We start from the raw sequence: 93,591 nt of genomic DNA on the forward strand, positions 1-93,591 counted from the left end.
AGGTAGAATATTTTCTTCGGTTTCTTCAATATATTCTGAAAAATCCTCTTCCTGGTTGGTTGAAAAAACAAATCCTCCAAGATCTGATAAGTCGTTAAATTTCTTTTTAGCCATTGTAGTTTCTGAAGTATTTAATAATTCCAAATATAAATAAAAATAGTCCTACAAAAAACAGTCCCAAAAAGCAAAAGAAACAGTCATCCTTTGATTTTAAAGCCAGAACCGTAACCATAATGGCTGCTAAAATGATTGAAACAGGGTTTGAGTAATTCATTTTTTTCGCAATTTACTCCATGCAAAAAGTAACAGAGCCAATGACTCCAATGTAAGGCCCAGTCCAATAAAAATCATCGATTGAGACCAGTCAAAAAAACTTCCAACAGCCCCGACAACAATCAGGACCAACCCAAAAGAAAACAAGGAGAGCAATTGATTTTTCATCGATCTATTTTCTGTAAAACGGGATCAAATAAGAAATTGTATAGTTAAAACTAAATCCGTTGTTATTAACAAAAACCCTTTCAAAACCAGGAATGTAAAGATTCTTGAAATTTTCAGGCTGCTTGGAGGATAACAAAGTGTTTCCTCTGAATGAAACGCCAAGAAATACATTGTGGAGTACCTCTACCTTCAATCCCAGAACCAGTTCCGCCCAATGTCCCGATAAACCGTCATAACTCATTCCTGGATCCGTGCGTTCAGGTAAAAACGGATCCGCGTTTATAGTATAGTCGTTAACTGTCTGGCTGAAGGTGCTGAAACCATATCTCAACCCCACAACGATCATGTTTTCCATTCCCAGCCAGTTTTTATAGGCATTGTAATCGACTCCTAATTTGATATACTGGCCCTTTGTTGAAAAATCAAAGAAGTCTTCCTGTCTTGTATGGTCTCGGTATCCAAGTTCTGTTGCCACATAGAATCTTTTATGAACCCTGTAGTCTCCAACGATTTCGAAACCTTTTTGGTCTTCACTGAACATGGAGTATATGGGCCTTACGATATCGATTCCCACTCTTAACCCATACCTGTCTTTATATGTTGCCGTATCCTGTTCCTGCTTTCCAAGCTGGCCAGTCATCATCTGAAAATTAAAAAGAATTATTATGCTAATGGTAAATCTTAACATGAGCCGTTTTTTCATCGATTATTTCAAAAGGTTCTTTCTTAATTTCAATTCCTTTGATCCAATTGTCCTGATCATCCACTAAAGCTGCCTGGGCTTCCTTGTAAAGGGTCTTGTAGCCACAGGCTCTCGAGATAAAGATGTCTTCCTGCGAGTAATTGACGGATAATGTATCCAGATTATCCTCATCCTCTGTATCTCCCGACAGGTTTAATATAATCTTCGTGCTGTTTTCCGTAACCTTTAGAGGAACGGCAATAGAATCTGTAAAAACCGTAATCGATTCATCTTCATAATCTCCTTCAACCCCCTCAATACGGACAACTAAGCCCTGAACTCTTTTCAATTCATCTGTATTGTTTTCATTGTAAAATCGAAGAATCAGTTTAGGGGTAATTTCTTCGAGACAAATCTCATCTCTTTCGCAACCAAAATTGATCAGTATAAGCAAAAGCACAAAAAAAACTTTTAATCTAAATCTCATAGTTTGCCTTTCTTCTTTAAGAGTACAACGTTTTCTACGTGATGAGTCTGTGGAAACATATCTACTGCCTGTGACTTTTCAATGGTATAGTGATCTTTCATAAGTGCCAGATCCCTTGCCTGGGTTGCAGAATTGCAGCTAATATAAACAACTTTTTCCGGCAATATCGATAAAATTTGTTTTACGACTTTTTGATGCATGCCATCTCTGGGCGGGTCTGTGATTATAAGATCAGGATGGCCATTTTCTTTTATGAAATCTTCTGTAAACACTTTTGCCATGTCTCCCTCATAGAACACAGTATTGTCAATTCCATTCATTTTGGCATTCTCCCTGGCATCTTCAATAGCCTGGGGAACCGCTTCAACCCCAATTACTTTTTTTGCCTTTGACGCAACAAACTGGGCAATTGTACCTGTGCCCGTATACAGGTCATAAATAACCTCATCGTTCTTTATGTCCGCAAAATCCCTAGCAATCTTATACAGTTCATAGGCCTGTGCAGAATTAGTCTGATAGAAGGATTTAGCTCCGATTTTAAATTTGAGCCCTTCCATTTCTTCAAAAATGTGATCTCTCCCTTTGTAAAGGATAATATCCTGATCGTAAATGGAATCGTTTCCTTTTTCATTAATTATGTACTGAAGCGAGGTGATATCCTTGAATTTATCCGCAATATGGTTTAACAGCAGTTCTCTCTTCTCAACATCCTCTTTAAAAAACTGTATGACCAGCATAATTTCTCCTGTAGAACTGATACGAATCATAAGGGTTCTCAAAAGTCCTGTCCTGTTTCTGGGATTAAAAAATTCAATATGGTTGTCGACTGCAAATTCCTTAATCGAGTTTCTGATGAGATTAGAAGGATCTTCCTGTAAATGACATTTTTTGATGTCGAGTATTTTATCCCACATTCCCGGAATGTGAAAGCCCAGGGCGTTTTTATCGGTAAATTCCTCCTCGCTGTTTAATTCTTCCTCAGTAAGCCATCTCGAATCGGAAAACGAAAATTCCATTTTGTTTCGATAAAAGTAGGTTTTTTGACATCCGGCGATAGGTGTGATTTCAGGTAATTCCAAATGTCCGATTCGAATGAGGTTATTTGTCACTTCCTTCTGTTTATAAGCAAGCTGATGTTCATAATTCATATGTTGCCATTTACATCCCCCGCAAACGCCGAAATGCTCACATTCGGGAGTTACCCTTTTATCAGATAATTGGTGAAATTTTATAGCTTTTCCTTCGTAATAAGACTTGCGTTTTCGACCCGTTTTTATATCCACAATATCACCAGGTACTGCATTGCTGACAAATACAACCCTGCCATCGGGTGACTTGGCAACACTCTTCCCTTTGGCGGCGGTGTCGATAATCTCAACATTTTCAAACAAATGAAATTTCTTTTTTCTTGACATGTGGCAAAAGTAAATCATTTTTGCCATTTATCGACCTTGATCAGAACTTGTTTCTGGGTTTGTTATACTCGATTTTTGTAGTTTTATCATATGGAAACCGAGCCCATCAGAAAGATCATACATATTGATATGGATGCCTTCTTTGCATCTGTAGAACAGCTTGATGATCCATCCTTAAAAGGAAAGCCGGTGGCCGTGGGAGGAGGAAGTCAAAGAGGTGTCGTGGCAGCAGCAAGTTACGAGGCGAGAAGGTTCGGAGTGCGATCAGCAATGAGCGGGGTCCAGGCAAGAAAGAAATGTCCAAACCTGATCTTTGTGAAACCCAGATTCGGGAGATACAAGGAATTATCGAAAAAAATAAGAGATATATTTTTTGAATATTCTGACCTGGTAGAACCCTTGTCACTTGATGAAGCATTTCTCGATGTAACCGAAAACAAAAAGGGAAACCCGTCTGCAACCTTGATTGCAAGAGAGATAAGAGACAGAATATACGACGAAACAGGTTTAAGTGCATCAGCCGGTATCTCAAATAGTAAATTCATTGCAAAGATTGCTTCAGACATGAATAAACCAAACGGGCAAAAAACGATTCCTCCGGAAGAAGTAATTGAATTTCTGGAAATTCTGCCGATAGAAAAGTTTTTCGGTATTGGCAAAGTAACAGCGGCTAAAATGTATCAATTGGGAATATTTACGGGAAAGGAGTTGAAAGCCAAATCTCTTGATTTTTTAATTGAACATTTTAAAAATTCGGGAGAACATTATTACAAGGTCGTACGAGGATTGTATCACAGTAAAGTAAAACCGAATCGGACTCAAAAATCGGTTGCAGCCGAACATACATTTGTAAAAAACCTGACCTCTGAAATTTTTATGATGGAAAGGCTGGAAGAAATCTCTAAGGAACTTGAAAAGAGGTTATCAAAATCGAAACTCGCTGGAAAAACAATAACTTTAAAAATAAAATACAGCGATTTTTCTGTTCAGACAAGAGGCAAAACTTTACCGTATTTTATTAAAGAAAGTGGGGTACTATTAGAAACCGTCAGGGAGTTGCTTTATCAAGAAAAAGTCAAGGATTCGGTTAGGCTACTCGGTATTTCCGTTTCAAATTTGAATAACAGGAAAAAGGAGGATGAAAAAATAATGAATGTTCAGTTGAAACTTGAATTTTGACGCAAAAAAAGTGTGCATCAACTAAGTTGATGCACACTTTTAATTGAAAAGCAAATGTTTAGTCTAACTGTGGACCAGCGGCAACCAATCTTTTTCCTTCTTCATTATCTGTATACTTCTCGAAGTTTTTCGCGAACAGACCAGCTAATTTTTTAGCTCTTTTGTCCCATTCTGCTGGATCTTCGTAAGTGTCTCTAGGATCTAATATTTCATCATGTACATCTTCTAAAGAAGTAGGAACTTCTAAATTAAATACAGGAATGATTTTAGTTTCAGCTTTATCAACCGAACCGTCTAAGATTCTATCGATAATTCCTCTTGTGTCCTGGATAGAAATTCGTTTTCCAGTTCCATTCCAACCTGTGTTTACAAGATAAGCTTCCGCTCCGTGCTCTTCCATTTTCTTAACGAGTTCTTCACCGTATTTTGTTGGGTGTAAAGTCAAGAAGGCTTCACCGAAACAAGCTGAGAATGTTGGAGTAGGTTCATTAACTCCTCTTTCTGTACCGGCTAGTTTAGCTGTAAATCCTGATAGGAAATGGTATTTAGTTTGTTCTGGAGTCAACTTGGATACCGGAGGCATTACACCGAAAGCATCCGCAGTTAAGAATATAACTTTATTAGCATGACCTGCTTTAGAAACCGGTTTTACAATGTTATCAATATGGTAAATAGGGTATGTAACTCTTGTGTTCTGAGTCACTGATCCATCAGTGAAATCAATTTTTCCGTTTTCATCAACTGTTACATTCTCAAGTAATGCATCTCTTTTGATGGCGTTGTAAATATCCGGTTCAGCCTCCTGACAAAGGTCAATCGTTTTTGCGTAACAACCACCTTCAAAGTTAAAGACACCTTCATCATCCCATCCGTGCTCATCATCACCAATTAATGCTCTGTTTGGATCTGTGGAAAGCGTAGTTTTACCTGTTCCGGATAATCCGAAGAAAATAGCTGTTTTACCATCTTTACCAACGTTCGCTGAACAGTGCATTGAAGAAATTCCTCGTTGGGGTAAGAAATAGTTCATCATGGCGAACATTCCTTTTTTCATTTCACCTCCATACCAGGTTCCACCGATGATTTGCATTTGCTCTGTTAAGTTAAACATCGTAAATACTTCAGAATTTAAACCATGTTTTTTCCAATTATCATTCTGAGTTTCAGAACCATTCATCACTACGAAATCCGGTTCTCCAAAAGTTTCTAATTCTTCAGAAGTAGGTCTGATGAACATATTTGTAACAAAATGCGCCTGCCATGGAACTTCCACAATAAATCTAATTTTTAACCTTGTGTCTTCGTTGGCACCACAAAAAGCATCAACCACATATAATTTTTTACCTGATAATTCATCAAGAACTAATTGCTTCAATTCATCCCAAACCTCTTGAGTTGTTGGTTTGTTGTCATTTGGGGCTTTATCAGAGGTCCACCATAAAGTATCTTTAGTTACATCATCTTTTACAATAAACTTATCTTTAGGTGAACGACCCGTAAATTTACCTGTCATTACATTTAAGGCACCTAATTCGGTTTTGTAAGCTTTTTCATATCCTTCTAAATTCGGATCCAATTCATACTCGTATAATTCATCGTATGACGGGTTGTAAATGATTTCTTTTGGATTTTTAATTCCTATTTCTTCTAAAGACGTAATTACTGATTTTGTTAGAACTTCCATAAGTCAAAATTTAAGTGTTAATTGTTTCTGATTTCTAGAGCAAATTTACGCACAATCATAACCTCGTTTTTATGACTTTTATCAGTATACATCTGTATATTTACGATAACGTTTTCGCCAGACGGGATTAAAATTGGCTTTTTAAAGGTAATAAGAATATTTTTGGGGACAACGCAGGATATCAACGAGTTGTAAACAAAATACGGTTAATCAGAATCCATCTAACTTGTTAAAATCTTTGAAAATCCATAAGGAAAAAAGAGAATCGAATGAAGATAAGGGGTGAAATTGCTAATTCGATATATTTTCAGTATTTCTTTTAAAAAAACCGACTGCAGTTATCAACCAGCCCAGAATGAACAACAATCCTCCCAGGGGGGTTATGAACCATATTTGTTTTGCTGCGATAAAACTTGTTGAAATGGCAAACAAGGACCCGGAAAAGAACAGGATTCCAATAAGAAAAAGAATGGATACACTATGTTTTGTCCTCATATTCAGAAAGGAACTGTTATTTACTAGCAGAATACCTAAAACATGGTACATCATGTAACGAACTCCTGTTTCAAAATTCAAAAGTTCCTGTGGATCTAGTTTGTCTTTTAAAGAATGAGCACCAAAGGCACCAAGGGCAATTGTAAACAGGCCTAATAAGGCTGCAATACCTGAAATTCTGGAGATCATATCATTAAGTTTAATGAGCTGCTAAGATACAGATATATAGAATCCATCACAAGGAAATAAAAGTAATCATACCGGTTTTTTTTGTTCTATTCTAAGTTCTAATTCTTTTCATTTTAATTACATTTGGAGAAACAAGAATTGAACTATGAGACGAATTTTAATTGTTGGTGCAGGCAGGTCTTCTTCTGCATTGGTAAGGTATCTTTTGGAAAAATCAGAACAGGAGAAACTAAGTGTCATTATTGCCGATGTTTCAATTGAAAATGCTAAAAAACTTGTAGGCGGGCATAAGAACGGCAAGATCGTTAATCTGGATATTTTTAATGTTGAAAGAAGAAAGGAGATCATTCAGGAATCAGATATCGTCATATCCATGCTTCCGGCCCGGTTTCATCTGGAAGTGGCCAAAGATTGTCTCGAGTTTGGAAAAAACCTTGTAACAGCTTCTTATATTTCTGAAGAATTGAAGGCTATGAATGATGAGGTTTTGGAAAAGGGCCTTATTTTTATGAATGAAATTGGACTGGACCCTGGAATTGATCATATGAGTGCCATGCAGGTGATCGATCGGATCAAAGAAAAAGGAGGTAAGATGATACTTTTTGAATCCTTTACAGGTGGTCTGGTAGCTCCGGAGAGCGATGATAATCTTTGGAACTATAAATTTACCTGGAACCCAAGAAATGTAGTTGTGGCGGGTCAAGGAGGTATAGCAAAATTCATCCAGGAGGGTAAGTACAAATACATTCCTTATCACAAACTATTCAGAAGGACAGAATTTCTTTCCATTGAGGGTTTTGGTAAATTCGAGGCACTGGCCAACAGAGATTCATTGAATTACAGAGAAATTTACGGATTGCAGGATGCCCTGACCCTTTATCGGGGAACGATAAGAAGAGTTGGTTTTTCAAGGGCATGGAATATTTTTGTTCAATTGGGAATGACAGACGATAGTTATGTTATGGAAGGTTCGGAGAACATGAGTTATCGAGAATTTACCAATTCATTTCTGCCTTATAAGCCCCATGATTCGGTTGAGCTAAAGTTGAGACATTATCTCAAAATTGATCAGGACGATGTGATCTGGGAAAAATTACTTGAAATTGATATTTTCAATCCGGATAAAATTGTAGGGCTCAAAAATGCCACTCCTGCGCAGATACTGCAGAAAATACTTATGGATTCCTGGACCCTGAGCGAGGAAGATAAGGACATGATCGTTATGTATCACAAGTTTGGATTTGAACTTAATGGTGTTAAAAGGCAGATTGAGTCCAACATGGTGGTCCTTGGAGAAGACCAGACTTATACCGCAATGGCCAAAACAGTAGGGTTACCGGTTGCCATGGCAACACTGGATATTTTAAACGGGAAAATAAAGAATCCAGGTGTACAGCTTCCTATTGCCAAAGAGGTTTATGATCCCATATTGGAAGAACTCAAAGATTACGGAATCACTTTCAATGAAAAGGAGGTTGAATATCTCGGGTATAACCCGCACAATCTGGGTGCCTAATACCGATTTTACCTTAATTTCCGGATTTACATTTCGAGGTAAAAATCTTTAACGAGCCTCTTATAGTCTTCCGTGTATTGATGCCGTTCAACTTCAATGGTCAACTCATTGATCTCTCCGCTTTTCAATTGTTTTGAGAATTGGATAAGGCTCCTTTTTAAAGGGCTTTGATGATTTCCCCGCACTCGTGTAATACGAATCGGATTCAATTGAAAATTCTCGGCAGTTTTTATGAACCCCGCTTCTTCTTTAAAAGGTATTACAAAAGCGCATTCACCATTACTTTGCAATAATTTAGATGTTGATTCCAGCAGGATCTGAAAATTTAGCTCATCAGTATGTCTGGCCAGGGCTCTTTTTGGATCAAGTTCTTTAAATGTATCCGTATAATAAGGAGGATTACATAGTATAAGATCATAGAGATCGTCAATTTCCTCAACAAAATTCTGCAGTGAAGCGTGATAGCAAAAAAGTCGATCAGCCCAGGGGCTATCCTCGAAATTTTCAACGGCTTGTTCATAAGCATCATCTTCTATTTCCAGGGCATCGATAAGTTCGGCGTCACTTCTTTGGGCCATTTGCATGGCGAGCAGGCCCGTGCCGGTTCCAATATCCAGGATGGATTGGCAACTTTCAGGGATATTGACCCAGGCGCCTAAAAGGACCCCATCCGTACCTATTTTCATAGCACATTTATCCTGTTTTATACTGAACTGTTTAAAATGGAATGGTTTATTCGACATACTGAAGTTACGAACGGTTCATATCAATTAGTCCCTCCGGAGTACTGATAAGAACCTTTTTGTTTTTTCTGTCAATTTTTTTGATAAAGTCATCTACCATAGGAATCAGGATTTCTTCTTCCTCGTTTTTAACCACAAATAAAAGTTGCGCCGAAGCGTCATTGACAGAGTCGATAATTCCTATTTTTCCGTAGGATACATCTTCCATGACAAATCCCTCAACCTCGTGAAAATAAAACTGATTTCCTTTAAGTTCAGGAAGAAGGTCCAGGGGGAGGTAAACATCTCTTTTCAAGAGGTATTCTGCTTCATCTTCCGTATGGATGTCTTCAAATCGAATACGGATATGATTTCCTTTTTGAACAAGGCTTTTTTCTATAAAGTAGGGGACAAGGGTTTTACCCATATCAACAAAAACAGCATTCAGATTTTCATAGATCTCGGGTTCATCTGTATCGAGCCTCAAGATCAACTCTCCTTTGAAACTGTACTTTTTTACAATCTTTCCAAGATAAAAACAATCTTCTTTTTTCATATCCGATTCTTGATCGATTCAAAAATAAAACAAAAAAACCTGATAAATCAATATCAGGTTTTCTTATAAGTATTATGATAAAGCCTTATTTTTCCTCTTCTTTTGCCTGCTCAGCAACTTCGTCGATTGTTTTAGGTCCTTCATCTTCTACAGCCTCTTCAGCCTTAGCAGCTGCTTCTGCCGCGGCTTTTGCATCAGCTTCAGCCTTGATAGCCTCATTTTCAGCCTCTTCTGCTGCTGCTTTTCGGCTTTCATTTATTTCTTTTTCTGCTGAAAGTTTTTTCGCTTTTTCATCTTCTTTTGCTTTAGCGATCTTTCCTTCTTTTTCAGAAACTTTTGAAGCTTTCTCCTCCAACCAAGCCTGAAATTTTGCTTCGGCCTGTTCTTCTGTCAAAGCTCCTTTTTTCACGCCACCCGCAAGGTGATTTTTCAACAATGCTCCCTTGTATGACAAGATTGCTCTGGCAGTGTCTGTAGGTTGAGCCCCATTCTGAAGCCATTTAACAGCACCATCAATATCCAAATCGATTGTTGCAGGGTTTGTGTTCGGGTTGTAAGTCCCCAGCTTTTCCAAAGACCTTCCATCTCTTTTTGAGCGAGCATCTGCTGCTACGATCCAATAAAATGGTTTTCCTTTTCTTCCGTGTCTTTGAAGTCTGATTTTTACTGACATAATTGTTTAAATTTTTAGGTACTCGACCTAGGTTATTAATAGATATAATTCCACTTTCTCAAAAGTAGGGCGCAAAAATACTAAATTTTATTGATTCCCAGTCAAAAATTAGCAGATAGTTGAATTCTATACTTGATGTTGATAACTATTCCTTTTATCCGTTGTAACTAAAAAGATGAAATAGCTATTTTTATCACTTTGAAATTCTTCTAAAAGAGCAGGCCATATGTATCTTATTTTCGACACTGAAACCACTGGTTTACCAAAGAATTGGAATGCCCCTGTAACTGATGTGGACAACTGGCCAAGGTGTGTTCAGATAGCCTGGCAGTTACATGATGCAATGGGAAATATGATATCTCATGAAGATTACCTTATTATTCCTCAGAATTACAAGATACCCTATGATGCTGAGCAGATTCATGGGATCTCAACGGATCTTGCTATGCAAAACGGAAAACCGCTGAAGGAAGTTCTGGAATTGTTTAACCTGGCACTGTCTAAAACTAAATTTGTCATTGGTCAGAATTTGAATTTTGACCTGAATATCATGGGCTGTGAGTTTTACAGGCTGGGTGTAGAGACGAATCTGAATTCCATCCCAGTTCTTGATACCTGCACTGAGAAAACGGCCCTTTTATGTGAGATACCCGGAGGTAGATATGGAAAATTTAAACTACCCACCCTGACGGAACTCCATGAAAAACTTTTTAACGAACCATTTCAGGAGGCGCATAATGCCACGGCTGATGTGGAAGCAACCACCCGATGTTTTCTCGAATTAATCAGAGGAGGTCACTTTACAGAAGCAGAACTAGGAGTTGAAAGTTCTTATTTCAGGGATTTTGCAGATCATAATTCAGAGGCTTTTAAGCCGGCAGGCCTTAGACATCAGAATTTAAAAAAGGAAAGTGAAAAACTCAGGAAGGCTGCTGCAAAATCAACTACAACAGATAAAATCAGTGATCAGCATATCGAAGCCCTGAAAGAAGCCAGGTTTTCACATCTTCATAATCACTCTCAGTACTCGATTCTGCAATCCACCTCAAACATAGGAGAGCTGGTAAAGGCAGCTGCCGACAATGACATGCCAGCCGTTGCCCTAACCGATACCGGGAATATGATGGGTGCTTTTGTATTTGTCAAAACGGTTCTGAATCACAACAAGAATGCTGAAAAACCAATTGTTCCAATTATAGGATGTGAATTCAATGTATGCGAAAACCATAAGGATAAATCGCATAAAGACAACGGATACCAGGTCGTCCTGCTCGCCAAAAATAAGAAGGGATACCACAATATGGCTAAATTAGCTTCAGCTGCTTTTATTGACGGATTCTACTATGTCCCAAGAATTGACAAGAATCTGATTCAACAGTTTAAAGAAGATATCATTGTATTGAGTGGAGGGATCAATGGAGAAATCCCAAATAAAATTCTGAACATTGGTGAACATCAGGCAGAAGAGGCCCTACTTTGGTGGAAAAAGGAGTTTGGTCAGGATTTCTATTTGGAGATCAGCGATCACCAGCAGGAGAATGAAAAACACATTAACGAAGTACTGATCGAATTCTCCAGGAAGCATGGAGTGAAGCTCGTTGCAACGAATAATACGTTTTATTTGAATAAATCGGATTCAATGGCACATGATATCCTGTTATGTGTTAAGGACGGAGAAAAAATTGCAACCCCAAAGGGAAGGGGCAGAGGATTTAGGTATGGCCTGCCGAATGATGACTACTATTTCAAGACTCAGGATGAAATGAAGGCTTTGTTTCGACATGTCCCGGAAGCTATTATCAATATTCAGGAAATTGTCGATAAGATTGAAACCTTTGAACTCGCAAGGGACGTTCTTTTACCAAAATTTGATATGCCGGAACAATTCTATGATCCAATGGATGAGGAAGACGGTGGTAAAAGAGGAGAGAATGCTTACCTGAGATACCTTACCTATGAAGGGGCAAAAATGAGGTATCAGGATCTGACGGAAGTAATAAAGGAGAGGCTCGACTTTGAACTGATGATTATTGAAAAAACCGGTTACCCCGGATACTTTCTGATTGTTGAGGATTTTATCAAAGAAGCTCGTAATATGGGAGTTTCTGTTGGTCCCGGAAGGGGTTCCGCGGCTGGATCTGCAGTAGCCTATTGTTTGGGGATTACAAATATCGACCCGATAAAATACGATCTTCTGTTTGAGCGTTTTCTAAATCCGGACAGGGTTTCGCTTCCGGATATCGATATTGATTTTGACGATGAAGGAAGGCAACGCGTGATTGATTACGTGATTAATAAATACGGAGCGAATCAGGTGGCCCAGATCATTACTTATGGTACCATGGCTGCTAAATCATCTATTCGGGATACGGCGAGGGTACTTGATTTACCGCTTCCTGACGCAGACCGAATAGCAAAATTGATTCCCGGTCTTAAGCTCAACAATATTTTTGGAACTGATGAAAAGAGTATTTCAAAGGTTAAGGGACTTAGAAGTGAAGAAAAGGCTAATGTGGATGAACTGGTTTCTATGGCCAGCGGAAATGGAATCGAAGCGGAAACCATCAATCAGGCCAGAATGCTTGAAGGATCAGTCAGAAATACCGGAACCCATGCCTGCGGAGTAATCATAACTCCTGAAGATATAACAAATTTGATCCCTGTGGCAACAGCTAAAGGGACCGATATGTACGTAACACAGTTTGATAACGGGGTAGTTGAAGATGCAGGATTGTTGAAGATGGACTTTCTGGGTTTAAAAACCCTGACCCTGATCAAAGACACGGTAAAAATTGTGAAAGCCTTACACGGAATCGATCTGGTTCCTGATGACTTCCCACTTGATGACAAAAAGACCTATGAGCTCTTTCAGAGAGGAGAAACCATAGGGATTTTTCAGTATGAATCTCCCGGTATGCAAAAGCATATGAAATCCCTCAAGCCAACGGAATTTGCCGACCTGATAGCTATGAACGCGCTTTACCGTCCCGGACCCATGGAATATATTCCATCTTTTATTGACAGGAAACATGGAAGGGAAGAGATCAAGTATGATCTTCCGGATATGGAGGAGTATCTCAAAGAAACCTATGGCATTACGGTATACCAGGAGCAGGTGATGCTGCTGTCTCAAAAACTCGCTGATTTTACCAAAGGCCAGGCTGATATGCTGCGTAAGGCGATGGGTAAAAAGATATTCGCTCTGCTTGAAAAACTGAAACCACTTTTTATTGACGGAGGTAAGAAGAACAATCATCCCGAAGAGGTTTTGGAGAAAATATGGAAAGACTGGGAGGCTTTTGCTGCCTATGCTTTTAACAAATCTCACTCTACCTGCTATGCCTTCATTGCCTACCAAACTGCCTATTTAAAGGCACATTATCCTGCGGAGTACATGGCCTCGGTATTGAGTAACAACATGAACGACATCAAGCAGGTGTCTTTCTTTATGGAGGAATGTAAGAGGGCAGGAATTGAGGTGCTTGGGCCTGATATCAATGAATCTTACTATAAATTTTCCGTGAACAGGCAAGGTGCGGTTCGGTTTGGGATGGGAGCCATACGCGGAGTAGGAGAAGGGGCTGTTCGGGCCATTGTTGATGAAAGAAAGGAAAACGGAAATTTCCGATCAATTTTTGACGTGACAAAGAGAGTCGATCTAAGAGCTGCAAACAAAAAAGCCTTTGACGGACTGGTGCTCGCGGGAGCATTTGATTCCTTTCAGACAGCGAACAGGTCACAGTATTTTGCATTGGATGAGAAGGGTATCACATTTATAGAGAAGGCAATAAGGTATGGAAACAAGTATCAGGAAAGTAAGAATTCGGCTCAGGTGTCATTATTTGGAGAAGCTTCTGAGGTTCAGTTTGAAGAGCCTGTAATTCCTCCATGTGAACCCTGGAACGTTATGGAGAAACTTTCCAAGGAGAAAGAAATGATCGGTATTTATATCTCTGGGCACCCGTTGGATGACTTTAAAACAGAGATCCAGTATTTTTGCAATGCCGGGGTGGAAGCTTTGCAAAAGATCAATGAACTTGAGGGCAAAGAACTGTCTTTTGCCGGCATCATTACTGATGTACAGCACAGGGTGAGCAAGAATGGAAAACCCTGGGGGCTTTTCACTTTTGAAGACTACACCGATGCGCACGAATTTAGACTTTTCAACGAGGATTATTTGAAGTTCAGACATTTTCTGATACCCAATACATTTTTATACCTAAAGACAGTTATGCGAAGGGCCTGGCAAAACGGTGACGTACGGGTTCAGATCACTGCAATTCAACAGTTGCAGGATGTTCTGGCCAAAATGGCCAAGAAGATCACTTTAAATGTTCCCATTGAAAATATTTCTGAATCAAATATTGAAAGGTTTGATGCCGTTTTTAAAAAGCATCAGGGAAGCCAGCATTTAAATTTTATGATCATTGATCAAAAGGAAAAGCTCAAGCTAAACATGCCCAGCAGAAGTTCAAAAATAAATATTACGAAGGAACTGATTGATGAGCTCAACGAAAATGAATGGAGTTTTAAATTAAACTAAAGATTCATAAAATCTGCGAGTAACCTGTGAAAATGATGAACCCCTTTTTCCTTTGAGGGTGAAAATCTTCCGGCTTTGTAAAAAGAAGAAAGCATACCCTGTTGAACATTTTCAACAACGAATTCATCTTCTCTTTCAACTTTATCTAAATCCTGACCCGCACCTTTTTCCAATTTTTCAGGATCATAAACATAGCTGATAAAAGAAACTTTTGTTCTTTCCCGGGTTAATGGCTTTACAACATTAATAGAAAGCCCCCAGGGGTAAAAGTTGAACATCATATTAGGAAACACCCAATAGTAATAAGCCGCTACATTTTTTCCGTAGTCGATATGATCTTTAGGCAGTTCAAAGACGTCACTGGCATCATCGGCATATCCAATTTGAAGATTACAATATTTATAAATCTCCGTTGAATAGCTTCCGTAGTCCAGAACCTGATTTAAACCTTCATGGACAAAAGGAACATGAAATCCTTCCAGGTAATTATCGCAATAGAGTGCCCAGTGCGCCTGAACCAGATAATCTCGTGAAAGTGAATTGTCTAATTTGAATTCATTGATCGGTAAAAAACCAATTCTTTCTTTCATTGTGTAAATCACTTCTTTGAAATCAAATGCGGGATTCAGTCCTGTAAATAACAGAGGTCCCCACTTAACCAATGGAAATTCCCGGAGATGATCACATTCTCTTGGGAAGTTTTCAGCATCTTTAAATTCCGGCATATATTCAAACCTGCCTTTCAGATCAAAACGACGCCCATGGTACATACAGGTGAGTTTTTTTTGTTTTCCGCTTCCTAATACAACCAGATTTGCTCTGTGGGTACATACATTTGTCATACAATGAAGCTGATCCTCTTCATCTCTTGTCAGAACAAGAGGCTCGGTCATGAACTTATCAAGGAATACAAACGGATGAACTGATTTAGCTATTCCAGCAAGTTTTTCATCACCGACAAACTGCCATGATTTTAAGAAGATCTTTTCTTTCATGTTTTCAAAGACTTTCTCCTCTTGATAAAAACTCGATGGAAGGGTGCTCGCTTTTTTAATATCCGGATCTACAAAGAAATGATTACTCATTATGGCGCTACTTTAATTTATTGTATCATTGTTCTAATGTAGTAATTAAAATAATAATTCAGCTTTTTGAGCAATGAAAAAAACTTCACATACCGAATACCTTGATCTTGAATCTGTTCTTATTAAATCTGCTGATTTAGCGTTTCTGTCTCAGGAGAAAATAGATGAGGAATGGAAAGGTCTCAATTATCTCGAAAAGCCCGACTTTGAATCAGCAAAAAAGGAATACAGAAATTTTGAGAAAATCTTCATTGAGAAAGAAATCAAAGTTTTTCACTTAACTAAAAAAAACGAGTTAAGCTTGGATTCCATATACTGCAGGGACGCCTCAATAGCCACAGATTTTGGTATGATTTTATGCAGGATGGGAAAGGCCGAACGCCAGGGAGAGCCTATAGCGCAAAAAGATTATTTTTTGAAACAAGGAATCGATGTATTAGGTTCCATAGAAGCTCCCGGAACTCTTGAAGGTGGAGATGTTGCATGGCTGGACAGGAATACACTCGCAGTGGGTCATACTTATAGAACCAACAAGTCGGGTATTGAGCAGTTAAAATCGATGCTTGAGCCTCATGGAGTGGAGATTATGGTTGTTGAATTACCCCATTATAAGGGGCCCAGTGACGTTTTTCATCTCATGTCAATTTTTAGCCCGGTTGCGGAAAAACTGGCCGTAGTCTATTCACCGCTGATGCCCATTTATTTTAGAAATGAATTGCTGGCAAGAGGATATGAGCTTGTTGAGGTTCCTGATGAGGAATTTGATTCCATGGGTTGTAATGTTCTGTCAATTGGGCCGAAACAGTGTATTGTGGTTGAAGGAAATCCGGTTACGGAACAAAGGCTTAGAAAAAGGGGATGTGAATTATATCTCTATAAAGGAGAGCATATAAGTGTCATGGGAGGAGGCGGTCCAACCTGTTTGACCCGACCCTTAAAAAGAACCCTTAAATAGTGAAATTCTTCATACTATAAATTTGTATTTTTACCCCTGTTAAAATCTTATAATGAACATACATTTTATTTCAATTGGAGGCAGTGCCATGCATAACCTTGCCTTGGCACTTCATGATAAAGGAGATTTAATTTCTGGAAGTGACGACGCAATTTTTGAACCGTCTAAATCAAGATTGGAATCTAAGGGCCTGTTACCAGATGCCATGGGATGGTTCCCTGAAAAAATACATGAGGGACTGGATGCCATAATTTTGGGAATGCACGCCAAGGCGGATAATCCTGAATTGATAAAAGCCCAGGAATTAGGGATTCCTATTTTTTCTTATCCGGAATACCTGTATGAGCACTCCAAGAACAAAACCAGGGTTGTCATTGGTGGTTCTCATGGAAAAACAACCATTACCTCAATGATTCTTCATGTTTTGAAGTATCACAATATCGAGGTGGATTATATGGTGGGTGCACAGCTTGAAGGATTTGACAGAATGGTTCATTTGACCAACGAGAATGAAGTTATTGTTCTGGAAGGGGATGAATACCTGTCATCTCCCATAGACCTTCGTCCAAAGTTTCATTTGTATAAGGCCAATATTGCATTGATAAGTGGAATTGCCTGGGACCATATCAACGTTTTTCCCACCTATGAAAACTACGTGGATCAGTTCCGTATTTTTACTGATACGATGGTTAAAGGAGGGATTATGGTTTACAACGAAGAGGATAGAGATGTTAAAAAGGTCGTTGAGGAATCCTCAAATCAAATTAAACGATATCCCTATAAAACCCCGGATTACACCGTTGAGGGCGGGGCGACAATTCTTGAAACCGAAGAAGGAGAAATTCCTCTCGAGATCTTTGGAAAACACAATTTACAGAACCTGGAAGGGGCACGAGGAATCTGTTTTCATCTTGGGGTGAGTGAAGAAGACTTTTATGAGGCTATTGCGGACTTTAAAGGAGCCAGCAAAAGGCTGGAAAAAATAGGGGAAAACCGTGAAACAGTAATTTTCAAGGATTTTGCCCATTCTCCGTCCAAGGTCGAGGCAACCACGAATGCTGTAAAAGAACAGTATCCCAACAGGACTGTATTGGCCTGTCTTGAATTACATACCTATAGCTCTTTGAATGAGGAGTTTTTGAAAGAGTACCGGGGAAGCCTTAAAAAGGCAGATCAGGCTGTTGTTTTCTACTCGCCGCATGCGGTTAAGATCAAAAGATTAAAAGAAGTTAGCGAGGAACAGATCTCAAAAGCGTTTCAAAGGGATGATCTGATCATTTATACGGAACCAAAGGCCTTTAAGGACTTTTTGTTTTCAAAAAACCTTGAGAATACAGCGCTTCTTTTAATGAGTAGCGGGAATTACGGAGGATTGGAATTTGATGAGGTAAAAGACTTGCTTTAAGTTATTCTTTATAGCCAAAGCGTTTTAACTGACTACTCCTGCTTCGCCAGTTTTTATTTACTTTAACATAGAGATCAAGAAAAATTTTCTTTCCAAAGAATTTTTCCAGATCCTTACGGGCTTCCATTCCTACTTTTTTTAGGGCAGATCCTTTATGCCCAATGATTATACCTTTCTGAGTGTCTCGTTCAACCATGATCACAGATCTGATTTTAATAATCCTGGCTTCTTCTTTAAATTCTTCGGTTTCAATTTCAACCGAATAGGGAATTTCTTTTTTAAAGTGCATCAGGATTTTTTCCCGAATCGTCTCATTTACAAAAAATCGTTCCGGTTTGTCTGTTAACTGGTCTTTTGGATAAAACGGAGGAGATTCAGGGAGAAGTTCAACAATTCGATTCATGATCGTATCGATGTTGAATTTTTCAAGAGCGGAAAGAGGGTGTATCTCCGCAGTGGGCAACTTTTCTTTCCAGTACGCTACTTGTTCTTCCAAATCTTCCTGAGTCGATTGGTCTATCTTGTTCAATAGCAGTAAAACAGGAATTTTAAGACCTTGAATCTTTTGAAAAAAAGCTTCATTTTTGAGCCCTTTTTCACCTGTTTCAACCATATACAGAATAATGTCAGCATCTTCAAAAGCTGTTTTTACAAAGTCCATCATGGACTCCTGCAGTTCATAGGCCGGATTGATGATACCAGGAGTATCAGAAAAGACTACCTGATAATGCTTATCATTAACGATTCCAAGAATCCTGTGCCTTGTAGTCTGGGCCTTTGAGGTTATGATCGAAAGCCTTTCCCCAACCAGGGCGTTCATCAAGGTTGATTTACCTACATTGGGGTTCCCTATGATATTTACAAATCCTGCTTTATGCTTCATGACGCTTGAATTGAACTGCAAAGTTAAGCTTTTAAGGCTCTAAAGACGATAAAATATATTTATACCTTAAGTTAAATAAGTGAGAATCCAAGGATCAGATACAATACAGTGGTTATCAATCCACCGATTAACGCATAGGGCAATTGAGTTCTTACATGATCAATATGGTCTGAAGCGGAGGCCATAGAAGAAATTATACTTGTATCTGAGATTGGAGAACAATGATCGCCAAAAATTCCTCCACCCAGGGTAGCAGCAATAACAAGGGTCAACTCGGCACCATGAACGTTGGCCATAGGGATGGAAATTGCCAGCATGATGGCAAAGGTTCCCCAGGAGGTTCCTGTAGAGAAAGCGATAAATGAGCTGATAACAAAAACAAGAGCAGGCAGAAATTGAGGTGATAGCCATTCTTTGGACCAGTTGGCAACAAACTGGCCCGTTCCTAAAGCGTTACAGGCATCTCCAATTGCAAAAGCAAGGAGCATTAATAGGGCCAATGGCATCAGTTCGCTTATACCCTTTAAGGTTAGGTCAACCATCTCTTTTAATTTCATGATTCCCTGAGACCTGTAGAGTAACATAGCCACGATAATCGAAGTTATTACCGCATAAAGAACTGAAGACGAACCTGACCCGTTTCCAATTGCTTTCGTTACATGATCCCAGAAGCCAATCGAACTTTCAACCTTGGACCATCCCGTATAAGCAAGATTCACAGGCATCATGATCACCATGGTCAGTAATGGAACAACCATGTTATACGATTTAGCCTTTATTCCTTTCTTGGGTTCGTAAGACGTGATAACATCAGAAATCATTGGTTTTGAACCTTCATCCATCAACATTCCTGTTTCTTTTGTTCTTTTTTCAGCCTTTCGCATGGGGCCGATGTCTCTTTTGGTAACGATCACGATAAACAATATAACCAGGGCCAGTATTGGATAAAAGTTAAAAGCAATTGAAGACAGCATCACCCGGAAAGGGTTTTCGATATTCTGGGTCAATAACAGGCCCATGATAAATGCACCCCAGGCGTTAAAAGGAATGAGTATCGAGGTTGGCGAGGAACTTGAATCTGCAATATATGCCAGCTTTTCCCTTGGAATTTTTAACTTGTCAAAAACGGGCCGGTATAAGGTCCCTACGGTAAGCGAACTGATACTGGTTTCAACAAATAAAACCACGCCGGTGATCATGGCTAGCAGTTGGATCATGATTCTGCTGTATCCGCTATGTTTATTCTCAAAATACTGGATTAATTTATTCAGTTGATTTACAAAACCTTCAACACCCCTTGAATATTGGATAAATAATAAAAGGGCTCCCACCAAGGCACTAAATATGATGGTTCTTGTATTACCTTCTGATTTGAATACATTTACCAGGCCTTCAATTGTGGCAAGGGTTCCTTTCAGAAAGTTCCAGTCATTGATGATCAGCCATGAAAACCAGATTCCAAAAACCAGAGCAATATATACTTGTTTGGTTCGAAGGGCTAAAATAATGGCAATTACAGGAGGTAAAACAGACAAGAAACCGTAGTCATCCATAAGAAAAAATTAGATTACGGTAAATATATGAATTCTCATATTAGATCGAGTCTTTTATTTTTTTAGAAATGGATTTACTGCCTTGAACAGATCCTCTTCAACCTGGTAAAATGAGGTCTCTTGACCATATTCATATTTTAATTTGCTTCCGTTAGTTATAAAAACAATTCCGCTTCGGGTCTTGGAGTCAAAATACATGTCACTCAATAGTCCATAAGCGATGCCTGGATGCCCGGACATGTTTCTGTCTTCAAATATAATATCAGATTCAGGCTTATTGGTGATATGATGAATTCCTAAGCCGAAGGATAAATAGAAATGCCCCCAGGTATCTCCGTTTTCGCCATCGAATTCCCAATGATTACCGAGCATCGTATCTACTGACTCTTTCTTTAATATTTGCCTTCCATTTGATTCTCCTTCATTAAGGAACATCTGAATTAATTCTGCCAGGTCAAGGGCGGAGGCCCTGAGGTTGCCCTGTGGTCCGTTCAAAAATCCGTTTGTACCTAGCTGATAACCGTCGTATAACCGCTTTGATGGTTTAAGCCCTTGATAGTCGTCAACCTGTGGCGACCAATTCCCATCCTCGAAACGATAAAGCACCGCCAAGTTATTAATATTCTCCAAGTGAGCCGGATCAAAATCGGCTTTTATCCCCATCGGTTTAAAAATGTGTTCCCTGCAATACGCATCAAAACTCAGGTTACTTACCAATTCGATAACAGAGGCTACAATGCCCCAGCTCGCGTTCGTATAACTAAAATATGTCCCCGGAGCATTCTTTGAATAGAGATCCTCCGTAAAATAGGCCCCGTCTTTGGCGAATAATGTTTCGATTGCTAACTGATCACTGATCATTTTTCGTGAAAAGTTATAATACCCCTTCCCATCCGCTATGCTACTCGTATGGTTTAGTATTTGATATAGTGTTATTGGTATTTCAGGAAAATATGGATTCCGCAATTGCCAGCCCAGATAATCACTAACATCCCTGTGCAAATCAACCAGTCCTCTGTCCACCAGTTGCATCAAAGCAATGGCTGTTACTGTTTTGGAAATTGATGCCACGCGAAACATGGTATTTGAATTCACCTTGGTACCATGGTTCAGATTTGCCAAACCAAAACTTTTATTCCATTGCAGTTTACCCTCGTCTATAAGAACCACTGACATACCCATTAATTCATTCTTCTTAAATACCGCTTCCAGGGATTCATTTATATCCGGTTCCTTTTTTGCGGGCCTGAATACTGTCGGTGCAGAGCCCTCTTTACATGATAAAACAACAAAAAAGATGTTTACAAGAACTAAAGATACTTTTAAGCTACCCTTCATGATTTGTTCATAATTAAGGTTGAATAATGATTCTAAATTTAATTCCCGGTTCTACAAAGTTTTTTTGAAACAGGATTGTAAATATAAACAGAACTTAATGGAATTTGAAAGACTTGAATTTACGATGCCAAACCATAAGTTTGAACAGGCAGTTTAACGACCATCACCGGGGAAGCTTTGGAAACAAAACCACTTGCCGGGCGCCAATACTATTTTTGTTTCTCAAAATTCTTAAATGCGGGCATTGCGAATTTTTTGCAACAAAAAAACCTTCCAGTTTCCTGAAAGGTTTTCCTAGTAGCGGGAGCTGGATTGCCTCGCATGCCCGGCGGACCTAAATGGAGTGCTTTACAAAGAAAACCATCACGAATCGCTCCGCGCTTCCTGTGGTTTTTTATTTTCTGCACATTCGAGAAGCGAACTTCTCATGTTCCGAAATAAAAAAACCAGCTGAACTTCAGCTGGTCTTCTTTGTAGCGGGAGCTGGACTCGAACCAGCGACCTTTGGGTTATGAGCCCAACGAGCTACCTACTGCTCTATCCCGCGATGTGGGTGCAAATATACAACTTATTTATAGATATAAACAAAGGAAAAAGCATAAAAAAAGTCAGATATTTTTGATATCTGACTTTCAATTATTTATCTGAATAATTCAAAGATTCTCAATTTCGGGCCATATGAAATCAGCACCTAGCCGTTCATTGACATTAAGAATTCCTCGTTATTATTGGTAAATTTAATTTTGTCTTTTACGAATTCCATGGCCTCGATTGGGTTCATGTCAGCCAGGTACTTTCTGAGAACCCAGATTCTTTGTCTTACCTTCTCTTCATGAAGAAGATCATCTCTACGGGTACTGGACTTAACAAGATCTATGGCAGGGTAGATTCTTCTGTTTGAAATATTGCGATCCAATTGCAGTTCCATGTTACCGGTTCCTTTAAATTCCTCAAAGATAACTTCATCCATTTTAGATCCTGTTTCTGTCAGGGCAGTTGCAATAATTGACAGGGATCCCCCATTTTCAATATTACGAGCCGCACCAAAAAATCTTTTGGGCTTGTGAAGTGCATTAGCGTCGATACCACCGGAAAGGATTTTTCCAGAAGCAGGTGCAACAGTATTGTATGCTCTTGCAAGTCTGGTTATAGAATCCAGGAGTATAACCACGTCATGTCCACACTCAACCAATCTTTTGGCCTTTTCCAAAACGATGTTCGCCACTCTTACATGTTTCTCGGCAGATTCATCAAAAGTTGAGGCAATAACCTCTCCTGTTACATTACGTTGCATGTCTGTTACTTCCTCTGGACGTTCGTCTATCAAAAGAACAATCTGATATACTTCCGGGTGATTCGCAGAAATGGCATTGGCGATATCTTTCAATAATATGGTCTTACCAGTTTTGGGTTGTGCAACAAGCATTCCACGCTGTCCTTTTCCTATAGGTGAAAATAAATCTATGATGCGAGTTGATAGATTGCTTCCCTTTTCAGCTAAATTAAATTTTTCTTCAGGGAAAAGAGGAGTTAAGTGCTCAAACGATACTCTGTCCCTGACTATACTCGGATTTAAACCGTTAATAAGACTGACGCGAATTAGTGGAAAATATTTTTCACCTTCTTTAGGAGGCCTGACTTTTCCCTTTACCGTATCTCCTGTTTTAAGTCCAAAAAGCTTAATCTGAGACTGAGACACATAAATGTCATCAGGAGATGAAAGGTAGTTGTAGTCTGAAGACCTCAAAAACCCGTATCCATCCGGCATGATTTCCAGCACACCTTCACTTTCAATGATTCCGTCAAATTCAAAATCAGGATCTCTGTATTTACCAGGCTTGTTACTCTCATTGCCACGTTGTTTATGGCCTTGATTACCACGATTATCTTTTCTCTGATCCTTCTGTGGATTTTTCTGATCTTTCTGATCCTTTTGCTGTGGCTGATGTTGTTTTCGCTGATCCTTTTGCTGAGCGTGATGTTGTTTTCTCTGATCTTTCTGCTGAGTGCGGTCAGTGGTTACCGATTGTTGCTCAGGATTCTGTGCAGAACCATTTTCTTTTTTGATTTGAGGTGTAACTTCAGATTTTGGATGCTTTGTCTGTTTCACATCTCTTTTATCCATGTCTTTTTTTGAGGGAACGTCATTTTTTGATACAGTATCCGCAGGAGCCTTTTCAGATGCCGCCTCCTTTTTTGAAATTCTTTTTCTCTTCGGTTTGTTTACCGGAGAAGTATTTTCCTTAATCGGTGCGGTCTTTTCCTTCATCTGCTTTGGATTTGCAGCCTGCATATCCAGTATCTGATAAACCAAATCAAGTTTTTTAAGCTGACGAAATTTTGGAACATCAATTTTCTGAGCAATTTCCTGCAACTCCAAAAGTTTCATCTCTTTGAGTTTGTCTATGTCAAACATCATAAATAGTAAATGTTAATTAATGATATAAATTCTCTGGAGAGAATCATCTGATTAAATGATTATTATGTTTTGATAATATAATAGGGTATCGTAAAAGAAGAAAACTTACAATAAGTTTCGATTTGATGTGACAATATTACAAAATAAAATTAATATAGAAAGTGTATTCTTAAAAAGATTAATGTAAATTTGCGCCTCATTTGAAGTCTATGTTGCAAAGAATACAAACGGTTTACTTGCTTCTGGCGGTCCTTCTCTCGGGAGGTCTGGCTTTTTTTCTTCCTTTTTGGAATGAAAGTGTTGGTGTACCGGTTAAACTTGCTGACATGTTGAATGGCGAAGACAATTTATTGAGAATAGTTCCGTTCCTGTTTATGGTTTCGGGAATTTTATCATTAGTGACACTTTTTTTATTTAAGAACAGAACCAGACAAATCATTTACAATAGGTTAAATATTGTAATCAACTTTTTATTGTTAGGAATTGTTGTTTACCATCTGCTAATGTTATCTGGAGAAGCAAATGTTTCTGAGAAGGGTATTGGTGCAATCATACCTTTAGTTGTAATAGTTTTATTGGCTCTTGCCAACAAAGCCATTATTAAGGATGATAAACTTGTAAAATCTGTAGATCGTTTACGATAATACTAATAACTTAGTTATAGTGTGTATAAGCTGTCTGTATGAATATTCAGACAGCTTTTTTTCATTTTATTTTTCTCTAACGGTTTTCAGGTAATTTTCAAAATCCCAAGTTCCTCTATTGTGTGAAACGTTAACTGCCCATATATTTGTAGTGTAATTATTCAAGTAATAGTTGCTGTTATGAAAAAACAGCCTTTGAAAAAAGGCATAAGGGGGGAAAGGAGAGAAGATCACTTTCGCTGAAAAGAAAAAAGGACTTCTCTCCTTAATTTAACTCCGGGAATAAATTGCTATGAATTCCAAAATTGACATTTTGAAAAATTAATATTCTCGAACTGGGAAGGTAATAAGAACATATTCTTATATATCAAATATTTTGCATTAGATGTAAATAAAAAAAAGGGGAGAAAGGAGAGAAGTGAAGCGCCATGATTCTTTCATTAAAAAAACAAATTGCTTCTCTCCTTACTATTTTTCAAAAAGTGGGAAAATTGCTAAAAATTCCAAAATTGACATACTGACATCAAATTTCTCAGAGAAATGGATTATAAAGATCAAACTTTATAAAAAATTACTCCTTATGACTAAGGAGAAGAAGACAGGGGAGAAAGGAGAGAAGTGAAGCAAATTGTTCTCTAATACTAAGACTAAAATAAAATAGCTTCTCTCCTTACTATTTTTTTCTGTTCAATAAATGGACCATTTCAGCGAGGCAAGGATCGGATTTTAATCAGATCGATAAAAAAGTACTCCTTATTTGCATAGGGAGAAGAAGAGAGGGGAGAAAGGAGAGAAGTGAAGCATATTGTTTTCTAACACTAATAACAAATACAAATAGCTTCTCTCCTTACTATTTTTAACATAGAGATTTTCTCATCGATTCAAAAAAAGATTTAAAAGTGAAAAAGTTGTAAAATATACTCCTGTAACAAGAATACCAGGAGAGTAAGACAGGGGAGAAAGGAGAGAAGTGAAGCAAATTGTTTTCTAATACTAAGACTAAAATAAAATAGCTTCTCTCCTTACTATTTTTCAAAAAAAAATACTCAAATCTTGGGAACTTGAGTATTTCTTAAGAAGATAAAGAATATCTTCTTTTAAAAGGGGAAAAAGGAAAGGGAGTTAGGAGAGAAGTGAAACAAGCTTTCTAATAAACAAATAACCTCTCTCCTTACTATAAATATTTCAACTATTGAAATTAAATCCAATTCTAACGAATATGCAAGATAGAAAAAGAAAATTAAATTATCAAATAAAGTCTACAGAATAAGTAGGTGTTAAAATCATAAACAGTATAAAATCAACAACTTACATTATTAATTTAAAGCATTAAAATGGTATAAACTTCAGAAAAAAAACATAATAGTAAATTTTTTATATCTTTCGAAACACCAAATTAGTGGTTTCTGGGTATAAACCTCATGGTTTTCAGGTAGTACAAAAAATACCTGATTTCGCTATTGGTTTGTAACTCATTTGCCGATACATTTGGTGTATTAGCTTGTTATAGCTGATAAAAACATACATACAGAACAAATCTAAAAGTTTATTATTATGAAAAATTTTACTATTGCAATTGCCGTATTGTTGGTTATGGCTTCTTTTACTACCAACTTAACTAACTCATCTTCAGCGGTTTTGTCAGATTACGAAGGAACTTTATTGGAATCTGCGCCGATTATGGAGAACAATGATGGAGAAGTTTCAGTAACATTTACAGTTGATCAAAATGTTATGGTTTCATCTGCTTTAATTGGTGCTTCTAATGAAATCTTTTTAGTGGAAAATGGTGATTCGAACTCATCGAAAACCGTGACTCTTGATCTTCAGCCAGTTGATGGCAAGGTAACCACAGCGTTTAACAACATTTATGAAGACAACTATGATGTTGCAGCTATGGACGCTTTGTTGAACAGAACTGAGCCTGAAAGAAGACCTAAAGGTGTCATTATCTGGGAGTAAGACTCAAGATACAATATTTAGTGAATTTAAACGTTTGTTAAATAAACTAGGAGAAGATCCGGAAAATTAGTTTTTTTCGGATTTTTTTTAGCCTGTGTTTTAAACAAATGTATCATATGGATAAGATTATTACTGTACATATTGCCGATGATCATCAAATTTTGATTGATGGTGTGAAAGCCGTTCTAGGACTTGAGCCAAATATTGAAGTCACAGGCTTCTCATTAAATGGCAAAGAGGTTGTTTCATGGTATGAAGAAAATAATTCTGACGTGCTTGTTTTGGATATTAATATGCCGGAACTAGACGGGATTGAAGTCCTTAAACATTTGAGGCAGAACAAAAACAAACCTGAAATCATTGTTCTTTCCAGTTATGACGACGTAAAACTTGTAAAAGAAGTTTTACAGATGGGAGCAAAGGGCTTTGTGCCAAAAAAGTCGGCTGGTGAACACATTGTCAATGCGGTTAGAAAAGTTTCCGAAGGGAATCAGTATTTTACAGATGATATCAAGGAAAAAATGATGCAGACCTTGCTCACGGGCCAGGTCAAAAATGAGGGAAGCCAGGATGGGGTTCTGATAAGCTCATTAACTAAAAGAGAAGTACAGGTTTTAAAACTTGTGGCCCAACAGTACAGTACGCGAGAAATTGGCGATGAACTGCATATAAGTGAAAGTACTGTTGAAACACATAGAAAGAATCTAATGAAAAAGGTCAAGGTCAAAAATAGTGTTGGACTTGCTATATTTGCCTTAAAGAATGAGGTCATATAACTTTATTTTGAGTCTTTTAAGAGGCTTGATGAAAAACTTTTTGCCAATTGCAATACTTTTGATTGGTGGTGAGCTCTATTCTCAAAATTCTTCAAAAGAGGAAATCTATATTCAGGAAAAACTTGCGCAAATTGACTCACTTATCAAAATAGGAGAGTTTGAAAAGGCGGATTACACCATTGAGAATACGCTAAATACCTTTTCCTTCGCAAAGAATTCAGAAAAACAACTCGCTTTTGAATTTAGGAAGGCCAAAAACTATTACCAGCAGGGGATAAGCGAAAAGGCCATGGAAATCTTGTTAAATGGTTTAGACCGATTAAAAGGAAGGACCTTTTCAAGTTTAAATATTGATTATTCGAATTTGCTGGCAAGGATCTTTGCTGATTCTCAGAATTTTGATAAGGCTATATATTACAACAAAATTTCCTTGCAGAAGGCAAACTTAATTAAAGATACTATTGGTATAACCAAAGCGCTAATCAGGCTCGGAAGTTTTTATTATGCAAAAAATGAGCAGGATAGTGCCAAACATTTCTTTAGAAAGGTGACCTACTTCCCAGTCACTCCGAAAACTGAAATAAGAATATCAAATGCTTACAATAATCTTGGTGTTATTGCCCAGAATAATGATAATTTGCCTTTGGCAAAACATTGGGCAAGAGAAGCACTTAAGTTGAAAATGAAACAGAACAGTGTCGTTGATATTGCATCGGCCAATGTTAATCTTGGAAACCTTCATCATTTTGAAAAGGAATATGAAAAAGCGATCAATAGATATTTGGAAGCATTCAACAACATTGAACTGGATACAACGACTCGTGTACTGCATTTGAAACGAATTATTTATGAAAATCTTTCCGTGTCCTATGATTCTATTGATGATTATCAAAATGCGTATAAATATTTACATAAATCCTATGAACTGAAGTTCAGGCTTACCAATGAACAATTAGCTGAAAATATTGCTGGTGTTGAGGCTAAGTACAATCTGGCTTTGGAAGAGAAGAGAACGGAAGAAGAAAAAGGTAGAGCTCTAAGAGCTCAGGTACTCTTTTACGGAATGGCCTTTTTGACCTTGATTCTTGTTGTTATTGCCTTTATTTTTTACAAGAATTATAAATTGAAACAGCAGACTAAGCTTGATCAGATCCACAGTAACCTACAGACCAGAATAATTAATGCAACGATTGATGCGAAAGAGAAAGAACGTAAATCTATTGCGGAAATTCTCCATGACAGCGTAAGTGCCTTATTGTCTTCAGCAAATCTGCACCTCCAGGCTTCAAAGTCACAGTTGAACTCACATGTTCCGATAGAGATTTCAAAAGCTCAGGAAATTGTAAATGAAGCTTCAATCAAGATAAGAGATCTTTCACATGAGCTGATTTCATCAGTATTGCTCAAATTCGGACTGGCTTTTGCAGTACATGACCTTTGCGAAAAATACTCCAATTCAGAAATTCAGTTTATTAGTGATGATAATGGCATCAAAAGATATAATCAGGATTTTGAGATCAAAATATACAACATCATTGAAGAGTTGATCAATAATATTTTAAAGCATAGTAAAGCAAAGAATGCCACAATCAATCTTATCGAAAGAAATGGAGATAAATTGATAATACAGATTATTGATGACGGAAAAGGATTTGACGTCAAGAAAGCGGTCAAAAAGGATGGACTTGGCTTAAATCATATTGAAGCAAGAATTAAGATAATGAAAGGAGTTTTCAATATAAATTCAAAAGAAGGAGAAGGAACCAGTATTTTTATTTCTGTTCCTATTTTCCAGACTGAACCGGTGGAAGCCGTTTAATTATCGCTTCATTTCTATTATCTCCAGATTTTTTATCTCACTTTTTTCAATTTCAAAGCGCAATAGGGTTCTCACTTTATGAAGCCCATGTTTACCCGCTGCTCCCGGGTTCAAATGAAGGAGCCTAAGTTTTTTATCATACTGTACCTTTAGAATATGCGAATGCCCGCTGATAAAAATTTTAGGGGGATTTTTATAAATAGTTTCTTTTATTCTCGGACTGTATCTATTAGGATATCCACCTATATGGGTTATCCATACGCTTAGGCCCTCTATTTTAAATCTGTTGTCGAGTGGAAAAGTTGCTCTGATTTCTTTATCGTCAATATTTCCGTAGACTGCTCTTACCGGACAGATTTCCTGAATCTTATCTGTAACAGCCAGCTTTCCTATATCCCCTGCATGCCACACTTCATCAACTTCTTTACAATAATTCAAAATTTTTTCATCTATGTAACCATGTGTATCGGAAAGAAGTAAGATTTTCTGGCCCAAAAGCGTATTGATTTTATTAATTATCTTTGTCAGGCGTAAAATTAACAGTTTTTGAGATACTTTATTGAACTTTCTTATCACGGCAAAAACTATCATGGGTGGCAGATTCAGCCTAATGAAATTTCGGTTCAGGAAGTTATTGAAAAAGCTCTGTCCACATTATTGGGATCCGAAATAACGGTGATGGGATGTGGTCGTACGGATACCGGTGTGCACGCGGAACAATTCTATCTGCATTTCGATTTTGACGGAATTTTAGATAAAGATAAGTTAAAATATAAGTTGAATTCTTTTTTGCCAAAGGATATTGCTATTTTTCAGATCTTAAAGGTAAATCCAGAAGCTCATGCCAGATTTGACGCTGTTTCAAGGAGTTACACCTACAGGATCAGTCTAAATAAAAATGTCTTTACATCAGAATTGTCCATGAATTTGAATTTTCCTGATCTGAATGTGGCAAAAATGAATAAGGCATCAATGATCTTAATGGATCATACTGATTTTAAGTGTTTTTCAAGGACTAAAACTGATGTTAAAACCTATGAATGCACCATCACTGAGGCATTTTGGGAACAAAAAGGGGATGATTTGAATTTTTATATTAGTGCAAATCGTTTTTTAAGAAATATGGTAAGAGCTATTGTAGGAACCTTACTCGAAATAGGAAAAGGTAAAATGACCTTAAAGGAATTTAAAGAGGTAATTGAATCAAGAGACAGGTCGAGGGCAGGTGCCTCTGCCAAAGCAAAGGGTTTGTTTTTGACAAGTGTTAAGTATCCTGAAAGTGTATTTTTACGTGAATTGTGAAGAAAATGGAGGAAAATAAAAAAGTAATCGGAAAGGTATACGACGTGAAGCTTTTTACAAGGCTGATGGGCTATGCGAGAAGTTACAGGCTGCAGTTTGCGATCTCCGTAATGGCCGTACTTTCTGTGGCTTTATTTGCTGCCGTAAGACCGGTACTTTTGAAAACTATTATTGATGATTTCATTTTCTCAAAAAATGAAGAACAACTTGTTGTTTACATAGGTTTAATGGTACTTGTTCTTTGTTTTGAAGTCATATTCCAGTTTTTGTTTATTTACTTCGCCAATTGGTTGGGTCAGAGTATCATAAAGGATATGAGGGTGCAACTTTTTGAGCATCTTTTACGTTTCAAAATGAAGTATTTCAATACCTCAGCCGTTGGAAAATTAGTAACGCGAGTCGTATCAGATATTGAAACTATTGCAAGTGTATTCGGACAAGGACTTTTTATGATCATATCTGACCTTCTCAAGATGCTCGTAGTAGCTTTGGTAATGCTTTACATGAACTGGAAGCTGGCCCTGATTGTATTTGCCATCTTACCGTTGCTGATTTTTGCGACAAAGATATTTCAAAAAGCTATGAAGTCAGCTTTTCAGGAAGTAAGGACTGAAGTCGCCAATTTGAATAGTTTTGTTCAGGAGCGGATCACAGGTATGCGGATTATACAGTTATTTTCAAGGGAGAAGATAGAATATGAAAAATTTAGAAGTATTAATGAAAAGCATAAAAGAGCCTGGATCAGGACGGTTTGGTATAATTCGATTTTTTTCCCGGTCGCAGAGATCCTTCCCTCCATAGCCATTGGCCTGGTAGTTTGGTATGGAGGCTTGAACGCAGCTACCAACAGTTCTGTTACAGCTGGCGAGATCATCAGTTTTATTATGATGAATAACATGTTGTTCCGACCCTTGAGACAGATCGCCGATAAGTTCAATACCCTTCAAATGGGAATGGTGGCTGCAGAACGAGTATTTAAAATTGTTGATGCGGAGGAGACTGAACTGGACAAGGGAGAGATCATGGTTGAGAATTTTAAAGGAAAGGTAAGTTTTGATAATGTGCATTTTAGCTATGTTCCCGGTGAGGAAGTGATCAAGGGAATTTCATTTGATGTAAAACCCGGGGAAACGGTAGCCATCGTTGGAGCAACAGGGGCGGGTAAGTCGACGATTATTAACTTATTGAATCGTTTTTACGAAATCGATACGGGATCTATAAAGATTGATGACGTAAAACTTTCTGATTATAACCTGCATGCACTCAGGGCCCAGATTGCGGTAGTATTACAGGACGTATTTTTATTTTCTGACAGTATCTTCAACAATATAACTTTGAGAGACGATTCTATAAGTCGTGAAGCAGTAGAAGCTTCTGCGAAAATTATTGGGATTCATGATTTTATTATGTCCCTTCCGGGAGGATATGATTATAATGTTAAGGAAAGAGGTGTTATGCTTTCTGTGGGCCAAAGGCAATTAATAGCGTTCCTAAGAGCCTCGGTTAGTAAACCGGGTATTTTGATTCTTGATGAGGCCACCTCTTCGATTGACGCTCATTCAGAGAAGCTTATTCAGGATGCTACTGAAAAAATCACCAAAAACAGAACTTCGATCATTATTGCACACAGGCTGGCAACGATCCAGAAGGCCGATAAGATCATTGTTATGGATCAGGGAAAAATTGTTGAACAGGGAACTCATACTGAGCTTCTGGAAAAGAAAGGGTATTACAGTAATTTGTACAATATCCAGTTTGCGCAGAAAAAAGCAAGCTAATCAGCTTAATAATTCAAATCGTCTTTGATCAGTTCGGTTAATTCGGAAAAATCTTCGTAGAGAATGAAAGCTCCATTATTGATGTAAGAAACCTGCCCTGATTCTTCAGAAACTATAAGGGCAAGAGCATCTGTTCTTGTTGTGATGCCAAGACCGGCCCTGTGCCTCAATCCAAAATGAGCAGGAATTTCAATGGTATTCTCAATTGGAAGGATCACCCTTGTTGCCGTTATAATGTTGTTTTCAACGACGATAGCTCCGTCATGAAGAGGGCTGTTTTTATAAAATATACTTTTCAAAATTGGCTTGTTCACTTTTATTTCCATTTCATCCCCTGTCATTTTTACAAATTCAAGGCTATTGTTCCTTTTCAGTACAATCAGGGCCCCGGTTTTGATTTTTCCCATTTCTTCACAGAATCTGACGATTTCATCAATGTGATTATTGGCGGCTATTTCTGTTCTAAAAAACTTAAAATTCTTTAGAATACCTTTTTTAGAAGCAATATTGGTAGATCCAACCATTAAAAGGAACTTCCTTATCTCCTGCTGAAATACAATAATAAGGGCAATAAAACCTCCGCCCAAAAACTTACCCAGAATATCGCTGAGAAGTTCCATTTCCAGAGCCTGAGTGAGTTTCCATATTAAATAAATTATGGCAATTCCGATAAATATGTTGATGGCTGCGGTGCCTCTGATTAATCGAAATATATAAAAAAGTAAAACGGCAACTAAAACGATGTCAAGAATGTCTAAGAAGCTGATGTTTAAAAAAGTAATTTGATCCAATCTGAGCTAGTTTTTGTAAATGTATGAATTATTTTACAGTAAGTAAATACTCTGTTGAAGACGTGATTATTTCATTTTCATTTAAGTATGCCTTAAGGCTTAAATAATCCTCATAGACAGTTTCTCCACTGTAATTCAGTATTAAGAAAGCATCACTGTTTTCCTCTTTCTCGACAGAGGGAGAGGGCTCTATTCGTTTCAGAATTGCTCCTATTGAATCCCTGGAAATGATCTGATTGTTAATTTTTACCAATTTTTCCTGAAGCTGAATGATGACAATTTCATTTTTTATCGATGACAGCTCCCGAGGAAAGGAATCTTTATCAATTATATTAAAGTTGGTTTCGGTAAAGGAGAACAGCGAAATTTTCTTTCCCGAAAGGTTGGCATAACTGAAATAGCTTTCCATATTTCCTTTTTTATGCATGGAGGGTTTGTTTTTGTCTTCCTGCATTTTTATAAGTAAGGGCACTATATCTTTCATTGGGAGCCTTTTGTCAATATGAAAGATCCAATGTGTATTGATGATTTTATTATTCTTGTTAAGCCTGGGAACAACACCGTTTTCCGTACTGTCTCTGAAGATCCAGATACTTGAGTGGTTTTGAATTTCGGAAAGCCCGGGACTACTGATCTGAGGTAATTGGATTTCTTGTTTTTTACAACCGGAGAGTGCTGTCAAGAGTATTAGAATTAGAACATTTTTTTTATTCATGGGGTATTTGGGAATCTTTCATTTTTTGAATTATTTCAACGGCCTCAACCGCTTCTTTGATGTCATGGACCCTTAAAATATGGGCTCCTTTCAAAAGCGCGATGGTATTTGCAACTGTGGTGGCATTTAAAGCTTTTTCCGGATCAATTTCAAGTAATCTATAAAGCATTGATTTTCGTGATATACCGGTCAGGATTGGTAGGTTTAGGGTTTTCAAAAAGTCAAGTTTACCTAAAAGCTCATAATTCTGCTGAAGGTTCTTGCTGAACCCAAATCCCGGATCAATGATCAGGTCATTAACTCCCATTTGGCGTAGTTCAAAAACTTTTTCAGAAAAATAAAAAATCATTTCCTTAACCAGGTTTTTATAAGTGCTATGCTGCTGCATGGTCTGGGGAGATCCTTTCATGTGCATCAGTACATAAGGTACCTGAAGCTGAGCAATCGTCGGAAACATTTCCATGTCTAGTCCGCCTCCTGATATATCATTGACCATGCATGCTCCGTTTATTACCGCTTCACGGGCGACATGACTGCGAAAGGTATCGACTGAGACTCTGATTTCAGGAAATTCTTTAATGACAGCTTTTAGGGGCCCTATGAGCCTTTTTAATTCCTCTTCCCCTGATATGTTTTTGGCATTAGGTCTGGATGAGTAGGCTCCCAGGTCTATAAAATCGGCACCTTCCACACTCATTTTCTCAACCTGCTTCAGTATGGCCTTTTCGTTTCTGTATTTACCTCCGTCATAAAAGGAGTCAGGCGTAAGGTTCAGGATCCCCATGACCTTTGGCCGGCTTAGATCGATTAATTCACCTTTACAATTGATATACATAGTAAAATAACTTTACCTGCTGGCTACCTTATTAATTACTTCGGCGACTTTTGGCGCCTGGTATGCCTGCATTTTCTTTATTAATTCTTCAACATTGTCGCTGATGATGATCATATCGCGATTTTCTTTTTTTAAGAAGCCTTCTTCCACCATGTGTTCTAACTGGAGCAAGGTATGTTTGAAAAAATTATTGGTATTCAATATTCCGATCGCCTTTCTTTCAATTCCGAGCTGGCCCAGGGTCAGAGCCTCAAAAATCTCATCCAGGGTACCAAAACCACCCGGCAAGGCAATATATCCATCCACTAATTTACTGATCCGTACTTTTCTTTTTGACATTTTTCGAGTGACGATCATCTGAGAAATTTTGGTGTGAGCTACTTCCTCATGTTTTAACAAACCGGGAATAACACCAATGACTTCGGCATTGTTCCTGATCATGGTGTCTGCAAGCACACCCATAATGCCAATTTTACCTCCTCCATAAACCAGGCCGATCCCTTCTTTAGAAAAACATTCACCCAATTCTACTGCGGCCTCCGCATAATCTTTTTTAAAGCCTTTACTCGAGCCGCAAAAAACAGCAATTCTATTCATTTTACAGGGATTTTAAGGATATATATTTTGTAAAAATAAGGAAACCGAAGATATTATATCATTAGATTTTTATAAATTCGTTTCCATATTAATTTAATACTTCTGATTTCAAAATACATGCAGAATACGTCCAAGCAATATGATGAAGTGACGTCAAGATGTCGCTCACTTTTCATAAACAAAATGAGTGATTATGGAAGCGCCTGGAGAATACTGAGACTTCCATCGTTAACGGATCAGATTTTTATAAAAGCACAACGCATACGTCAGTTACAGGAAAATAAAACCAGGAAAGTAGATGAAGGAGAAGCGCCCGAATTTATTGGCATCATCAATTATTCGATCATGGCTCTGATTCAGTTGGAGGAGGGGGTTGCTGAGCAACCGGATATCGATGTGGATAAAGCAACTGAACTTTATGACAAACATATTGCTCAGACCAAGGCATTGATGGAAAATAAGAATCACGACTACGGAGAGGCATGGAGAGACATGCGTATCAGTTCGCTTACTGATTTGATTCTTCAGAAGTTACTCAGAGTCAAGCAAATTGAAGATAACGAAGGTAAAACGATTGTATCCGAAGGAATCGATGCCAATTACCAGGATATGATCAATTATGCCATTTTTGCTTTGATACTCATGGATGAATAATTCGATGCCTTTATGAATATACTTACCCAAATTATAAGACTTTTAGTTTCAGTTACCTTTATTTTCTCCGGATTCGTCAAATTGGTTGACCCCTTGGGTTCAGCCTATAAATTTGAAGAATATTTTGGAGCGGATGTGCTTAATCTCGAGTTTTTAAGCCCGTTTGCACTGGAGTTTTCCATCTTGCTGATTTTAGCCGAAATTATGCTTGGGGTAATGCTGTTGGTTGGGTTCAAGGCAAAGTTAACGGTTTGGAGTTTGTTCGGAATATCCTTGATATTTCTATTTTTAACCTGGTATTCAGCTTATTACGACAAGGTGACGGACTGTGGTTGTTTTGGAGATGCTATAACACTCACGCCCTGGGAAACTTTTTACAAGAATATCATTCTTATAGTTTTGGTGATCTATTTGCTGATCAGGGTGTATGATATTCAATCCCTTTTCTCTGATATTTTTGCAAAGCGGGCCAGTTTGATTTCTTTAGTGGTTTTTGTGGGAATCATCGCTTATGTATTAAGATATCTACCTATTATTGATTTCAGGGCCTACGCCGTTGGGAAGAACATTCCGGAAGGCATGATAATTCCTGAAGATGCCGAGAAACCTGTTTTTGAAGACACCTGGGTCTACAATGTGGACGGAGAGGACAGAGTCTTTACTACGGAAGAAAAACCTTGGAATATTGAAGGAGCAACATTTGTTGACCGAAAGACCAGGACATTAAAAGAGGGTTATGTTCCGCCAATACATGATTTCACCATGGAACGGGATGGTGAGGACCTTACGGAGCAACTCATGCAAAAGGAGAAGCTGATGCTTATAGTGGCTTATAACCTTAGGAAATCAAATGAAGATGGTTTAAAGAAAATCAAATCCCTGTCGGACAGAGCAATGGAAAAAGGATTTAGCGTATATTGTTTTTCCGCATCGACGCTGGATGAATATGAGGTAATAAAGAACAAATTTCAATTGGATTTTGACCTCTTGTTTTGCGATGAGACAACTTTGAAGACGATAGTAAGGTCAAATCCCGGAATTGTTACTCTGAATAAAGGTACCATTACAGGAAAATGGTCTTGGAGACAAGCAGAGCGTGTAACTTTAGATTAGATTGTAATGAAACAGGTATTGTTAGTGTTTATTGGTGGGGGACTGGGCAGTGTTGCACGTTATCTGATCAGTTTAAAGCTCAACAACTTTGAAAATGCCATACCCTATGGTACGCTTTTAGCCAATATACTGGGAAGCCTTTTGATTGGAATAATTTTTGGATACTCTGCAAAAAGCGGATATTTAAACGAAAACCACTCACTTTTTCTGGCAACGGGTTTCTGCGGAGGGTTTACAACCTTCTCTACTTTTGCCTATGAAAATCATGTTTACATCAAAGGGGGAGATTATTTTGGTATGCTGCCCTATTTGATAGCCACTTTTATACTAGCCATATCAGCCGTATTTTTGGGGATGTACGCTTCTAAACTTCTTTAATGACCCTTAAAAGATTTTACTCCGGCCTGTACTTTAATATCGAGATGATTATTTTTTGGGGGAACAGGACATGAGTATTTGCTGTTGTATGCACAATAGGGATTGTAAGCCTGATTAAAATCTATTTCAATAGTCTTTCCCTCGGGAAGATTGAGGTCTAAATACCGACCACCACCATAAGACCCGGCTCCGTTTGTAAGATCTGTAAAGGGCAGAAACAGGTAATCTTCATATTCCGGAGTGAGCATTAATTTTTCATTTTGATAGATTTCAAGGCTATGCTGTTTTCCTTTTAGTTCAAATTTTGCCGTTGCGTACAGGCGATATACAGGAAGCCTGTCTGTTGTTGTTTTCATTTTGAACGGTTTACTGTCTTTATGGAGAGTCAGTGAAGCAGTAACTATATATGTGCTATCAATAGGATAGAATTCCAGAGATTCAAAATTGGCGAAATCCTCTTCGGTAAGAGGAGATTCTTCCTTGCTTGAAAATTCTTTGTTCAGTTTATGCTGGAATTTCTTTGCATTTTTAAATTTGTTTGTTTCCTGAGAAAAAGCCAGAGAGAATATGAAAAAGGAAATAAGAAATAAAATATTCTTCATGGATGTATTTTTAAACCAAATATACCTATAAAAATCTGAAGATATCAAGTTCTTATTCCTTTATAGAGACATTCAATTAAAATAGATTTTGAGAGTGTTTAGAAAGCATATCTTTACAAAATGTTTTATAAACTCATAAAACCCTATCAGGGATTATCCAGGGAAGTTTGGTTCCTGGCACTAACTACGCTTATTAACAGGACGGGTGCCATGGTGCTTCCTTTTTTGTCATTATACCTTGCCAATTTTCTTGATTTTACGGTTCCTCAGGTTGGATGGGTGATGTCCTTTTACGGATTTGGCTCAGTAGCAGGTGTATTTATAGGAGGGAAATTGTCAGATAAGATAGGGTATTATAAAGTCATGTACATGAGTCTTTTTAGCACCGGATTTGTGTTTTTCGGACTTCAGTATGTCTCAGAATTTTCTGTATTCTGTTTTGGAATTTTTTTATTGACACTTGTTGCGGATGCATTCAGGCCCGCGGTTTGGGTTGCGCTTGACGACTACAGCAAAGCGGAGAACAGAACGCGATCGGTTACATTAATAAGATTGGCAATAAATCTAGGCTTTTCCATGGGGCCTGCTCTTGGCGGACTTCTGATTACATATGTAAGTTACCAAAGCCTTTTTTGGGTAGATGCCTTGACCTGTATTATAGCTGCATTGATCATAGTTAAATATTTAAGGCAGAAAACCCAGATAAAAGAGGAAAAGAAAAAGGGTATCGAGCTTAAAAAATCGCCCTACAAGGATGGAAGGTATCTGATCTTTTGGTTCGCTATGTTTTTGATAGGCTTTACTTTTATGCAGTATTTTTCTACCATTCCTCTTTATTACAGTCAAAGGCTGGGTCTCAATGAGGATAAAATAGGACTGATGCTTGCCATGAACGGATTTCTGATCTTTTTGCTGGAAATGCCTTTGGTTAATTCACTGGAAAAAGGAAAACTTGATAATCTGAAAATAGTTATCGCAGGAACCTTTTTACTTATGTTAAGTTTTCTTGTTATATCGGCCGTTCCAATTCTCGGACTGGCCATTGCCGGGATCGTGTTAATGACCTTTGGAGAGATGCTGGGATTCCCGTTTTCAAATTCTTATGCCCTTGACAGATCAAAACTTGGGAATCAAGGAGCTTATATGGCCATGTACAGCATGTCATTTTCATTTGCACATATTCTGGGTCCCAATCTTGGGATGCAATTTTCTTCAGCTTTTGGCTTTGAATCTACCTGGCTACTGATGGGTGCAATCTGTTTTATTGCCTGCCTGATTCTTCTCATTCTTCAAAGAAAAGAAGCCCTTTAAATTTGACTTTGCCCCAGTTTCTGCAGGGCAATTAGATTGAGGTTATCCTTGCCAGAAAATCGTAGTGAGGGCCCTGGACCAGCATTTCACATTTCATGTTCTGAAGTGAAGCCTGATGCTGCAGATTATAAAAATCAATGTATAACCATGGATAAGCACCACTTCTGACACCCTTGTATTCAGATTCAAAAATAACCTCACCATAATAATTATCAAGTTCAGGAATTTCAGTAATTCCGTTTTCATCTTCGAACATATAGATGATATCTGATGAGTCAATAAGTATTTGCCCATTAGAAGACAATAAACTTCTTAAATGTTCTAAAAATCCCGGGACATTGTCCATAGAGCCGCATATACCCGCCCCATTCATCAAAGAAAGAATGGTATCAAATTTTTCATTTTTTAAATCCCAAAAGTCCATGACCTCGGCCTGAGCCAGGCCCCTTTGCTTACAGGTAAAGATTGCGCCACTGGAGATGTCAATAGGTTTTACATGGAGACCTTTATTCTGAAGATAAAGTGAATGACTACCCGCACCACAGCCCAGATCTAAAACTTTTCCAAAAGACATTTTCAATGCCGTCTGTTCTATTTCAGGCATATCCTGATAGTTCCTGAAAAGATAAGAAACGGGTAGTTCGTCCCAGCCACCAACTGAGGAATAGGTTTTTATGATGGCTTCTTTACCATCAAAATAATCTTTAATGGCCTGTCCAAATACGTCTTTTAAATTGGTTTTCATCTGCTTTGAAAATCAAGGCTAATCTCCCAGTATTTATTTAGCCTATTATTTGTTCTTCACCGTAAATTCAATATAAGAAGAAGTGAAAACACGATGTGTCTGCGTTTTAAAGTCACTTTCTTTTGCTTTAAAAATGTTAGGGACAAAGGTCTGTGGGTTAAGGTCTATCAGCGGGAACCATGTGCTCTGTACCTGAACCTGCAATTTATGCCCTTTTTTAATCGTGTGATAAACGTCCTGAAGTTTAATGTTTACCTCGGTTTTCTTGTTGGGTGTAAACGGTTCAGGATATTCAAAACTATTTCTAAATTTCCCTCGCATTACCTCACTTCGGACCATTAAATGATAATTGCTCATCTTGAGGTGGTCCTGAAGTTCATCGGGTGCCTCATCCATTTCAGAAGGATGGACATCGATAATTTTCACGATCCAGTCGGCATCGGTGCCCGTGGTAGCCACCTGGAGTTTGGCATGGATATCTCCGGCGAGGGTCAGGTCATTTTCCAAAATATCTGTTTCAAATACAAGTACATCGGGCCTTCTTGCTGCGAAACGCTGGTCGTCTGTCATGTATTTTCTTGGAGTAAAAACAGTTTTGATATCTTCGGAATAAGGAACCGGCCTTTTGATGTCGCTGACAAAGGAGATAAAATCTTCCTTTTCTTTGAATTTTGAAAGATGCTGATTGGTGTTCAAAAACCATTTTTGTCTGGAAATATTTTCCGGGGGCCAGGAATCATAAGTGCTCCATTTTCTTTTTCCCGTATCATAAACATAGGCTTCCGGAAGACCTGAATTCTGATCACCATTGTTCTTAAGAAAATGTTCAAAAAACCGTGATTCAATTTCCTGCTGGAAAAAATAGGAAATGGAATCGCCAAAATAATAGTTTCCTACTGCGGTTCTTACTCTGTCCCTTGACCATCCTCCATGGTCCCAGGGACCAAAAACCAAGGTATTATAATTATCAGGATTGTTTTTTTCAATGGTTTTATAAGTCTCTAAGGGGCCATAAAGATCTTCTGCGTCGAACCAACCTCCAACAACCATTGTGGCCACTCCCGGGTTGATATTTTTCAAATGCTGAATAATTCCTTTTTTTTGCCAGACACTGTCATAATTGGGGTGATCGATAAGTTCCTGCCAGAAAAAATCATCGACAAGATCTTCTTTGCGCAAGCTGGGATTATCAATACTTTCATATTGAAAATATTTATTCAGATTGCTTAATGGCCCCGCATCCAGAAAGAACTGGTATTGGTCCTGAGTCTTTAGGTCAGGGGTTTTATACCAGGCCGTATCTACAGGTTTGTCTTTGGGTGTTCCAAAGACCGAAGTGGCTCTGAAATAGCTCAGTAAATAGGCTCCGTTGTGATGAAAATCATCAAAAAAGAAATCTCCTATACAGGCCTGGGGAGAAGCAGCCTTTAATGCAGGATGCGCATCTATGGCCGAGTAGGTAGAATAGAATCCGGGATAAGATATTCCGTACGTACCAACATTTCCATTGTTATTTGCTACATTTTTAACCAGCCAGTCAATGCTATCATACGTATCCGAACTTTCATCAATATCCTGATCGGATTTTTTATTCGGGATGTAAGCTCTCATATTGTCATAGGTTCCTTCACTCATCCACCTTCCCCGGACATCCTGATAAACAAAAATATAACCCTCTTTCATGATAAATTTGTTTGGCCCCAGCCTGGAGGGAAATTCGCTTTCTCCGTAAGGCCGGCAACTGTATGGCGTTCTTTTGAGTAAAATGGGGTAGGACTGCGAAGTATCTTTAGGGCTGTAAATGGTTGTATGGAGCTTTACCCCGTCGCGCATAGCAATACTCACTTCTCTTTTTGTGAAATTGTCCTTTATATAAGAGATGGCTGTTTCTTCAGCCGTTTTTTCAGATTTTTCTTTCGAACATGCGCTGAATATGAATAAGCAAATCAGTGCCACAAGCAGTTTTGAGATATATTTAGTCATAGGATTAGTAATAATTCGGGTAAATCTACAAAAGATATCCAATTATCCTAACAAGGAATTCAATAAGCCCCATTTTACCAGTTGATCAGCTTTTTACATATTTCGGCGATACTGACCTCCAACCTCAAAAAGTGTCGAAGTAATCTGGCCCAAGCTACAAACTTTGGTCGCTTCCATAAGCTGTTCAAAAATATTCTCGTTTTTTATGGCTGCTTCTCGAAGTTTCAACAATTCAGAACTGGATTTCTTCCTATTGGCCTTGTGTAAATTATTGATGACAGCAATCTGATGCTGTTTCTCGGCTTCGGTTGCCCGGATAACTTCCTGAGGTAATATTGTTGGTGAACCTTTGCTGTTCAAAAATGTGTTTACGCCTATGATATCTATCTGCCCGTTGTGTTTTAGCTCTTCATAATACAGGCTCTCTTCCTGGATCTTTGACCTTTGGTACATGGTTTCCATGGCACCCAAAACCCCTCCACGCTCGGTAATCTTATCGAATTCAAGATAAACAGCTTCTTCAACAAGATCTGTCAATTCTTCAATGATGAATGAACCCTGTAAGGGATTTTCGTTTTTTGCAAGGCCTAATTCTTTGTTGATTATAAGCTGTATTGCCATGGCCCTTCTAACAGACTCCTCTGTTGGCGTAGTGATCGCTTCATCGTAGGCATTTGTATGAAGTGAATTACAATTGTCATATATGGCATAAAGTGCCTGCAAAGTTGTTCGTATATCGTTGAAATCGATTTCCTGAGCGTGCAGGGACCTGCCTGAGGTCTGAATGTGGTATTTCAGCATCTGGGCCCTTTCATTTGCCTTGTATTTCAATTTCATGGCCTTGGCCCATATTCTCCGCGCAACACGGCCTATAACCGCGTATTCAGGATCAATACCATTGGAAAAGAAAAAGGACAGGTTTGGTCCAAACTTATTGATGTCCATTCCTCTGCTCAGATAGTATTCCACATAAGTAAAACCATTGGAAAGGGTAAATGCCAGTTGTGATATGGGATTTGCCCCGGCTTCCGCTATATGATATCCCGAAATTGAAACGGAATAGAAATTACGGATCTGGTGCCGGGTAAAATATTCCTGTACGTCACCCATCATTTTTAAGGCAAATTCAGTTGAAAAGATACAGGTGTTTTGCGCCTGATCCTCTTTTAGAATATCCGCCTGTACCGTTCCTCTTACCTTTGACAGGGTGTCCTTTTTAATCTGCTGATAGATATCACCCGGTAATATCTGGTCTCCGGTAACTCCAAGCAGCATTAATCCCAGCCCGTCATTTCCCTGGGGTAGTTCACCCTGATAAGCAGGGCGTTTTACACCCTTTTTATTAAAGATATCGTTTATCTTTTTATCGATTTCCTTTTCAAGCTTATTCACCTTGATATATTTTTCACATTCCTGGTCAATAGCGGCATTCATAAAGAATCCAAGAAGCATTGGTGCAGGACCGTTAATGGTCATGGAAACCGAAGTCATCGGATTGGTAAGTTCAAAGCCGGAGTATAATTTTTTAGCATCATCCAGGCAGCAAATTGAAACTCCTGCATTTCCTATTTTTCCGTAAATATCAGGACGAAGATCAGGATCATTTCCATAAAGTGTAACTGAGTCGAACGCGGTTGAAAGCCTTTTAGCAGGAGAGTTTAAGCTGACATAATGAAATCTGCGGTTGGTTCTTTCGGGGCCACCCTCTCCGGCGAACATTCTTGTAGGGTCTTCACCCGTTCTTTTGAAGGGATATATTCCAGAGGTATAGGGAAATTCGCCCGGTACATTTTCCTGTAAGATCCATAGCAGCAGGTCTCCCCAGGCTCGGTATTTTGGCAGAGAAATCTTTGGGATCTGAAGATTTGAAAGTGTTGTTTCTTTCGTTTCGATCTCTATGACCTTGTCCCGAACTTTGAATTTATAGATAGCATTATCATAGGCCTGTTTTTTGCCTTCAAAGTTTATGAGCTCCTCCCAATTTTCATGAGACAGTTTTTTTCTGAGTTTTTCAAACCTTTTGATTAAATCTTTACTAAGGGAATCTTTCTCCTGAATTATATCCTTGTCTTTCGTATGGAATTCCAGGCCTGACTCTGTGAGCTCCAGTTTCTTTCCTGAGAGATGTTCTATGGTTAAATAAATACCGTATAGTTGCTGAGCAACATCAGATTGTTCCTTGCACCATTGGTCATATTGCGAATTTGTATCCGAAATTTCAGAAAGGTAGCGTACCCTTTTGGGAGGTATGATAAAAATTTTCTCACTTATTTCTCCTGAAAACTCCAGGTTTGAAGAGAATTGTTTAGCCGAAAAATCATTGAGTTTTTCAACAATGTATCGGTATAAGTTGTTGGTGCCGGGGTCATTGAACTGAGAGGCAATTGTTCCAAAAACAGGCATCGAATCAACCGGTTCCTCCCATAATTGTTGATTTCTTTGGAATTGTTTCTTTACATCCCGCAAGGCATCAAGGCCTCCTTTTTTATCGAATTTATTAAGAGAGATCACATCTGCGAAATCCAGCATATCTATTTTTTCGAGTTGGGTTGCCGCCCCGTATTCAGGAGTCATAACATAAAGAGACAGATCCGAATGATCTAGAATTTCTGTATCAGATTGCCCAATTCCTGAAGTTTCCAGCAGGATCAGGTCAAAGGAAGAGGCTTTTAATATTTTTACGGCCTCGTTCACATGCTTTGACAAAGCCAGATTTGATTGTCGTGTGGCGAGCGACCTCATATACACCCTTTCGTTATTGATCGAATTCATACGAATTCTATCCCCCAAAAGGGCTCCGCCTGTTTTTCTTTTTGAAGGATCTACTGAAATGATTCCTATGTTTTTGTCAGGGAAATCGTGCAAAAATCGTCTCACGAGTTCATCGACAAGTGAAGATTTTCCGGCACCTCCTGTGCCTGTTATTCCAAGGACAGGGGCAGGAGTTTCATCTGTATCGATTTTGCTGAAAATCTTGTTAAACTTTTCCGGATGGTTTTCTGCCATTGTAATTAGTCGGGCAATCACCGGTTTTGTGTTATTTTTCAGCTGTTGACTTAATTCGGTTGTTGCCATCTCAATTTCCGACGGGTCAAAGTCACAGGATTTGACCATATCGTTTATCATTCCCTGTAAACCCATTTCCCTTCCATCATCGGGAGAATAAATCCTCGTGATTCCGTAATCCATCAAATCTTTGATCTCTTTCGGGAGGATCACACCTCCACCTCCTCCAAAGATTTTGATATGTCCCCCGCCTTTTTCACGAAGAAGGTCGAACATGTATTTAAAATATTCGTTATGGCCTCCCTGGTATGAGGTCATGGCAATGGCATTCGCATCTTCCTGAATGGCTGTATCAACTACATCTTCTACACTGCGGTCATGGCCCAGATGAATCACTTCTACTCCTGTGGACTGGATGATTCGCCTCATGATATTAATAGCAGCATCATGCCCGTCAAACAGGGAGGCAGCGGTAACAATTCTAATTTTATTTTTTGGTTTATATGGAGCGACGATTTTCATATATGGGTTAAGTTTCTCGGTGCAAGGTACTCATTTCTGAAAAATATTTCTTTCCAATAAGTATCTCGTTTTGTGGTATTGTCAAAAATAAATGATATATCAGGAAAAATTTAATTACTTCTCCAAAAATAAGGCGTAAAAATTATTAAAACTGTAAACAATTCGAGCCTTCCAAATAACATGAGCATAGAAGACCACCATTTTCCAAATGGAGGCAGGCTTGAATAGTTATTTACAGGACTCAGGTCGCCAAAAGCGGGACCTACATTACCCAATGAAGATGCTGCGGCACCAATAGACGTCATAAAATCTATTCCCATAAAGCTAAAAACCAGGGAGCCGATGGCAAATATGATAAGATACAGGATAAAAAAGGCCATGATATTGAAAACAATACCTCTGGTTACCGGTTTCTGATTGTATCGTACGGGAACAATGGCATTAGGATGCAGGCTCCTTTTAAATTCAAGAAATCCATTTTTTACCATGATGATGTGCCTGACAATTTTAACTCCTCCTGAGGTAGAGCCGGCTGAGGCTCCCAGGAACATCATCACAAAGAACATCACAGTTAAAAAAGGGCTCCATATTGAAAAGTCTGCAGAGACAAAGCCTGTTGTTGTTATCACAGCGAGTACCTGAAAGAGTCCGTGCCGAAAAGAACTCTCCAGTTCTCCATATAATTTGGGATGTGCAATCTTTTGAATTTCATTTGGTTCTATGGAAACATTTGCGTAGAAGAAAATTACCAGGGTTGCCACAATGGTTATACCGATAATGGCCCCAAAATAGAATTTAAATTCTTCATCTTCAACATACTTCCGAAACTTTCCCTTTACAGCGAGGTAGGTAAGTATAAAATTAGTGCCCGCCACGAACATGAAAAACATGATAATGTACTGTATAAGAGGCTGGTCGTTCCAATAAGCAATGCTCGCATTTTTTGTTGAAAACCCTCCGGTAGAAAGGGTACTCATAGCGTGATTAATGGCATCAAAATAACCCATTCCAGCTAATTTGAGCAAAATGGTTTCCGTAAGTGTCAACCCGAAATAAAGAAACCAGAGACGTTTGGCCGTATCCGCAATTCTAGGGTGTAACTTGTCTGCAGACGGGCCTGGAGATTCAGCGGCGAACATCTGCATTCCTCCAATTCCCAATAACGGTAAAATTGCAATGGCAAGAACAATTATTCCCATGCCACCGATCCAGTGCGTCGTACTACGCCAGAACAAAATGCTCTCCGGCATTACTTCTATATTGTTCAAAATGGATGCCCCCGTAGTGGTATAACCCGACATTGTTTCAAAAAATGCATTGGTAAAAGAAGGTATCGCTCCGGATAAAACGTAAGGCAAGGTTCCGGAAAGAGACATTGTCAGCCACCCCAGCGTCACCACCAGATAACCTTCTCGTTTCTTGATGTTCTTCTCGAACCCTTTTGTAATAAATCGCAATAAGAGCCCCGTAAGAATCGTAATTCCACCGGCCAAAAGAATGCCTTCAAGCGCACCATCATCAAAGTACCAGCTTACCAGGCCCGATATCAGCATGAAACCTCCGTTAAACAAGAGGAGGATCCCCATCAGTTGTAATATGATCTTAAAATTGAATTTCTTCATGCATCGATCAGTTAAAAAACCGCTCTACTTTGGAAATCGTATTCGGGACACAGCATACTACAACTTTATCCCCTTCCTGAATTTTGAAATCTCCCAAAGCAATAAGTCCTGTATCATTTCTTATAACACCTCCGATAATGGCATTTCGAGGGAACTTAAGGTCCTTAATGGGTTTTTTAGTTATTTTGGATTTTTTATGAGCCTGAAATTCAAGAATTTCGGCATTAACATCGTTTAAAATGGTCATTTCAACAACGTCTCCTTTTCTGATATATCTGAAAATGCTATTGGCTGCCAGAAGTTTTTTATTGATCAGGGTATCGATACCAATATTTTTACTCAGACTGAAGTAGTCTACATTCTGAACCAAGGCAATGGTCCGATCAACACCTTTTGACTGAGCCACAAGACAAGACATAATATTTGTTTCTGACCTTCCGGTTACAGCTACAACAGCATCCATATCAGAGACGTTTTCTTCCTCCAGAAGGTCAACATCTCTGCCATCCCCATAGATTACCAGCGCATTGGGAAGTTCTTCAGCAAGCTCAATGGCCCGCTTTTTTTTGTATTCTATAAGCTTGATGTTCAGATTGTTTCCGCAAAGGTCACGTGCTGTTTTTTGTCCAATCTTACTTCCCCCAAGTATCAAAACGTTCTTAATGGGTTTGTTTTTTACAGCAGACAGGCCGTTCAATTCCTCAACGCCTTCGGGCAGCGTAATAAAATATACCTGATCACCAACTTTAAAAATAGTATCACCCCTTGGAATAATTGTTTCCGAAGAATTCTTTCTTTTGATGATCACGGGCATAAAATTTATACCTGCATAGATTCCCGCCGATTCCATTACAGTCTTGCCAACAAAAGGGGCCGAATTTGAAAGAATCATGGCAACCATGGTCAATTTCCCTCCTTCAAATTCATGTGTTTCGTTAAACGTGGCATTTTCCAACAGCAATTTAATTTCATTCGTGGCGAGCTCCTCTGTGGATATGAGCTCATCAATACCCAATTCGGAAAAATTAATTTTCTCTTTGTTATCAGTGAACTCTGAGTTGCTAATTCGAGCTATTGTCTTTTTGGCTCCAAGCTTTTTCGAGATGACACAGGCTGTAATATTGGTTGTTTCTGAAGAGGTAACGGCAATAAACAAATCTGTCTGATCAATATTTGCATTCTTTAATGCCTTTATTGACGTGGCATCTTTCTGAAGTGTTTTGATATCTAATTTAGAATCTGCATACAGCAACCTGTCTTTATCACTATCGATTAGAATAATATCGTGTGATTCGTAAGAAAGAAGTTTTGACAGGTGAAATCCAACTTCTCCAGCTCCGGCAATAATTATTTTCATCTATAACAAATTGATTGCATATTCAATAAACCTGTTGAAGTACAAAATATTGAATATACAAATGTATTCAAATCTTTTACAAATTTGGGTTGATCAAAGCACAAAAACAGCATAAAGAAATAAAAAATATGATCATCAAAGATTGGAAAAAAGAAGACAGGCCAAGGGAAAAATTATTTTCAAAAGGAAGATTAGCTTTGTCAGATTCTGAACTACTCGCTATTTTGATCGGCTCGGGTAATGAAAAAGAATCAGCCGTGGAAATAGGAAAAATGATACTTTCAGGCTCAGAGAACAACTTAGAGGCATTAGCCAAAACAAGCCTGCAGAACCTGCAAAAGTATAAGGGTATTGGAAAAGTTAAGGCATCAGTGATCGTTGCTGCCTTTGAACTGGGAAAGCGAAGTATGCAATCAAAACCGGATTCAGCGCAAAAACTGAACAGTTCAAATTTGGTATTCGAAATTATGCATCCTTTGATCGGGGATCTTGAACATGAAGAATTCTGGATCCTCTTACTGAATAATTCCAACACCCTCATCCATAAATGGCTGTTGAGCAAGGGTGGGATAACGGCAACCCTTGTAGATGTAAGGCTTATTTATAAAAAAGCACTGGAGTTTGGTGCGACGAGTATCATATTGTGCCATAATCATCCGTCAGGAAATTTACGCCCGAGTACTGCGGATAGAAACCTGACCAGAAAGGTGCGGAACGGAGGAGGAATACTGGATATACAAATACTCGATCATATTATTATCACTAGAAATGGATTCTTCAGTTTTGCAGATGAAGGTGAATTTTAACTATCGATTAGGACCAGGTTGAAAACCCTATTCTTTTATGGAAAGAGATTTTATAATAAGCATTATAAAGTTTACATTTGACTGGTAAAACAAACATAATATGCTTTTAGTCTATACCCACAAGGTTACACCAAGATTAACATATATATTCAGGCATATTTTTGTCAGGATTCTGCATATTGAAGTTGGTTTTACAACAAAAATAGAGGAATTCATCGGGCATGAAGGCCCAAAGTTCTCATATACCAAACAACCTTTAGGAAACGAGTTGTTTGTCAAATCCAACGAATTGTTGTTTACTCAGGGAATTGATTACGTTGAGGTTAATATGGTGAACTGGGATGATGACCCTTGTTTTTTTCAAACCAATTTTGGAAGCATTGTACCCTGTGATATTTTTGCAGCGAGTTTTTATTTGATCAGCCGTTATGAGGAATATCTGCCACATGTAAAGGACCTGTATGAACGTTTTCCTGCCGCTGAAAGCCTTGCTTATCAAAACAAGTTTTTGGATCGCCCGGTCATTGATGTTTGGGCTTTTAAATTTCGTAGTATACTGATTTCTTTTTTCCCTGGTTACAAGGATGATTTAACAAGCAGTAAGAGAAAATTCAATTATATATCTACAATTGACATAGACAATGCTTATCAGTTCAAGCATAAAGGTTTTACGAGAAATGTTGGGGGAATTTTAAAGGATCTCTTTCAATTTAACCTTGCAAATGTATGGATGCGCTTTCTCGTTGTATTCGGGATACGACGTGACCCTTATGATATGTACAAATGGCTTCTGGCCATAAAGAAAAAATACAAGATCAGAACGATATTTTTCTTTCTTTTAGGGGAATACAGTACATATGATAAAAATATATCCGCTGGAAATTCGAATTATAAGTTGCTGATCAAAAGTATTGCAGATTATGCGGAAGTGGGAATCCACCCTTCGTATTTCAGTATGAAAAATGATTCGAAGATAAAGAAGGAAAAGCAAATACTGGAGAGCATCGTCAATTTCCCCATTAAAAGGTCAAGACAACATTATCTGAGGATTGAAATACCGGAGACGTATCAGCATTTGGTTGATCTTGAAATCACAGAAGAGTATTCGATGGGTTATGCCTCTCATTATGGTTTCAGGGCAAGCACCTGTACTCCTTTTTATTTTTACGATCTGGATTTTGAAATTCAAACCCCTCTGAAAGTGTTTCCATTTGCGGCCATGGATGCTACGTTAAAGGATTACCTGAATTTTACCCCAAAAAGATCATTCAATACATTTATGAAGCTGGCCAAAGAAGTGAGGAAAGTAGAAGGAACCTTCATTACCATATTCCACAATGAATCTGTGAGTGGTTCCGGGCGCTGGAGGGGTTGGGGACGAGTTTATGAAGGCCTGTTAGCAGAACTGAATAAAGTGCTTTGATGCTCAAGTCAAATTTACGGGACCCGGTTCTTAAGATTCTATTTCAAACATGATCAATTATATTTTCCATAATCAGATAGACAGAGCCAGATACGACGCTTGTATTGAAAATTCCATATCGTGCAGAACATATGCGTACAGCTGGTACCTTGATGCCGTTTGTGAGACATGGGATGTTTTTATGACAGGTAATTATGAGGTGGTTATGCCTGTTCCAAAAAGGAAGAAATACGGACTGTCCTATGTTTTTACTCCTTCATGGGTACAGCAATTGGGAATTTTTTCATCCAGGGATATCTCTACTGAGGAATCCAGATTATTTAAAGAAACATTGGCTTCAAAATTTCATTGGATTGATTATCATTTTAACTCCGGTAATTTGATTTCCGACGGACAGATAACAGTCAAAAAGAATTATGTTTTGCCATTGAATGGAGAGTTTAGGGATCTTTTAAGGAACTATAATAAAAACAGAAAAAGAGCTTCTTCCGTGAGCTTGGATCATTTGGTTCTTGACAAAGAAGGAAGCCTTGAGGTTTTTATTAAGAATTACCACGCGATAGAAAAACCTTATAAAATAGAGGAAGATTCGATGAAGAAATTAATGACATTGGCACAAAGAAATCCTCAACATGTTCATATTTGGAACGTATTTGATGACAATGGTTTTAGAGGGGGATTAATTTGGGCTAAAGACAGTAAAAGGATTACTTATTTGCTGCCTGTTGCAAATGAGAAAGCAAAGAATGAGAATATTCCTACGTTTGTTATCAATGAGTTAATAAAAGATCATCTTAATCAAGGACTGGTGTTGGATTTTGAAGGTTCTATGATCAGCGGTGTTGCAAATTTCTACAAAAGTTTTGGCGCTGATGAAGAAAACTACTATTACTTTAAAAAGAGATTTTTCAATCATGCCTGATCCTGTAAAAATTTGCTTTTTGGCAGACAGACATCATTTGTTTGATGACCGGATCTATTGGAAGATGGCCGTACCGCTGGTTTTAAAAGGATTTGAAGTCTATTATTTTCTTATCGGAAATAAAAACAGCTCAGGTATCACAAAAGAGGGGGTAAACTATAAAATTTGGAAAGCAAAAACTTTTTCGAGAAATCAATGGATCAATTTTCTGATAAAAAGACTTAATCCAAATAACAACTATAGAAAATTATTCGAGGAGGCTTCGGCATTAAAGGCAGATATTTATCATTTTCATGACCTCTGGATCAACAGGATAGGAGTCAAGTTGAAAAACTTGGGACATCGTCCCGTTGTTTTTTACGACGCTCGAGAACCCTATGCAGAAGATTATATGTCTTATGGAAAGAAAGTAATGGCGCTACCAACTCGAATTTTTGCTTACTGGGTGGATCGTTGGGAGAAGAAACAGGCCATGAACTATGACCTGGTTATTGCTAATGAATCTTTGGTACAGCAAAACTTTGCCCGCATTATTGGGAAAGAAAGGTCTGTTGTTCTTTTTAACTATAGTGATCGATATTTGAATATGAATCATGATAAGGACCAGGTTAAGGAATATGACTTGATCTATTCAGGAACTATAACCAGGTTAAGAGGCGCCATGAATACATTGAAGGCGGTAAAGATAATTCAGAATGAAATACCAAACCTTAAATGTCTTTTTATAGGTACATATTATCCGGATTCCTTGAAGGATGAAATGAATTCTTTTTTGAAACAAAATTGCCTCGAGAAAAATGTTGTACTTCACGAGGCAGTCCCTTATCAGGAAATAGGATACTATTATAGCCGGAGCAAAATTGGATTGTTGATACTGGAACGCGTTAAGACTTATGAGATTAGCATGCCCATAAAGCTATTCGATTATATGACTTTTGGTTTACCGATCATTGGGAGTAATTTTGGCCATATAAACTCCTATATTACAGAGGACAATTGTGGAATTACAGTTGACCCCTCAGATCCGGTGGAAGTTGCAGGTGCCATAATTCGATTATTAAAAGATGAAAAGCTTTATTCAATGTTGAGTAAGAACGCCAGAAAAGCTGCTGACAGCAAGTACAACTGGGAAAATGAGTTTCAGAAATTATTAGGATATTATCAAAAAGCCCTTAATGAACGATAACTCAAAATATAGTGATTCCGGATTTCGAAAGGATTTTCTTTGGTATGCGATCGGTTCGATATTTCCCTTAATGGCGGGTTTTTTGAAGACACCTATATTCACTCGACATTTTAACAGTGAATCATTCGGCCAGCTTGGTCTTGTAGGGATTACCTTCAGTTTTCTCGGAATCTTGTTGTTTTCATGGATAAGTTCATGCCTTTGGAGGTTTTATGGAAAATACAACTCTTCAGGCAGGCTAAATCTGCTCTATTCTAATTTGTCCTTTCTATTTGCCTCTTCCTGTGTTTTCTTGGCGGTATTGAGCGGGTTGTGGTATTACTCCGCCAGATCAGAAATGATCAAGGACCTGATTTTTTATTCATTTTTCTTTTTGATATTTAACCAACTTTTTATGGCATATATGGTGATTGTCAGATTGAGGGGAAGGGCTCCTTTTTACAATATGATCATCGGTATAAGGACCACTGCAGGATTCTTGATTTCCTTGTTGTTTGTTTTTTTTCTTGACCATCCGATCACGGCTCTGGTCAGTAGCCTGGCATTGGTGGATTTCGTTTGTCTTCTCTATTTGTTTGTACATAATCCTGCCAAAGTTAAGTTCGGAATACCTAAAGTGAATAGAAGCATTTTAACAGAACTGTTGAATTATGGGTTTATGGGGCTGATATTAAATTTGGCTTTATTAAGCATTTCATATACCGATCGATACGTAATAGCCCTTTTTTACAGTATGGAGGAGGTTGGGGTCTATGATCAGGTTGCCAAGATATCCCAATTATCAGTAATGTCACTGATTACAATTTACTTTAACACCATTAACCCAACTTTATTGAAAAAACTGGATGAAGATTTTAAGTCATCCGTGAAAATGATAGAATCTTATGTCCTGGGATTGGTACTGATCGGATTGCCTGTAGTTTTTTATCTTTCTTTATTTGCCAGGGAAGTTGCAAGCCTGCTGCTTGGAGAAGCATTCAGAAAAGCTTATGTGCTCATGCCATATTTGTTTTTTGCAGCCTATTTATACGGAATTGCCAACTTTTTTGAGCTGAGACTGAAGTTTTCCAACAAAATAAGAAAACTGGTGTTCATCGGCTTGATCACAGCTTTGCTAAATCTCATTTTGAACCTTTATTTTATAAGGGAATTCGGGTATTACTGGGCTGCTTATACTACTTTAATCACTTATGTTTTGATGCTGATTGTTATGATTGTAAATGATCGTGAAGTATTGAGAATATTATGGATTAAAAAGAAACTGATATTACAGATCATAGGGTTATTCCTGATTCAATTTATTGCCTATGGAATAATTATTGATAAATTTTTTCTATCTGTTGGAGTTTCAATTGTTTTAGGAATTATATTTGCGACGATGTATCTGATAATTTTCAGGAAATCTATTTTGGCCCTGAACATCCCGTTTTCCAAGCAGTTATGAATGTAGGACATATTTTTTTCGATCTTGATCACACCCTATGGGATTTTGAAACAAATTCAAATCGAACTTTTGAATATATCTTTCGAAGAAATGGAATTGACCTGGATCTAGCTGACTTTCACAATGTATATCGCCCCATAAACTTAAAATACTGGAAGCTTTTCAGAGAGAATAGAGTAACAAAGGCTGATTTACGATACAACAGGTTAAGGGAAGCATTTGACGGAGTAGGGGTTAAAATTGATGATGAAATGATCCATTTATTATCGGAAGAATATATCACCTATCTTGCTGACCACAATGATCTATTTGATAACGCTATAGATGTATTGGACTACCTTAAAGAAAAATACGCCATCCATATTATAACAAATGGTTTTGAAGAGGTGCAGCGAAGAAAACTCAAGAATTCGAATCTTCTGCCTTTTTTTGATCAAATCGTGACTTCTGAAAAGGCTGGTGTGAAAAAACCACATCCGGAAATATTCAAATTTGCTTTGCAGGCCGCTGGTGCTGAACCGGACAGAAGCGTTATGATCGGTGACAATTTTGAAGCGGATATACTTGGAGCAAAGAATGTTGGAATGCAAACGATTTTTTGCAAATTTAACGGGGAGATTGCAACTGAGAATGTCCCGACAGTTGAAAATCTGATCGAATTAAAGCAATTGCTGTAAGAGGCTCAATAGCTGATTTATCAAAATAAATGTATATTTAGCAATTGTTATAAAGAAATTGCTTCGTATCCCCTCATGGTCAAAAATCATCTGTTATATCTGACTCTTGTATTTCTGTGCGCAAAATTGAATTGCCAGAATATGCAGGTTTTGTATGATTTTGATCAATTACCACAGACCCTTATGCTTAACCCGGGAGGAGTTATTGATTATGACAAACATATTGGGGTGCCTTTACTTTCCAATGTTTATGTAATGGCTGGCTCTTCGAGCAGAGATGTTAATTATAATAATCTTGCGGCTGATGCTGACAGCGATGGTGATGTCTTAAGAAATTTGCATGATTTAGGTTTAGGCAGTAATGAAATATTTGTTTTTAATCAGCAGATCGAATTATTCAATATAGGGTTAAGGTTAAAAAACCCGAAATATTATCTAAGTTTTGGTATGTATCAGCAGACAGATGGTTTTTCAGGTTATCCCGAAGATCTGGCCGATCTCTTTTTTAATGGAAATGATCAGGACGAAAATGGAGTCCCTGAATTTTATGATCCGTTTATGGCAGATGATGTTAATTCAGTTTTTGAGCTGGTAGGGGTGTTTCATGTTGGAATCAATAAAAAGGTCAGTGAGCAACTCACCATAGGTGGAAGGTTTAAGTTATTATCGGGATCTCTCGGGCTTCAATCTGGAAACAACAGCGGAACTTATTTTCTGGATCTTGATCCGCTGTCAAACAGGCCTTATCAACACACCTATGAGGATTTAAATGTTCGATTGAACACAGCCGGTTTTTTGGACCCCTTTGATTTAAGTAATGATTTGGGCCAACCTTCTGAAATATTTGCAGGCCTCTTTTTTGTCAATGGGAGTATAGGAGCCTCAATTGATCTGGGTTTTACGTATAAAGTGGATGATGAGCTTAGTTTCTCAGGAAGTATTTTGGATATTGGTATGATCTCCTTCCAGCATAAACTGACAACGATAGATTTTGAAGATGCGATTGTAGCTTCTGAAGATTATTATGATCCTTCCGGGAATGAACTGGATTACTGGAGAACATTATATCTTACTGACCAGCTGCCATTGATTACTGAGGAAAACGGGTTTTCTTATTTCAGGTCTCCAAAGGTCAACGGATCCATGAAGTATACCAAATACCGAAAGACCAAGGCCAAGAATTATGCCTTCAGAAATGTATCCTGCGAAGAGGATTATACGGGCGATATTCTTCAAAGCGCATATGGGGTTCAAGTCTACACGGCGTTCAGACCGAAAACCCCGGTTTGGGCCCTTACCGGTTTTTATTCCAGAGAATTTACGCGCCACCTATCTGGAAAGGCAACTTACACGGTAGATAAATTTTCATTTTACAATATAGGTATGGGACTTTCCGCTCATATTAAAAGCTTTAATATTTATGCTACTGCGGATAATTTAGTAGCTTTGACCTCGATCAGAAACAGCAATTACCAATCTGTCCAGTTTGGTATGAATTTTATTTTCTAAGAGCCACCATGAATCCATTTCGAAAAATCTTAAGTTTAGGCCTCATTATTCTTTTTATACAGGTGAGTTTTGCTCAAAATGAACTAGATCCCTATAAGTATATCATTATTCCGAAGAAGTATGAATTTCTAAATAAGGAGAATCAATTTCGGGTAAATTCCTATATGAAGCACCTATTCGAAAAAGAAGGCTATAACACCATATACCAGGGAGAAAATTATCCGGATGATTTATTGGAAAACCCCTGTCTGGGGGTAAAAGCCATGGTGAGTGATCAATCCAGTGCTTTTACTACAAAAGTCTTTATTTTTCTGGAAAACTGTCAGGATGAGGTGGTTTTTAAAACAGCTCAGGGTAAGAGTAAGGTGAAAGATATGAACAAGACCTATGTGGATGCATTGAATAAATGTTTTGTAGAGATACAGTCTCTTGATTATACGTATAATTCCTCGCTTGCCATGAATTCCGGCAGGACGGAAGAATCAAAGATTGATTCGAACCAAGAATCGGTTGTCACAGCTGAAAAAGAAACAGTACTTGCCAAAGAAACCCCTGAGAAAGATTTAAAGAATGAGTCTTCTGGCCCCGCCGTCAAAGAGTCCGAAACTGCTTCGGCTAAGCCTGTTGCAGAACCGGTTGCAGTGCCTATTGTTGCCATAGCTACTACTGATGACCCAGTGGAAAAGGAAGAAGCAGTGGCGGTAGAGGTAAATGAGGTGCCGGAAAAAGAAGAGCAGGCCGCTTCACCCATGGCCCGTGCATTCAAAAATGAAAGCATTTCATTTCTTTTGGTGGATCAGGGAGCTCAATTACAGGCTTTTGTAACCCAGAGCCAAAATAGCAATTATAGACCCGGAGAACTTATAGGTACGTTTAAGAGGACCTCACTTCCTAATGTTTTCAGAGTTTCCTGGAAAGAACCTCAGGAAGGAAGAGAAGAAACCACTGCCTACTTTGATGATGCCGGGAATCTGAATATTGATGTTTTAAAGGATGGTCAGATACAAGTAATTCAATTTAAGGAAGAAAAGTAGCGATTTTAAGTCAGTAATCATATTTTGATTTCCACCTTTTTTTAAGAACTTCCTTGAACTGGTTTTCTCTCGGGTTATTCCCCGGATCATAAAATTTAGAATTTTTAATTTCATCAGGTAGAAACTCCTGATCAACAAAATTCTCTGAATAGTCATGAGAATATTTATAGTCCTTACCGTAATCCAGATCTTTCATTAGTTTCGTTGGAGCGTTACGCAAGTGCAGCGGAACGGAGAGGTCACCTGTAGATTTAACCATTTGCTGAGCCTTGTTAATGGCCATATAAGAGGAATTGCTTTTAGGCGAATTAGCCAGGTAAACGGCACATTGGCTCAATATGATCCGACTCTCAGGATTACCAATGACAGATACCGCCTGAAACGTATTATTGGCAAGAATAAGGGCGGTAGGGTTTGCATTTCCAATATCTTCCGATGCCAGGATCAACATTCTTCTGGCAATAAACTTTACATCTTCGCCACCCTCAATCATCCTGGCAAGCCAGTATACTGCACCATTGGGGTCACTGCCTCTTATCGATTTGATGAATGCCGAAATTATATCGTAATGCTGTTCTCCGGTTTTATCATAACGAACCATATTACTCTGAACCTTGCTCAAAACCAGGTCATTTGTGATAATACACGTGCCTTCTGAGACAGTATTTACAACAAGTTCAAAAATATTCAGGAGTTTTCTTGCGTCTCCACCGGAAAGTTGAATCAGAGCTTCCGTTTCTCGTAATTCGATTTTCTTTTTTGAAAGCAGGATGTCGTTTTTAAGCGCCCTGTTTAATAATGTGATCAGATCCTTTTTATCAAATGAATTGAGAATATAGATCTGACAACGAGACAACAAGGCAGGAATCACCTCAAAACTAGGGTTCTCTGTTGTCGCCCCTATCAAGGTCACCCATCCTTTTTCAACCGCACCAAGAAGGGAATCCTGCTGTGATTTGCTGAACCTGTGAATTTCGTCGATGAATAAAATAGGATTTTTTTGGGTAAACAATCCACCGCTGCTTTTTGCTTTTTCAATAATATCCCTTACGTCTTTCACACCTGAGTTTATGGCACTGAGGGCATAAAAGGGCCTTTCTGATTCCTTGGCAATTATATTGGCAAGTGTGGTTTTCCCCGTGCCTGGGGGGCCCCAAAGGATCAAAGAGGGGATCAGCCCGTTTTCAATATGAATCGTGAGGGCACCATCCTTTCCAACCAGATGTTGCTGGCTTATGTAGTCTCCAAGCGACTTTGGCCTTATTCTCTCTGCAAGAGGTTCGTTCATGACGTAAAAGTACGCTAAAATGAAATAGTCTGAAAATGGATTGCAGGGATGGATCAATAATTTTTTATCAAGAGTAATTTTCTTGAAAATTGTATTTTAGCTCAAAATTGAAGCCTAAAATGAGTCAGCCCAGTCAGTTTAAATTTGCACCTTGGATTCTGGCTGTGCCGTTATATTTGGTCTTGTTGTTATGGCTGGTTTACTGGTTTGAAGTGAAGTTTGGTTTTAACTTCAATAAATTCGGCATTTTTCCACGAACCTTTTCGGGATTAAAAGGAGTACTTTTTTCTCCATTTATTCATGGAGATATTAAGCATTTATACCACAATTCTGCTCCTCTTTTCGTTCTGCTGTTTAGCTTGCTGTATTTCTATAAAGATATAGCCTGGAAAGTTTTTATTTATGGAACCTTATTAACGGGCCTGCTTACCTGGATCATTGCCCGTAAGTCATATCATATTGGGGCGAGTGGTATTATTTACCTTTTGTTCAGTTTTATTTTCTTTAGTGGTGTGATACGAAAAAATTACCGATTGATCGCCGTTTCACTCATGGTGATCTTTTTATATGGAAGTATGGTATGGTATTTACTTCCTGTCAAAGAAAGTGTTTCCTGGGAAGGGCATTTGTCAGGGTTTCTGGTTGGGCTTTCTTTTGCCATATTTTATAAAAATTACGGGCCCCAACGCTTTCAATATGACTGGGAAAAAGAAAATTATGAACCGGATGAATTCGATAATTTGTTCGAAGAGCGGGAAGAGTTGCTGAAAAAATCAACCGGAGAGGCCAAAAAAGATGGTTTTTAGCTTCTTTGACGAACTATTTCATATAATGCCGCACCACAAGCCACAGACACATTTAAAGAGTCAATAGAGCCTAATAACGGAAGCTTTGCTTTGTGATCCGAATTTTTTAAAACGGAATTGCTGATCCCTTTGTGTTCTGAGCCCAAAACCAGAGCAGTTGGCTTATTAAAATCCACATCGTAGATCTTATTGTCGGTTTTTTCTGTAACTGAAACTACCTGGATTCCATGTGCTTTTAACAGATAAACCGCATCAAGTACATGATTTACTTTACAAATATTGAGGTTATAGGCGGCCCCGGCCGAAGTTTTTATGGCATCTGCGTTAATTGGGGCCGAACCATGGGTTGGAATAATTACTGCGCTGACACCGGTACATTCTGCTGTACGTAAAATTGCTCCTGTATTGCGAACATCACTAATTTGATCCAGCAGAAGAAAAAGAGGTACCGATCCTTCGGTTAAGGAGTTTTCTAATAAATCTTCAAGTTGCTTAAATTTAATGGATGATACCTTGGCTACGGCTCCCTGATGGTTTTGAAACTTAGACAGTTTGTTTAGTTTTTCAATAGGAACATAACTGTAAGATATGCTGTTTTCCTTGATTTTATGCTGTAATGCTTTGGCCAGAGACCCCTGATTTTCTTTTTGCAGATAAACTTTTTCAATTTCCTGTCCGGAATCAATAGCTTCTAAAATGGCTCTTAAACCGAAAATTTTTGTTTGTTCATTATCCATGGCGCGAAGTTAAGACAATTTAGTTTAGTTAAGTATAAAAAAAACCATCGCGCCAAAGGCGCGATGGTATAACATATAAAAAGTGTCTAATCTAAATTATATATTAATTTTTAGTTTCCTTGACCATTGATATCCCAGAACACTCTGTTGGATTTCAAGTCACCACCCATTGCATTTTTTGCAGCTTCATAGTTGGTTCCATTAACCTGAGGTTCGTCATTTGGATATATATATCTTCTAGGTACTGATTCCTGAGAAACAGCAGCGATATTCATCTCTGGGTAATCAAGAAGTCTCCAAGAAGACCAAGCTTCAAATCCTCTACCAAACAGAGCAATCCATTTCTGCTGACCGATGCTCTCATTCCAAGCTGCAGAGTTATAAGCAACTGTTGGCTGAGCTATGTACCCGGCAATACCTGCATCATCAACTTCAGGAACCCAGTAGTTCATAGAAGCTTTAATACCTTCATTGTAGTACATTTCAGCAGCAGCCGTACCTCCACCGATAAGACCTTTTTCAGCGGCTTCAGCCATCAAGAAGTTAATTTCATCATAACTCATAATGATACCTTCAGTGTCTGGTGTATGCCAAGGCTCTCCAATGTGTGTGTACTCAGAGAAAGTATTACTTGCTCCATAGATTCCACCTTTGTAAGGAATACCTACGTTATCATCCATGAATACAGCAGATCTAGGATCGTTTAATGTGTTCATGATGTCAGCAAAAGTGTTGGCAATTACATAATCATTTCTACCTGACTGCACCAATGCTTCCCAGTTTGGATTCGTGTTTGGAGGAGAAGTCTCAAATGGAAATGCAGCATTATCAGCATTAGATTCTAAAACTCCCGCATCAACAGCAGCTGTTGCAGCAGCAGTTGCAGTTGTTGGATCTGCATCCGCAATACGAACGGCCATTTTCAACTTCAATGAGTTTCCAAATTTTCTCCATGAAGCAACATCACCACCATAGATTAGGTCTTCACCACCAAATGATGGGTCGGTTTCGTTCAAATTAACTAATGCCTGATCAATGGTGTTCATAACACTTGCATAGATATCACCATCATCATCGTACTTAGGAACCAAATTTTCATTTCCTAAAAGAGCTTCAGAATAAGGTACATTACCATAAGTATCAACAACAATGTGCCATACATATGATTGGAACAGATCCAAAATGGCAATTTTGTTTTTAGCAGTTGCTGGATTTGCTTCCTTTTCAGCAATAATTTTCTTCGCTTCAACAATGTCAATCATAACACCAGCATACATTGAGAACCACCAGTTACCACCGATATCTCTTTGAACCATGTCATAATTAGTTTCGTCATTATACGTAGTCGTCGTCCAGTGCTGAGCCATTTGTTTAAAAATGTTCGAGTTTACACTGGGAATAACCATTTGTCTGTAGAATGCCCTTTGAGCATTCGTCAACAAGAAGGCCGCAGGCACTTCGCTAGGATTCTTTTCGTCAATATTCCAACCTTCGAAATCCGTACACGAAATTGTTGTGCCTAACATTAAGGCGATTAATAATATTTTTTTCATTTGTTTCATGTTTTAAAATTGTAACTTAACGCTAAATCCGTAATCTTTCGTAGTTGGATAAGCACCTGATTGATAACCTTGAATGTTACCAGCACTTAAACCAGCTTCAGGATCACTATATGGGTCTTCTTTGTCAATAATCCAAAGGTTTCTACCGATTAATGTGAAAGTCAATCCTTTAACAAATCCTTTTGAGAAATATTTTGTTGGAAGACTGTATCCTAATGATAATTCACGAAGCTTGATAAAACCGGCATCGTAAACATGCAATGCATTTGGAGCTCTTGCATATCCAAGTGCGTTAGCATAGTAGTCCATTCTTGTAAAGGTAGTATTTGGATTTCCATCAGGGTCAACACCTTCAAGAAGAATACCACCTCCAGCAGATACAGGATCACGTTTTGGGTTACCCAAGCTGTTCAAACCAGCTGTGTAATCGTAGATACCAGTTGCAGAACCGTACCATCTGTCAAGAGAGAAATAGCTTCCTCCTTTTTGCATGTCAATTAAGAAACTTAAGCTAAGGTCTTTCCATGTGAATCTGTTATTGATACCACCTCTCCACTCTGGTTGGAAAGTACCTAATGCTTGATTTCTGTCAGGAGTTCTTAAGTATCTACCTGTAGTAGGATCAATTGTTCTTTGTCCGTCTGTATAGATGAAGTCAGATCCTTTGATCGTACCGTAAGGCTCTCCAATAGCAGCGTTGATCGTAACACCACCTTGTAGCGATGCCAATTGCAGGTTCTCAAGACCTTGAGGTAATGAAAGAACTTCACTTTCGTTTTTACCCCAGTTTACATCAATTCTCCACTCGAAGTTCTCTGTTCTTACAGGAGAACCGTAAAGTGAAAGTTCGATACCTTTATTCTGAACCTCACCGGCATTCAACCATTGTCTTGCATAACCAGTTGCAGTACTAATAGAAACAGGAGTAATCAAGTCTTCAGAAGTCTTGTCATAAATAGAAATATCAAAACCTAATCTGTTTTTGAACATAGACATTTCAAGTCCAATTTCAGTTTCATTCGTAATCTCATTTTTCAAATCCTGGTTCTGGTTAGAAGCAGGCAATGAAGCAGTACCCTGACCTCCAATAGGTGTTCCAAGACCATAGGTATTGTAAACCGTTAATGGAGCAGCAAAGTTACCTGTTTTTGCATAACCAGCTCTAATTTTACCTAAGTCTATTACGTTCGAATCAAAAAGACTTGAGAACAAGAAACTACCAGAGAATCCGTAGTAATCGTATTCATCGTTATCTCTTGGCAACGTAGAGGCCTTATCTCTTCTGTACGAAGCATCAACGAATAAAATATTATTATAACCTACAGAGGCATTCGCATAATAACCATCAACACCTAAACTATACTCATTTTCTGTTGGTGCATTGATAGGGTTCTTAGAGTTAGAAAGCGCATAAAGTCTTGGAACGTTCAATCCTCCGTTTGTAGAAGCAAAGATTGAAGAGAAGTCTCTACGAAGTATGTTCGTACCGACGACACCTCGTAAACTCCATTTGTCCCAGTTCTTATTGAAGTTCAACATCAAGTCATAGTTGTTCTCCATATAACTGTTGTTATATCTGTTGTAGTTTGGAATGTTAACCGATCCTACAGCAGTTCTTTCTTGCTGGAAGTTAGTATAGTGGTCTATAGTAACTCTACCCATAACACTTAACCAGTCATTGATCTCATAGTTCAATGAAATATTTCCAAAAATACGATTTCTTTCATCGTTCTGGTAGTTTTCATAACGCACCCAGTATGGGTTATCAAAATATTGAGGAGCTAAAGATGTAGGATAAGCAGGGTTCCAAGTAATGTTATCACGAGTTAAGAAATAAGCTTCTTTTTGCTCTTGAATGTCCACGTTTGTTTGCCACCACTGTCTGAAAGACTGGTTAACGTTATTTGCATCATAACCTGTTCCAAATCTACCTTTACCAGTAGTTCTGTTGTAAGCTACCTGAGTACTGGCAGTGAACTTTTCAGTAAATTTCCAAGAACCAGAAAAATCAAAGTTATGTCTTTGGATTTCTGAGTTAGGTAAGATACCCTGAACATTTGTATTGGTATATCCTAATTTGAATTGACCTTGATCATTGGCACCGTCTAAAACAACTGTGTTGAACAAAGTAGTACCTGTTTCATAAAAAGTATCTGGCTGATTCTCTCCTGCCAACCAAGGAGTAGCTTCACCATAGTTAGCATAACCTATTTCATCCAATTGAGGGAACCAAGATTGCCACTGAACAACATCTAAGTTTTCATCATATGCAGCACCAAACGAAGCATCCTCACTCGATACCGTTGCCAGTTCAGTTTGTCCGTCTCCGTTGAAATCAACGTCGAAGAAATACCCTGTTGAACCGTAATAAGGACCATAACCCGCACCATATTCTCTCTGATACTTCACAAATGTATCTTTGTTCATTTTGTTGAAAGTGATCGTAGAGTTGATGGTTACACCTATCGCCTGGTCTTCTCTTTGTCTACCTTTTTTCGTAGTAATTACAATTACACCATTCGCAGCTCGAGAACCATAAAGAGCAGTCGCAGCACCACCTTTAAGAACGTTCACAGTTTCGATATCATCCGGGTTGATATCCTGAGCAGCATTACCGTAGTCATAACCACCTCGACCGGTTCTTTGATTTGATGAGTTGTAAGTTGAGTTACTTACTGGAACACCATCTACAACGAACAATGCCTGGTTATTACCAAACAACGAAGCATAACCACGAATAACAACGTTGGTAGAACCACCCATTGTACCACTTGCTTTAACGTCGATACCGGCAACTTTACCAGATAAAGAGTTAACGAAGTTAGTCTCTTTAACAGTGTTCACCTGTTCGCCATCTACTTCCTGAGTAGCATAACCTAGTGATTTCTTTTCTCTTGTAATACCTAAAGCTGTTACAACAACCTCATCCAAGGTATTATCTTCAGAGACCATAGTTACGTTGATCGTGCTTTCCGCACCAACTGTTCTTGTAACAGTTGTCATCCCAACGAAACTAAACTGAATGACATCACCACTATTCGCATCAAGAGAATAGTTTCCGTCAAAATCAGTTTCAGTACCGGTATTGGTACCTTGAATCAAAACACTAACACCTGGCAACGGTCCGGATTCATCCGACACAGTACCCGTGATAGTTCTTTCTTGTGCAAATGAAATCTGCACTACAAACGCTAGTAAAAGCGTCAAAATTCCACTTAACTTTGTTTTCATTATATAAATTATTTGAATTAATTTGAGCCAAAAATCTTAATAAAAAGTTAATATACCAAGTTTTTAACATAAAAATTTAAAAAAAAGGTTAATGCTTTGTTAATAAGAAAGGCATTTCTATCTATATGATGTAAAAATAAATATTGGTTGCGTTACCCTAGAATTTAGTGACAATTTTTAGATGAATCTTGGAGTTGTCAAAGCGAATTGGTTCGTTGTCAAATTTGCCCAGAGCATAGCTCAGATTCAATAGTCCGGCCTTGGTTTGAAACGCGTATCCCAGACCCAGACTAATTATTCTGGAACTTTTATCAGTGAATTTGTTCTCTGTATAGGAAAAATCGGTAATCGTATAGAAATAACTGCCGGGGTTAGGCTTATATCTGTACTCAAGGTTGAATACAGTATAGGAAGAAGCAAATATACTTTCTTCATTAACACCTCTTAAGTTATATACCCCGCCTATTCGAAAAAGTTCATTCTCAAAATAATCTTCTGAATTAAGCAATCCACTTACATTTCTTAGAAAAACATAATTTTTGCGGTCTATTGAATACAGGTAATAAGCCTCAAGTCCGAATTTGCTTTGGCTTGTATTGCGGCTCTCGTTTTCTCTTGATCCCAGAAGGGCCGAGAGCCTTACATAAAAATGAACAGGAAAAAGTTCATCTGATGTCAGAAGATTATAGTCATAGGAAAGCCCGAAGAATAAATTAGAATAGGAATCGACACCTGAAGCATTGCCGTTTGACAAATCACTGGAGTTTACTGACTCGATCCGCCCCTCTATGCTTCCTTTGTTCCTGGTAGAATAGGCCAGGCTTAATTCTGTCTTTACATTACTGAAGGTAGAGTCCTGCCTGTAAATTTCAAAGTTGATTTTTGGTGTAAGCGGAAGTTTGAACAGGAAAGGTAAATTAGCTTCCAGAAAAAATCGCTGCCTTTCGTTCCCATTACTTTTCCAATACAAGGCAATGTTCTCCCCGGCATTGAAAATGTTGTTTACAGAAAGATCAAGGTAACCGTTAAAAAATATTCCGTCACCATCCTCTTTAGATGCGAAACCAATGATACCATCAAATTGGTTTGACTTCTTTTTTTTTAAATAAAGGTATACGATCGTGGAGTCGTTCGAAAATAAAACTTCCGGTGGTTTTACTTCCTGAACGAATGAAATGTTGTTCACTGTCCGGGAGGCATTGTTGATCTTGTCTTGATTGAAAATTTCACCTACTCTTAAACCAAGAACATATTTAATGTAGTTTTCGGGAAAATTTTCATATCCCTTAACAATGACCTTGTCGATCCTTCTTGATTGATCCAGGTCTGATTTAAGAACTGCATAAGCTTCACCGTCTTTTATTTCAATATCCTCCAGACGCAATTCAACAAATGAGTTTCCCCGAGCTTCAAAAATACCGACCAAAGAATTCATCAGATCAGGTATTTCTTTTACGTGTATTCTGATCAGGGAATCATTATACTGTTTCGCCAAAAGCTTTAAGTCTTTTTTGAATTGAATAGACTTTGAAAGGCCTGAATGGTCAATATTGACCATTTCTACTTTTGTTCCGGGAGAAATGTAAGCAGTGATTAAAGAGTCTTTAGGAATGATGCTGTCCGTAAAAGGGCTAAGGTATCCTTCAAGGGCCAATCTCTTTTTATAGTCCATTAGGAATTGTAAGACAGAATCCTGATCTATTGGTTTGAGTAATTCGTCCTTGGGTCCATTGAGGTCTGCTGTTTCTGTCTGATTAATTATGATTTGTAAACTTTTCTGCTGAGAAGAAACATGGTTTACTGCAATGAAAAAAAACAGTATATATATATATGGTGTAACTTTTCTAAACAAGAGGTGTTGAATTGAAGGGTAAATATCAATTATTTTTTAGGATTATCAAAGGTGAAAGATGCTAATCATGAGCAAAATAACAAGCCGGATTGGCTGCTTCCGAGACAAGCTCAAAGTCAAATCCTGAAGGAGGGATGATTTCATTTTGAGAACTCTTTATTACTCGAGGATTTTGAACTGATTTTATAAACCTAAAAAAATCAATAATTTATAGTTTGAATAACGATAAAAAAGTACTACATTTGCAAACTCTTAAAAAACAGAGAGAACTAAAATTAAAATTTTATAAAAATAGAATGCCAACTATTCAACAATTAGTACGAAAAGGAAGGACCAAAACAACCAAGAAGAATAAATCGGCTGCTTTGAATTCTTGTCCTCAACGTCGTGGAGTATGTACGCGTGTTTACACTACAACGCCAAAGAAGCCTAATTCAGCAATGAGAAAAGTTGCTAGGGTAAGGTTGACCAATGGTAATGAAGTGAATGCTTACATCCCAGGTGAAGGACATAATTTACAAGAACACTCGATAGTATTGGTTAGAGGTGGAAGAGTAAAGGATTTACCTGGTGTAAAATATCACATTGTTCGTGGTGCTTTGGACACAGCAGGAGTAGAGGGACGAACTCAGCGTCGTTCTAAATACGGAACCAAACGTCCAAAGAAATAATAAAATCTTTTAATGTAAGGAACAATGAGAAAAAGAATTTCAAAGAAAAGAATCCTATTACCAGATCCAAAGTTTAATGATCAGTTGGTTACAAGGTTTGTAAACAACCTGATGTTGGATGGTAAGAAGTCTGTTGCATTCAAAGTATTTTATGATGCACTGGATATTGTTGAGAGCAAAAAGCAGGATGAAGAAAAGACTGCTTTAGAATTGTGGAAAGAAGCATTGTCAAATGTAATGCCACACGTTGAAGTTAGAAGTAGAAGAGTTGGTGGAGCCACTTTTCAGATACCTATGCCTATTAGAGCTGACAGAAAGATATCCATGGCAATTAAATGGATGATCCTTTTTGCGAGAAAAAGAAATGAGAAGAGTATGTCTCAAAGGCTTGCCGGTGAGATACTTGCTGCTGTAAAAGAAGAAGGAGCTGCGGTTAAGAAGAGGGTTGATGTTCATAAAATGGCAGATGCGAATAAAGCATTCTCACATTTCAGATTTTAATAATTTTTAGCATGGCAAGAGATTTAAAATTAACGAGAAATATTGGTATTGCGGCGCATATTGATGCTGGAAAGACCACAACTACCGAGAGAATACTATATTACACAGGTGTGTCTCACAAGATTGGTGAGGTTCACGACGGAGCTGCAACTATGGACTGGATGGAGCAGGAGCAGGAAAGAGGTATTACAATTACTTCGGCTGCAACAACCTGTACCTGGCAGTTTCCAACTGAGAACGGAATTCCTACTGCAGATGCCAAAGGTTATCACTTTAATATTATTGACACTCCTGGACACGTTGACTTTACCGTTGAGGTGAACCGTTCATTAAGGGTTCTTGATGGATTGGTATTTTTGTTCAGTGCCGTTGATGGTGTTGAGCCACAGTCTGAAACTAACTGGAGACTTGCAGATAACTATAAAGTGCCTAGAATCGGTTTTGTAAACAAAATGGACCGTCAGGGTTCAGATTTCCTTAGAGTTTGTACTCAGGTAAAAGAAATGCTTGGTTCCAATGCAGTACCGATTGTTCTTCCAATCGGGGAAGAGGCAGATTTTAAAGGAATCGTTGACTTGGTAAAAAACAGAGCGATCATTTGGAAAGATGAGTCTTTCGGATCGACTTTTGACATTATCGATATTCCTGAAGAATTAAAAGAAGAAGCGGCTCAATACAGAGCCTTGTTGATCGAGGAGGTAGCGTCTTATGATGAAAACCTGCTTGAGAAATTCATGGAAGATGAGGATTCGATCACTGAAGAGGAAGTTCATAATGCACTTAGAGCTGCGGTAATGGACATGGCGATCATCCCAATGATCTGTGGATCTGCTTTCAAAAATAAAGGTGTACAGTTTTTATTGGATGGAGTTTGCAGGTACTTGCCTTCACCAGTAGATAAAGATGCCATTGTAGGAACAAACCCATCAACCGGAGAGGAAATTTCAAGAAAGCCTTCTGTGAAGGAACCGTTTTCTGGTTTAGCGTTTAAGATCGCTACAGATCCTTTCGTAGGGCGTTTGGCATTCTTTAGAACGTATTCAGGAAGACTGGATGCCGGTTCATACATACTGAATAACCGTTCTGGTAAAAAAGAAAGAATTTCTCGAATCTATCAAATGCATTCGAACAAACAGAATTCTGTTGATTTCATTGAAGCCGGAGATATTGGTGCAGCAGTTGGATTTAAAGATATTAAAACCGGAGACACGATGTCTGACCTTAATGCACCCATTATTCTTGAGAGTATGGAGTTCCCTGATCCTGTTATCGGGGTTGCTGTTGAGCCAAAGACGAAGGCTGATGTTGATAAACTTGGAATTGGCCTTGCCAAACTGGCTGAAGAGGATCCAACGTTCCAGGTTAGAACGGATGAAGCTTCAGGCCAAACTATTATCTCTGGTATGGGCGAACTTCACCTTGAGATTTTGATCGATCGTTTAAAGCGAGAATTCAAAGTTGAGGTGAATGAAGGTGAGCCACAGGTAGAGTACAAAGAAGCCATTACTCAAAGTGCTCAGCACAGAGAGGTATACAAGAAGCAGTCTGGTGGTCGTGGTAAGTTTGCCGATATCATTTTTGACATGGGGCCTGCGGATGAAGATTTTGATGGTGATGGATTACAGTTTATCAATGAGATCAAAGGAGGAAATATTCCTAAAGAATATATCCCTTCTGTTGAGAAAGGATTTGAGATGGCGATGAAAAATGGTCCATTGGCAGGTTATGAAATGGATACGATGAAAATCGTTCTAAAGGATGGATCTTTCCACCCTGTGGATTCTGATGCGCTTTCATTCGAATTAGCGGCGAAAATGGGATACAAAGAAGCAGCTAAAGCAGCTGGGGCAGTAATCCTTGAGCCTATCATGAAGCTGGAGGTTGTTACTCCGGAGGAAAACATGGGAGATATAGTTGGTGACTTGAACAGAAGAAGAGGTCAGGTTAATGCTATGGACGACAGAGCTGGAGCAAAAGTTGTTAAGGCGCATGTTCCTTTGTCTGAGATGTTTGGTTATGTAACTACTTTAAGAACCTTGTCATCTGGTAGAGCGACTTCTACCATGGAATTCTCTCATTATGAGAAAACTCCGTCAAGTGTTTCTGAAGAAGTGATCAAAAAAGCACAAGGTTAATCTACTAATAAAAGAAAAATGAGTCAGAAAATTAGAATTAAATTAAAGTCTTACGATCATAACTTAGTAGATAAATCTGCTGAAAAGATTGTAAAAACAGTGAAGAATACCGGTGCTGTTGTAAATGGGCCAATTCCATTACCAACGCATAAGAAAATTTTTACGGTATTACGTTCGCCACACGTTAACAAAAAGTCAAGGGAGCAGTTTCAATTGAGTGCGTTCAAAAGAATTTTAGACATCTACAGTTCTTCATCGAAAACAATTGATGCTTTAATGAAGCTTGAGTTACCAAGTGGGGTTGAAGTAGAGATTAAAGTTTAATCCAGGGGATTGAACTGATCAAAGGCTGAAAAGGAAATTTCAGTTACTTGTCCTGAGCGATTGACGAGGGAAAAACGGAAAAATATATTCAGGGTTGAAGATATTTTGACCCTGTTTTTTTAAATAGAGAACAATAATTAAATAATAGAAAATGTCTGGGTTAATAGGAAAAAAAATAGGAATGACCAGTATTTATGATGAGAATGGAAAGAATATTCCATGTACCGTTATTCAAGCTGGTCCTTGTGTGGTTACCCAAGTCAGAACCAAAGAGGTTGACGGGTACGAAGCCTTGCAACTTGGTTTCGATGACAAAGCAGAAAAGCAGTCTAACAAGGCGCTTAACGGGCACTTTAAAAAAGCCGGTTCATCTGCTAAAAGACGTGTCGTTGAATTCCAGGGATTTGAGCAAGATTTTAAATTAGGTGATGAAATTTCAGTAGATCACTTTGAAGAAGGGGAATTCGTAGATGTATCAGGTACGTCTAAAGGAAAAGGTTTTCAGGGAGTTGTAAAACGTCATGGTTTTGCGGGATCTGAAAGAACTCACGGACAGCAAAGTATGAACAGGGCTCCTGGTTCTGTTGGTGCGGCGTCTTATCCGGCTCGTATTTTTAAAGGCATGAGAATGGCCGGTAGAATGGGTGGAGAAAAAGTGAAGGTTCAAAACCTTAGAGTTTTAAAAGTGGTAAAGGACAAAAATCTTTTAGTAGTAAAAGGTGCTGTTCCTGGTCATAAAAATTCATATGTAATTATTCAGAAATAATGAAAGTAGCTGTAATAGATATCAACGGGAAAAAAACCGGAAGAAGTGTTGAGCTTTCGAAAGCTGTTTTTGGTATTGAACCAAATGACCACGCTATTTATCTGGATGTGAAACAACATTTGGCTAACAAACGTCAAGGTACTCACAAAGCTAAAGAAAGAGCTGAAATCGTGGGTAGTACACGTAAGATCAAAAAACAAAAAGGTACAGGTACTGCAAGGGCAGGAAGTATAAAGTCTCCTATTTTCAGAGGCGGAGGTAGAGCTTTTGGTCCAAGACCGAGAAATTACTCTTTCAAATTGAACAAGGGTCTTAAGAAACTGGCTCGTCAGTCAGCGCTTTCGATCAAGGCAAAAGAGGAGAATATTCTAGTCATAGAGAAGTTTGATTTTGACACTCCAAAGACTAAAAACTTTACTAATATTTTGAAAGCCTTGGAGTTGGAAAACAAAAAATCTTTGTTTGTGTTGGATGGGTCAAATAATAATGTATATTTGTCATCACGAAATTTGAAGAGAGCTAATGTCATAAACGGCTCAGAATTAAACACTTACAAAGTTCTTAATGCGAACAAAGTTGTTATTTCTGAATCGTGTTTGGAGGAAATTGAATCTAATTTTAGCAAATAAGGGTCATGAGTATATTGATAAAACCTATTATTACGGAAAAAGCAACGGACCAGAGTGAGTTGAGTAACTGCTTTAGTTTTGTTGTGAAAAAAGAAGCTAATAAGATAGAAGTTAAAGAAGCTGTAGAATCCGCTTATGGCGTGACTGTTAAGGGCGTTAGAACTATGAACTATCCGGTAAAGCGTACCACCAAGTATACCAAGAAAGGACTGGTTGCGAGTGTTAAAGGCGCTTACAAGAAAGCCGTTGTTCAGTTGGCTGAAGGAGAGAACATTGATTTTTATAGCAATATCTAAGAAAATAAGATGGCATTAAGAAAATTAAAACCGATTACTCCAGGACAACGATTTAAAGTTGTTACGGATTTTGATGTTGTAACGACTGATAAACCCGAAAAAAGTCTTTTGGCTCCGATCAAAAGAACAGGAGGAAGAAACAGTGAAGGAAAAATGACTATGCGCTTTTTAGGTGGTGGTCATAAAAGAAGATACCGTGTTATTGATTTCAAAAGAAATAAAGATGGTGTTCCTGCTACTGTAAAGACAATAGAATACGATCCAAACAGGTCAGCATACATTGCTTTGCTGAACTATGCAGACGGAGAAAAGAGATATATCATCGCCCAAAATGGATTAAAAGTGGGTCAGGAAGTAATTTCTGGCGAAAAGGTGGCTCCGGAAATTGGAAACACAATGCTTTTGAGCAATATTCCATTGGGTACGGTGATTTCTTGTATTGAATTGCGTCCTGGACAGGGAGCTGTTATTGCAAGAAGCGCAGGTACTTTTGCTCAGTTAATGGCGAGAGAAGGAAAATACGCGACAATCAAATTGCCTTCAGGTGAGATCAGAATGATCTTACTTACGTGTAAGGCAACCATTGGTGTTGTTTCAAATTCAGATCATCAGTTGACTGTATCAGGTAAAGCTGGTAGAAGCAGATGGTTAGGAAGACGTCCAAGAACACGTCCTGTTGCAATGAACCCTGTTGACCATCCGATGGGTGGTGGTGAAGGTAGAGCTTCAGGTGGACACCCAAGATCTAAGAACGGTATTCCTGCAAAAGGTTATAAGACCCGTTCCAAGACTAAAGCGAGCAATAAGCAAATCGTTGAACGTAGAAAAAAATAATTAGTTAGAAAGTATGGCACGTTCGTTAAAAAAAGGACCTTATGTTTTTCACGCTTTAGAAAAGAAAGTGCAGAAGAATATAGACTCAGGAAAGAAATCAGTAATCAAAACCTGGTCAAGAGCATCTATGATAACTCCTGATTTTGTGGGACAGACAATCGGTGTTCACAATGGCCGTCAGTTTGTACCGGTTTATATTACTGAAAATATGGTAGGTCATAAATTAGGTGAATTTTCTCCAACACGTTCATTCCGTGGGCATGCAGGAGCGAAAAATAAAGGTAAAAAATAGTAGGTTATGGGAGTTCGAAAAAAATTAAGAGCAAATCAACTGAAAGAAGCACGTAAGAACACATACGTTGCTAAACTTAATGGTTGTCCTACATCTCCAAGAAAGATGCGTTTAGTAGCTGATTTGATCAGAGGTGTTGAAGTTGAAAAAGCACTTCAGATCTTGAAATTCAATCCGAAAGAGGCTTCAGTAAATCTTGAAAAGTTAATGTTGTCGGCAATTGCTAACTGGCAGGCTAAAAACGAAGATGAAAGCATTGAAGATGCAGGACTTTTTGTTAAAGAAATTTATGTTGACAGCGCGACTATGTTGAAAAGACTGCGTACTGCACCTCAGGGTAGAGCGCATAGGATCAGAAAACGTTCAAACCACGTAACAATGGTTTTGGGAACTAATAATTTAAGCAATTAATTTAAGCATGGGACAAAAGACAAATCCAATAGGAAATCGATTAGGAATCATCAGAGGATGGGAATCTAACTGGTACGGTGGAAATGACTACGGAGATAAAATTGCTGAGGACAGCAAGATCCGTAAATATATCCATGCTAGATTATATAAAGCAAGTGTTTCACGTGTGATTATAGAGCGTACACTTAAACTTGTAACCGTTACTATCACTACTGCCAGACCAGGTATCATTATCGGAAAAGGCGGCCAGGAGGTAGACAAGTTGAAAGAAGAGCTTAAGAAAATCACAGGTAAGGAAGTGCAGATTAATATCTTCGAGATCAAACGTCCGGAACTTGACGCAAAATTAGTAGCAGCAAGTATTGCTCGTCAGATTGAGAACAGAATCTCATACAGGAGAGCAATCAAAATGGCTATCGCTGCAACGATGCGTATGAACGCAGAAGGTATTAAAGTACAGATTTCAGGTCGTTTGAACGGTGCTGAAATGGCTAGATCTGAGTCTTATAAAGAAGGAAGAATTCCTCTTTCTACTTTTAGAGCAGATATAGATTATGCCTTGGAAGAAGCGAGTACCACTTATGGTAAAATAGGTGTGAAAGTTTGGATTATGAAAGGTGAGGTTTATGGTAAGAGAGAATTATCTCCGTTAGTTGGTCTTTCTAAGAAAGGTAAACAAGGTGGCGGTAAAGGTCCAGGAAGGAATAAATCTCGTAGATAAATTTTTTAAGACGTAGAAAATGTTACAACCAAAAAGAGTAAAATATCGTAAGGTACAGAAAGCCAAGGGGAACATGAAGGGTAACTCCCAGAGAGGCCACCAGCTTTCAAATGGTATGTTCGGTATTAAGTCATTAGACCAGGATTTAATTACCTCACGTCAGATCGAGGCGGCAAGGGTTGCTGCAACGAGATACATGAAAAGACAAGGTAGTTTATGGATTAAAATTTTTCCGGACAAGCCTATTACTAAAAAGCCTTTAGAGGTTCGTATGGGTAAAGGTAAAGGAGCCCCAGAATATTTTGTGGCAGTTGTAAAACCCGGAAGAATTATGTTTGAAGTTGGAGGAGTACCCATTGAAGTAGCCAGAGAAGCATTGCGTCTTGCTGCTCAGAAGTTACCCGTAAGAACAAAATTTGTGGTTGCAAGAGATTTTGACAACGCTTAATTTTTAAGATATGTGAGCCGATTAATGGTGAGCATAGCATTAAATTTAACAAAGAAAACATGAAACAATCAGAAATTAAAGAATTATCAGTAGAAGAGCTACAGGAAAAGTTAGCTATTTTCAAAAAGAACTATACTGATCTGAAACTTGCGCATGCTATTTCTCCATTGGAATCTCCGTTACAATTAAGAAACTTGAGGAGAACGGTTGCAAGAATCGCCACAGAATTAACTAATAGAGAATTACAATAATTGTAATTGATTTGAAGAGATGGAAAAAAGAAATCTTAGAAAAGAAAGAATAGGAGTAGTTTCAAGTAATAAAATGGAGAAATCCATTGTAGTATCTGAAGTGAAACGAGTAAAGCATCCAATGTATGGTAAGTTCGTATTGAACACCAAAAAGTATGTGGCACATGATGAGAACAACGATTGTAATGAAGGTGATACAGTGAGAATCATGGAAACGCGTCCTTTGAGCAAGTCAAAACGTTGGAGATTAGTAGAAATCTTAGAAAGAGCTAAATAATTATGTTACAGCAAGAATCAAGATTAACGGTAGCGGACAATACAGGAGCAAAAGAGGCTTTGGTGATCCGTGTGCTTGGCGGAACGAAAAAACGTTACGCTTCAGTAGGAGATAAAATTGTGGTTTCAGTGAAGCAGGCTACTCCAAATGGAACAGCCAAAAAAGGCCAGGTTTCGAAGGCAGTTGTGATCAGAACCAAAAAGGAAGTTAGACGTAAGGATGGATCTTATATCCGTTTTGATGATAATGCATGTGTGTTATTAGATTCAACTTCTGGTGAAATGAGAGGAACTCGTGTATTTGGTCCTGTAGCAAGAGAGCTTCGTGAAAAGCAATTCATGAAAATTGTATCATTGGCACCTGAAGTGCTTTAATTTGTAGAAAGATGACAAAGCTAAAAATTAAAACAGGAGATACCGTAAGGGTAATGGCCGGTGACCATAAAGGTGAAGAAGGTAAAGTGATCAAAGTTCTTAGAGATAAGAACAGAGCGATCGTTGAAGGTGTGAATATGATTTCAAAACACACGAAACCGAGTGCTGAGAATCCACAAGGAGGTATTGTAAAAAAGGAGGCTTCTTTACACCTTTCAAACTTAATGTTGGTTGAAAACGGCGAAACGACCAGAGTTGGTTTCCGAATGGAAGGTGATAAAAAAGTTAGGTTTTCAAAAAAATCTAAAGAAGTATTATAGTTATGGAAAATATGCCAAGACTTAAAAAAGATTACAACGACAGAATTATTTCTGCTTTAACCGAAGAATTTGGTTACAAAAATGTAATGCAGGTTCCAAAATTGGAGAAGATAGTAATTAGCAAGGGCGTTGGTGCTGCAATCGCAGATAAAAAGTTGATCGAATATGCTGTTGATGAGTTAACTCAGATCACTGGACAGAAAGCTGTTTCGACAATTTCAAAGAAGGATATCGCAACATTTAAATTGCGTAAGGGTATGCCAATTGGTGCAAAAGTAACTTTACGTAAGAACAAGATGTACGAATTTTTAGACAGACTAGTTACTGCCTCTTTACCTCGGGTAAGAGATTTTAAAGGCGTAAAGGCTAACGGTTTTGACGGAAGAGGAAATTATAATTTGGGTATTACGGAACAAATTATCTTTCCTGAGATCAATATTGATAAAGTTAACAAGATTAGTGGTATGGACATCACCTTTGTTACTTCAGCCAATACGGATAAAGAAGCAAAATCACTTTTACACGAATTAGGGGTACCATTTAAAAAGAATTAATAAGATGGCAAAAGAATCAATGAAAGCTCGTGAAGTGAAAAGAGCTAAAACAGTTGCAAAATACGCTGAAAAAAGAAAGGCCCTGAAAGAGGCTGGAGATTATGAAGCTTTGCAAAAATTACCAAAGAACGCTTCGCCTATACGTATGCACAACAGATGTAAACTGACAGGTCGTCCAAAAGGTTATATGCGTCAGTTTGGTATATCTCGTGTTACTTTTCGCGAAATGGCTAATCAAGGTTTGATCCCTGGTGTAAAAAAAGCTAGCTGGTAGAAAATTATTAATTGGTTTCAGGTTTGATCTGAAAAAGAATGTTTAGATCGAAAACCAAAACCGTAAATATTTATATATGTATACAGATCCAATCGCAGATTATCTAACAAGAATTAGAAATGCTGCAAGCGCTGGCCACAGAGTAGTGGAAATTCCGGCGTCGAACTTAAAAAAAGAAATGACCAAGATTCTTTTCGATCAGGGTTATATCTTGAGTTATAAGTTCATTGAGAACAAAGTTCAGGACATTATCAAGATTGCTTTGAAATACGATAAGGATTCCAAGCAACCTGTGATCAAGAATCTTCAAAGAGTGAGTACGCCTGGTTTGAGAAAATATGCCGGAGCTCATGAAATGCCAAGAGTATTAAACGGTTTGGGAATTGCCATCGTTTCTACTTCAAAAGGTGTGATGACGAATAAGAAAGCACGTCAGGAGAATGTTGGGGGAGAGGTTTTATGTTTCGTTTATTAAAAAGTAGATAAGATGTCAAGAATAGGAAAAAACCCAATAACAATTCCGGAAGGAGTTACTGTTGAAGTGAAAGACAACGAAGTTACTGTAAAAGGTAAGCTTGGTGAATTGTCTCAGGAAATTAAAGAAATTGATGTAAAGATCGAAGATGGTGTGTTAACCTTGGAAAGACCTTCTGAGGCCAATACGCACAAATCTAAACACGGTCTTTACAGAGCATTGATCAATAACATGATTGTTGGAGTGTCACAAGGCTGGTCGAAAGAACTTGAATTGGTAGGAGTTGGTTACAGAGCTTCTAATCAAGGACAAAAATTGGATCTGGCTTTAGGATTTTCTCATAATATCGTTCTGGAGGTTGCTCCGGAGGTGAAAGTGGAAACTGTATCTGAAAAAGGTAAGAATCCATTGGTTAAATTAACTTCTCATGACAAACAGCTGGTAGGGCAGGTTGCAGCAAAGATTCGTTCTTTCCGTAAGCCTGAGCCATACAAAGGAAAAGGAGTTAAGTATGTAGGAGAACAATTAAGAAGAAAAGCGGGTAAAACTGCATAATAATATAAGGTTATGGCATTAACAAAACTTCAAAGAAGAAACCGAATAAAGAACAGAATCAGAAAAGTTGTTTCTGGAACTGCGGTGAAACCTAGATTATCAGTTTTCAGAAGCAATAAGGCAATTTCCGCTCAATTAATTGATGACGTTGCAGGACAAACTTTGGTATCTGCCTCTTCTCTTTCATTGAAAGATGCAAAAGGTACTAAAATAGAGATCGCTACTGCTGTAGGTAAAGAATTGGCTGAGAAAGCAGGAAAGGCTGGAATTGAAACAGCTGCTTTTGATAGAAATGGTTATTTATACCACGGTAGAGTAAAAGCCCTAGCAGATGGTGCTAGAGAAGGAGGTTTAAAATTTTAAGATTATTCCATGTACAAAAAATATAACAACGTAGAAAGAGTAAAACCCAGTGGTCTTGAACTTAAAGATCATTTGGTAGGAGTACAAAGAGTTACCAAGGTGACCAAAGGGGGAAGAACATTTAGTTTTTCAGCTATTGTGGTTGTCGGAAACGGAGACGGTGTAGTGGGTCATGGATTAGGTAAATCTCAGGATGTTGCTTCAGCAATTGCCAAAGCAATTGAAGATGCTAAGAAGAATTTGGTAAGAATTCCGATCATTAATCAAACATTGCCTCATGAGCAAAAAGGTAAGTACGGTGGAGCACGGGTGTTTTTGAAACCAGCCTCTCATGGTACCGGGGTAATCGCCGGTGGTGCAGTAAGGGCGGTATTGGAATCAGTAGGTGTACATGATGTACTTTCAAAATCTCAGGGTTCTTCAAACCCGCACAATGTGGTAAAAGCAACTTTTGATGCTTTGTTGAACCTAAGAGATGCTCATACTGTTGCAAGACAAAGAGGTATATCTGTAGAAAAAGTGTTTAACGGTTAATTTTTAGCGATGAAAAGAATTAGAGTAAAACAAATACGCAGTAAAATCAGACGTCCTAAAAATCAAAAGTTGACACTTGAGGCGTTAGGTTTGAAAAAAATGAATCAAACGGTTGAGCATGATGCTACACCAACGATTCTTGGAATGGTAAAAACAGTTAATCATTTAGTTTCTGTTGAAGAAATCAAATAAGATATTAAGGTTATGGAATTAAATAACTTAAAACCTGCAAAGGGATCCGTAAAATCGGGTAAACGAATTGGTAGAGGTGAAGGATCTGGAAAGGGCGGTACCGCTACAAGAGGTCATAAAGGACAGAAATCTCGTTCTGGTTATTCGAGAAAGATCGGTTTTGAAGGTGGTCAGATGCCGCTTCAGAGACGTGTACCTAAATTTGGTTTCAAAAACATCAACCGTAAAGAATACCAGGGTGTGAATCTTGATACTTTGCAGAAACTTGTTGATGACGGGAAAATCAAAGATACTGTATCATTGGAAGTATTAATGGAAAATGGTTTAGTAGGAAAGAATGACTTAGTTAAGATTTTAGGAAGAGGAGAGTTAAAGGCGAAATTGAATATCTCAGTACATAAATTTACTGCTTCTGCCAAGGCGGCTATTGAAAAAGCGGGAGGTGAAGCTGTAACTATTTAATGAAAAAAATTAAATGAAAAAGTTTATAAGTACTGTCCAGGACATCTGGAAAATCGAAGAGCTAAGAAACAAGATCATTTTAACTTTAGGTTTAATGGTAGTTTACCGTTTGGCTGCTCAGGTGCCTTTACCAGGTATTGATCCTACGCAGTTAAGTGGTTTGGCCAACAAAACAGCCGATGGGTTATTAGGATTATTAAATGCCTTTACAGGAGGAGCTTTTGCAAAGGCGTCTGTAATGGCTTTGGGTATTATGCCTTACATCTCTGCTTCGATTGTGGTTCAGTTGATGGGAATTGCGGTTCCTTATCTTCAAAAACTACAAAAAGAAGGAGAAAGCGGGAGAAAGAAGATCAATCAGATCACTCGTTGGCTGACGATTGCGATCCTGATCATTCAGGCCCCTACGTATTTGATTAGTTTGCCAAGTTTAGGAATTCCCGAAAGCGCATTCTTATTAGGTACAGGCCCATTGTTCTATTTCTCTTCAATTCTTTTGTTAACTACAGGAACAATCTTTGCGATGTGGTTAGGTGAAAGAATTACTGATAAAGGAATTGGAAATGGTATTTCCTTATTGATTATGATTGGTATTATTGCGGTATTCCCTTCTTCATTTATGCAGGAGGCTACTTCAAGAATCAATCAGTCAAATGGTGGATTGATCATGATTCTGATCGAAGTTGTTATCTGGTTCGTTGTTATTTTTGCAAGTGTGCTGTTGGTAACGGCAGTTCGTAAGATTCAGGTTCAGTACGCAAGAAGAACAGTAGCTGGTAACATTCAGGATGTGGCAGGAGCAAGACAGTATATTCCCTTGAAGCTAAATTCATCTGGAGTTATGCCGATTATCTTTGCTCAGGCGCTGATGTTTGTTCCTGGATTGATGGCAAATGCTGAGAATTCGGTAATTAAATCAATAGGAGTTGCTTTTACTGACATTTTTGGTCTTTGGTATAATGTTTTATTTGCCGTTTTGATCATCATTTTTAGTTACTTTTACACAGCGATCACGATCCCAACAAATAAGATGGCAGATGATCTAAAGAGAGGCGGAGGATTTGTTCCGGGTATCAGACCTGGAAAGGATACTGCTGAATACCTCGATACGATTTTATCACGTGTTACCCTTCCGGGTTCTTTATTTCTGGCATTTTTGGCGATACTTCCTGCCATTATTACAAAAGCAGGAGTTCAACCGGGTTGGGCCATATTCTATGGTGGTACCTCATTACTGATTATGGTAGGGGTTGCCATAGATACATTACAGCAAATTAACGCCCACTTGTTAAATCGTCATTATGATGGATTGATGAAAGCGGGCTCTAAACGAAAAGTAGCTTATTAACTATGGCAAAGCAAGCAGCAATAGAACAAGACGGAAGAATTATTGAAGCATTATCAAACGCAATGTTTCGAGTAGAATTGGAAAACGGTCACATTGTAACCGCACATATTTCCGGAAAAATGCGTATGCATTATATTAAATTGCTACCAGGAGATAAGGTAAAATTAGAAATGAGCCCTTATGATTTAACTAAGGCGAGAATTACTTATAGATATTAAAGACAACACGAGATGAAAGTAAGAGCATCAGTAAAGAAAAGAAGTGCCGACTGCATTATAGTGCGCAGAAAGGGCAGATTATATGTAATCAACAAAAAGAATCCTAGATTTAAACAAAGACAAGGATAATTATGGCAAGAATAGCAGGAATTGACGTCCCAAAGAATAAAAGAGGTGTAATAGCATTGACCTATATCTTTGGAATCGGAAGAAGTAAAGCTAAAGAGATTTTAGCAAACGCAAAAGTTGACGAGAGCATCAAGGTTCAGGACTGGAATGATGAGCAGATCGCCAACATTCGTGGAGAGGTGGGCAAATTGACCATCGAAGGTGAATTGAGATCTGAAGTTCAGTTAAACATCAAACGTTTAATGGACATAGGATGTTACAGAGGTATCAGACACAGAGCTGGGCTTCCGTTAAGAGGGCAAAGAACTAAAAACAATTCTAGAACTCGTAAAGGAAAGAGAAAAACTGTAGCTGGTAAAAAGAAAGCAACTAAATAATAGTTAACAAGATGGCAAAGTCAAGTTCAAAAAACGTAAAAAAACGTAAAGTTATCGTAGATGCTGTTGGTGAGGCGCATATCACTGCTTCATTCAACAATATCATCATCTCTTTGACAAATAAAAAAGGAGATGTTATTTCTTGGTCAAGTGCAGGAAAGCAAGGATTTAGAGGTTCTAAAAAGAATACTCCATATGCCGCTCAAACTGCTGCTGAAGATTGTGCAAGAGTTGCTCATGAAGCTGGATTGAGAAAAGTAAAGGTCTATGTAAAAGGACCTGGTAACGGTAGAGAGTCTGCAATTAGAACCCTGCATAACAACGGGATCGAAGTTACTGAAATAATCGATGTGACTCCAATTGCACATAATGGGTGCAGACCTCCAAAAAGAAGAAGAGTTTAATACATATTTTAGAAACTAAGGAAAAAGATTATCGAAGGACTGCCTTAATTCATAATCCCTTAAATAAATTAATAAGATGGCAAGATATACAGGACCAAAATCAAAAATTGCCCGTAAGTTTGGAGAACCAATCTTCGGGGATGACAAAGCGTTAGAAAAAAGAAATTATCCTCCGGGACAACACGGAGCCAACAAAAGAAGAGGTAAGCAATCTGAATACGCACTTCAACTTAAAGAGAAGCAAAAAGCAAAATATACCTATGGTATTTTAGAACGTCAATTCCGCAAGCTTTTTGAAAAATCTCAGAGAAGTAAAGGTATTACTGGTGAGGTTTTACTTCAATTGTGTGAGTCTCGTTTGGACAACGTAGTATACCGATTAGGTATTTCTCCTTCAAGGAGTGGTGCGCGTCAATTAGTATCGCACAGACATATTACTGTTAATGGTGAGATCGTGAACATTCCTTCTTATCTTTTAAAAGAAGGTGATGTTGTTGGAGTAAGAGAGAAGTCAAAATCTTTAACAGCCATTGAAAGTTCTTTAGCAGCTAAATCGAATGTTTATGAGTGGTTATCTTGGAATCAGGAAACCCTGGAAGGAAGATTTGTTACTGTTCCTGAAAGAATTCAAATTCCAGAAAACATTAACGAGCAGTTTATCGTTGAATTATACTCTAAATAACCCTAAAAGATAGTAACAAACTTATGGCAATATTAAATTTTCAGAAACCGGATAAAGTATTGATGATTGAATCTACTGATTTTAACGGTAGGTTTGAGTTTAAACCTTTAGAGCCCGGTTACGGACTAACAGTTGGTAACGCCTTGAGAAGAGTGTTGTTATCTTCTTTAGACGGATATGCAATAACTTCATTGAGAATTGAAGGAGTTGAACATGAATTTTCTACGATCGAAGGGGTTGTTGAGGATGTAACTGAAATCATTCTTAACTTGAAGCAAATGCGCTTCAAACAACAGATTGAAGATACGGACAGTGAAACTGTCGTTTTATCGACTACCGGTAAAGAAGAATTGACTGCAGGAGATTTTCAAAATTTCATTTCTGGTTTCCAGGTTTTGAATCCGGATTTGGTGATATGCAGAATGGAACCTAAAGTGAAGATCGATTTGGAGATCACGATTGAAAAAGGTAGAGGTTTTGTTTTAGCTGAGGAGAACAAGAAGGTATCTGCTCCTCTTGGAACAATTTTTATTGATTCGATCTACACTCCGATCAAGAATGTAAAATACGCAGTTGAAAACTTCCGTGTTGAGCAAAAGACTGATTATGAAAAATTAGTTTTCGATATCATCACTGACGGTTCAATTACACCTAAGGATGCATTGACTGAAGCGGCAAAGATCCTGATCCATCACTTTATGTTGTTCTCTGATGAGAGAATTACGTTAGAGGCTGACGAAATTGCGAAGACTGAAACCTATGATGAGGAGTCTCTGCATATGAGACAATTATTGAAAACTCGCTTGATCGACATGGATCTTTCAGTAAGAGCTTTGAATTGTCTGAAAGCTGCTGAAGTGGATACTTTGGGAGACCTTGTTTCTTTCAACAAGAGCGATTTGATGAAGTTCAGAAACTTCGGAAAAAAATCACTTACAGAGTTGGATGAACTTGTAAACAACAAAGGATTGACCTTTGGAATGGATTTAACGAAATACAAATTAGATAAGGAGTAGATTTGTTATTGCTATAGCAAATTGTAAATAGTCAAGTGAAAGATGAGACACGGAAAGAAATTTAATCATTTAAGTAGAAAAAAAGCGCATAGAAAAGCTATGTTAGCGAACATGGCTTGCTCTTTGATCGAGCACAAGCGTATAAATACGACAGTTGCCAAGGCAAAAGCTTTGCGTCAATATGTGGAGCCACTAATCACAAAATCTAAAAACGATACTACACATAACAGAAGGATTGTTTTTAGCAGTTTGAAAGATAAATATGCTGTTTCTGAATTATTCAGGGATGTGGCAGTTAAAGTTGGAGACAGACCAGGAGGATATGTAAGGATCATTAAATTAGGAAATCGTCAGGGAGATAATGCCTCGATGGCAATGATCGAATTGGTAGATTACAATGAAATTTACAATCCAAAGGCTAAAAAGAAAAAAGCAACAAGAAGAAGAGGAAAAAAATCTTCATCAGCTCCAGCCGCTGAAGCACCTGCTGCTGAGGCACCTGCTGCTGAAACAGCTGTTGCTGAAAAAGTTGAAGAACCTAAATCAAAAGATGCTGAGAACAAGGATGAAGCATAAATTGGATTTTTGTTTTTAAAATGATAAAAGGATGAGCTATTTTTGGCTTATCCTTTTTTTTTGAATAAAAAAAAAGAATTAGCGTAAGATAACCTCAAAGAATACAAGAATAAGATATGAAATACGAAACAAGAAAAAAGGCCATTCTGATCTTGAAAGACGGAACCATGTTTGAAGGTAAATCGGTTGGAATAGATGGCACAGCGGTGGGTGAGATTTGTTTTAACACCGGAACTACGGGATATCAGGAAATCTTTACGGACCCTTCCTATTATGGACAATTGATGGTAACTACAAATGCCCATATTGGGAATTATGGAATTAACGAGCAGGAAGAAGAATCTGAAGGAATCAAGATTTCCGGACTTGTATGCAGAAACTTTAGTTTCGATTATTCCCGGGTAAATGCACAGGAGTCGCTTCTTGACTATTTTAAGAAGCAGAACTTTGTTGCGATTTCAGATGTTGACACAAGAGCCCTTGTACGTTATATCAGGGATAAAGGAGCAATGAATGCCATTATTTCAACAGAAACGGATCTGGATGCCCTTCAGGAGCAACTTGATGCGATTCCTTCAATGGAAGGTCTGGAACTGGCTTCCAAAGTATCTACCGAAGAACCTTATACCGTAGGTGATGAGAATGCGAAATACAGAATTGCCGCTCTCGATATTGGCATTAAGAAAAATATATTAAGGAACCTGACCCAAAGAGATTGTTTTGTGAAGGTGTTTCCATTTGATGCTTCGTTTGAGGACCTTAGTTCTTTTAATCCTGATGGATATTTTCTTTCTAATGGACCAGGAGATCCTACTCCGCTTAAGAATGCTCAAAAAGTGGCAAAAGATATCATAGACCGGGATTTACCTTTATTTGGAATCTGTTTAGGGCATCAGGTCATTGCTTTGGCCCATGGCGTTCCTACTTATAAGATGTTCAATGGACACCGTGGGATAAATCACCCTGTGAAGAATCTAATTACGGGTAAAGGAGAAATAACGTCTCAGAACCATGGATTTGTTGTGGATAAAAAAGCTGTAGAGGATCACGACATTTTGGAAATTACTCATGAACATCTAAATGATCATACCCTTGCCGGAATGCGCGTAAAAGACAAGAATTGTTTTTCTGTTCAATACCATCCTGAAGCGAGCCCGGGGCCTCATGATTCGGCTTATTTATTCGATCAGTTTATTGAAATGATCGAGGCGTCAAAGTGAGTTTAAACCCAGTTCAGAATCTCGAAAACGATATCGTAGTTTAATCAAGTTTAAAGGCCCAAAACCCTTTATATTTAGTAAATTTACATCAGTAAAAACAATTAAAATTTTAAGAAAATGAGCATTATATTAGACATTCATGCAAGACAGATATTTGACTCCAGAGGTAATCCTACTGTTGAGGTTGATGTGATCACTGAAAATGGTGTATTGGGAAGAGCTGCTGTTCCATCAGGAGCTTCAACAGGTGAACATGAAGCTGTTGAATTAAGAGACGGAGGAGATGATTATATGGGAAAAGGAGTATTGAAAGCGGTTGAAAATGTAAATGAGATTATCGCTAAGGAGGTAATTGGATATTCTGTTTTTGAACAAAATACCATAGATCAGATCATGATCGAGCTGGATGGAACACCGAACAAAGCTAAGTTAGGTGCCAATGCCATTTTAGGGGTTTCACTTGCAACTGCAAAAGCTGCGGCAAATGAATTGAATCAGCCATTGTACAGATATGTGGGTGGGGTTAGTGCAAATACCTTACCTGTTCCTATGATGAATATTGTAAATGGTGGATCTCACTCTGATGCTCCTATCGCATTTCAGGAATTTATGGTGATGCCGGTTAAAGCGAAAAACTTTACTGAAGCCATAAAAATGGGTAGCGAAATCTTCCATAACCTTAAAAAACTATTGCATGACCGTGGTTTAAATACGGCTGTGGGTGATGAAGGTGGTTTTGCACCGACTTTTGACGGGACTGAGGATGCACTTGATACGATCATCAAGGCCATCGAAAAAGCCGGTTATAAGGCAGGAGACGAGGTGATGTTGGCACTTGACTGTGCAGCTGCCGAATTCTATAAAGACGGAAAGTATGACTATACTATTTTCGAAGGAGATAAAGGTGTGGTCAGATCAAGTGAGGAGCAGGCAGATTATATCACAGAATTGGCCGGAAAATACCCGATCATTTCTATAGAAGACGGTATGGATGAAAATGACTGGGATGGCTGGAAGTATTTAACTGAAAAAATCGGTGATACGGTTCAGCTTGTAGGAGATGACTTGTTTGTGACCAATGTTGAGAGATTGGCAAAAGGAATCGATAACGGAATTGCTAATTCTATTTTGATCAAAGTAAATCAGATTGGTACCTTAACAGAAACAATTGCTGCGGTTAACATGGCACATAACGCAGGTTATACCTCTGTAATGTCTCACAGATCGGGAGAAACAGAAGATAATACAATTGCTGATCTGGCGGTCGCACTGAATACCGGACAGATCAAAACTGGATCTGCTTCGAGAAGTGATCGTATGGCCAAATACAATCAGTTGTTAAGAATTGAAGAGGAATTGCACAGTGTTGCCTATTACCCTCAGCTGAGTGCTTTTAAAGTAAGATAAAATCTTATCGTTTATAACAAAAAAAGCTGAATGTATGTTCAGCTTTTTTGTTACTTAAATAGCTCAATTTAGGAGGAAAATTGTGAGTTATTTTGTAATTTCGCGAGTAGAATAAATTATTAAAAATTAAATTAAAATTACCTATGTCAGAAGTAGCAAAATTGATTGTTAATGGGCAAGAATACGAATTCCCAGTTATTGTTGGAACCGAAAATGAGGTAGCCATTAATGTGAAAACATTAAGGTCTGTTACCAATGGAATCATTACATTGGATTCCGGTTTTAAAAATACTGGATCCTGTGAAAGTAAGATCACTTTTTTAGATGGAGAAAAAGGAATCCTGAGACATCGAGGTTATGCTATTGAAGAATTGACGAAAAAGGCCAGTTTCCTTGAGGTTGCTTATATGATCATTTTTGGAGAATTACCCACAAAGGAGCAATTTGCTAAATGGGAAAAAGATATCAAACATCATCAGCTTTTGAATGAGGAGATGAAAGATATCATTGACGGATTCCCTAAAAAGGCTCATCCTATGGGTATGCTTTCTTCATTGACTTCAGCCTTAACTGCATTTAACCCTGCTACTGTTGATATCACCAAGGAAGATCAGGTGTACGATGCCATTACCAAGTTAATGGGTAAGTTTCCTGTCATTGCAGCTTGGGCACATAGCAAAAACCTGGGGACTCCGCTAAATTACGGGGATAATTCATTGAATTATATCGAGAATATCATGCAGATGATGTTCAGGATCCCAACAGAAAAATACGTATTGAATCCTATTGCAGTCAAAGCTTTGGATGAGTTGTTAATCTTACATGAAGACCATGAGCAGAACTGTTCAACTTCCACGGTTAGAATCGTAGGTTCTTCTGAAGCCGGATTATTTGCATCTGTTTCTTCCGGAGTATCTGCACTTTGGGGAAGACTGCACGGAGGAGCAAATCAGGCTGTTCTTGAAATGCTTGAGAATATCCAGAAAGACGGTGGAGATGTGGAGAAATATATTCAGAAGGCGAAGGATAAAAATGATCCTTTCCGTTTGATGGGCTTTGGTCACAGAGTCTATAAGAATTTTGACCCAAGAGCAAGAATTATCAAAAAGGCTGCTGATGAACTGTTTGAAGATCTGGGAACCAATGATCCTGTACTGGCTATCGCCAAGCATTTAGAGGAAGTAGCGCTTAATGATGATTATTTTGCTCAAAGGAAGTTGTATCCTAATGTTGATTTTTATTCAGGGATTATTTACCGTGCTCTTGGTTTCCCAAGAGAAATGATGACCGTTATGTTTGCGATTGGAAGATTACCGGGATGGATCGCTCAATGGAGAGAAATGCGACTGAATCATGAACCTATAGGAAGGCCAAGGCAATTGTATACTGGAGAACCTTTAAGGCCTTTTAAACCATTTGAGGAAAGATAAGGCTTAAAAAAGGAACAATTTTAAGTATTTTGAATTGTTCATAAATTTTAATGCGCGTTGATGATTATTTATCATCAGCGCGCGTTTTTTTTATTTATTTTTGCGAAAAATTCAATTTTATGAATCTTCATATTCAAAATGAGACTTCCCGATTAAGAGCCGTTGTTCTTGGTACGGCTGAATCGAACGGGCCGGTTCCAAAGATCGAGGACTGCTATGATCCGAAATCCGTTGAGAACATTCTTGCAGGAACATATCCAAAGGAAGAAGATATGGTCAAGGAAATGAGTGCCTTTGAAAGGGTACTTAAAAAGTATGATGTTGAAGTATTCAGGCCTAAGGTGTTGAAGGATGTAAACCAGATTTTCGCCCGGGACATTGCCTTTGTGGTTGAGGATAAATTTATACGTTCGAATATCCTACCCAACAGGATCGAAGAACTTGACGCCATTGATCATGTTTATAACCAGGTTGCGAAGGAGAACAGAATAATTCCTCCTGAGGAGGTACATGTAGAAGGTGGAGATGTTATGCCCTGGAACGAGTATATTTTTGTGGGTGTTTACACCGGGCCTGATTATGCTGATTATATTACGGCACGAACCAACAAAGAAGCGGTGGAATTTTTAAGAAAGTTGTTCCCGGAAAAAAAAGTAAAGTCTTTTGAATTGAGAAAATCAAACACGGATGCCAAAAACAATGCCTTGCACCTGGATTGTTGTTTTCAGCCAGTGGGGAAAGACAAGGCCATTTTGCATAAAAATGGTTTTTTGGTGGAGGAAGAGTATCAGTTTCTTGTGGATTATTTTGGAAAGGAAAATGTTTTTGAAATCACCAGGGAAGAAATGTATGAGATGAACTCCAATGTTTTTTCTATCTCAGAGGAGGTTGTGGTCTCTGAAGCAGGTTTTACAAGACTGAATCAATGGCTTAGAGATCAGGGCATCACAGTTGAAGAGGTCCCTTATGCTGAAATTGGAAAGCAGGAAGGATTGTTAAGATGTTCCACCTTACCCTTGATCCGGGATTAATAAAAGACCCATTCCAATTTTTTAGAATTTAAAGAATAACCAGAAATTATCATCAGAATTTAATGAAACTGCTTACCAATACAATTTTAATGATCCGGCCTGTTTCTTTCAGAATGAATGAAGAAACCGCTGTAAATAATTATTACCAGCATGAGATTAAAGGACTAACTGCTGAGGAAGTCCAGGAAAAGGCTCTTGCAGAATTTGATGCCTTTGTATCAAAATTAAGAGAAGCAGGTATAAATATTATCGTTGTGGAGGATACCCTGGTCCCTGATACTCCAGATTCGATTTTTCCGAATAACTGGATCTCATTCCATTCAAATGGAAAAGTAGGCATATTTCCAATGTTTGCCGAAAACAGGCGTCAGGAAAGAAGAGAGGATATATTTGATATTCTGGAAGAAAAAGGTTTTGTGATAGAAGAGATCGTAGATTATACGTCGGCTGAAGAGGAAGGATTGTTTCTGGAGGCAACCGGTAGTATTGTACTGGATCGTGCCCAAAGAATAGCCTATTGCGCTCTGTCTCCAAGAGCCGATGAGGACCTGTTTATAGAATTTTGCGAAGATTTTGAATATACTCCCGTTATTTTCCATGCGTACCAGACCGTTGATGGAAAAAGAGAACTGATCTACCATACCAACGTAATGATGGCTGTAACCCGGGATAACGTGGTGGCATGTCTGGATTGTATCGACGACAAGAAAGAAAAGAAAAACTTTATCAGACAAGTCAAGGCCAGTGGCAAACAGATTCTGGACATTAGCGAGGAACAGGTTGAACAATTTGCAGGTAATATGTTGCAGGTGATAAATGGGAATGGAGACGCTATAACGGTGATGAGCCAGTCTGCTTATGACAGTTTAAGCCCGGATCAGATTGAAATTTTATCAAAGGAGGCCACTCTTTTATCAAGCGATCTGAGTACGATCGAAGCCTGTGGCGGAGGTAGTGCACGCTGTATGATGGCAGAGGTTTTTTTGAGCCGAAAAAACAGTTAAATTTTTTCTTTTTGTTTATAACTAGCCCAATCTGTTAACAACTGAATTTTGTTGAGAATGTGATAATTAATTGCTGCCTTTATTGCGATATCGACTAGTTTTTTCTTCCATTTTTGACACCTTCGCAAATATGGTTTAAGACCCGTAATTAGTACAATTTAACTTTTTGAAAATTCATGAATTCCTTTAGAATCTCTTCAGATTTGAAGGATACTTTCGCCGTGGAATTTTTGATGATAACAAAGATTTATGCATTGTGATTGTTATTATTAAGATTACTAGTTATTCCCCCAATTAATAAATACAGAAATCCAACTATACTTTGGTGATTCAATGCTGTTCAAATTTGTCTATGAAAAAGAGGGTTCAACTATTATACCAGTTAAATTTGATTTTGTTATTTTTCTTAGGAAGTAACATTATTTATTCACAATCTAATTCTGCTAAAATATCAAATTTCAGAATTGAAAATGCGCATAAAGATCGTATTTATTTTGATGTTGAAGGTAATATTTCCAAATTGAGTATTCAGGGCTTCAAAATTTCCGGTAATTCAATATCGGGATTGAATAAGAATTCAAAATATTTTACAGTAAAAAAATCATTCAGTTTCTGGGATAACAACACTATTAGATTAGAAAAGGGAAATGGGGTTGTTTCGGATTTCGCATTAACTCATATTAAAAACAAAATAAATGAACCTAAAGCAAAACGTGAGGAATGGTATGTTAATTCAAAGATAAAAAGGTCGGGAGATGGAAAATCCCCTAATTCTGCGTTTAAGACGATTATGGAGGCTGTAAAATCAATTAAAAAGGGAGGAGCTACTATTCATATTAAGGCAGGTAATTATGGCGGGGAATTTATTCAATTATGGGGGGTTCTACCTGCAAGTTCCAAGTCTAATCCTTTTATTTTACAAGGGTACAGGAGTAAACCAGGTGATTTAAATGGTGTGAATTTTTATACCTATTCGAAAGGAAAAAAATTGGAAGCAACCAAAGCTCCATTGCTTGATGGAAAAGACCGGTCGAAAGGAACCGCAATTTCTCTGGCGGGAGGGAATGGAGTTACAAATAGAGATTTTATAATCCTTCGGAATATTCAAATTCAAAATTTCCAAAAAGGAATTATGAGTAATCAAGGTAAAAATTTGATTGTAGAAAATTGTGTCGTTAGAAATATTGGAACGGGTTCAAGGGATCATGGAATTCATTTTTTCAAAGCTAGAAACATTCGAATATCCAAGTCTATTTCGATAAATTCTTCCGTTGCGGCATTCAATATTGAAGGTGATTTTAATGCAGTCTACGATTGTAAGGCCTTCGGAGAAGACTCGGGGGGACTGAAGATGGATTATTATTTCTCGCTTCAAGGTCGAAATAATATATTTATGAATAATCTTTCAAAAAAAATATTGAAAGATGGTAAGGATTGGGAACATGGATTTAGCGTCTCAGGTGATAAAGTAGGAGATACAGAATTCAATTTGATTGAAAACCATGAAGCGACTGGAGGAGTTAGAGGTATTGAATTAAGAAGGGGAGGTTGCTCACATAATGTTGTGCGATCTTTATATTCTCACGACACAGAGCTAGGGATTCAAATTAGGGATGGCTCGAACAATAATATTATTGAGAATAGTGTTTTCAATAATGTAGTTAAGGGTATTGATTTCTCGGCATCCGACGAGGCAGGTTTTGGAAGTGCTCTGAACAATACTTTTAGAAATGTGATTATTTCAAATGCTAAAAAAGTTTTATATCATAGGGGAAGATCAATTGCAGACCGACCTGAAGTGAGAGGAAATAAATTTTATAATTTGACAATTGTGAATTCAAATACATTATGGTCTAATTATGAGGTAAAACCAAAAACTTCTTCAAACGAATGGGTGAATTGTAATATTATTGATGTATCGAGTCAAGGATTTAGTAATGGACAGTCCTTTTCCAATTCGAATTTTTACGGTAGTTTTCAATCATTAGTGGGTAAATCATCCAATATTTCAAAGGATCCGGCTTTTAGAAATAAAAATAATAGAGATTTTAGATTAAAATCAACAAGTAAATTGATCAATGCGGGAAAAAAGTTGAGTTCAGTTTTAATGGATTTTGAAGGTAGTAAAAGACCACAAGGTAGTTCTCATGATATTGGTGCTTATGAATACGGTGAAAAAACGATCAATACGATAAATGCAGATGCCGGAGATGATGTTTCAATTTGCAAGGGAGAAAAAGTTACTTTAACAGCAACAGGAGGAAAGAAATATAAATGGAGTAACGGAAAGACAACTCCAACGATAACAATAAGCCCTTCAAAAACGATTACCTTGACGGTTACAGTTTCAGATGGGATCACCACGGATGAGGCAAAAGTCAAGGTCACTGTAAATGAAGTTCGAGCGAATGCGGGTAAGGATGTCAGCATAGAGGAAGGAGATGAAGTAACATTGACAGCTACGGGAGGTGACACTTATCTTTGGAGTACTGGAGAAACGACCCAAAGTATTACGGTCAGTCCCACAAAGACAAAAGGTTATGAGGTAAAGGTAAAATCCGGGGATTGTGAGGATAGTGATCGAGTGAAAGTGACGGTTAAAAAGTCGACACCACCAGTTGTAGCTGTAGTAAATGATGATTTGAGTATTTGTAAGGGAGAAGAGGTTGTGCTATCGGCCGGTGGAGGTGATACCTACAGTTGGAGTACAGGATCTACTTCTTCAGAGATTACGATTAGTCCAGAAGAGACAACTACATATACGGTTACAGTTTCAGATGGGATCACCACGGATGAGGCAAAAGTCAAGGTCACTGTAAATGAAGTTCGAGCGAATGCGGGTAAGGATGTCAGCATAGAGGAAGGAGATGAAGTAACATTG

Annotated in this window: 93 protein-coding genes and 1 tRNA gene (1 of these 94 running past the window's edge); 62 read left to right on the plus strand and 32 right to left on the minus strand. The window is 38.2% G+C overall.

What is annotated here, in order from left to right:
• The 5 genes from LCM02_RS00730 to rlmD form a co-directional block, all read right to left on the minus strand.
• Positions 1 to 114 carry the 5' end (the start) of a translation initiation factor gene (locus LCM02_RS00730; RefSeq protein WP_224926394.1) on the minus strand. It extends 243 nt beyond the left edge of the window, so only the first 114 of its 357 coding nucleotides appear in the window; its start codon is at positions 112 to 114; its stop codon lies off the left edge, out of view.
• A 156-nt stretch (positions 115 to 270) separates the two neighbouring features.
• Positions 271 to 441, minus strand: a complete 171-nt coding sequence (locus LCM02_RS00735) for a hypothetical protein (RefSeq protein ID WP_224926395.1) — start codon at positions 439 to 441, stop codon at positions 271 to 273.
• A gap of 4 nt (positions 442 to 445) precedes the next feature.
• Positions 446 to 1,129, minus strand: coding sequence for a DUF6048 family protein (locus LCM02_RS00740; RefSeq protein WP_224926396.1), 684 nt, complete (start codon positions 1,127 to 1,129; stop codon positions 446 to 448).
• Positions 1,110 to 1,610: a DUF6452 family protein gene (locus tag LCM02_RS00745; protein ID WP_224926397.1), complete on the minus strand. Its 501-nt coding sequence runs from the start codon at positions 1,608 to 1,610 to the stop codon at positions 1,110 to 1,112. The genes LCM02_RS00740 and LCM02_RS00745 overlap by 20 nt, the downstream gene beginning before the upstream one ends.
• The gene (rlmD, locus tag LCM02_RS00750; RefSeq protein ID WP_224926398.1) at positions 1,607 to 3,025 is read right to left on the minus strand and encodes a 23S rRNA (uracil(1939)-C(5))-methyltransferase RlmD; all 1,419 of its coding nucleotides are present in this window, start codon (positions 3,023 to 3,025) and stop codon (positions 1,607 to 1,609) included. Before rlmD ends, LCM02_RS00745 begins: the two co-directional genes overlap by 4 nt.
• A 90-nt stretch (positions 3,026 to 3,115) precedes the next feature.
• Here rlmD and dinB point away from each other — a divergent pair, with 90 nt between their 5' ends.
• On the plus strand, positions 3,116 to 4,204 hold the full coding sequence (gene dinB / locus LCM02_RS00755) for a DNA polymerase IV (RefSeq protein ID WP_224926399.1): 1,089 nt from the start codon (positions 3,116 to 3,118) through the stop codon (positions 4,202 to 4,204).
• A gap of 58 nt (positions 4,205 to 4,262) precedes the next feature.
• Here dinB and pckA read toward each other — a convergent pair whose 3' ends face one another.
• The gene (pckA, locus tag LCM02_RS00760) at positions 4,263 to 5,888 is read right to left on the minus strand and encodes a phosphoenolpyruvate carboxykinase (ATP) (protein WP_224926400.1); all 1,626 of its coding nucleotides are present in this window, start codon (positions 5,886 to 5,888) and stop codon (positions 4,263 to 4,265) included.
• 291 nt (positions 5,889 to 6,179) lie between these two features.
• On the minus strand, positions 6,180 to 6,572 hold the full coding sequence (locus LCM02_RS00765; protein ID WP_224926401.1) for a DUF423 domain-containing protein: 393 nt from the start codon (positions 6,570 to 6,572) through the stop codon (positions 6,180 to 6,182).
• A gap of 145 nt (positions 6,573 to 6,717) precedes the next feature.
• Between LCM02_RS00765 and LCM02_RS00770 the strand changes: the two genes are divergently transcribed.
• On the plus strand, positions 6,718 to 8,088 hold the full coding sequence (locus LCM02_RS00770; RefSeq protein ID WP_224926402.1) for a saccharopine dehydrogenase family protein: 1,371 nt from the start codon (positions 6,718 to 6,720) through the stop codon (positions 8,086 to 8,088).
• A 26-nt stretch (positions 8,089 to 8,114) separates the two neighbouring features.
• Here the strand turns inward: LCM02_RS00770 and LCM02_RS00775 are convergent, their stop codons facing one another.
• From LCM02_RS00775 to LCM02_RS00785, 3 genes are all read right to left on the minus strand, one after another.
• Positions 8,115 to 8,774, minus strand: a complete 660-nt coding sequence (locus tag LCM02_RS00775; RefSeq protein WP_224926403.1) for a tRNA1(Val) (adenine(37)-N6)-methyltransferase — start codon at positions 8,772 to 8,774, stop codon at positions 8,115 to 8,117.
• Between the two features lie 64 nt (positions 8,775 to 8,838).
• Positions 8,839 to 9,366, minus strand: coding sequence for a ribosome maturation factor RimM (rimM, locus tag LCM02_RS00780; protein WP_224926404.1), 528 nt, complete (start codon positions 9,364 to 9,366; stop codon positions 8,839 to 8,841).
• A gap of 85 nt (positions 9,367 to 9,451) precedes the next feature.
• Entirely contained in the window at positions 9,452 to 10,039 is a 588-nt protein-coding gene (locus tag LCM02_RS00785; protein WP_224926405.1) for a 30S ribosomal protein S16, read from the minus strand.
• Positions 10,040 to 10,265: 226 nt separating this feature from the next.
• Here LCM02_RS00785 and dnaE point away from each other — a divergent pair, with 226 nt between their 5' ends.
• Positions 10,266 to 14,582: a DNA polymerase III subunit alpha gene (gene dnaE / locus LCM02_RS00790; RefSeq protein ID WP_224926406.1), complete on the plus strand. Its 4,317-nt coding sequence runs from the start codon at positions 10,266 to 10,268 to the stop codon at positions 14,580 to 14,582.
• Here the strand turns inward: dnaE and LCM02_RS00795 are convergent.
• Entirely contained in the window at positions 14,579 to 15,667 is a 1,089-nt protein-coding gene (locus LCM02_RS00795; protein ID WP_224926407.1) for an aromatic ring-hydroxylating oxygenase subunit alpha, read from the minus strand. The two genes, dnaE and LCM02_RS00795, sit on opposite strands and share 4 nt — an antisense overlap.
• 73 nt (positions 15,668 to 15,740) lie before the next feature.
• On the opposite strand from LCM02_RS00795, the gene LCM02_RS00800 reads away from it, so the two are divergent.
• Both LCM02_RS00800 and LCM02_RS00805 read left to right on the plus strand, forming a co-directional pair.
• Complete coding sequence (locus tag LCM02_RS00800; protein WP_224926408.1) at positions 15,741 to 16,622, plus strand: dimethylarginine dimethylaminohydrolase family protein; 882 nt, start codon at positions 15,741 to 15,743, stop codon at positions 16,620 to 16,622.
• A gap of 52 nt (positions 16,623 to 16,674) precedes the next feature.
• Positions 16,675 to 18,027, plus strand: a complete 1,353-nt coding sequence (locus tag LCM02_RS00805) for a UDP-N-acetylmuramate--L-alanine ligase (protein ID WP_224926409.1) — start codon at positions 16,675 to 16,677, stop codon at positions 18,025 to 18,027.
• 1 nt (position 18,028) lies between these two features.
• Here the strand turns inward: LCM02_RS00805 and era are convergent, their stop codons facing one another.
• The 5 genes from era to rho form a co-directional block, all read right to left on the minus strand.
• Entirely contained in the window at positions 18,029 to 18,910 is an 882-nt protein-coding gene (era, locus tag LCM02_RS00810; protein WP_224926410.1) for a GTPase Era, read from the minus strand.
• 71 nt (positions 18,911 to 18,981) lie between these two features.
• Entirely contained in the window at positions 18,982 to 20,463 is a 1,482-nt protein-coding gene (locus LCM02_RS00815; RefSeq protein WP_224926411.1) for a Na+/H+ antiporter NhaC family protein, read from the minus strand.
• Between the two features lie 54 nt (positions 20,464 to 20,517).
• Positions 20,518 to 21,801, minus strand: a complete 1,284-nt coding sequence (locus LCM02_RS00820) for a serine hydrolase domain-containing protein (RefSeq protein WP_224926412.1) — start codon at positions 21,799 to 21,801, stop codon at positions 20,518 to 20,520.
• A 474-nt stretch (positions 21,802 to 22,275) separates the two neighbouring features.
• Positions 22,276 to 22,348, minus strand: a tRNA-Met gene (locus LCM02_RS00825).
• Positions 22,349 to 22,492: 144 nt separating this feature from the next.
• Entirely contained in the window at positions 22,493 to 24,217 is a 1,725-nt protein-coding gene (gene rho, locus LCM02_RS00830; protein WP_224926484.1) for a transcription termination factor Rho, read from the minus strand.
• A gap of 212 nt (positions 24,218 to 24,429) precedes the next feature.
• Between rho and LCM02_RS00835 the strand changes: the two genes are divergently transcribed.
• The 4 genes from LCM02_RS00835 to LCM02_RS00850 all read left to right on the plus strand — a co-directional run bounded on the left by LCM02_RS00835 (position 24,430) and on the right by LCM02_RS00850 (position 29,421).
• Positions 24,430 to 24,864 carry a DUF4293 domain-containing protein gene (locus tag LCM02_RS00835; RefSeq protein WP_224926413.1) on the plus strand — a complete coding sequence of 145 codons (435 nt, stop codon included), beginning with the start codon at positions 24,430 to 24,432 and terminating at the stop codon, positions 24,862 to 24,864.
• Positions 24,865 to 26,418: 1,554 nt separating this feature from the next.
• The gene (locus LCM02_RS00840; RefSeq protein WP_224926414.1) at positions 26,419 to 26,826 is read left to right on the plus strand and encodes a hypothetical protein; all 408 of its coding nucleotides are present in this window, start codon (positions 26,419 to 26,421) and stop codon (positions 26,824 to 26,826) included.
• Between the two features lie 116 nt (positions 26,827 to 26,942).
• Positions 26,943 to 27,602: a response regulator transcription factor gene (locus tag LCM02_RS00845; protein ID WP_224926415.1), complete on the plus strand. Its 660-nt coding sequence runs from the start codon at positions 26,943 to 26,945 to the stop codon at positions 27,600 to 27,602.
• 28 nt (positions 27,603 to 27,630) lie between these two features.
• Complete coding sequence (locus tag LCM02_RS00850; RefSeq protein WP_224926416.1) at positions 27,631 to 29,421, plus strand: tetratricopeptide repeat-containing sensor histidine kinase; 1,791 nt, start codon at positions 27,631 to 27,633, stop codon at positions 29,419 to 29,421.
• On the opposite strand, the gene LCM02_RS00855 is transcribed toward LCM02_RS00850, so the two are convergent.
• Positions 29,422 to 29,916 carry a metallophosphoesterase family protein gene (locus LCM02_RS00855; RefSeq protein WP_224926417.1) on the minus strand — a complete coding sequence of 165 codons (495 nt, stop codon included), beginning with the start codon at positions 29,914 to 29,916 and terminating at the stop codon, positions 29,422 to 29,424.
• 51 nt (positions 29,917 to 29,967) lie between these two features.
• On the opposite strand from LCM02_RS00855, the gene truA reads away from it, so the two are divergent.
• Entirely contained in the window at positions 29,968 to 30,723 is a 756-nt protein-coding gene (gene truA / locus LCM02_RS00860; protein ID WP_224926418.1) for a tRNA pseudouridine(38-40) synthase TruA, read from the plus strand.
• A 5-nt stretch (positions 30,724 to 30,728) separates the two neighbouring features.
• Complete coding sequence (locus LCM02_RS00865; RefSeq protein ID WP_224926419.1) at positions 30,729 to 32,501, plus strand: ABC transporter ATP-binding protein; 1,773 nt, start codon at positions 30,729 to 30,731, stop codon at positions 32,499 to 32,501.
• A gap of 5 nt (positions 32,502 to 32,506) precedes the next feature.
• Here LCM02_RS00865 and LCM02_RS00870 read toward each other — a convergent pair whose 3' ends face one another.
• Genes LCM02_RS00870 through LCM02_RS00885 form a run of 4 tightly spaced genes read right to left on the minus strand, consistent with a single transcriptional unit; the run spans position 32,507 to position 35,439 of the window.
• Positions 32,507 to 33,292: a diadenylate cyclase gene (locus tag LCM02_RS00870; protein WP_224926420.1), complete on the minus strand. Its 786-nt coding sequence runs from the start codon at positions 33,290 to 33,292 to the stop codon at positions 32,507 to 32,509.
• A gap of 28 nt (positions 33,293 to 33,320) precedes the next feature.
• Positions 33,321 to 33,974, minus strand: a complete 654-nt coding sequence (locus LCM02_RS00875; protein WP_224926421.1) for a hypothetical protein — start codon at positions 33,972 to 33,974, stop codon at positions 33,321 to 33,323.
• Between the two features lie 25 nt (positions 33,975 to 33,999).
• The gene (gene folP, locus LCM02_RS00880) at positions 34,000 to 34,842 is read right to left on the minus strand and encodes a dihydropteroate synthase (protein ID WP_224926422.1); all 843 of its coding nucleotides are present in this window, start codon (positions 34,840 to 34,842) and stop codon (positions 34,000 to 34,002) included.
• A gap of 12 nt (positions 34,843 to 34,854) precedes the next feature.
• Positions 34,855 to 35,439, minus strand: coding sequence for an LOG family protein (locus LCM02_RS00885; RefSeq protein ID WP_224926423.1), 585 nt, complete (start codon positions 35,437 to 35,439; stop codon positions 34,855 to 34,857).
• Between the two features lie 117 nt (positions 35,440 to 35,556).
• Between LCM02_RS00885 and LCM02_RS00890 the strand changes: the two genes are divergently transcribed.
• Genes LCM02_RS00890 through crcB form a run of 3 tightly spaced genes read left to right on the plus strand, consistent with a single transcriptional unit; the run spans position 35,557 to position 37,584 of the window.
• A complete protein-coding gene (locus LCM02_RS00890) occupies positions 35,557 to 36,093 on the plus strand; it encodes a DUF1599 domain-containing protein (RefSeq protein ID WP_224926424.1) in 537 nt (178 codons plus the stop codon).
• 12 nt (positions 36,094 to 36,105) lie between these two features.
• On the plus strand, positions 36,106 to 37,206 hold the full coding sequence (locus tag LCM02_RS00895; RefSeq protein WP_224926425.1) for a BT_3928 family protein: 1,101 nt from the start codon (positions 36,106 to 36,108) through the stop codon (positions 37,204 to 37,206).
• A 6-nt stretch (positions 37,207 to 37,212) separates the two neighbouring features.
• Entirely contained in the window at positions 37,213 to 37,584 is a 372-nt protein-coding gene (crcB, locus tag LCM02_RS00900; RefSeq protein ID WP_224926426.1) for a fluoride efflux transporter CrcB, read from the plus strand.
• Here the strand turns inward: crcB and LCM02_RS00905 are convergent.
• Complete coding sequence (locus LCM02_RS00905; RefSeq protein ID WP_224926427.1) at positions 37,581 to 38,186, minus strand: DUF1684 domain-containing protein; 606 nt, start codon at positions 38,184 to 38,186, stop codon at positions 37,581 to 37,583. The two genes, crcB and LCM02_RS00905, sit on opposite strands and share 4 nt — an antisense overlap.
• 120 nt (positions 38,187 to 38,306) lie before the next feature.
• Here LCM02_RS00905 and LCM02_RS00910 point away from each other — a divergent pair, with 120 nt between their 5' ends.
• The gene (locus LCM02_RS00910) at positions 38,307 to 39,497 is read left to right on the plus strand and encodes an MDR family MFS transporter (protein WP_224926428.1); all 1,191 of its coding nucleotides are present in this window, start codon (positions 38,307 to 38,309) and stop codon (positions 39,495 to 39,497) included.
• A 31-nt stretch (positions 39,498 to 39,528) separates the two neighbouring features.
• Here LCM02_RS00910 and LCM02_RS00915 read toward each other — a convergent pair whose 3' ends face one another.
• The 5 genes from LCM02_RS00915 to trkA form a co-directional block, all read right to left on the minus strand.
• Positions 39,529 to 40,242, minus strand: coding sequence for a class I SAM-dependent methyltransferase (locus tag LCM02_RS00915; protein ID WP_224926429.1), 714 nt, complete (start codon positions 40,240 to 40,242; stop codon positions 39,529 to 39,531).
• Positions 40,243 to 40,287: 45 nt separating this feature from the next.
• A complete protein-coding gene (locus LCM02_RS00920; RefSeq protein WP_224926430.1) occupies positions 40,288 to 42,225 on the minus strand; it encodes a CocE/NonD family hydrolase in 1,938 nt (645 codons plus the stop codon).
• A gap of 93 nt (positions 42,226 to 42,318) precedes the next feature.
• Positions 42,319 to 45,753, minus strand: coding sequence for a methylmalonyl-CoA mutase family protein (locus tag LCM02_RS00925; protein ID WP_224926431.1), 3,435 nt, complete (start codon positions 45,751 to 45,753; stop codon positions 42,319 to 42,321).
• Between the two features lie 110 nt (positions 45,754 to 45,863).
• Entirely contained in the window at positions 45,864 to 47,375 is a 1,512-nt protein-coding gene (locus tag LCM02_RS00930; RefSeq protein ID WP_224926432.1) for a TrkH family potassium uptake protein, read from the minus strand.
• Positions 47,376 to 47,382: 7 nt separating this feature from the next.
• The gene (gene trkA, locus LCM02_RS00935) at positions 47,383 to 48,732 is read right to left on the minus strand and encodes a Trk system potassium transporter TrkA (RefSeq protein ID WP_224926433.1); all 1,350 of its coding nucleotides are present in this window, start codon (positions 48,730 to 48,732) and stop codon (positions 47,383 to 47,385) included.
• Between the two features lie 128 nt (positions 48,733 to 48,860).
• Between trkA and radC the strand changes: the two genes are divergently transcribed.
• From radC to LCM02_RS00975, 8 genes are all read left to right on the plus strand, one after another.
• Positions 48,861 to 49,538 carry a RadC family protein gene (gene radC, locus LCM02_RS00940; protein ID WP_224926434.1) on the plus strand — a complete coding sequence of 226 codons (678 nt, stop codon included), beginning with the start codon at positions 48,861 to 48,863 and terminating at the stop codon, positions 49,536 to 49,538.
• A 100-nt stretch (positions 49,539 to 49,638) separates the two neighbouring features.
• The gene (locus tag LCM02_RS00945) at positions 49,639 to 50,961 is read left to right on the plus strand and encodes a polysaccharide deacetylase family protein (RefSeq protein WP_224926435.1); all 1,323 of its coding nucleotides are present in this window, start codon (positions 49,639 to 49,641) and stop codon (positions 50,959 to 50,961) included.
• A 49-nt stretch (positions 50,962 to 51,010) separates the two neighbouring features.
• Entirely contained in the window at positions 51,011 to 51,883 is an 873-nt protein-coding gene (locus LCM02_RS00950) for a hypothetical protein (protein ID WP_224926436.1), read from the plus strand.
• Positions 51,834 to 53,069 (plus strand): glycosyltransferase family 4 protein, encoded by a 1,236-nt coding sequence (locus LCM02_RS00955; protein WP_224926437.1) that lies wholly within the window; start codon positions 51,834 to 51,836, stop codon positions 53,067 to 53,069. The genes LCM02_RS00950 and LCM02_RS00955 overlap by 50 nt, the downstream gene beginning before the upstream one ends.
• Positions 53,059 to 54,513, plus strand: a complete 1,455-nt coding sequence (locus LCM02_RS00960; protein ID WP_224926438.1) for a lipopolysaccharide biosynthesis protein — start codon at positions 53,059 to 53,061, stop codon at positions 54,511 to 54,513. The genes LCM02_RS00955 and LCM02_RS00960 overlap by 11 nt, the downstream gene beginning before the upstream one ends.
• Positions 54,510 to 55,190, plus strand: coding sequence for a YjjG family noncanonical pyrimidine nucleotidase (locus tag LCM02_RS00965; RefSeq protein ID WP_224926439.1), 681 nt, complete (start codon positions 54,510 to 54,512; stop codon positions 55,188 to 55,190). Before LCM02_RS00960 ends, LCM02_RS00965 begins: the two co-directional genes overlap by 4 nt.
• Before the next feature lie 141 nt (positions 55,191 to 55,331).
• Positions 55,332 to 56,699 carry a DUF5723 family protein gene (locus tag LCM02_RS00970; RefSeq protein WP_224926440.1) on the plus strand — a complete coding sequence of 456 codons (1,368 nt, stop codon included), beginning with the start codon at positions 55,332 to 55,334 and terminating at the stop codon, positions 56,697 to 56,699.
• Between the two features lie 8 nt (positions 56,700 to 56,707).
• Positions 56,708 to 57,733, plus strand: coding sequence for a hypothetical protein (locus LCM02_RS00975; protein ID WP_224926441.1), 1,026 nt, complete (start codon positions 56,708 to 56,710; stop codon positions 57,731 to 57,733).
• A 10-nt stretch (positions 57,734 to 57,743) separates the two neighbouring features.
• Here LCM02_RS00975 and LCM02_RS00980 read toward each other — a convergent pair whose 3' ends face one another.
• Positions 57,744 to 59,021 (minus strand): replication-associated recombination protein A, encoded by a 1,278-nt coding sequence (locus LCM02_RS00980; protein WP_224926442.1) that lies wholly within the window; start codon positions 59,019 to 59,021, stop codon positions 57,744 to 57,746.
• A gap of 119 nt (positions 59,022 to 59,140) precedes the next feature.
• Between LCM02_RS00980 and LCM02_RS00985 the strand changes: the two genes are divergently transcribed.
• Positions 59,141 to 59,827 (plus strand): rhomboid family intramembrane serine protease, encoded by a 687-nt coding sequence (locus LCM02_RS00985; RefSeq protein ID WP_224926443.1) that lies wholly within the window; start codon positions 59,141 to 59,143, stop codon positions 59,825 to 59,827.
• Here LCM02_RS00985 and rlmB read toward each other — a convergent pair.
• The 4 genes from rlmB to LCM02_RS01005 form a co-directional block, all read right to left on the minus strand.
• Positions 59,824 to 60,564: a 23S rRNA (guanosine(2251)-2'-O)-methyltransferase RlmB gene (gene rlmB, locus LCM02_RS00990; RefSeq protein WP_224926444.1), complete on the minus strand. Its 741-nt coding sequence runs from the start codon at positions 60,562 to 60,564 to the stop codon at positions 59,824 to 59,826. The genes LCM02_RS00985 and rlmB overlap by 4 nt on opposite strands.
• A gap of 110 nt (positions 60,565 to 60,674) precedes the next feature.
• On the minus strand, positions 60,675 to 62,126 hold the full coding sequence (locus LCM02_RS00995; RefSeq protein WP_317197435.1) for a SusD/RagB family nutrient-binding outer membrane lipoprotein: 1,452 nt from the start codon (positions 62,124 to 62,126) through the stop codon (positions 60,675 to 60,677).
• Between the two features lie 3 nt (positions 62,127 to 62,129).
• Positions 62,130 to 65,333 carry a SusC/RagA family TonB-linked outer membrane protein gene (locus LCM02_RS01000; RefSeq protein ID WP_317197436.1) on the minus strand — a complete coding sequence of 1,068 codons (3,204 nt, stop codon included), beginning with the start codon at positions 65,331 to 65,333 and terminating at the stop codon, positions 62,130 to 62,132.
• Positions 65,334 to 65,514: 181 nt separating this feature from the next.
• Positions 65,515 to 67,209: a POTRA domain-containing protein gene (locus LCM02_RS01005; RefSeq protein WP_224926446.1), complete on the minus strand. Its 1,695-nt coding sequence runs from the start codon at positions 67,207 to 67,209 to the stop codon at positions 65,515 to 65,517.
• 296 nt (positions 67,210 to 67,505) lie between these two features.
• On the opposite strand from LCM02_RS01005, the gene rpsL reads away from it, so the two are divergent.
• The 38 genes from rpsL to LCM02_RS01195 form a co-directional block, all read left to right on the plus strand.
• The gene (rpsL, locus tag LCM02_RS01010; protein ID WP_224926486.1) at positions 67,506 to 67,880 is read left to right on the plus strand and encodes a 30S ribosomal protein S12; all 375 of its coding nucleotides are present in this window, start codon (positions 67,506 to 67,508) and stop codon (positions 67,878 to 67,880) included.
• A 24-nt stretch (positions 67,881 to 67,904) separates the two neighbouring features.
• The gene (gene rpsG, locus LCM02_RS01015; RefSeq protein WP_224926447.1) at positions 67,905 to 68,381 is read left to right on the plus strand and encodes a 30S ribosomal protein S7; all 477 of its coding nucleotides are present in this window, start codon (positions 67,905 to 67,907) and stop codon (positions 68,379 to 68,381) included.
• An 11-nt stretch (positions 68,382 to 68,392) separates the two neighbouring features.
• Complete coding sequence (gene fusA, locus LCM02_RS01020; RefSeq protein WP_224926448.1) at positions 68,393 to 70,516, plus strand: elongation factor G; 2,124 nt, start codon at positions 68,393 to 68,395, stop codon at positions 70,514 to 70,516.
• An 18-nt stretch (positions 70,517 to 70,534) separates the two neighbouring features.
• On the plus strand, positions 70,535 to 70,840 hold the full coding sequence (gene rpsJ / locus LCM02_RS01025; protein ID WP_224926449.1) for a 30S ribosomal protein S10: 306 nt from the start codon (positions 70,535 to 70,537) through the stop codon (positions 70,838 to 70,840).
• Between the two features lie 151 nt (positions 70,841 to 70,991).
• Complete coding sequence (gene rplC / locus LCM02_RS01030; protein ID WP_224926450.1) at positions 70,992 to 71,606, plus strand: 50S ribosomal protein L3; 615 nt, start codon at positions 70,992 to 70,994, stop codon at positions 71,604 to 71,606.
• The gene (gene rplD, locus LCM02_RS01035; protein ID WP_224926451.1) at positions 71,606 to 72,235 is read left to right on the plus strand and encodes a 50S ribosomal protein L4; all 630 of its coding nucleotides are present in this window, start codon (positions 71,606 to 71,608) and stop codon (positions 72,233 to 72,235) included. Before rplC ends, rplD begins: the two co-directional genes overlap by 1 nt.
• A 5-nt stretch (positions 72,236 to 72,240) precedes the next feature.
• Entirely contained in the window at positions 72,241 to 72,531 is a 291-nt protein-coding gene (gene rplW, locus LCM02_RS01040) for a 50S ribosomal protein L23 (RefSeq protein WP_224926452.1), read from the plus strand.
• A gap of 9 nt (positions 72,532 to 72,540) precedes the next feature.
• Entirely contained in the window at positions 72,541 to 73,365 is an 825-nt protein-coding gene (rplB, locus tag LCM02_RS01045; RefSeq protein WP_224926453.1) for a 50S ribosomal protein L2, read from the plus strand.
• Positions 73,366 to 73,378: 13 nt separating this feature from the next.
• The gene (rpsS, locus tag LCM02_RS01050) at positions 73,379 to 73,657 is read left to right on the plus strand and encodes a 30S ribosomal protein S19 (RefSeq protein ID WP_224926454.1); all 279 of its coding nucleotides are present in this window, start codon (positions 73,379 to 73,381) and stop codon (positions 73,655 to 73,657) included.
• A 6-nt stretch (positions 73,658 to 73,663) separates the two neighbouring features.
• Positions 73,664 to 74,068: a 50S ribosomal protein L22 gene (rplV, locus tag LCM02_RS01055; RefSeq protein ID WP_224926455.1), complete on the plus strand. Its 405-nt coding sequence runs from the start codon at positions 73,664 to 73,666 to the stop codon at positions 74,066 to 74,068.
• Between the two features lie 7 nt (positions 74,069 to 74,075).
• Positions 74,076 to 74,789: a 30S ribosomal protein S3 gene (gene rpsC / locus LCM02_RS01060; protein ID WP_224926456.1), complete on the plus strand. Its 714-nt coding sequence runs from the start codon at positions 74,076 to 74,078 to the stop codon at positions 74,787 to 74,789.
• Between the two features lie 19 nt (positions 74,790 to 74,808).
• Entirely contained in the window at positions 74,809 to 75,237 is a 429-nt protein-coding gene (gene rplP / locus LCM02_RS01065) for a 50S ribosomal protein L16 (RefSeq protein ID WP_224926457.1), read from the plus strand.
• A gap of 59 nt (positions 75,238 to 75,296) precedes the next feature.
• Positions 75,297 to 75,488 carry a 50S ribosomal protein L29 gene (gene rpmC / locus LCM02_RS01070; protein ID WP_224926458.1) on the plus strand — a complete coding sequence of 64 codons (192 nt, stop codon included), beginning with the start codon at positions 75,297 to 75,299 and terminating at the stop codon, positions 75,486 to 75,488.
• Positions 75,489 to 75,507: 19 nt separating this feature from the next.
• A complete protein-coding gene (gene rpsQ, locus LCM02_RS01075) occupies positions 75,508 to 75,765 on the plus strand; it encodes a 30S ribosomal protein S17 (RefSeq protein ID WP_224926459.1) in 258 nt (85 codons plus the stop codon).
• Between the two features lie 2 nt (positions 75,766 to 75,767).
• Positions 75,768 to 76,139: a 50S ribosomal protein L14 gene (gene rplN, locus LCM02_RS01080; protein ID WP_224926460.1), complete on the plus strand. Its 372-nt coding sequence runs from the start codon at positions 75,768 to 75,770 to the stop codon at positions 76,137 to 76,139.
• A gap of 11 nt (positions 76,140 to 76,150) precedes the next feature.
• Positions 76,151 to 76,459, plus strand: a complete 309-nt coding sequence (gene rplX / locus LCM02_RS01085; protein ID WP_224926461.1) for a 50S ribosomal protein L24 — start codon at positions 76,151 to 76,153, stop codon at positions 76,457 to 76,459.
• Positions 76,460 to 76,461: 2 nt separating this feature from the next.
• Complete coding sequence (gene rplE, locus LCM02_RS01090; protein ID WP_224926462.1) at positions 76,462 to 77,013, plus strand: 50S ribosomal protein L5; 552 nt, start codon at positions 76,462 to 76,464, stop codon at positions 77,011 to 77,013.
• A gap of 4 nt (positions 77,014 to 77,017) precedes the next feature.
• The gene (gene rpsN / locus LCM02_RS01095; RefSeq protein ID WP_224926463.1) at positions 77,018 to 77,287 is read left to right on the plus strand and encodes a 30S ribosomal protein S14; all 270 of its coding nucleotides are present in this window, start codon (positions 77,018 to 77,020) and stop codon (positions 77,285 to 77,287) included.
• Positions 77,288 to 77,363: 76 nt separating this feature from the next.
• Positions 77,364 to 77,762 carry a 30S ribosomal protein S8 gene (rpsH, locus tag LCM02_RS01100; protein ID WP_224926464.1) on the plus strand — a complete coding sequence of 133 codons (399 nt, stop codon included), beginning with the start codon at positions 77,364 to 77,366 and terminating at the stop codon, positions 77,760 to 77,762.
• A 12-nt stretch (positions 77,763 to 77,774) separates the two neighbouring features.
• On the plus strand, positions 77,775 to 78,317 hold the full coding sequence (rplF, locus tag LCM02_RS01105) for a 50S ribosomal protein L6 (protein WP_224926465.1): 543 nt from the start codon (positions 77,775 to 77,777) through the stop codon (positions 78,315 to 78,317).
• 12 nt (positions 78,318 to 78,329) lie between these two features.
• Positions 78,330 to 78,680, plus strand: coding sequence for a 50S ribosomal protein L18 (gene rplR, locus LCM02_RS01110; RefSeq protein ID WP_224926466.1), 351 nt, complete (start codon positions 78,330 to 78,332; stop codon positions 78,678 to 78,680).
• A gap of 9 nt (positions 78,681 to 78,689) precedes the next feature.
• Positions 78,690 to 79,214, plus strand: a complete 525-nt coding sequence (rpsE, locus tag LCM02_RS01115; RefSeq protein WP_224926467.1) for a 30S ribosomal protein S5 — start codon at positions 78,690 to 78,692, stop codon at positions 79,212 to 79,214.
• A 9-nt stretch (positions 79,215 to 79,223) separates the two neighbouring features.
• Positions 79,224 to 79,406: a 50S ribosomal protein L30 gene (gene rpmD / locus LCM02_RS01120; RefSeq protein ID WP_224926468.1), complete on the plus strand. Its 183-nt coding sequence runs from the start codon at positions 79,224 to 79,226 to the stop codon at positions 79,404 to 79,406.
• A 12-nt stretch (positions 79,407 to 79,418) separates the two neighbouring features.
• Complete coding sequence (gene rplO / locus LCM02_RS01125; RefSeq protein ID WP_224926469.1) at positions 79,419 to 79,868, plus strand: 50S ribosomal protein L15; 450 nt, start codon at positions 79,419 to 79,421, stop codon at positions 79,866 to 79,868.
• Between the two features lie 13 nt (positions 79,869 to 79,881).
• The gene (gene secY / locus LCM02_RS01130) at positions 79,882 to 81,216 is read left to right on the plus strand and encodes a preprotein translocase subunit SecY (RefSeq protein ID WP_224926470.1); all 1,335 of its coding nucleotides are present in this window, start codon (positions 79,882 to 79,884) and stop codon (positions 81,214 to 81,216) included.
• A 2-nt stretch (positions 81,217 to 81,218) separates the two neighbouring features.
• The gene (infA, locus tag LCM02_RS01135) at positions 81,219 to 81,434 is read left to right on the plus strand and encodes a translation initiation factor IF-1 (protein ID WP_224926471.1); all 216 of its coding nucleotides are present in this window, start codon (positions 81,219 to 81,221) and stop codon (positions 81,432 to 81,434) included.
• A gap of 12 nt (positions 81,435 to 81,446) precedes the next feature.
• A complete protein-coding gene (gene ykgO, locus LCM02_RS01140; RefSeq protein ID WP_074961360.1) occupies positions 81,447 to 81,563 on the plus strand; it encodes a type B 50S ribosomal protein L36 in 117 nt (38 codons plus the stop codon).
• A 2-nt stretch (positions 81,564 to 81,565) separates the two neighbouring features.
• Complete coding sequence (gene rpsM, locus LCM02_RS01145; protein ID WP_224926472.1) at positions 81,566 to 81,940, plus strand: 30S ribosomal protein S13; 375 nt, start codon at positions 81,566 to 81,568, stop codon at positions 81,938 to 81,940.
• An 11-nt stretch (positions 81,941 to 81,951) separates the two neighbouring features.
• Positions 81,952 to 82,344, plus strand: coding sequence for a 30S ribosomal protein S11 (gene rpsK / locus LCM02_RS01150; protein ID WP_224926473.1), 393 nt, complete (start codon positions 81,952 to 81,954; stop codon positions 82,342 to 82,344).
• Between the two features lie 76 nt (positions 82,345 to 82,420).
• Entirely contained in the window at positions 82,421 to 83,026 is a 606-nt protein-coding gene (gene rpsD, locus LCM02_RS01155; protein WP_224926474.1) for a 30S ribosomal protein S4, read from the plus strand.
• A 23-nt stretch (positions 83,027 to 83,049) separates the two neighbouring features.
• On the plus strand, positions 83,050 to 84,042 hold the full coding sequence (locus tag LCM02_RS01160; protein WP_224926475.1) for a DNA-directed RNA polymerase subunit alpha: 993 nt from the start codon (positions 83,050 to 83,052) through the stop codon (positions 84,040 to 84,042).
• A 42-nt stretch (positions 84,043 to 84,084) separates the two neighbouring features.
• Positions 84,085 to 84,618 carry a 50S ribosomal protein L17 gene (rplQ, locus tag LCM02_RS01165; RefSeq protein ID WP_224926476.1) on the plus strand — a complete coding sequence of 178 codons (534 nt, stop codon included), beginning with the start codon at positions 84,085 to 84,087 and terminating at the stop codon, positions 84,616 to 84,618.
• Positions 84,619 to 84,734: 116 nt separating this feature from the next.
• Positions 84,735 to 85,838, plus strand: a complete 1,104-nt coding sequence (gene carA / locus LCM02_RS01170; protein WP_224926477.1) for a glutamine-hydrolyzing carbamoyl-phosphate synthase small subunit — start codon at positions 84,735 to 84,737, stop codon at positions 85,836 to 85,838.
• Positions 85,839 to 85,955: 117 nt separating this feature from the next.
• Entirely contained in the window at positions 85,956 to 87,245 is a 1,290-nt protein-coding gene (eno, locus tag LCM02_RS01175) for a phosphopyruvate hydratase (protein WP_224926478.1), read from the plus strand.
• A 143-nt stretch (positions 87,246 to 87,388) separates the two neighbouring features.
• Positions 87,389 to 88,675 (plus strand): citrate synthase, encoded by a 1,287-nt coding sequence (locus LCM02_RS01180; RefSeq protein ID WP_224926479.1) that lies wholly within the window; start codon positions 87,389 to 87,391, stop codon positions 88,673 to 88,675.
• A 119-nt stretch (positions 88,676 to 88,794) separates the two neighbouring features.
• Positions 88,795 to 89,706 carry a dimethylarginine dimethylaminohydrolase family protein gene (locus tag LCM02_RS01185; RefSeq protein ID WP_224926480.1) on the plus strand — a complete coding sequence of 304 codons (912 nt, stop codon included), beginning with the start codon at positions 88,795 to 88,797 and terminating at the stop codon, positions 89,704 to 89,706.
• Between the two features lie 62 nt (positions 89,707 to 89,768).
• Complete coding sequence (ctlX, locus tag LCM02_RS01190) at positions 89,769 to 90,710, plus strand: citrulline utilization hydrolase CtlX (protein WP_224926481.1); 942 nt, start codon at positions 89,769 to 89,771, stop codon at positions 90,708 to 90,710.
• A 352-nt stretch (positions 90,711 to 91,062) separates the two neighbouring features.
• A partial coding sequence (locus LCM02_RS01195) for a right-handed parallel beta-helix repeat-containing protein (protein WP_317197438.1) occupies positions 91,063 to 93,591 on the plus strand: 2,529 nt, incomplete at its 3' end.

Source organism: Lutimonas saemankumensis (assembly GCF_020171465.1).
GTDB classification, from domain to species: Bacteria; Bacteroidota; Bacteroidia; order Flavobacteriales; family Flavobacteriaceae; genus Lutimonas; species Lutimonas saemankumensis.

What these genes read in the sequence shown, in the direction of transcription:
- pckA (WP_224926400.1), bottom strand. Translation starts at nt 5,888, where the DNA reads ATGGAAGTTCTAACAAAATCAGTAATTACGTCTTTAGAAGAAATAGGA.
- infA (WP_224926471.1), top strand. Translation starts at nt 81,219, where the DNA reads ATGGCAAAGCAAGCAGCAATAGAACAAGACGGAAGAATTATTGAAGCA.
- LCM02_RS00890 (WP_224926424.1), top strand. Translation starts at nt 35,557, where the DNA reads ATGCAGAATACGTCCAAGCAATATGATGAAGTGACGTCAAGATGTCGC.
- LCM02_RS00820 (WP_224926412.1), bottom strand. Translation starts at nt 21,801, where the DNA reads ATGAAGGGTAGCTTAAAAGTATCTTTAGTTCTTGTAAACATCTTTTTT.
- LCM02_RS00745 (WP_224926397.1), bottom strand. Translation starts at nt 1,610, where the DNA reads ATGAGATTTAGATTAAAAGTTTTTTTTGTGCTTTTGCTTATACTGATC.
- LCM02_RS00840 (WP_224926414.1), top strand. Translation starts at nt 26,419, where the DNA reads ATGAAAAATTTTACTATTGCAATTGCCGTATTGTTGGTTATGGCTTCT.
- ykgO (WP_074961360.1), top strand. Translation starts at nt 81,447, where the DNA reads ATGAAAGTAAGAGCATCAGTAAAGAAAAGAAGTGCCGACTGCATTATA.
- LCM02_RS00805 (WP_224926409.1), top strand. Translation starts at nt 16,675, where the DNA reads ATGAACATACATTTTATTTCAATTGGAGGCAGTGCCATGCATAACCTT.
- rpsH (WP_224926464.1), top strand. Translation starts at nt 77,364, where the DNA reads ATGTATACAGATCCAATCGCAGATTATCTAACAAGAATTAGAAATGCT.
- rplP (WP_224926457.1), top strand. Translation starts at nt 74,809, where the DNA reads ATGTTACAACCAAAAAGAGTAAAATATCGTAAGGTACAGAAAGCCAAG.
- LCM02_RS00770 (WP_224926402.1), top strand. Translation starts at nt 6,718, where the DNA reads ATGAGACGAATTTTAATTGTTGGTGCAGGCAGGTCTTCTTCTGCATTG.
- LCM02_RS00905 (WP_224926427.1), bottom strand. Translation starts at nt 38,186, where the DNA reads ATGAAGAATATTTTATTTCTTATTTCCTTTTTCATATTCTCTCTGGCT.
- rplN (WP_224926460.1), top strand. Translation starts at nt 75,768, where the DNA reads ATGTTACAGCAAGAATCAAGATTAACGGTAGCGGACAATACAGGAGCA.
- LCM02_RS00910 (WP_224926428.1), top strand. Translation starts at nt 38,307, where the DNA reads ATGTTTTATAAACTCATAAAACCCTATCAGGGATTATCCAGGGAAGTT.
- LCM02_RS00945 (WP_224926435.1), top strand. Translation starts at nt 49,639, where the DNA reads ATGCTTTTAGTCTATACCCACAAGGTTACACCAAGATTAACATATATA.
- LCM02_RS00975 (WP_224926441.1), top strand. Translation starts at nt 56,708, where the DNA reads ATGAATCCATTTCGAAAAATCTTAAGTTTAGGCCTCATTATTCTTTTT.
- rplD (WP_224926451.1), top strand. Translation starts at nt 71,606, where the DNA reads ATGAAAGTAGCTGTAATAGATATCAACGGGAAAAAAACCGGAAGAAGT.
- rplR (WP_224926466.1), top strand. Translation starts at nt 78,330, where the DNA reads ATGGCATTAACAAAACTTCAAAGAAGAAACCGAATAAAGAACAGAATC.
- LCM02_RS00865 (WP_224926419.1), top strand. Translation starts at nt 30,729, where the DNA reads ATGGAGGAAAATAAAAAAGTAATCGGAAAGGTATACGACGTGAAGCTT.
- trkA (WP_224926433.1), bottom strand. Translation starts at nt 48,732, where the DNA reads ATGAAAATAATTATTGCCGGAGCTGGAGAAGTTGGATTTCACCTGTCA.
- dinB (WP_224926399.1), top strand. Translation starts at nt 3,116, where the DNA reads ATGGAAACCGAGCCCATCAGAAAGATCATACATATTGATATGGATGCC.
- secY (WP_224926470.1), top strand. Translation starts at nt 79,882, where the DNA reads ATGAAAAAGTTTATAAGTACTGTCCAGGACATCTGGAAAATCGAAGAG.
- LCM02_RS00735 (WP_224926395.1), bottom strand. Translation starts at nt 441, where the DNA reads ATGAAAAATCAATTGCTCTCCTTGTTTTCTTTTGGGTTGGTCCTGATT.
- crcB (WP_224926426.1), top strand. Translation starts at nt 37,213, where the DNA reads ATGAAACAGGTATTGTTAGTGTTTATTGGTGGGGGACTGGGCAGTGTT.
- rplQ (WP_224926476.1), top strand. Translation starts at nt 84,085, where the DNA reads ATGAGACACGGAAAGAAATTTAATCATTTAAGTAGAAAAAAAGCGCAT.
- LCM02_RS00835 (WP_224926413.1), top strand. Translation starts at nt 24,430, where the DNA reads ATGTTGCAAAGAATACAAACGGTTTACTTGCTTCTGGCGGTCCTTCTC.
- LCM02_RS00955 (WP_224926437.1), top strand. Translation starts at nt 51,834, where the DNA reads ATGAAGAAAACTACTATTACTTTAAAAAGAGATTTTTCAATCATGCCT.
- LCM02_RS01180 (WP_224926479.1), top strand. Translation starts at nt 87,389, where the DNA reads ATGTCAGAAGTAGCAAAATTGATTGTTAATGGGCAAGAATACGAATTC.
- rpsG (WP_224926447.1), top strand. Translation starts at nt 67,905, where the DNA reads ATGAGAAAAAGAATTTCAAAGAAAAGAATCCTATTACCAGATCCAAAG.
- rpmC (WP_224926458.1), top strand. Translation starts at nt 75,297, where the DNA reads ATGAAACAATCAGAAATTAAAGAATTATCAGTAGAAGAGCTACAGGAA.
- LCM02_RS00930 (WP_224926432.1), bottom strand. Translation starts at nt 47,375, where the DNA reads ATGAAGAAATTCAATTTTAAGATCATATTACAACTGATGGGGATCCTC.
- fusA (WP_224926448.1), top strand. Translation starts at nt 68,393, where the DNA reads ATGGCAAGAGATTTAAAATTAACGAGAAATATTGGTATTGCGGCGCAT.
- rimM (WP_224926404.1), bottom strand. Translation starts at nt 9,366, where the DNA reads ATGAAAAAAGAAGATTGTTTTTATCTTGGAAAGATTGTAAAAAAGTAC.
- rplE (WP_224926462.1), top strand. Translation starts at nt 76,462, where the DNA reads ATGGAAAATATGCCAAGACTTAAAAAAGATTACAACGACAGAATTATT.
- rplW (WP_224926452.1), top strand. Translation starts at nt 72,241, where the DNA reads ATGAGTATATTGATAAAACCTATTATTACGGAAAAAGCAACGGACCAG.
- LCM02_RS00850 (WP_224926416.1), top strand. Translation starts at nt 27,631, where the DNA reads ATGAAAAACTTTTTGCCAATTGCAATACTTTTGATTGGTGGTGAGCTC.
- rpsN (WP_224926463.1), top strand. Translation starts at nt 77,018, where the DNA reads ATGGCAAAAGAATCAATGAAAGCTCGTGAAGTGAAAAGAGCTAAAACA.
- rlmB (WP_224926444.1), bottom strand. Translation starts at nt 60,564, where the DNA reads ATGGATAATGAACAAACAAAAATTTTCGGTTTAAGAGCCATTTTAGAA.
- LCM02_RS00785 (WP_224926405.1), bottom strand. Translation starts at nt 10,039, where the DNA reads ATGTCAGTAAAAATCAGACTTCAAAGACACGGAAGAAAAGGAAAACCA.
- ctlX (WP_224926481.1), top strand. Translation starts at nt 89,769, where the DNA reads ATGAAACTGCTTACCAATACAATTTTAATGATCCGGCCTGTTTCTTTC.
- rpsE (WP_224926467.1), top strand. Translation starts at nt 78,690, where the DNA reads ATGTACAAAAAATATAACAACGTAGAAAGAGTAAAACCCAGTGGTCTT.
- rplF (WP_224926465.1), top strand. Translation starts at nt 77,775, where the DNA reads ATGTCAAGAATAGGAAAAAACCCAATAACAATTCCGGAAGGAGTTACT.
- rpsJ (WP_224926449.1), top strand. Translation starts at nt 70,535, where the DNA reads ATGAGTCAGAAAATTAGAATTAAATTAAAGTCTTACGATCATAACTTA.
- LCM02_RS00925 (WP_224926431.1), bottom strand. Translation starts at nt 45,753, where the DNA reads ATGAAAATCGTCGCTCCATATAAACCAAAAAATAAAATTAGAATTGTT.
- LCM02_RS00815 (WP_224926411.1), bottom strand. Translation starts at nt 20,463, where the DNA reads ATGGATGACTACGGTTTCTTGTCTGTTTTACCTCCTGTAATTGCCATT.
- LCM02_RS00960 (WP_224926438.1), top strand. Translation starts at nt 53,059, where the DNA reads ATGAACGATAACTCAAAATATAGTGATTCCGGATTTCGAAAGGATTTT.
- LCM02_RS00765 (WP_224926401.1), bottom strand. Translation starts at nt 6,572, where the DNA reads ATGATCTCCAGAATTTCAGGTATTGCAGCCTTATTAGGCCTGTTTACA.
- rplX (WP_224926461.1), top strand. Translation starts at nt 76,151, where the DNA reads ATGACAAAGCTAAAAATTAAAACAGGAGATACCGTAAGGGTAATGGCC.
- LCM02_RS00915 (WP_224926429.1), bottom strand. Translation starts at nt 40,242, where the DNA reads ATGAAAACCAATTTAAAAGACGTATTTGGACAGGCCATTAAAGATTAT.
- LCM02_RS00950 (WP_224926436.1), top strand. Translation starts at nt 51,011, where the DNA reads ATGATCAATTATATTTTCCATAATCAGATAGACAGAGCCAGATACGAC.
- rho (WP_224926484.1), bottom strand. Translation starts at nt 24,217, where the DNA reads ATGTTTGACATAGACAAACTCAAAGAGATGAAACTTTTGGAGTTGCAG.
- rplC (WP_224926450.1), top strand. Translation starts at nt 70,992, where the DNA reads ATGTCTGGGTTAATAGGAAAAAAAATAGGAATGACCAGTATTTATGAT.
- radC (WP_224926434.1), top strand. Translation starts at nt 48,861, where the DNA reads ATGATCATCAAAGATTGGAAAAAAGAAGACAGGCCAAGGGAAAAATTA.
- rpsM (WP_224926472.1), top strand. Translation starts at nt 81,566, where the DNA reads ATGGCAAGAATAGCAGGAATTGACGTCCCAAAGAATAAAAGAGGTGTA.
- LCM02_RS00985 (WP_224926443.1), top strand. Translation starts at nt 59,141, where the DNA reads ATGAGTCAGCCCAGTCAGTTTAAATTTGCACCTTGGATTCTGGCTGTG.
- rplV (WP_224926455.1), top strand. Translation starts at nt 73,664, where the DNA reads ATGGGAGTTCGAAAAAAATTAAGAGCAAATCAACTGAAAGAAGCACGT.
- LCM02_RS00920 (WP_224926430.1), bottom strand. Translation starts at nt 42,225, where the DNA reads ATGACTAAATATATCTCAAAACTGCTTGTGGCACTGATTTGCTTATTC.
- rlmD (WP_224926398.1), bottom strand. Translation starts at nt 3,025, where the DNA reads ATGTCAAGAAAAAAGAAATTTCATTTGTTTGAAAATGTTGAGATTATC.
- LCM02_RS00800 (WP_224926408.1), top strand. Translation starts at nt 15,741, where the DNA reads ATGAAAAAAACTTCACATACCGAATACCTTGATCTTGAATCTGTTCTT.
- eno (WP_224926478.1), top strand. Translation starts at nt 85,956, where the DNA reads ATGAGCATTATATTAGACATTCATGCAAGACAGATATTTGACTCCAGA.
- LCM02_RS01185 (WP_224926480.1), top strand. Translation starts at nt 88,795, where the DNA reads ATGAATCTTCATATTCAAAATGAGACTTCCCGATTAAGAGCCGTTGTT.
- rpsC (WP_224926456.1), top strand. Translation starts at nt 74,076, where the DNA reads ATGGGACAAAAGACAAATCCAATAGGAAATCGATTAGGAATCATCAGA.
- LCM02_RS00885 (WP_224926423.1), bottom strand. Translation starts at nt 35,439, where the DNA reads ATGAATAGAATTGCTGTTTTTTGCGGCTCGAGTAAAGGCTTTAAAAAA.
- LCM02_RS00740 (WP_224926396.1), bottom strand. Translation starts at nt 1,129, where the DNA reads ATGTTAAGATTTACCATTAGCATAATAATTCTTTTTAATTTTCAGATG.
- carA (WP_224926477.1), top strand. Translation starts at nt 84,735, where the DNA reads ATGAAATACGAAACAAGAAAAAAGGCCATTCTGATCTTGAAAGACGGA.
- LCM02_RS00980 (WP_224926442.1), bottom strand. Translation starts at nt 59,021, where the DNA reads ATGAACGAACCTCTTGCAGAGAGAATAAGGCCAAAGTCGCTTGGAGAC.
- LCM02_RS01160 (WP_224926475.1), top strand. Translation starts at nt 83,050, where the DNA reads ATGGCAATATTAAATTTTCAGAAACCGGATAAAGTATTGATGATTGAA.
- LCM02_RS00995 (WP_317197435.1), bottom strand. Translation starts at nt 62,126, where the DNA reads ATGAAACAAATGAAAAAAATATTATTAATCGCCTTAATGTTAGGCACA.
- rpsQ (WP_224926459.1), top strand. Translation starts at nt 75,508, where the DNA reads ATGGAAAAAAGAAATCTTAGAAAAGAAAGAATAGGAGTAGTTTCAAGT.
- folP (WP_224926422.1), bottom strand. Translation starts at nt 34,842, where the DNA reads ATGTATATCAATTGTAAAGGTGAATTAATCGATCTAAGCCGGCCAAAG.
- rplB (WP_224926453.1), top strand. Translation starts at nt 72,541, where the DNA reads ATGGCATTAAGAAAATTAAAACCGATTACTCCAGGACAACGATTTAAA.
- era (WP_224926410.1), bottom strand. Translation starts at nt 18,910, where the DNA reads ATGAAGCATAAAGCAGGATTTGTAAATATCATAGGGAACCCCAATGTA.
- LCM02_RS00795 (WP_224926407.1), bottom strand. Translation starts at nt 15,667, where the DNA reads ATGAGTAATCATTTCTTTGTAGATCCGGATATTAAAAAAGCGAGCACC.
- rpsD (WP_224926474.1), top strand. Translation starts at nt 82,421, where the DNA reads ATGGCAAGATATACAGGACCAAAATCAAAAATTGCCCGTAAGTTTGGA.
- rpsL (WP_224926486.1), top strand. Translation starts at nt 67,506, where the DNA reads ATGCCAACTATTCAACAATTAGTACGAAAAGGAAGGACCAAAACAACC.
- dnaE (WP_224926406.1), top strand. Translation starts at nt 10,266, where the DNA reads ATGTATCTTATTTTCGACACTGAAACCACTGGTTTACCAAAGAATTGG.
- LCM02_RS00845 (WP_224926415.1), top strand. Translation starts at nt 26,943, where the DNA reads ATGGATAAGATTATTACTGTACATATTGCCGATGATCATCAAATTTTG.
- rpsK (WP_224926473.1), top strand. Translation starts at nt 81,952, where the DNA reads ATGGCAAAGTCAAGTTCAAAAAACGTAAAAAAACGTAAAGTTATCGTA.
- LCM02_RS00970 (WP_224926440.1), top strand. Translation starts at nt 55,332, where the DNA reads ATGCAGGTTTTGTATGATTTTGATCAATTACCACAGACCCTTATGCTT.
- LCM02_RS00895 (WP_224926425.1), top strand. Translation starts at nt 36,106, where the DNA reads ATGAATATACTTACCCAAATTATAAGACTTTTAGTTTCAGTTACCTTT.
- LCM02_RS00775 (WP_224926403.1), bottom strand. Translation starts at nt 8,774, where the DNA reads ATGAAAATAGGTACGGATGGGGTCCTTTTAGGCGCCTGGGTCAATATC.
- LCM02_RS00965 (WP_224926439.1), top strand. Translation starts at nt 54,510, where the DNA reads ATGAATGTAGGACATATTTTTTTCGATCTTGATCACACCCTATGGGAT.
- rplO (WP_224926469.1), top strand. Translation starts at nt 79,419, where the DNA reads ATGGAATTAAATAACTTAAAACCTGCAAAGGGATCCGTAAAATCGGGT.
- rpsS (WP_224926454.1), top strand. Translation starts at nt 73,379, where the DNA reads ATGGCACGTTCGTTAAAAAAAGGACCTTATGTTTTTCACGCTTTAGAA.
- rpmD (WP_224926468.1), top strand. Translation starts at nt 79,224, where the DNA reads ATGAAAAGAATTAGAGTAAAACAAATACGCAGTAAAATCAGACGTCCT.